This is a genomic window from Pseudomonas asplenii (genome assembly GCF_001293465.1).
GTDB lineage: Bacteria > Pseudomonadota > Gammaproteobacteria > Pseudomonadales > Pseudomonadaceae > Aquipseudomonas > Aquipseudomonas fuscovaginae_B.
Genome location: NZ_JSYZ01000004.1, coordinates 1 through 115,343, shown reverse-complemented (window position 1 = coordinate 115,343; position 115,343 = coordinate 1). Strand labels below are relative to the sequence as shown.

Genomic DNA, 115,343 nt, shown 5'->3' with positions numbered 1-115,343 from the left:
AACCGTATTGTCACCAACATCTTTTTGTTCCAGTTGCAGCGCCACTCCGATCACCACGCCTATCCCACCCGCAGTTACCAGGCACTGCGGCATTTCGACGAGTCGCCGCAACTGCCCTACGGCTACGCGAGCATGATCGTCTGGGCCTACGTGCCGTTCCTCTGGCGGCGGCTGATGGATCACCGGGTGCTGGCGCACTACGCGGGTGATGTGCGCCTGGCGAATCTGCAACCTTCCAGGCGAAAGCAGTTGCTTCAACAGTACGGCACTCGCTACACCGATTGAATTGAAGAGTTGCATTGAATGCGTACTTGAAAGTGCGCATGACGGGAGCGGCTTGCCCACTTTCGGGGGCTGTTTGCAGCCGTGACAAGTTGACCGGATAAAAACAATAAGTAACGGGAAGGATGTCGACCATGCACAAGGTTCTGTTGACCGTTCGTGTCGTTGCCGCGCTGCTGGGGCTTTCCCAGGTGGCGCCGGCGTTTGCCGCGGCGCGGATCGAGCCGGCCAATGCCGAGTTCACCGCCAAGGGCCCCATCAGTTTCGCCAAGAGCATCATCAGTGCCGATTGCACCATCCAGGTCAGTGGCCGGATCAGTGCCGACGGCAGTTATGTCAGCGTCGAGAAGGTCGGTTTCGACGGCGGCCTCAAGTGCGGCCAGGTCGAGGCCACGCACCTGCCCTGGAAGCTGATCGCCAAGGATGAAACCAGCGGTGCGATGTCCGGTATCCAGGTCACCGTGCATGCGCCGCTGGTGGGCGGCGACTGCGGGCCGACTACCGCCGAAGGCAGCTGGAACAACAGCACCGGCAAGCTCCAGGCGGCCAACGTGGCGCTGGACGGCGGTTGCACCATCAAGACGGTTTCGATCCAGATGCCGCCGACGTTCCGGGTAGTCCCCTGAGTCGGCGGTGGTTCAGGCCACAGCAGAATTTTGAAGTTTGGCTGAAAGGGAAGCTCGGTCGTGGTTGCGGTACTCCGTGTCGTCTCAAAAGGCCATTAACCCCGGCGAAATGAATCGCCATACATGTGAGGAAAAACAACAATGAAAGGCATCAAGACTCTCGTGTCTGCAACTGCCATGGCTGTCTGCATGGGCGCCATGTCGATGGCTAGCGCTGCTACCATCGTGTCGCCTCCAGCAGGAAGCACTTTCACCGCGCCTGGTACCATCACGGTGAAATCACCTGCTTCGCTCAATGTGCCAGTCACCTGCAACATTACCTTCACGGGTACCGTTGCAGCCGATAGCAAAACTGCATCGATCACCGCTGTCACTGTCAGTGGCAGCAACGCACTGTGCAACGTGCCGAAGATGGGCGGCCTGCCATGGACACTGACTCCTACCAGCGCAACGAGTGCGACGGTTGGTGGTGTCAGCTTCTCGATCATCAGCAACTGCGGTACTGCCAACGTGACCACTGCCTACGGTGGCGGGGTGCTGTCGCTGTCGCCTGCTCCACAATCGGTTGGCAGCTGCACCATCACCGCCCTGAGCGTTACGCCCAACCCGACTTTCGTTCTCCAATAAGCGGGACAACGTGCTGATCACTCGTTGAAAAGAACGGCGCCTCTTCGGAGGCGCCTGTTCAAGTGTGGGTGAGCCGGGATGACCGGTGGCGGTTGATAATAATAAGGAGTGGGGCATGAATAATAAGAAACAACATTTACGCATTGCAGTCGCACTGGCCGTGCTCGGTGGCCTGGGGACTACGGTGCAGGTCCAGGCAGGCGGCTTTTCCACCCCGACCTATGGTGCTCCCGGCTGGGGGCGTGCTTTCGGCGGTGGTTCATTGTTCAAGAACGACCCCAGCGCGGCCTACAACAACCCGGCAGCCATGGCTTTTATCGACCAGAATGTCGCGCAGTTCACCGTTGACTACGCCCGCATCAAGATCAAGTACAAGGGGACTGCCACCGATTATCAGGGCAACCCTGCGTCAACGACTCCCGTAGACGGAAACGGTATCCCGGGGGATGCCGTGCCGCTGACCGGCGATGGCGGGCAGGGTGGCTTTACCGCCTGGCTGCCAACAGGTTTCATGGTCATGCCGATCAACGATCGACTGGCCTTCGGTCTCAGCCAGGTCGTGCCGCAAGGCATGCGCAGCACCTGGGATGAGGACTGGAAAGGACGCGACTTCGCAGTGGACACCAAGATTGAAACCGTTGGCCTGACCGGCTCACTGTCGTTCAAGGTCAACGATGAGTTCTCGCTCGGTGCCGGTGTCATCGTCCAGCACAGCAAGGGTTTTGTCAGCCAGAACCTCAACCTGACGGGGGCTGCTGCGCTTTCCCCGAACATCGGCCTGCCATTCCCGTCCGGTGTCGGTTCCAACCTGATCCGGGTGAAGGTGGATAACACCTCGGTGGGCTGGTTCACCGGCGTAGTCTGGAAACCCACCGACCAGGACACTCTGGGTCTGAACTATCACGCCAAGATCAAGAACAAGATGGAGGGCAAGTACAACATCCGTGCCGATGCATTGGGCCGGACCTACATGACCCAACCCTTCGGTCCCAACGGAGAGTCGCTGGTGGAGTTGGCCTACCCAGGCCTGAAACTCTATCCGGATGGCGCCAATGCCAGTACCCAGCTGGACATTCCGGCCACCGCTGGTCTCGATTGGGTCCACGTGTTCAACGATCGCTTCACCCTGGGTGCCAGTGCCACCTGGACCCAATGGTCGTCGTTCAAGGACCTGACGCTGAAGTCCGATGGCAACGTCCTCGTGGCCATTCCCTACAACTACAAGGACTCCATGATGTACTCGCTGGGCGGCGACTATAAGTTCACCGACCGCCTGACCCTGCGTGCGGGCGTGGCATTCGACCAGACGCCGACCCGTGGCTCGACCCGCGACCCGCGGATTCCCGACAACGATCGCTGGTTCACCTCGCTGGGCTTCGGTTACGAGATCAAGGAGATACCCGGGCTGAGCATCGACGGTGCCTACTCGCGGCAGTTCGTGAAGGAAGCCAAGATCAATACCCACAACCAGGATCGTCTGGGTGGATCGACCCTCGATGGCAAGGCCGACTCCTCGGGTGAAGTAGTGAGCCTGTCGGCAACCTACAGGTTCTGACACGTCTCGTCGTGTATACGACGGTGACAGGGAGAGGGTGCTGCTGGCGCATCCCGCGCGGTCCTTTCCGATGTCATCGTCGTAGCGCCTGTATTCGTTGATTCCCTGCCTTTGCAGAACCGACCGGGGGTCGGTTTTTTGGTTTCGAGTTTCTGGTAAAAATTAATTTAAAAAATAATTTTAAAACATATCTATTCTTTGTAAGGTAGAGCCTGCGAGCCACCCACGGGTGGCTGATCAAGGATGTCGGTCAAGAGCGGCATCGGTGCTTTGTCTCGTATCGCACAAGAGGTGTATTCATGATTTCCTGGTTATTGATTGCACTGGCAGGGGCTCTGGTCCTCGCCTATCGACAAGCCCCGGCGAGTGCCTGGCTGGGTGCCGTGCTGGCCTGGCTGGCCGGCGGCTATCTGTTCAACGTGGTCGGTCCGCTGGGGGCGGCGGTGGCGGCGATCCTGGTCCTGCTGCCCGCTGGGGTGCTGGCCATCAAACCGCTGCGTCGGGCCTTGCTCAGCAGCAAGGCTCTGGCGCTGTTTCGCCAGATCATGCCGGCGATGTCCGACACCGAGCGCGCCGCCATCGAGTCCGGCACGGTGTGGTGGGATGCCGAGCTGTTCAGCGGCAAGCCGAACTGGGAGCGCCTGCTCAAGGCCGCTCCGGCGAGCCTGAGCGCGGAGGAACAGGCGTTCCTCGACAACGAGGTGGAAACCCTCTGCGACATGGCCAACGACTGGGAAACCACCCAGGTCTGGCAGGACATGTCGCCCCAGGCCTGGCAATACACCAAGGATGCCGGCTTTCTCGGCATGATCATTCCCAAGCAGTATGGCGGCAAGGGGTTCTCCCATTACGCCCATTCCCAGGTGGTGATGAAGCTGTCGACCCGCTGCTCGGCGGCGGCGATCTCGGTGATGGTGCCCAACTCGCTCGGCCCGGCCGAACTGCTGCTGCACTACGGCACTGAGGCCCAGCGCCAGCACTACCTGCCGCAGCTGGCGCGCGGCGAGGACATTCCGTGCTTCGCCCTGACCAGCCCGTACGCCGGTTCCGATGCCGGGGCCATCCCGGATGTCGGCATCGTCTGCAAGGGCCAGTTCGAGGGCGAGCAAGTGCTGGGCTTCCGGGTTACCTGGGACAAGCGCTACATCACCCTGGGCCCGATCGCCACGGTGCTCGGCCTGGCGTTCCGCGCCGAAGACCCCGAGGGCCTGCTGGGGCGCAAGGGCAGCCTGGGCATCACCTGCGCGCTGATTCCCACCAGCCATCCCGGCGTGCAGACCGGCCGTCGGCACTGGCCGCTCAATGCGGTGTTCCAGAACGGCCCGACCCAGGGCAAGGACGTGTTCATTCCCCTGGAGTGGGTGATCGGCGGCCGCGACCAGGTCGGCAACGGCTGGCGCATGCTGATGGAATGCCTGGCCGCCGGGCGGGCGATCTCGCTGCCGTCGGCCAACGTCGGCCTGAGCAAGATCGCGGTGCGGGGCACCAGCGCCTATGCGGCGATGCGCAAGCAGTTCGGCCTGCCCATCGGCAAGTTCGAAGGCGTGCAGGCCCCCTTGGCGCGGATGGCCGGGCACCTGTATGCCTGTGACGCGGTGCGCAAGGTGTCGGTGGCCTCGCTGGATGCCGGGGAAAAACCGTCGGTGATCTCGGCCATCGCCAAGTACCACGTCACCGAGCGTGCCCGGGCGGTGGTCAATGACGGCATGGACATCGTCGCCGGCAAGGGTATCTGCATGGGCCCGAACAACTTCCTGGCCCGCGCCTACCAGCAGAGTCCGATCGCGATCACCGTGGAAGGCGCGAACATCATGACCCGCTGCCTGATCATCTACGGCCAGGGGCTGATCCGTTGCCATCCCTATGTGTTCCGCGAAATGGAAGCTGCCCGCGCCCAGGGGCGTGCCGGCCTGGACGCGTTCGACAGTGCAATGTTCGGCCATATCAGCTTCGTCGTCGCCAACACCGTACGGGCGGCGGTCCATGGCCTGAGTGGCGGGCGCCTGCTCAAGGCCCCGGCGAAAACCGACAAGGCGCTGGCCGCCTACTACCGGCAGATCGAACGCCTGTCGGTGGTGCTGGCGCTGGCCTCGGATATCTCCATGGGCGTGCTGGGGGGGGCATTGAAACGCAAGGAAAGCATCACCGGTCGCCTGGGCGACATCCTTTCGCAACTGTACATCCTGTCCTGCGTGCTCAAGCGCTTCGAGGACGACGGGCGTCCACAGGGCGACCTGCCGCTGGTGCACTGGGCTGCCCAGGATGCCTTGCTGCGTGCCCATGAGGCCCTGGCCGAAACCCTCGACAACTACCCGTCGAAGGCCGCGGCGCGGGTGATTCGTGCGCTGAGCTTCCCGTTCGGTATCCCGCTGCGCAAGCCGTCCGACCGCCTGCTCGGCGAAGTCGCCGAACTGGTGCAACAGTCGGGTGCGAGCCGCGATCGGCTGCTGGCCGATTCCTATATCCCGCAACCGGACATCGACAAGCTGGCCTATGGCGAACTGGCCTTCCGCCTGCTGCCGCAGGTGGAACTGATCGAGGCGCGGCTCAAGACAGCGGTCCGCGACGGGACCATTGCGCCGCTGCCGATCTCCCGCGAGGCCTTTGTGGTCTGGCGTGCCAAGGCCCTGGAACTGCAACTGATCAGCGCCGAGGAGGAGCAGTTGCTCGAACGCTACGTCGAGTACGGCGACCACGCGATCCAGGTCGACGACTTCCCGCAGGACTTCGGTCTGCTCGAAGCCCTGCAACGGCGCCAGGCGCACTTCGAGCAGGCCGCCAAGCCGGCGGCCAGGCGGCGTGCGGCGGTCAGCGAAGGCACGGCTGTCGCTGACGACAGCAGCTATTGATCTTTCTCGGGTCTGGAACGGAATTCTTTCATGTCTGACAGTTATCTTGCTTTCGTCAATTCGCCCTGGGGGCGGCGCCTGGCCCGCTCGGTCGGCTTGCCGCAACCGTTGCCGCTGCAGCGCTACCGGCAGGGGCAGGTGGGCAACCATCTCAATCCGGTGGTCTTGGCGGGGGCGCCACAAGGCCGGTTGCTGGGCGAGTTGCAGCGGATCTTCGCCGCTACCGAGACGGTCGCCGCCGCCCCGGCGAGTGTCGAGGCTCCCTCCACGGTCAAGGTCCAGGGCCTGGTGTTCGATGCCAGCGGCCTGGCCGATATCGCCCAACTGGACGAGTTGTACCGGTTCTTCCATGCCAATGTCCGGCGCTTGAGCCAGCACGGTCGCGTGCTGGTGCTGGGCACGCCGCCGGAGCACTGCGCGGAACTGGCCCAGGCCGTGGTACAACGGGCCCTGGAGGGCTTTGTGCGCTCGCTGGGCAAGGAGCTGCGCAAGGCCATCACCGTGCAGTTGCTGTACGTGGAACCCGGTGCGGAAACGGAAATGGACAGCAGCCTGCGCTTCTTCCTGTCGCGCCGTTCCGCCTATGTTTCCGGCCAGGTGGTGCGCATCGCCGAGGCGGTGGATGTGCCCAAGGCCGTCGACTGGCAGCGGCCGCTGGCCGGACGCCGGGCGCTGGTCACCGGGTCCTGTCGCGGTATCGGCCTGGCGATCGCCCAGGTGCTGGCCGGCGAGGGCGCCGAGGTGGTCTGCCTGGATATTCCACCGGTCGAGGCGCAGTTGCAGCAGGTGGCCGGTTCACTGGGGGGCACGGCGCTGGCCATGGACATCACCGCGCCGCAGGCCGCCGAGCGCCTGCTGGCCTTTGTCGGGGAGCACGGGGCCTTCGATATCGTCGTGCACAACGCCGGCATCACCCAGGACAAGACCCTGGCGAAGATGACCGAAGCGGCCTGGCGCAAGGTCATGGCGGTCAACCTCGAGGCGCCGCTGCGACTGAGCACGGCGCTGCTCGAAGGGCAGGGGCTCAACCCCGGCGGGCGGATCGTCTGCGTGTCGTCGATTTCCGGGATCGCCGGCAATCTCGGGCAGAGCAACTATGCCACCTCCAAGGCCGGGGTGATCGGCCTGGTGCAGGGCCTGGCGCCATTGGCCGGGCGGCAGCAGGTGACGGTCAATGGCGTGGCGCCGGGGTTCATCGAGACCCAGATGACCGCGAAGATCCCGCTGCTGATCCGCGAGGCGGGGCGGCGGATGAACGCCATGTCCCAGGGCGGGCAGGCCGAGGACGTGGCGCAGACCATCGCCTGGCTGGCACACCCGGCTTCCGGCGGGATCAACGGGCAGGTGGTCCGCGTGTGCGGGCAAAGCCTGCTGGGGGCCTGAACCATGAACGCCGATTCGACCCTTCGTATCATCGATCCGGTGCCTTCGACCGGCCAGTTGCTGTGGAGCGGCTTGCGCAGCCTGCGCAAGCCCAAGGTCGAGGGGGCGCCGCGCCTGCCGCAGGAGCGGCTGGTACGGCCGGCGGTGGAACTGCGCGCGGCGGATATCGAGCGTTACGCCCGTGCCTGTGGCTTTCGCCGCGGACACGGGGTGCCGCTGTCCTTCGTGCACACCCTGGCGTTTCCCCTGCACCTGCTCCTGCTGACCAGCCCGGCGTTTCCCTGGCCGGCCAGCGGCATGGTGCACCTGGCCAATCGCATCCGCCAGTACCGGCGGCTGCACGAGGGCCAGGCGTTGCGCCTGCAGGTGCATTGCGAACGCTGGGTGGCGCACCCCAAGGGGCAGGCGCTGCTGATCGTCAGCCAGGCCCATGGCGATGGCAGCCTGGTCTGGGAAAGCGAGAGCCTGTACCTGCGCCGGGGTGTCGCCGCGCCGGTCGGCGAGCCCTGGCAGGGTGAGCTGGAGCCGGATGAACAGGCATGGGTCCTGACCCAGCGCTGGCCGCTGGCGGCGGACCTGGGACGGCGTTTTGCCTGGGTGTCGGGCGATCACAACCCGATCCACACCTCCTGGCCAGGCGCCCGGCTGTTCGGTTTCAAGCGGCCGATCGCCCATGGCATGTGGACCCTCGGCCGGGCCCTGGCGGCGCAACAGCCACCGCGGCCCCTGGACGCGGCCGGGCTCGACTGCGAGTTCAAGCTGCCGATGTTCCTGCCCGGCAGTGCGACGTTATGGAAGTTGCCGTCCTCCGAGGCGCGCCAGGCCTTTGAAGTGCGCACGGCGGCGGGCGACAAACCGCACATGCGTGGGGTGTTCACGCTCACTTGAACACGCCGCCCGCTTCCACAGGAAACACAAGAGACAAGGGCCAGTGTATGGAAGGAAACTCCGCATGACCGAATACAGTTTCACCCCGGCCCCGGTACGACGGGTCGCGATTCTCGGCGGCAACCGGATTCCGTTTGCCCGCTCCAATACCGCGTATTCCCATGACAGCAACCAGGACCTGCTGGCCGCCGCCCTGCAAGGGCTGGTCGAGCGCTTCGGCCTGCATGGCCAGCGCCTCGGCGAGTTCGCCGCCGGGGCGGTGATCAAGCATTCGCGGGACTTCAACCTGGCCCGCGAGACGCTGCTGTCCACCACGCTGGCGCCGCAAACTCCGGCCTATGACATCCAGCAGGCCTGCGGCACGGGCCTGGAGGCGGCGCTGCTGGTGGCCAACAAGATCGCCCTGGGGCAGATCGAGGTCGGGGTCGCCGGCGGCTCCGACACCACCTCGGATGCGCCGATCGGCATCAACGAGTCGTTGCGCCGAATCCTGCTGGAAGCCAATCGCAGCAAGGATACCCTGGGCAAGCTGCGCAGCCTGCTCGGCATTCGCCCGTCGATGTTCTTCAAGCCGCTGCTGCCGCGCAATGGCGAGCCGCGCACCGGGCTGTCCATGGGCGAGCACTGCGAGGAGATGGCCAAGCGTTGGCAGATCAGGCGACTGGCCCAGGATGAGTTGGCCCTGAGCAGCCACCAGTCGCTCCATGCGGCTTATCAGCGGGGCTTTTTCGACGACCTGATCACCCCGTATCGCGGACTCCAGCGCGACAACAACCTGCGCGCCGACGCCAGCCTGGAGAGGCTTGCGGGGCTGGGACCGGCCTACGACAAGCGCAACGGCACCCTCACGGCCGGCAACTCGACGCCCTTGACCGACGGCGCCTCGGTGGTGCTGCTGGCCAGCGAGGCGTGGGCGGCGGCGCACAACCTGCCGGTGCTGGCCTACCTGCGTACCGGCGAAACCGCAGCGGTGAATTTCGTCGATGGCAGCGAAGGGTTGCTGATGGCCCCGGCCTACGCCGTGCCACGAATGCTCGCCCGCGAAGGCCTGAGCCTGCAGGACTTCGACTTCTACGAGATCCACGAAGCCTTCGCCGCACAGGTGCTGTGTACGCTCAAGGCCTGGGAGGATGCCGACTATTGCCGTGAGCGGCTGGGGCTGGAGGCGCCGTTGGGCTCCATCGACCGCAGCAGGCTCAATGTCAATGGCGGTTCGCTGGGTTGCGGACATCCGTTCGCCGCCACCGGCGGCAGGCTGCTGGCGAGCCTGGCCAAGGCCATCGACCAGCGCGGTGGCGGCCGCGGGCTGATTTCCGTGTGTGCCGCTGGCGGCCTGGGCGTGACGGCGATCGTCGAAAAATAAAACAACAACAAGGAGACTGCCATGAGTGTCGCGAGCCTGCAGAGTACCGAACGTGTCTGGGTGAAGGCCTACCACCCCGGCGTGCCGGCGGATGTCGAGGCCGAGATCGACCGTTACCCGTCGCTGCGCGAGGTGTTCCTCGAACATGTGGAGAAGTACCGCCAGCGGGTGGCCTACGTCAGTATCGGCACCGAGATGGGCTATGACGAATGGGAGCGCCGGGTCTTCGCCTTCACCGCCTGGCTGCAGTCGCGCGGGGTGAAGAAGGGCGATCGCGTGGCGTTGATGATGCCCAACTGCCTGCAGTACCCGATCTGCCTGTTCGGCACCCTGCTGGCCGGCGCCGTGGTGGTCAACGTCAACCCGCTGTATACCGCCCGCGAGCTCAAGCACCTGCTCAAGGACAGCGGCGCCGAAACCCTGGTGATCTTCGAGAACTTCGCCCACACCCTGGAACAGGCGATGGACGGCAGTTCGCTGAAGAACATCGTGGTGGCGGCCATCGGGGACCTGGTCGGGACCTTCAAGGGCGCTGCGCTGAACTTCGTGCTGCGCCATGTGCAGAAGCAGGTGCCACGCTTCGACCTGCCGGGTTCGATCCGTTTTCCGGCGATGCTGAAGCAGGCCCGCGGGCTGAAGGCCAGGCCGGTGGCACTGGCCCACGATGACATCGCCTTCCTGCAATACACCGGCGGCACCACCGGCGACGCCAAGGGCGCGATGCTCACTCATCGCAACATCCTCGCCAACCTGATGCAGGCCAAGGCCTGGGTCGGCGACCAGCTCGACGAGAACCGGCAGGAGACCAACGTCACCCTGTTGCCGCTGTACCACGTACTGTCGCTGACGGTGAACTGCCTGATGTTCATGTGCCTGGGCGGGCGCAACATCCTCATTGCCAACCCGCGGGACGTGAAACGGGTGCAGATGATCCTGCGCAAGGAGAAGTTCAACGGCATCGTCGGGGTCAACACGCTGTTCAACGGCCTGCTGGAAAACGACGAATTCCGCGCCCGGGACTTCTCCGACCTGAAGCTGGCGATCGCCGGCGGCATGGCCACCCACACCGCCGTGGCACGGCGCTGGCAGGAGGTGACCGGGGTGCCGATCATCGAGGGCTACGGGCTGACCGAGTGCTCGCCGGTGGTGAGCATCAGCCCGATCGATATCAAGCGCATGCGCGAGGGCGAGTTCAGCGGGACCATCGGGGTGCCGTTGCCGTCGACCTGGGTGCGCTTCGTCCGCGAGGACGGCACGCTGGCGGAAATCGGCGAGGAGGGCGAGCTGCAGGTACGTGGGCCACAGGTCATGAAGGGTTACTGGAAGCGCCCGGACGAGACGGCCAAGGTCCTTGATGCTGACGGCTGGCTGTCAACCGGGGACATCGGGGTGATGAACGCGCAGGGCTTCATCCGCCTGGTGGATCGCAAGAAGGACATGATTCTGGTGTCGGGCTTCAACGTCTATCCCAACGAGATCGAGGACGTGGTGGCGCTGCATCCGGGCGTGGCCGAGGTGGCGGCGATCGGTGTGCCGGACCAGGTGACCGGGGAGCGGGTGAAGATCTTCGTCGTGCGGCGGGATCCGGGTTTGACCGAAACGCAGTTGCTGGCGCATTGCCGGGAGTACCTGACCGGCTACAAGGTGCCGAGGATCGTCGAGTTCCGGGTCGAGGAACTGCCCAAGACCACGGTGGGCAAGGTATTGCGCAGGGCCTTGCGCGAATAGTGGCAGTCGAGGCCGCGCGCAGGGTTGGCGCCTGCGGTGCGGCCATTCCCGGCCCGCTGGCCACTGCCGTCCGTCTCCCGGCTGCAGGCAGGCCAGGGAATTTCTTGTTATAAAAGCATTCCGATCCCCCGTATACAGGGCTTCATCGCGCCTGTTCGGGGCGATCGAAATGATTTTGCTGTCATTTCTGTTGCTGACTCGATAACTCGGCCTTAGACTGCCGCCCCTCGTAAATTGAGTGCCGGGTGGCGCTTGGAATGGACGGCGCCTTTCTGTGCATCCCCTCAGGTGCCCAGAACGCTCCCTAATTCGCCTTAATGCACGTATTTTCTATAGAGAAATCAATGACAAAGGAAAAGTTGCTGGCCATGCCGGCGGACGACTACATGAACGCCGAGCAACTGGCTTTCTTCACCGAACTGTTGCAAGCCATGAAAGTAGAAACCCACGAGCGTATCGAGCAGAACCGTGTCGCCATCGAAAGCCTCGATACTCCGGCAGACCCGGCCGACGCCGCGTCCGTTGAAGAAGAGCGCACCTGGCTGGTGAACGCGATCGATCGCGACCAGCGCATGCTGCCGCAGCTGGAACAGGCCCTGGACCGCATTCGCGACGACTCCTTCGGCTGGTGTGACGACAGTGGCGATCCTATTGGCCTCAAGCGCCTGCTGATCAGCCCGACCACCAAATACTGCATCGAGGCGCAGGAGCGTCACGAGCAGATCGACAAGCACCAGCGCCAGGCCTGATCGGCCTCCTGATGCCCGCGGCCTCGTCGGGGTGCCAAAGCGCCCCGATGCAAGCGCCGATAGACGCCGTACCCGACGCCCCGACACGATCGGCTGCGAGCACTTCGCCGCGCGGGTACGGCGTGCAGAGTCCCGACCCGGCCGCTCGTCAGTTCCTGCGGTGTTGCCCCTGAGCCCTCTCACGTTCTCCAGCGCCGCCCGGTCCCCTGGATCGTTCCCCTTCGCCGATTACCACTAATGGACCATGGATAATGGCCGTGTGATGGCGTTTAATGAAGGAAAACAATCAAAAGCCGAGAGTGGGTAACGCCTATGTCTGGAGAAGGAATTCTGTCCGGGGTTTTCGCGCCATTGGAGGCGCAGTCGAAGTCGTCCCCACGCTGGCTCGTACCGCTGCTGCAGAGCATCGGGCTGGCGCTGCTGTTGTCGGCCATGGCCTATGCCAACTGGTCCCTGGGCGTCTGCCTGCCGTTGGCGCTGCTGCTGGCCTGGTTGCCGCTGTTGCGTCCACGTCCGGCTGCCATTGCCGCCCAGGCCGAGGGCGATGCGCTGGGCGAACTGACCCGCGACCTGTCCTATGCCACCAGCCATAACGCCTTGTCCGCCGCCGGTGTGGCCTTTGCGGTCAAGCAACTGGCCGGCAAGCTGCAATCGCAACTCGATGCCGCGGCGCAGATCGTCAGCAGCGCCGAACGGGTGATCGACACCGAGCAGGCCACGTCGCAGCTCAGCCAGCAGGCGCTGGGTTCGGCCAGCGAGGCGCGGCAGAGCAGTGCCGAGGGGCACGCGGTGCTGTCGGAGTCGATCAGCCGCATGCACCAGCTCAGCCAGCGCGCGGCGGCCAGTCGGCAACTGATCGAGGCCCTGAGCCAGCGCAGCGAGGAAATCCAGCGAGTGACCCTGGTGATCCAGGCGATCGCCAGCCAGACCAACCTGTTGGCCCTCAATGCGGCCATCGAAGCGGCCCGTGCCGGCGAGCACGGACGCGGTTTCGCCGTGGTGGCCGACGAAGTGCGTGGCCTGGCCGGGCGCACCGCGGCCGCCACCGACGAGGTGGGGGTGATGGTCGCCGATATCCAGCAGCGCACGGCACAGGTGGTGGAGCAGATCCAGCAGTTGTCGGTGGACCTGGAGAGCGGTGTCGAGCAGGTCGAACACACCGGCCGGCAACTGGAAAATATTGCCCAGCTGGCGGCGGGGGTGGAAAGCCAGGTCAGCGAAATCGCCCACGGCGCGCAGAACAATCGCGAGCAACTGGGCAGCCTGTTCAGCGCCGTAGAGCAGATGCGCGGCGACCTGTCGATCAGTGACCAGCAAACCCGGCGGCTGGCCGAGGCTGCGGTACAGATGGAAGGGCAGGCCGAGACCATCAGCGAACGGCTGGCCGAGGTCGGCCTGGACGATTATCACCAGCGTGCCTACGACCTGGCGCGCGAGGGCGCGGCGCAGATCGCCGCCCGCTTCGAGGCCGATATCGAGCAGAACCGCATCAGCCTCGAGGATCTGTTCGACCGCAGCTACCAGCCCATTGCCAACACGTCACCGACCAAGTACCAGACCCGCTTCGACCGTTACACCGACCAGGTCTTGCCGGCGATCCAGGAGCCGCTGCTGAGCCGTCATGAGGGGCTGGTGTTCGCCATCGCCTGTACCCCGCAAGGCTACGTGCCGACCCACAACCAGGCGTTTTCCCAGCCGTTGACCGGGGATGCGGCCAAGGACGCCCTGCAGAACCGCACCAAGCGCAAGTTCGATGACCGCACCGGCATTCGCTGTGGCAGCCATCAGCAACCGGTGCTGCTGCAGACCTATACCCGCGATACCGGCGAGCTGATGCACGACCTGTCGGTGCCGATCATGGTCAAGGGCCGGCACTGGGGTGGCCTGCGCCTGGGCTACCGGCCGGAAAGCGCGCCGCACAAGTGACCGCTGGCCCCGCGCCTGATGGGGGCGGCGCTGTCAGACGGTCGTGTTGACCATCCCGGCCAGCAGTTTCTGCGCCATGAACAGCGCGATATTGACACTGCTCAAGGCGCTGTTGAGCGCCATCACCTCGGCCCGGGCCGGCTGGAGGGCCGCATTGCGGGCCTCTTCGCTGCGGTAGCGGGCCTTTTTCAGCGCTGCCAGGCGGGCGTTGGCCCGCCGCAGTTTCTGCTGCAGTTGTTCGATCTGTTTCTTCAACTGCTTGACGCGGTTTTTCGCCGCCAACTCATTGCCGGCCAGGCTGTTGCCGGCAGACACGGTGTTGAAGTCGCTGTCGGCGTCCTCGCCGAGCAGGGCGCGAATCGACAGGACCGGCGCCGCATCCTCGGTGTCGTCGCTGCGGCTGGTCAGCGAAGGCATGGGGATCGCGAGTGGATTCAGGCTGATCATCATGGACTCCGTTCAATGAATGCCTGCCCTTGTATCGGCATCGTTACCGGGTGCTTGAGCGGCCATACTGCGGAAATCGCCGGTTCCATGCCGTAAGGGATTGCCAGGCCGGTAATCGGTCAGTACTTTTTGTCTTGTCTGATACCACTTGACGGTGGTTTGATTGGCAGTGACGGGTCGACGTGTTCTAAAATCGAAGTCGTGCCCCCGATCGTTGTTCTGGGGGGCTTTCAACTTGCACGTCGGAAACTTCGCTTTTTCAGAAAGGTCATCTCCGCAACTTCACTGTCCCACTGGCTGGCGTCAGCGATATGCGGTGTTTTCCTTCACACCCTGGTGAGTATTCGCAGAAGTAACGGGGCTTTTGATCCATTAGTCTCTCTGTGTCTTTTCACGCGACCTGCGCGGGGTCGACACGCAGTCATCAGGGTTTCCAGTGAGTAACCGTCGGCAATGACCGAAGGACTTGTGCTGCCTGCTCCCTGCCGGGCGGCTTCATTTTTGGGTTTGAGGGCTTTTCGTTGGCAGTCAGTAATCTGGATATGCACGCATTGTTCGTACTGGGCGACCTGCGGGCAAAGCTGGTCAAGCAGTTTCAATCACGTTTCGTCTACATCACCGAACAAACCGCCGAAGGCATCTATATCGCTGAAATCGACACTGAAACGGCGATGGTCGTCGATGACAAACAGCGTCTTGAACTGAAAGTCGGCGATCATTTCCGCGCCTCGGTACTGCCCAGTCGCGAAGGTGGGAAGTTCGATATCAAGTTTCGCGAAATCAAGCTGACGGTCTATGGACTGGGCGATTACGCCTATGTCACCTGCGAACAGGGCCACGGCATCCTGTTCAAGGAAGGTCATACCGTGGTGATGGTGTTCGCGGCCCATGAACAGCTGCAGGAAGGCCTGACCAAGACCCTCAAGGACGTCACCCGAAAGGCCGCGAAGTGGCGCAAGGGCGAGCTGACATTCAAGGCCAGCGAGCAATGAGTGGCGGCAGGGCCGGGTTTCATCAGCAGCACCTGGAGCAGGCCCGCCGCGATGCCCGGCGCCTGTTCGAACGCAAGGGCGAGTTGCAGGGCGCCTGGTTGCCATGGGTCGCTTCACAGCTCTATGCAATGACCCCGGCCGAATACGCCAGCATGGTCCGGCGCGAGTTGCAGCAACTTCAGACGCACGCTACGGTTTGAAGCGCGCCGTGATTGTCAGGGAACCTCTACTAAAGTCAGTTGACTGATTAATTCAGAGACTTTCGGCAACGCGTCGAGGGTGACTCCATGACTGAGGTAGACCCATGAAAGGATTTCGTGCGCTGTTCGCCGGCTCCCTGGCGGTATTGAGCGTTGCCTTCGCGGCGCTTCCGGCCCGTGCGGCGGTTCCGATCCACTTTGCCGACCTGAACTGGGAAAGTGGCAGCCTGATCACCGAGCTGTTGCGACATATAGTCGAGAAGGGCTACGGCTTGCCGACGGACACGCTGCCAGGCACTACCGTGACCCTGGAAACCGCGCTGGCCAAAAACGATATCCAGGTGATCGGCGAGGAGTGGGCCGGGCGCAGCCCGGTCTGGGTCAAGGCCGAGGCGGCGGGCGAGGTCGTGGCGGTGGGGGATACCGTCAAGGGCGCGACCGAGGGCTGGTGGGTGCCGGAATATGTGATCAAGGGTGACCCCGAGCGGGGTATCAAGCCCCTGGCGCCGGGGCTGCGCAGTGTCGAGGATCTCAAGCGCTACAAGGCGGTGTTCCAGGACCCGGAGTCGCCCGGCAAGGGGCGCTTTCTCAACAGCCCGATCGGTTGGACCTCCGAGATCGTCAACAAGCAGAAGCTCAAGGCCTATGGCCTGAGCGACAGCTATGTGAACTTCCGCAGTGGCTCCGGTGCGGCGCTGGATGCCGAAATCACCTCGTCGATTCGGCGCGGCAAGCCGATCCTGTTCTACTACTGGTCGCCGACGCCGCTGCTGGGCAAGTTCAAGCTGGTGCAACTGCAGGAGCCGCCGTTCGATGCCGAGGCCTGGAAGACCCTGACCGATGCCGACAATCCCGACCCCAAGCCGACCCGGTCACTGGCCTCGAAGCTGAGTATCGGCGTGTCGGCACCGTTCCGCCAGCAACATCCGCAGGTGGTGGCGTTCTTCGCCAAGGTCGACCTGCCGATCGACCTGTTGAACCAGGCGCTGGCGAAAATGAGCGAGGAACGCCTGCCGCCGGATCAGGTGGCCCGGGCCTTTCTCAAGGACAACCCGCAGGTCTGGAAGGCCTGGGTGCCGGCGGATGTGGCGCAGAAGGTCGCTGACAGTCTGTAGGTTCGGTGGCGGCCTGTTCGCGGATGAACCGGGACGCCGGACCGCCGGCTCCCCCAAGTGCTCGCGCCGTGCATGGATCCTGCGAACGACGCGGGCACTGTGGGAGGATTTATCCGATCTCTGAACCCATCAGAAGCGGGTTTGTACCGCCAGCTCGAAGGTTCTCGGCGTGCCCAGGTAATACGCCGGGGACACGTGGGCGAACTCGGCATAGACCTGGTTGGTCAGGTTGCGCACCCGCCCGGTCAGCGTCGTGTGGTTGTCGAGCCTGTAGCTCAGGAAGCTGCCATAGAGGGTATAGCCCGGCACGTACCGGGTATTGGCACTGTCGGCATACACCCTGGCCACATGACGCGCATCGACACCCCCTTGCCAGTGCGGATCGAAGTCATAGGTCAGCCACAGGTTGGCCACCCGTTCCGGCACATTGGTCGGCGTGTTGCCCTTGCGCGAAACCACGACGCTGGCGGCGTTCTTCTCGTTGAATTCATCGTACTGCGCATCGACCCAGGCGAAGTTGCCTTCGGCCAGCAGTTTCGGGGTGATCCGCAGCGAACTGGCCAGTTCGATGCCTTTCGATGATTGCTGACCTACCGGCAGGGTGTTGTTCGGGTCCAGCGGGTCGGTGACGGCGAAGTCCTTGCGCACGATGTGATAGGCCGCCGCCGTGGCGCTGCCACGACCGTCGAGATAGTCGAACTTGCTGCCGATTTCCCACTGCCTGCCGGTGGAAACGTCGAAGTTCTGCGTGCCGCCGGGTTGTTCGGCCGCCGTGCTGTACTGCACGTAGACATTGGCCGAGGGCACGAACTGGTAGGTCAGCCCGGCGCGCCCGGTAATCGGTTCCCAGCGCCGGCGCAGGTGTCGCGGATTGCTGGCGGTCACCACACGGTGGTTGGTCACGTCCAGGTCGATGTCGTCGTAACGCAGCCCCGTCAGCAGGGCCAGCTTGTCGGTCAGCATCAGTCGGTTTTCGACGAACAGGGCGCGGGTGGTGACCTGGTTGGTCTTGTCGCTGACAAAACCCGGACGGGTACCGGGCAGCGCATAGAAGTAGCCGGGATCGAAGTGGTCCGGGCTCACGCTGTTGGCGGCCGAGACATTCCACGGGTGGTTGGTGGTGGTGTTGACCCGGTACTCGAAACCGCCGACCCAGCGGCTGTCCAGGCCGAACAGGCTGGACTGGTGGCGCAACTCGAACTGGTTGCCGTTCTGCTCGCCGGCGTGGCGCACCAGGTAGGCGGTGGAGCGGTTCACGGCGGTGTTGTCGGCGTTGTACTGATAGGTCTCCAGGTTGCGGTAGTCACGTTCGCTGCCCAGGTGATAGAGGGTGTTGCGCAGGCTGGTGCTGTCGCTGATCCGGTAGTCGATGATCGAGCGCAGCCAGTGGGTGCGTTGCACGTACTGGCCATCGGCGACGTTGTAGTTGTTGAAACGGTTGTGCCTGTCGATCTTCAGTTCGCCGACCTTGGGGTTGAGCACCGGCGTGCCCCAGTAGGGGCTGTCGAGCACCTCGTCCTGATACTCCAGGGCCAGGGTGTGGGACAGGTCCGGGGTCAGGTCGCTAAGCAGCGAGAATGCCGCGCTCCAGGCATCACGCCGGTTGCGGTCGATGTAGCCGTTGCTGGCGTTGTGGCTGACATCCAGGCGGGCGTAGTGCTGCACGTCGGCGCCGGGATCGCTCAGGGCGTGATTGAGGCCGAAGGAGATTTCCCGTGTGTCGTTGCTGCCATAGCTGATCCTGCCTTCGGCCGCCTGTTCCTGGCGGCTGGCGAGCCGGGTGATGTAGTTCAGCGAGCCGCCGACGGAGCCGGCGCCATTGAGCAGCGAGGAGGGGCCGCCGACCAGTTCGACCCGGTCGTAGATCCAGGCATCCACCGGTCGCGCCAGGCCGGTGGGGACGACGATGCCGTTGAACATCTGGCTGACCTGGCCGCTGGTGAAGCCGCGGTAGGAGACGAAGCCACCGAAGCCCAGCGGAGCGGTGGCGTTGACCCCTGGCAGGCTGTTGGCGGCATCCTGGAAGTTGCGCGCACCGTGGCGTTCGAGGCTGTCACGGTTGGCGACGCTGACCGAGGCCGGGGTTTCCCGTGGGCTCAGGCCCAGGCGTGAGCCGGTGGCGATCGGCGTGTCGAGGTCCAGCCCCGGTTCGGTGGCTGGCTGTGCTTCGATGGTAATGGGGGCGAGGTCGAGCGTGTCTTGCGCCCAGGCTCCGGCGCACAGGCAGCCGAGCAGGCCCGCAAAAAGGGGGAAGCGTTTCATGGTGAATTCCTGAAGTCATGGCAAATCTCCAGCGCGCACGGGCACGACACGGTTGGGCGTCGACCGGATGGGCTGATCGTTGGGCGCAATGAATCAGGCGAGGGGTGGTGCGCGGGGATGGGCCGAAGGCCAGGTGAAGCGACTGGGCAGTGGCAGGTGGGGGCTGTGGGGCCGCGGCGGGCTGTGCTGTTCCGGGAGGATCGCCAGGGTCAGGCTGGAGTTGAGCGCCGGGCCCATGCCACCGGTGGAGCACAGCGGGCAGCCGAAGGCCTTGGCCAGGGTGGGCAGCTTTTCCTCGGCGGGATTGCTCGACAGCGGCGCCCGGGTGCCCGGGTCGACGGCACAGAACTGCCCGCCGATGCCGTTGAGCTGCTGGCCGACCATCTGCCCGTGGCCGATGCTGCAGGCGAACACATTGAACAGGACGCAGCAGTAAAGCATCCAGGCAATGAGCGAGCGGTCGGTACGGGCCAGTTTCATGGGCGCGGACTTTAACAGGAGCGACGAACGGTTACAAAGCCGAGGTCATCGGCGCAGGGAAGCTGGATCTGTCGGAGCGATCGGCCTGTGGCGGCCAAGACCGCAGGCGCCGGGCTTGCCAGCGAAGGCGGCGGTGAGGGCGCCTGAAGCTTCGCGGGCAAGCCGGCTCCTGCAAGGAGGACTTTGCAACCCAGGGGTCAGGAGAGGAAACCACCGTCGACGTTCAGCGCCACGCCGGTGGTGTAGCTGGAGGCGTCGCTGGCCAGGTACAGCACGGTGCCGGCCATTTCGCTCGGGTCGGCCACGCGCTTGAGCGGGATCTGCTGCAGCGCGGTCTTGAGGATCGAGTCGTTCTTGACCAGGGCCGAAGCGAACTTGGTGTCGGTCAGGCCCGGCAGCAGGGCGTTGCAGCGGATGCCGAACTGCGCGCATTCCTTGGCGAAGACCTTGGTCATGTTGATCACCGCGGCCTTGGTCACCGAGTAGATGCCCTGGAAGATGCCCGGGGTGACGCCGTTGATCGAGGCGACATTGATGATGCTGCCCCCGCCGTGCTCGCGCATCAGTTTGCCGGCTTCCACCGACATGAAGAAGTAGCCGCGGATGTTCACGTCGACGGTTTTCTGGAAAGCACCGAGGTCGGTGTCCAGCACGTTGCAGAACTGCGGGTTGGTCGCCGCGTTGTTGACCAGGATGTCCAGGCGCCCGAACTGTTCGCGAATGCCGGCGAAGACTTGGCTGATCTGTTCCATCTCGCCGATGTGGCAGGCGATCGCGGTGGCCTTGCCGCCGTCGGCGATGATCGCGTCGGCCACCTGCTGGCAGCCTTCGAGCTTGCGGCTGGAGACGATCACGTGGGCACCCTGTTGGGCCAGCAGCCGGGCGATGGCTTCACCGATGCCGCGGCTGGCACCGGAAACGAAGGCGATCTTGCCGTCGAGGTCGAACAACTGAGTCTTGGACATGGTTTTTCCTTGTTGTAGTCGCGATCAGAGGCTGGAGTTGCGGATGACCTGCAGGCTCATCTGCTCCAGCAGCTTGTTCATGTGAATGAATTGCGCGAAGCGTTTGTCCTGGGTCTGGCCGTGGTAGAAGCGGTAGTAGATCTGTTGCACGATGCCGGCCAGGCGGAACAGGCCGTAGGTGTAGTAGAAGTCGAAGTTGTCGATCGCCAGGCCCGCACGCTCGGCGTAGTACTCGACGAACTGGCGGCGGCTGAGCATGCCTGGCGCGTGGCTGGGCTGGCGGCGCATCAGTTGCACCGGTGCCGGGTCGTCGGCCTCGATCCAGTAGGCGAGGGTGTTGCCCAGGTCCATCAGCGGGTTGCCGAGGGTGGTCAGTTCCCAGTCGAGTACGCCGATGATCTGCATCGGGTTCTCGGGGTCGAGGATGACGTTGTCGAAGCGGTAGTCGTTGTGGACGATGCTGGACGTCGGGTGGTCGGCCGGCATCTTGTCTTTCAACCAGGCCTTGACCGCTGCCCAGCTCGGCGCATCCGGGGTCATGGCCTTTTCATAACGCTCGCTCCAGCCGCGGATCTGACGCTCGACATAACCTTCCGGCTTGCCCAGGTCGGCCAGGCCACAGGCGGTGTAGTCGACGCGGTGCAGTTCCACCAGGCGGTCGATGAAACTCTTGCACAGGGCCTCGGTACGGGCGGCATCGAGGCCCAGTTCCGGCGGCAGTTCGGAGCGCAGGATGATCCCCTTGACCCGCTCCATGACGTAGAACTCGGAACCGATCAGGCTTTCGTCGGTGCAGTGCGCATAGGCCTTGGGGCAGTACGGGAAGCCGTCCCGGAGCTGGTTGAGGATGCGGAATTCGCGGCCCATGTCGTGGGCCGACTTGGCCTTGTGGCCGAACGGTGGCCGCCGCAGGACGAACTCCTGCTCGGGGTACTGGATCAGGTAGGTGAGGTTCGAGGCCCCGCCGGGGAACTGGCTGATGCTCGGTTCGCCGCTGAGGCCGGGAATATGCGCCTTGAGGTATGGGTCGATCAGGGCGGCATCGAGTTCTTCGCCGGCACGGATTTGAGTGGACTGGTCAGTAAGCGCCATGCTTATCCCTTCTGCTTATTCTGGAGGCCAGAGATTATTGGCTAATCTAATGCTCGCCCTGCGTCGCTCACAAGCCTGAGCGGGCCTTATAGGTCTGGGTGTTGCAGGATGATCAGCGTTCCTGATGCGCGAGCCGGAATGCAGCGTAGCCGAAAAAGCCCGGTCTGGATCAGACCGGGCAGTTCTCGAAGGGGCAGGGGCGAAGCAGCGGGCTAGAGGCTTTCGTCAAGGAATTGCAGGACCGTGCCCATGCACGCCTGGCGTTCCTCGACGTGGGGCATGTGGCTGGAGTCTTCGAACAGCGCCCAGCGCGCGCCGGCGATCTTCTCCACGTAGGGTTTGACCACCGCTTCGGTCGCTTCGTCGTGGCGGCCGGAGATGACCAGTGTCGGCACCTGGACCCGGTGCAGGCGATCGATGATGGTCCAGTCCTTCAGCGAACCGATGACATGGAACTCGGTCGGGCCGCTCATGGTGTGGTAGACGGTCGGGTCGGCATCGACCTGGGCGAAGGTGCGCGCCACCTCTTCCGGCCAGGGACTGATGCGGCAGACGTGGCGGTCATAGAAGACCCGCGACGCCTCGACGTATTCCGGATCACTGTAGGTACCGGCCTTCTCGTGCTTGAGCAGGGCCTGCTGCACCGCGGGTGGCAGTTGCTCGCGCAGGCGGTTGGCTTCGCTGACCCAGGTGCGCATGCACGATGGCGAGTTGGCGAGAATCAGCGCCTTGAGCCCGGCCGGCTGACGAACCGCGTGCTCGCTGGCGAGCATGCCGCCCCAGGACTGGCCGAGCAGCACGTAGTGCTGGCGGATGCCGAGGTGGTCGAGCAGGTTGTCCAGTTCGTCGAGAAACAGCTGGACGGTCCAGAATGAAGGGTCCTGATCGGGCAGGTGGGTGGACTTGCCGTTGCCCAGTTGATCGTAATGCACCACCGCGTGGCCGCTGGCGGCGATGTCCTTGAAGGCGTCGACATAATCGTGGGTGCAACCCGGGCCCCCGTGGAGAATCACCAGGGGTGTGCGGCCATTGGCCAGGTCACCGGTCACCCGATACCAGGTCTGGTAGGGGCCGAAGTTCGCAAAGCCTTCCTGTATTTCCTTGAATTCCATCTCGCCAAGCTCCCTGTATGCACGATGTGGGGAACGATAGCGAAACTGGCCGGCCGGCATAACTAGGTGAATTGCTAGGTTTTGCGGCTCAGTTGTCCAGCAGTCGATAGTGCACGGCGCGCAATACTGCCTGTACGCGGTTCTTCGCCCCCAGTTTATGCATGGCCGAGGCCAGGTGCAGGGTCACGGTAGCCAGTGAACGGTGCAGTTGTTCGGCGATTTCCTTGGCGGTGAGCCCCTCGGCAGCCCATTGCAGGCACTCCCGCTCGCGCCGGGTCAGATGGATGTGCGGGTAGGCGCGTATCTCAGGGCTGAATAATGGGTAGGCCGCTTCCTGTAATGCGTGGGAAATAACGCTGAATTCTGTCAGGGTCTGCTGGGCGTCCTTCAGGACATATTTACCATTACCTGTGCGTAATCCCGTCAACGAGGCAAATCCACCCTTGGGCAGGTGAATCGGCACGCTCACGCCGCAAGTCATCTGGCGGTCATGCAGGTAGCTGGTCACGGGCGAGTGGCGCTGGTCGATGACCTTCTGCAGGGCGGTTTCGGCCTTGGGCCGGTAGGACCAGACGAAGGGCGAGGTGCTGTTCAGGGCCAGGTGTTGCACCGGGTCGATCTGGTAGAAACCCTGCTCGCACCAGAGCGAATGCCAGTCCGACGGGGTGTTGCGCACCTTGAGCAGCGACGGGGTGATCAGGGCGCCCTCGTGGTCCGTCGGTACCGGCGTGTAGTCGTAGACCAGGGCATCGAAGCCCAGCTGACCCGCCATGACCATCGCGTTGTCCATCAGCTCATCCAGGGTGCTGCCGGATAAGCGGCGGGGGTCGACTTCAGTGAATTTGGTCTGCATCCTTTGCTCTCCTGAAAATTTCAATCCTGAAATCAAGCAAGTAGAATGCCACGCCTCGGCGAGGGACAGCCATACCAAACCTATAAGAATTGCTAGCTTATGGGCTAGGAAATTACCCGTTAGGGTGAAGCCGACAGGCCACAAGGCCTGCAACAGGGAGAGCGGCAATGTGGTACGAGCTGGAACCGGATCAGCGTTACACCCTTGAAGTCGATGGTCACAGCATCGTGGCCTACAGCTTCGGCAGCGGCGACGACGTGCTGCTGTGCCTCAACGGCGGCCCCGGCCTGCCGTGCGACTATCTGCGCGACGCCCATGGCTGGCTGAAGGAAAAGGGCCTGCGGGTGGTGGCGTTCGACCAGTTGGGCACGGGTGCCTCCGACCGGCCGACCGACCCGGCGCTGTGGGATATCACCCGTTACGTCGCCGAGGTGGAACACGTGCGCCAGGCCCTGGAACTGGGGCGGGTGCACCTGCTCGGGCATTCCTGGGGCGGCTGGCTGGCGATCGAGTATGCGATCCACCATCCCGGCCACCTCAAGAGCCTGGTGCTGGAAAACACCGTCGGCGACATCCCCCACCTGACCCTGGAACTGGAGCGCCTGCGCAGCGCCCTGGGCAACGAGACCGTGGCGATGATGCAGCGCCATGAAGCCGAAGGGCGGTTCGACCACCCGCAGTACCAGGCGGCGATCACCTTGCTCAACTACCGCCATGTGTGCCGTCTCGACGAGTGGCCGGCACCGGTGCAGCGCTCGCTGGGCGACTGGAACATGGGACCCTACGAAACCATGCAGGGGCCCAACGAGTTCCTGTATGTCGGCAACCTCAAGGACTGGAACCGCATCGAGGAAATGAAGGCCTTCGAGATGCCGGTGCTGATCACCACCGGCCAGCACGATGAACTGACCCCGGCCTGCGCCTACCGGATGAAGCGGTCGCTGCGCGATGTCGAGCTGCATGTCTTCCCCAACAGCAGCCACATGCCGTTCTACGAGGAGCCCCAGGCCTACTTCCCGGTCCTGCTCGACTTCCTGCGGCGTCACCGGGGCGCTGCATGAACCTGCAGCGCTACCGTTTCATCCTGACCCGGCCGCTGCAGCTGCTGCCGGTGCTGTTCGGTATCAGCCTGGTGACCTTCGTGCTGATCCGCTCGATTCCCGGCGATCCGGCGCGGGCCCTGCTGGGCTCGCGCACCACGCCGCAGGCCCTGGCCAATGTCCGGGCGCAGTTCGGCCTCGACCAGCCATTGCCACTGCAGTACTTCTATTTCCTCCGGAACCTGTTGCAGGGCGACCTGGGGCAGTCGATCCAGTATCGGGTCGATACGCTCAAGCTGATTGCCAGCCGTATCGAGCCGACACTGACCCTGGTGCTGGGCAGTGTGCTGCTGGCGCTGTTGATCGCCATCCCGCTGGCGACCCTGGCGGCGCGGCACAAGGGCGGCTGGGCCGACAACCTGGTGCGGGTGTTCACCACCAGTGGCCTGGGGGTGCCGGCGTTCTGGCTGGGCATCATGCTGATCCTGGTGTTCAGCGTGCAACTGGGCTGGTTCCCGGTGACCGGCTACGGGCGCACCTGGCTGGACAAGCTGCACCATCTGACGCTGCCGTGCCTGACCATCGCCCTGGCGCTGTCCTCGGTGCTGATCCGCAACCTGCGTGCCAGCATGCTGGCCGAACTGCAGGCCGATCATGTCACCGCCGCCCGCGCCCGCGGCCTGTCCGAAGCGGCGATCCTGCGTCGGCATGTGCTGCCCAATTCCCTAGTGCCGACGGTCAACCTGCTGGCGGTGAACATCGGCTGGCTGATCAGCAGCACGGTGGTGGTGGAGAGCCTGTTCGCCATCCCCGGTATCGGCCAGTTGCTGGTGCGCGGCATTTTCGGCCGTGACTACATGGTGGTGCAGGGGGTGGCGATGGTCCTCGCCCTGGCGACAGTGGCGGTGAACTTCCTGGCCGACGTGGCCACGGTGGCGATCGACCCGCGGGTGAACGTCCGATGAGCAGCGCACAGACGATGACACTGCGGCGCAACCTGCTCGGCCTGCGGCTGGGCAACGGCCGGCTGGCGATGGTCCTGGGCCTGGCGATTCTCGGTGGCTGGCTGCTGCTCGCGCTTTTCGCGCCATGGATCGCGCCCTACGATCCGATCCTGCAGGACACCGAGGTACGCCTGCTGGGGCCGAGCGCGGCGCACTGGTTCGGCACCGATCACTTCGGCCGCGACGTGCTGTCGCGGGTGATCTGGGGGGCCCGGGTCGACCTGCAACTGGCGGTGCTGGGGGTGGTCTTCCCGTTCCTGATCGGCACCGTGGTCGGCGCCCTGTGCGGCTACATCGGGGGTCGCTTCGATACCCTCTGCATGCGCCTGATCGATATCGTCCTGGCCTTTCCGTTCCTGGTGCTGATGCTGGCGATCATGGCGATCCTCGGCCCGGGCCTCACCAGCTTCTACATCGCCATGGCCCTGGTCGGCTGGGTGTCCTATGCACGGCTGATCCGCTCGCAGATCCTGATCCTCAAGCACAGCGATTTCGCCCTGGCGGCCAGGAGCCTGGGCTTCGGCCATGGGCGCATCCTGTTCCGCCACCTGTTACCCAATGCGCTGTTCAGTTCGGTGGTGTTCGCCATGTCCGATGCAGTGCTGGTGCTGCTCAACGGTGCGGCGGTGAGTTATCTCGGCCTGGGGGTGCAGCCGCCGACGGCGGAGTGGGGCACCATGGTCGCCGAAGGGCAGAGCCTGATCACCAGCGCCTGGTGGATCTGCACGTTTCCGGGGATTGCCATCGTCACCCTCGCCATGGGCTTCAGCCTGCTGGCCGACGGTGTCGCCGAAGCCATGGGGGAGCGGACATGAGTCGTGCGCCGGTGTTGCAGGTACAGGAGCTCAGCGTGGTGGCCCACAATGGCCCGGTACCCCTGACCCTGGTCGACCGTCTGTCCTTCGACCTGGGCGAGGGCGAGATCCTCGGCCTGGTCGGGGAAAGCGGTTCGGGCAAGACCATGGCCTGTCGGGCGCTGATGCGCCTGTTGCCGTCCGGCAGCCTGAGTGTCGAGGGCAAGGCCGTGCGCCTGGCCGGGCAGAACCTGCTGGCGCTGGACGAAAAGGGCATGCGGGCCATGCGTGGTCGGCAGATCGGCATGGTGTTCCAGAACCCCGGCAGCCATCTCGATCCGTTGATGCGTATCGGCGAGCAGATCGCCGAAGGCATCCGCCAGCACCAGCAGTGCTCGCGCCGCGAGGCCCGGGCCCAGGCCATCGAGGTGCTGCGCCAGGTGGGTATTCCCGACCCGCAGCGCCGGGTCGACAACTACCCCCACGAGTTTTCCGGTGGCATGCGCCAGCGGGCGATGATCGCCGTGGCTCTCGGTTGCGAGCCGAAGGTGCTGATCGCCGACGAGCCGACCACCGCCCTCGATGTGACGGTGCAGGCGCAGATCCTGCGGCTGCTGCTGGACTTGCGCGATCAGCGCGGCCTGTCGCTGATCATGATCACCCACGACCTGGGTGTGGTGGCGCAGACCTGCGACTCGATCGCCGTGATGTATGCCGGTCGCCTCTGTGAGCATGGGCGCAAGCAGGACCTGCTGGCGTACCCGCGGCATCCCTATACCGCCGGGTTGGTGGCCTGCCAGCCGGCCGGTGGCGCCAGCCAGGAGCCGTTGCGCACCATTGGCGGCCAGCCGCCGTTGCTCGCCGACCTGCCGGCGGGTTGCCGTTTCAATCCGCGCTGCCAGCAAGCCGCGGCCGACTGCCGTGAAACCTTGCCGGACCTGCGGGCCCTCGACCAGGGGCAACGGGTCGCCTGTCATTATCCGTTGCGGGTCGGAGGTCAGCCATGAGCCTGCTCGAAGTCAAGGACCTGCACGTGCGCTTCGCCGCCCAGGGCCGCGGCCTGCTGGGCCTGCGGCGGCAATGGGTGAGGGCGGTCAATGGCGTGTCCCTGAGCCTGGCGGCGGGGGAGACCCTGGGTCTGGTCGGTGAGTCCGGCAGCGGCAAGAGCAGCCTTGGCCGGGCGATCCTGCGCCTGAACGATATCGCCTCTGGCCAGGTGCTGTTCGACGGTGTCGACGTCGCCCGGGGCGGTGCCATCGAGCTGGAGCGACTGCGTCGCGAGACCGCGATGATCTTCCAGGACCCTTATGCCGCGCTCAATCCGCGCCTGAGCATCGGCGAGACCCTCGCCGAAGTGCTGCGGGTACAGCGCAAGGTGGCGCCCGCGAGGATCGCCGCGCGGGTCGAGGAATTGCTTGAGCTGGTCGGCCTGCGCCCCGAGCTGGCCGGGCGCAAGCCGGGCAGCCTCAGTGGCGGGCAGTGCCAGCGGGTCGGCATTGCCCGGGCCCTGGCGGTGGAACCGCGGCTTATCGTCGCCGACGAATGCCTGGCGGCGCTCGATGTGTCGATCCAGGGGCAGATCGTCAACCTGCTGCTGGAGCTGCGCCAGCGCCTGAATCTGTCGATCCTGTTCATCGCCCACGACCTGGCGATCGTCCGGCGCCTGTGCGACCGGGTGGCGGTGATGTACCTGGGGCAGATCGTCGAGCAGGGCAATGTCGAGGCGGTGTTCGGCGCGCCGCGCCATCCGTATACCGCGGCCCTGATCGACTCGATCCCCGATATCGACCCCGAACGCCGCCTGCCCGTCGAACCCTTGCCCGGCGAGCCGCCGAGCCCGCTGCAGGCCCCGAGCGGTTGCGCCTTTCATCCGCGCTGCCGGCAGGCCCGGCCCGCCTGTGCCGAGGCCCGGCCGCCCACCCATCAGCTCGAACACCAGCGTTACAGCTGCGTGCTCGAGCAACCGTTGTCGCAAACCCCAACCCCAACCTCGATTAACAGGGAGTTATACGCATGAGATCCAGGCACTTCAGACTGTTGAGCGCGGCCGCCCTGGCCGTCTGCTCGCTGGCGGCGGGCGTGGCGCAGGCCGCGGGCGTGCTGACCATCGGTTGCCGGGAGGACAGCACCACCTTCGATCCCATCAAGAGTGCGCAGAACCGCGATACCTGGGTGTTCGCCAACGTCTACGACACCCTGGTGCGGGTCGACAAGGCCGGCACCGAACTGCAGCCCGGCCTGGCGCAGTCCTGGTCGGTCTCGCCGGATGGTCTGACCTACACCTTCAAGCTGCGCGCGGCGAAGTTCTCCGACGGTTCGCCGATCACCGCCGGCGATGCGGCCTTCAGCCTGCTGCGCATCCGTGACAACAAGGCCTCGCTGTGGAGCGATTCGTTCAAGCTGATCGACAAGGCCGAAGCCAGGGACCCGCAGACCCTGGTGGTGACCCTCAAGACCCCATCGACCCCCTTCGTTTCGCAATTGGCTTCGCCGACCGCCTCGGTGCTGTCGCAGAAGGCCATCGAGACGATGGGCGAAGACGCCTATGCGGAGAAACCGGTGGTCTCCGGGGCTTTCGCCGTCAAGGAATGGATCCGTGGCGATCGCGTGGTGCTGGAGAAGAACCCGGACTTCTGGCAGGCCGCCAACGTCAGCCTGGATGGCGTGGAGTGGATCTCCATTCCGGATGACAACACGCGGATGCTGAAGGTCCAGGCCGGTGAGCTGGATTCGGCGATTTTCGTGCCGTTCTCGCGGGTCGATGCCCTGCAGAAAGACAAGAACCTGGTGGTTCACCTCGATCCGTCGACCCGTGAGGACCACCTGCTGATCAACCACGCCCACGGCGATCTGGCCAAGCAGCAGGTGCGTGAGGCGCTGGACTACGCCATCGACAAGAAATCGCTGGTCAATACCGTGACCTTCGGCAAGGGCACCGTGGCCTATTCCTACATCCCCAAGGGCGGCCAGTACCACTACGCGGACAACCTGCAGCGCCCGTATGACCCCGAGAAGGCGAAAAAGCTGCTGGCCGAGGCGGGCGTCAAGGACCTCAAGCTCAACTATGTGGTCAACGCCGGCAACGAGGCGGACGAGCAGATCGCGGTCATGGTCCAGCAGCAACTGGCCAAGGTCGGCGTCACCGCCAACCTGCAGAAGGTCGACCCGACCCAGAGCTGGCAGATGCTGATCGACGGCGCCTATGACCTGTCGGTGATGTACTGGACCAACGACATCCTCGATGCCGACCAGAAGACCACCTTCGTCCTCGGTCACGACACCAACAACAACTACATGACCGGCTACCGCAACGAGAAGGTCAAGGAACTGGTGGCGGCGGCACGTATAGAGAGCGATCCGGCCAAGCGCCAGCAGATGTACGTCGACCTGCAGAAGATGGCCAAGGCCGATGTCAACTGGATCGACCTGTACTACAGCCCCTACATCAACATCTCGCGCAGGAACATCGAGAACTTCCAGCAGAACCCGCTGGGCCGCTTCTCGCTGGAAGAGACGGTGAAGAAGGACGACAAGCTCGCCAGCAACTGATCGGCGAATGTCGGGGCGGTAAAACGCAAAAAGCCAGGGAAATCCCTGGCTTTTGCGTTCAAACGGTACGCTGCCGGTATCAGGCCGGGAACAGCTCGCTCAGCTTCATCGACAGCATCATGTCGCCTTCGACGCGCAGCTTGCCGCTCATGAAAGCCTGCATGCCGTCGGTGTCGCCGTTGACGATGCCCTGCATGGTTTCGCTGTCGGTCACCAGGGTCACATTGGCGTCCGGGTTCTCGCCTTCCTTCAGTTCGCAGGTTTCATCCTTGACGATCAGCGAGAAGTGCTGGGTTTCATCGATACGGAAACCGAAGACAACGTCCAGGCCGGTAGCGGCTTTCGAGTTGAACTTGGCTTTCATCGCTTCTACGGCTTTGGCTACAGCGGTCATGGTTCGATCCTTTTATAGGTGATTACAGCGACCCCAAGGGTCACGGTTGGCCGGTACTCAGCGGAAGGTGATGAGTTCCGGCGCCTTCAGCAGTTGCAAGTGGGTCTGACTGTTGAAGGAAGCCAGGGCCACCTCGCGACCACGGAACTTGAGCTGGTTGAGCGAGGTGTTGACGATCTGCCAGTTAAGCTCGAAAGCTTGCCTGGCGGGAACTTGGGTGATCAGGTGGAGCAGGGCGGTGATGGTCCCGCCGGAGGTGAACACGGCAATCTTCTGAGTGTTGTCGGCGCGTTCCAGGATCCGCTGCAGGCCGCCATTGACCCGCTCGACGAAACCCAGCCAGCTTTCCAGGCCCGCCGGGTCGTGGCTGCCGTCGAGCCAGCGTTCGATGATCCGGGCGAAGATGCGCTGGAACTCGCCACGGTTCTGCGCGGCGTTGCGCAGGATATGCAGGGCCTCGGGTTCGTCCGGCAGCATGGCCGGCAGCAGCGCGCGGATCACCGCGTCGGCATCGAACTCGTTGAAGGCGGCATCGATCTCCAGCGGCGGCACCGGCATGCCGACCCGGGCGAACTGCTCCAGGGCCAGCTCCGCAGTGTGCTGCTGGCGACGCAGGTCGCCGGCCAGGCAACGATCGAAACTCAGGCCCAGCTCGGCCAGGTGCTGGCCGAGGACTTGCGCCTGGCGCACGCCGGTCGGCGAGAGGACGTCGTAGTCGTCCGCGCCGAAGGAAGCCTGGCCATGTCGAATCAGATAGATGCTGCCCACGTCCGCGTCATCCCGGTACGTTGATGTTCTGGCGAGGTTATGAGGATGCCGGAAGCCTGTCAATGAAAAAACATACGCTCGTTTGAAATGTCTGTTAGAGACTTGTATCGCGCGGTGACGGCGGCTGGCCGCAGGGCTGTCCCGACGGTATGCTTGGGGCGTCAAGCCGCCGGAACCGGGGCTGTCTGGATTTTTTAAGGAGCTATCGTGGAGTTTCTCTCCGAATACGCCAGTTTTCTGGCCAAGACCGTCACCCTGGTCATCGCGATCATCGTGGTGCTGGTGGTCGCGGCTTCGTTGCGCAGCAAGGGCCGGCGCCGGTCCGCGGGCCAGTTGCAGGTCAGCAAGCTGAACGAATTCTACAAGGGCCTGCGCGAACGCCTGGAGCAGACACTGCTGGACAAGGAGCAGCTCAAGGCGCTGCGCAAGGAACAGGGCAAGGACGACAAGAAACAGAAGAAACAGAAGAAACAGCCCCAGGCCAAGTCCCGGGTATTCGTGCTGGACTTCGAGGGTGACGTCAAAGCCAGTGCCACCGAGAGCCTGCGCCATGAAATCACCGCGTTGCTCAGCCTGGCCACGCCGAAGGACGAAGTGGTGCTGCGCCTGGAAAGCGGCGGCGGCATGGTCCACAGCTACGGCCTGGCCTCCTCGCAACTGGCGCGTATCCGCCAGGCCGGGGTGCCCCTGACCGTGTGCATCGACAAGGTGGCGGCCAGTGGTGGCTACATGATGGCGTGCATTGGCGACAAGATCATCAGCGCGCCGTTCGCCGTCCTCGGTTCCATCGGCGTGGTGGCGCAACTGCCCAACGTCAACAAGCTGCTGAAGAAGCACGACATCGACTTCGAGGTGCTGACCGCTGGCGAATACAAGCGCACCCTGACGGTGTTCGGCGAGAACACCGACAAGGGCCGGGAGAAGTTCCAGCAGGATCTGGACATCACCCATCAACTGTTCAAGAACTTCGTCGCCCGTTATCGCCCGCAACTGGCGATCGACGACGTGGCCACCGGCGAGGTCTGGCTGGGCATTGCCGCGCTGGACAAGCAACTGGTCGACGAACTGCGCACCAGTGACGAATACCTGGCCGAACGCGCCAAGAGCGCCGAACTGTTCCATCTGCACTATGCCGAGCGCAAGAGCCTGCAGGAGCGTGTCGGCCTGGCCGCCAGCGCCTCGTTCGAGCGGGTGCTGCTCAACGGCTGGAATCGCCTGACCCGCCAGCGTTTCTGGTAACCCCTCCGCTCCCTGGCCGCTGGCGCCTCCTGTCGCCAGCGGCCAGGGGGCCAGCGATAAATACCCCTCCCTGTCGTCGCCCCGTCAATACGCTGGAACCTTCAATGGATTTTCAGGACGAGGCTCATGGCAGAAACAGGTTCCACGGTCGACAGTGCTGCGCCGGCAGAGTTGGGGGTGCATTTCGATACGGTCAGGGAAAAGATACCCGGTTGGCTGTACCAGGCCGGTGCGGCCATGCGCCAGTCGTTTCGCGAGCACCTGCTGGCGCTGGAAACCTCCAGGCATGAAGTGCAACAGATCCTCGCACAGTTGCAGGGTATCGAGCAGTTCTGCCGACCGCTATTGCTCACGGCCCTGGAGAAGCATCTCAATACCGCCCTGGAGGTGGATCGCACCGAGTTCATCAGGATCGACGCGACCTACCTGCTGAGTATCTTCGAAAGCAGGCTCTATTCCTTCGTACAGCGCCAGACGCTGCTGGGCGCCGCCCTGCAGAATTTCGAGGCTGGCGAGACCGAGCCGGGCGCGCTCAGGGGCAGGGGTATCATCAGGCTGCCCGGCCGCATACCCGGCCGGCGAACGGTGCTCGCGCCGGAGATCTTCGCCGGAATCTGCCGCGGCCTGGATCTCGGCAGGCATTACCAGGCGCATATCGACGATGTCTTCAAACCCGCCGACCGCGCTCCGGGCTCGGTCAATCGGCGTTTTCTCGACTATGACAAGCGTGCGCTGAGGGTCAGCGCCGATATCGCCTGCATGAAAGGGGCGATCACCTCGTCGGTGCATGATCTGTTGATACGCCTGGCCAACGGAGAAACCGACCTGAAGCTGGAAGGGGCCAGGGTTCATTGCAGCCGGATGAACCTGTTCGACATCGAGTCCTTCGGCTGGGTAGTGATCGGGGCGCAACTCTCGAGTGACACGGTCGCCCCTTGCATCGCCTATATTCCGGGGGATCCCCAGGCGCCCCTCAAGCGCTACAGCAGCTTCTTCTCCCTTGAGCAGGACCTGGCCCTCAAGCTGCAGTCCCCCGACTACCGGCGTTTTTTCAGCCGTTTCATCGCCGAGGAGCAACGCTTGCGTTTCCTCGCCACCATCCACGGTCGAATCGCGCTCAGGCGCTACGGTCGGCCGCCGATGGGCATCCTGCCGCGCCACGTAACATTGAGTGAAATCCCGATCGAGGGTGACCTGTTCGAGAGCCTGCAGCAGCAGCGCTACCAGCAGATCAAGGCTCATGCACGGCAGTTGGTGGTGGCCACGGCCGATGTCGATGCCCGGGTGCGACAGGCCAGGCTGGATGCCTACCTCCAGGCCGGGCTGAGCCTGCTGACCCTGGCCCTGTCGTTCGTGCCGGTGATCGGCGAGGTGATCCTGGCGGCGACCGTGGTGCAACTGGTCACGGACGTCTATAACGGGCTGGAGGCCTGGCACCTGGGGCAAAGGCACGAAGCCCTCGGTTACCTGATGGATGTGGCGGAGAATGTCGCGCTGTTCGCGGCCGGAGCACTGGTCATCGGTGGTGGCCGGGCGCTGTTCAAGTCGATCAAGGTATCACCTCTGGTCGACTCGCTGATTCCGGTCGAGGTCGGCGGACGCACCCGCTTGTGGAACCCCGACCTGGCGCCCTACGAGCGGGGCATCCGGCTGCCGGAGGGCACGATGCCCGACGAAACCGGGCTCTATCCGTTCGAGGGCAATCATTACCTGCCCCTGGAGGGCAAGCTCTACGTGGTGGGCTATGACCGCCAGCGCCTGTGCTGGCGAATCGAACATCCAGGCGGTGAGGCCTTCCATTCCCCGGCCCTGCGGCACAATGGCATGGGTACCTGGCAGACACTGCATGCACGGCCGGCGCAGTGGTCGGTGATGCAACTGTTCCAGCGCCTGGGGCGGCCGGTTGCCGGGCTGGGCGAGCGGATCCTGCAGCAGGTCCGGCAGTTGCACGGCCGCGAGGTGCCCGCCCTGCGCCGCAGCCTGGTGGACAACCAGCGCCCGCCAGCGTTGTTGCTCGATACCCTCAAGCGTTTCCGAATCGACCAGGCCATCGAGCAGTTCATCGCCGATGCGCCGGGTGCCCGGATACGGACCCTGGAGCAGGGCGATATGCAGCTCCGGCTATTGACATCACTGCCGGGTTGGCCGGAAAACCATGTTATCCATCTGTTCAATGCCGAGGGCGACATACTGCAAGAGTACGGCCTGCGCACGTCGGAGCAATTCTCGTCGTTGCAGGTCAGCGAATCGCAACTCAAGTCGGGCGATACGCTGAACCTGTCCCTGGGCATGCTGAGCGAAACCGAACGCCTGGAGCTGCTGGGCAGCACCCTGCCGGACCGGGCCGAACGTGCCAGGGTACTGGCGTTACGCCTTCGACAGGCCGCGGCCCAGCGTCGGCAGTGGTTGTTCGATACCTTGTATGAGGTCAGCGAAATGACCGACAACGCGCTCGAAAGGCGCATGCTCGACAGTTTTCCCGGGCTGCCCAGGAGCGTCGCCGAGGAACTGATCAGCCAGGCCAGCGGTGCCGAGCTGGAGCAGATGGGCGAACGGATTCCGTTGCGTCTGGTCGAGGAGATTCGCTGGTACCTCAAGCAGCTCAGGCTCAATCGGGTCTGTGAAAGCTGGTATCTGGCCAGCAATGAAGAGCCCCAGGCCGATCGCCTGGCGTTGCATGCTCTTGAATTGCTGCCCGGTTGGCCGAAGAACCTGCGCCTGGAGCTACGCCGGCAGCGGATCATCAGTGAGGCGGTCGAGGCCGTGGGCGCGGCGCAGGCCACGACCCTTCGTGTGCTGCTCAAGGTCGGTCACCAATACACGGCCCTCGATGGCGAAGGGCTGATCCTGGGGACGGCACAGGATATCTTCGACGCCCTGGCGCTGGCCTTGCCGCAATCGGCGCGCGAGAGCCTCGGCTCTGGAGCGACGGTCAATGGCACCTGGCTTCGGGACCAGATTGTCCGCCGGGTCACCGTCGATTCGCAGAGCGGCCAGCGCATCCTGGGCCTGGCGCCGTACAGTCAGCACTTCAAGCCGCCGATGCGCCTGGCCTCGGGACGTATCGGCTACCCGCTGAGCGACGTTGGTGCCGTTGTCGGTCACTCCGAACGCCTGAGCCAGCGGGTACGGGACCTGTACCCGGGTTTTTCCGCCGATGAAGTGAGAACGTTCATCACGTCGCTCGATCTTTCCGAACCGGCCTGCCTGATCGAGCTCGAGCGGCGGCGCGAGGAATATGAAGCCTTGTCCGCCACACTGGACCGCTGGGTACAGCGCCAGACCTGGCGCCGGGTGCGCGGCAGCCTGCAGGTGGCGCCCGTGGTCACCGATAACAAGCAACGGGTGGCCGAGGCGATCCTGGCCTGCTGGCGGCGGCAGTCACCACGCAACCTGCTGGGCGGACGCCATTTCCATGAGTTGGACCTGCTGGGCATGCGCGTCGGCGACCTGCCGCCGCTCACCGCCGATTTCAGTCATGTGGGGTTTCTGTTCATGAACGACATGGGCCTCAGCAGTAGCGAGCTGTCGTTTCTGACGAACTTTCGGCAGTTGCGCTGGTTGTCGATGGGGTTCAATCACCTCGATGGCTTGCCGGCAGCGTTGGCGGAAATGTCCGAACTGGTGCATCTGCATCTGCCAGGCAACCAGATCGTGATGAATACCCAGGCCCGCAGTGTCCTTGCCGGGTTGACCAGGCTCAAGTTCCTGAACCTCTCGGACAATCCGCTGGTATTGCCCCCGGATGTCAGCGGCATGCCCGCGTTGGAACACCTGCTGTTGCGCCATACCCACATCGAGGAGTGGCCCACGGGCCTGGGCCTGTTGCACCGCTTGCAGATGCTGGACCTGCGCGACAACCTGATCGTGACGATTCCCGAGTCGGTCTACGCCAATCCGGTCGCCATCAACCGGGTGATTCATCTGCACGACAACCCGCGGCTGTCGACCGGGCAGATGGAGCGCCTGCAGCGTTACGAACAGCAGACCGGGATCAACTTCGGCGTCGATACGCCGGCCAGGCGCCGCGTCCACGCCATTCACCGGACGCCCTCTCTGCAGGCCTACGACCGCTGGACCGTGGGCTTGTCCCGGGGGCAGAAGATGTTGAAAGAGCAGCAATGGCGAGCCCTGTTCCGCGAGCAGGGCGCGGGGGATTTCTTCCGCCTGCTGGCCGACCTGACGGCCACGGCCGAGTACCGCGAGGCGCGTGAGGCCCTGAGCAGGCGGGTCTGGCAGGTGCTGGATGCGGCCAGCCAGTACACCGATCTGCGCGAGGAGCTGTTCGTTACCGCGTCCCAGCCACAGACCTGTTCCGACGGTGCGGAACTGATCTTCAGTGACATGGAGGTGCGTACCCTGGTCTTCCAGGCCAGGGTCATGGCTGGCGACAGCCCGACGCTCACCGAGACGAACCTGCTGAAACTGGCCAGGGGACTGTGGCGCCTGGACGAGATCGAGGCCCTGGCGCAGGTCGATGTCGAGGCACGCCTGCAGAAACCGGGCGTCCATGTCGACCCGCTGGAAGTCCGGCTGGCCTACCGGATCGGCCTGGCCAGCCGACTCGGCCTGCCGGGACAGCCCGCCCATATGACCTTCACCGAGTTGGCCGGGGTGCCGCAGCCGGCGCTGGATGCCGCCTATCTCAAGGTGCTCGAACGGGAGAAGAGCCCGGACTACCTCCGCTCGATGGCCGCGCGCGAGTTCTGGAGTGACCATCTCAAGGCCCGCTATCCCGAGCGCTTCGAGGCGATCAACAGCCGGCACCAGGCGGTGGTGCAGGCGCTCGATGCCCGGCGTACCAGTCGCCAGGACCCGGCGTGGCATGAATTCATCGATATCGAACTGGAGGCGCAGATGGGCGACCAGCTCAAGGCCTGGCGTGAAGAGCAGGGCAGGGAACTGGAGAAACTGACCGGAGAGATACTGCAAAGGACGCCGCAGGGGCAATTGTAGACGCCGGGCTTGGCCGGAAATCGCCCATAAGAGCACCGCAACATTCAAATCGATCAAGCGTTTCGGCTTTTGCCGTGGGGCGAGCGGGCCCGGGCTCTGGCGAGCCCGGACCACGGCGTTTCAGCGACGACGGAACAGCGGCAGCGGTTCGTCGGTGGCGGCCTGGTAGGTCACCGAGAAGTCCTTGAGGCTTTCCAGGGCTTCATACGGGTCCTTGTCGGCACGCAGGGCAAAGGCATCGAACCCGCAGCGATGCAGGTAGAACAGCTGGTCGCGCAGCACGTCGCCGATCGCCCGCAGTTCACCCTTGAAACCGTAGCGGTCGCGCAGCAGGCGGGCGTTGGAGTAGTTGCGCCCATCGGTGAAGGCCGGGAAGTTCAGGGCGATCACCTGGAAGTGCTTGACGTCGTCGCCGATCTCCTCGGCTTCCTCGTCGGCGTCCAGCCACACGCCCAGGCCGCCGTCGCGGGCCTTGAGGGCATGGCCGTGGTCGCGCCACAGGGCCAGCGGGACGATCAGGTCGTCGCAGTTGGTGATGCCGTCGAGGGTCGCGTCCTTGGGCAGCAGGTGCCAGGTCTCGTCGACCACCTGGTTGTTCTTAATGATTCGCTGCATAGACGCGTTCCTTGAAGAGGTCGATGCCGATACGTTGGTAGGTGTCGATGAAGCGCTCGTCTTCGGTACGCTGTTCCACGTACACGTCGATCAGCTTCGAGATCACGTCGGGCATGTCGTCCTGGGCGAAGGACGGGCCGAGGATCTTGCCCAGGCTGGCGTCGCGGCTGGCGCTGCCGCCGAGGGAAACCTGGTAGAACTCTTCACCTTTCTTGTCCACCCCGAGAATGCCGATATGGCCGACGTGGTGGTGGCCGCAGGCGTTCATGCAGCCGGAGATGTTCAGGTCCAGTTCGCCGATGTCGAACAGGTAGTCCAGGTCGTCGAAACGGCGTTGGATGGACTCGGCGATCGGGATCGACTTGGCGTTCGCCAGGGAGCAGAAGTCGCCGCCCGGGCAGCAGATGATATCGGTCAGCAGGCCGATGTTCGGCGTGGCGAAACCGTATTCGCGCAGTTCACCCCACAGTTCGAACAGCTTGCTCTGCTCGACGTCGGCGAGAATGATGTTCTGCTCGTGGGAGGTGCGCAGTTGGCCGAAGCTGTAGCGGTCGGCGAGATCGGAGATCGCGTCGAACTGCTTGTCGGTGACATCGCCCGGGGCAACGCCGGTCGGCTTCAGCGACAGGGTCACGGCGACATAACCCGGCTTCTTGTGCGCGAGGGTGTTGCGCACGCGCCAGCGGGCAAAGCCCGGGTGCTGCTGGTCCAGTGCCGCCAGTTCGGCAGCCTGGTCTTGCAGCACCTTGTAGTCGGGGCCGACGAAGTGTTTGGCGATCCGCTGCACTTCGGCTTCGGTCAGGGTGGTCTGGCCGCCACGCAGGTGGACCATCTCGGCCTCGACCTTCTCGGCGAAGACTTCCGGGGTCAGGGCCTTGACCAGGATCTTGATCCGCGCCTTGTACTTGTTGTCACGACGGCCATAGCGGTTGTACACACGCAGGATGGCGTCGAGGTAGCTCAGCAGGTCCTGCCACGGCAGGAACTCGTTGATGAAGGCACCGACCACCGGGGTACGGCCCAGGCCACCGCCGACCAGGACCCGGAAGCCCAGCTCGCCGGCGGCGTTGTACACCGCTTCCAGGCCGATATCATGGACTTCGATGGCCGCACGGTCGGAACTCGAGCCGTTGATGGCGATCTTGAACTTGCGCGGCAGGTAGGCGAATTCCGGGTGGAAGGTGGTCCACTGGCGGACGATTTCGCACCAGGGGCGCGGGTCGATCAGCTCGTCGGCGGCGACGCCGGCGAACTGGTCGGTGGTGACGTTGCGCAGGCAGTTGCCACTGGTCTGGATCGCGTGCATCTGCACGGTGGCGAGTTCCTCGAGGATATCCGGAACGTCTTCCAGCGCCGGCCAGTTGAACTGGATATTCTGCCGGGTACTGATGTGGGCGTAGCCCTTGTCATAGTCGCGGGCGATCTTGGCCATCATCCGCGTCTGGCGCGAACTCAGTTGGCCGTAGGGCACGGCGACCCGCAGCATCGGCGCGAAGCGCTGGATGTAGAGGCCATTTTGCAGGCGCAGGGGGCGGAACTCTTCTTCGCTCAGTTCGCCCGCCAGATAGCGTCGGGTCTGATCACGGAACTGCTTGACGCGGTCCTCGATGATTCGCTGATCGTACTCGTCGTATACGTACATATTGATCCTGTTTTCAGGCTTTATAGGTCTGTCGAGGGCAAGACACCGTCGCCAGACCTGAACAATTCCGCGCGCACGGCCGCGCACTCCCAGGGGGAGCCGGCGAAAGATAGCAGTTTGCGGTTATGTGCAAAAATGATGTTTTTGAATATGAACATAACCAAAATCGATATGCTCCGCGAAGCCGCAAAGCCCTTGGTTGTGGTGGGGACAATTGTGGTCTTAACTGTCGATGAGTCTTCGAGCAATCACCGACAAAATCTACAAGAGGCGATGCGATGAGCAATCCAACCAAGACAAGGAAAAGCGACAGCGCGGTCGATGCCTGGGCCATCCTGTTCCTGATCATCCTGGTGGTGGTCACGGCGGTGTTCTGGGTCAGTCATCAGTGATCGGGCCGTTTGGCCTGGCCTGAACTGAAGGTCGTTCCCGGGTCTGTGTGCAGTCCGTTGTGGGGCTCAGGAATGAAAGGGGTGTAGTCGGATGCAGCAGCACGCGGTTCCCCGAAGGAGCGGGGAGCCGCGAAGTCTCGTGCGCATCAGGCGCCGGCGAAGTGCAACACCAGCTTGACGATACCCAGCAGGGTCAAGGCGAACACGGCGGTGAACAGGATGCCCAGGATCACGAAATGGCTGGGCTTGCCGTGGGTGAAGTCGCGGGCGCGGTTTTTCCCGCTCTGCACGCCGAACGCCGCCGCCATCACACTGTGCAGCATCTGCCAGAAGGTCGGTGGCTTGTTATTGATAGGGTCGTCCATAAAGCCCTCCACACAGGTCTGTGTGTGGAGAGCATAGACAATTTCCGCGGTGGTCGCCGGGCGTGCGGTGAGACCTTCCCATGCGCGAACGTGGGGGCGATCAGGTGTGGTTGACAGCAACTGAGCCGGGCTTGCCCGCGGACCGCGTCAGTTGTCGTAACCCAGGTTCGGTGCCAGCCAGCGCTCGCTGACGGCCAGGTCCTGGCCCTTGCGCGCGGTGTAGCTTTCGATCTGGTCCTTGTCGACCTTGCCCACGGCGAAATACTGTGCCTGCGGATGGGCGAAGTACCAGCCGCTGACCGCCGCCGCCGGGAACATCGCGTAGTGCTCGGTGAGGAACACGCCGCTGCGACCGGCCTTGCCTTCGCTGGCCTCGGGGTCCAGCAGGCTGAACAGGGTGGCCTTCTCGGTGTGATCCGGGCAGGCCGGATAGCCGGGGGCAGGGCGGATCCCGCTGTACTGCTCCTTGATCAGCGCCTCGTTGTCCAGCTGTTCGTCCTTGGCATAACCCCAGTGCTCCTTGCGCACCTGTTCGTGCAGCCACTCGGCGCAGGCCTCGGCCAGGCGGTCGGCGAGGGCCTTGACCATGATCGAGTTGTAGTCGTCGCCCTTGTCCTGGTAGGCCTCGGCGACTTCCTCGGCGCCGATGCCGGCGGTGGTGATGAAACCGCCGACGTAGTCGGTGAGGCCGCTGCCCTGTGGTGCGACGAAGTCGGCCAGGGAGAAGTTCGGCTTGCCGTCGGTCTTGATGGTCTGCTGGCGCAGGTGATGCAGCCTGGCCAGAGGCTGACCCTCGTCACCGTACAGCTGGATGTCGTCGTCCTGTACCTGGTTGGCCGGCCAGAAGCCGAACACGGCACGGGCGCTGATCAGCTTCTCGTCGATCAGCTTGTCGAGCATCTCCCGGGCATCCTTGTACAGCGCGGTAGCGGCTTCGCCGACCACTTCATCCTCGAGGATGCGCGGGAACTTGCCGGCCAGGTCCCAGGAGATGAAGAACGGCGTCCAGTCGATGTACTCGGCCAGGGTGCGCAGGTCGATATTGTCCAGTACGCGGGTGCCGGTGAAGGTCGGTTTGACCGGCTGGTACCCGCTCCAGTCGAACTGCGGCTTCTTCGCGATCGAGGCGGCGTAGCTCAGGCGTTCGGTGCGGGCGCTGCGGTTGGCGGTACGCTCGCGGACCTCGATGTATTCCTCGCGGGTGCGCTGGACGAAACCGGCCTTGAGCTCCTTGGACAGCAGTTGGGTGGCCACGCCGACGGCACGCGAGGCGTCGGTCACGTAGACCACTGCGTCGTTGCTGTAGCGCGGTTCGATCTTCACCGCGGTGTGCGCCTTGGAGGTGGTCGCGCCGCCGATCATCAGCGGCAGGTGGAAGTCCTGGCGCTGCATCTCCCGGGCCACGTGGACCATTTCGTCCAGCGACGGGGTGATCAGCCCGGACAGGCCGATGATGTCGCATTTTTCCTCGCGGGCCACCTGCAGGATCTTCTCCGCCGGGACCATCACACCGAGGTCGACGATGTCGTAGCCGTTACAGCCCAGCACCACGCCGACGATGTTCTTGCCGATGTCGTGCACGTCGCCCTTGACCGTGGCCATCAGGATCTTGCCCTTGGCTTCCGGCTTGTCGCCTTTCTCCAGTTCGATGAACGGAATCAGGTGCGCCACCGCCTGCTTCATCACCCGGGCGGACTTGACCACCTGGGGCAGGAACATCTTGCCGGCGCCGAACAGGTCGCCAACGATGTTCATGCCGGCCATCAGCGGGCCTTCGATGACTTCGATCGGGCGGGCGAAGGACAGGCGCGATTCCTCGGTGTCCTCGACGATATGGGTGGTGATGCCCTTGACCAGGGCGTGCTCCAGGCGCTTGTTGACGTCCCAGCCGCGCCACTCCTCGGTTTCGGCTTCCTTGGCGGCGCCGTCGCCCTTGTACTGGTCGGCGATGGCGAGCAGGGCGTCGGTGCCCTCCGGCGTGCGGTTGAGGATCACGTCCTCCACCGCGTTGCGCAACTCCAGCGGGATCTGGTCGTAGATCTCCAGCTGGCCGGCGTTGACGATACCCATGGTCAGGCCGGCGCGGATCGCGTACAGCAGGAACACCGAGTGGATCGCCTCGCGCACCGGGTTGTTGCCGCGGAACGAGAACGACACGTTGGACACGCCGCCGCTGCTCAGGGCATAGGGCAGCTCGTCGCGGATATAGGCGCAGGCGTTGATGAAGTCGACCGCGTAGTTGTTGTGTTCCTCGATGCCGGTGGCAACGGCGAAGATGTTCGGGTCGAAGATGATGTCTTCCGGCGGGAAGCCCACTTCATTGACCAGGATGTCATAGGAGCGCTTGCAGATTTCCTTCTTGCGCGCCTCGGTATCGGCCTGGCCGACCTCGTCGAAGGCCATCACCACCACGGCGGCGCCGTAGCGCTTGCACAGCCTGGCGTGATGAATGAACTGCTCGACGCCTTCCTTCATGCTGATGGAGTTGACGATGCCCTTGCCCTGGATGCACTTGAGGCCGGCCTCGATCACTTCCCACTTGGAGGAGTCGATCATGATCGGCACGCGGGAGATATCCGGCTCGCTGGCGATCAGGTTGAGGAAGGTGACCATCGCCTTCTTCGAGTCGAGCATGCCCTCGTCCATGTTGATGTCGATCACCTGGGCGCCGGCTTCCACCTGCTGCAGGGCGACTTCGAGGGCTTCGGTGTAGTTCTCCTCGCGGATCAGCCGGGCGAACTTGGCGGAACCGGTGATGTTGGTCCGCTCGCCGACGTTGACGAACAACGACTGACGATCGATGGTGAACGGCTCCAGGCCGGACAGGCGACAGGCCTTGGGAATGTCCGGTATCACTCGCGGCGCATACGCCGAGACCGCCTGGGCGATCGCCGCGATATGCGCCGGAGTGGTGCCGCAGCAGCCGCCGACGATGTTCAGGAAGCCGCTCTGGGCGAATTCCTCGACCACCTTGGCCATTGCCTCGGGCAACTCGTCGTACTCGCCGAATTCGTTCGGCAGGCCGGCGTTGGGGTGGGCGGAGACGTGGGTGCTGGCCTTGTCCGACAGCTCTTCCAGGTACGGGCGCAGTTCGCTGGCGCCGAGGGCGCAGTTCAGGCCGACGGAGATCGGCTTGGCGTGGGCCACGGAGTTCCAGAATGCTTCGGTGGTCTGGCCCGACAGGGTACGGCCGGAGGCATCGGTGATGGTCCCGGAGATCATGATCGGCAGTTCGAAGCCCAGTTCCTCGAAGACACCCTGGACGGCGAAGATCGCCGCCTTGGCGTTGAGGGTGTCGAAGATGGTCTCGATCAGGATCAGGTCCGAGCCGCCTTCGATCAGGCCACGGGTGGCCTCGGTGTAGTTCTCCACCAGTTCGTCGAAGGTGACGTTGCGGTAGCCGGGGTTGTTCACGTCCGGCGACAGCGAGCAGGTACGGCTGGTCGGGCCGAGGACGCCGGCGACGAAGCGTGGCCGGTCCGGGGTTTCCAGGGTTTTCGCGTCGGCCACCTGGCGGGCCAGGCGCGCACCTTCAACGTTCAGTTCGTAGACCAGCTCTTCCATGCCGTAGTCGGCCTGGGAGACGCGGGTGGCGTTGAAGGTGTTGGTCTCCAGGATGTCGGCACCGGCATCCAGGTAGGCTTTCTCGATCGAACCGATCACATCCGGACGGGTGATGACCAGCAGGTCGTTGTTGCCCTTGACGTCGCTCGGCCAGTCGGCGAAGCGCTTGCCGCGATAGTCCTGCTCCTCGAGCTTGTAGCTCTGGATCATGGTGCCCATGCCGCCATCAAGAATCAGGATGCGTTCTTTGAGGGCCTGCTGGAGAGCGTTGAGGCGAGCGCTGCGGTCGGACATGGGACTACCTGGAAAGACGGATACAAAAAGAGCCGCGATGATAGCAAAGCTGTACGGTTTGAGAGCATGTTGGGCTTTTCCATGAAAATCGCTCATGTTGAAACCTTGGCGACAGGGTAGAATCAGCGCGTTTTTTTACTTCCAGGACCAGGGATATGTCGCATCGCTTTGTCAGTGTTTTCTTACTGCTGCTGTTCAGCAGTGTCACTCAGGCGCAAAGCCCGGCCCCTGCGATTTCCTACACCCGTGATATACAACCGATCTTCACCGAGAAGTGCGTGGCCTGCCACGCCTGCTACGACTCCGCCTGCCAGCTCAACCTGGGCAGCGCCGAGGGGGCGGCGCGGGGGGCGTCGAAGCTGCCGGTCTATGATGGCGACCGCAGCAAGGCGCTCAAGCCGACACGTCTGTATATCGATGCGCAGACCCCGTTGCAGTGGCGTCAGAAGAAGTTCTATTCGGTGCTCGATGCCCAGGGCAGCCAGGCGGCGCTGATGGCGCGCATGCTGGAACTGGGGCACCGCACGCCGTTGCAGCCCAATGCCAAATTGCCGGACGACATCGTGCTGGGCCTGAACCGGCAGAACCTGTGCCCGTTGCCCGAGGAGTTCGACGGTTATGCCAGTGCCCACCCCCGGGAAGGCATGCCGCTGGCGGTGACCGGCCTGACCGACCGCCAGTACCAGACCCTGCGCGCCTGGCTGGCGCTCGGTGCGCCGATGGATGCCCAGCCGCTGGCGCCGACGGCCCGCGAGGCGCAGCAGATCAGCCAGTGGGAAAACCTGCTCAACGCCCCGGGCGCCCGGGAAAGCCTGGTGGCGCGCTGGCTGTACGAGCACTGGTTCCTGGCCCACATCTATTTCGATGGCGGCGAATCCGGGCACTTCTACCAGTGGGTGCGTTCGCGTACGCCCAGCGGCCAGCCGATCGACCTGATCAACACCCGGCGCCCCAATGACGATCCCGGCACCCAGGTCTACTACCGCCTGTGGCCGGTGCAGGGGGCGATCGTCCACAAGACCCACATCACCTATGCCCTCAACGCGGCGAAGATGGCGCGGATCAAGACCCTGTTCTACAGCGGCAACTGGCAGGTCAGCGCCTTGCCGGGCTATGGCCCGCAGCGCCGGGCCAATCCGTTCGAGACCTTCGAGGCGATCCCGGCCGCGGCGCGCTACCAGTTCATGCTCGACAATGCCGAGTATTTCGTCGACACCTTCATCCGCGGGCCGGTCTGCCGCGGGCAGATTGCAACCGACGTGATCCGTGACAACTTCTGGGCGCTCTTCCAGGCGCCGGAGCATGATCTGTACATCACCGACCCGAGCTATCGGGGCAAGGCCACGCCGCTGCTGGCGATGCCCGGGCAGAACGACGATGTCGGCAGCGTGCTGAGCCTGTGGCTGGCCTACCGGGACAAGCGCAACGAATACGAGTCGCTGCGCACCGAAGCCTATGCCGCCGTGCCGGCACCGAGTTGGTCGAGCCTGTGGGCCGGCAATGACAACGCCTTGCTGAGCATTTTCCGGCATTTCGACAGCGCCACGGTCAGCAAGGGGCTGATCGGCGAAGTCCCGCAGACCCTGTGGCTGTTCGACTACCCGCTGCTGGAACGCACCTACTATCAGTTGGCGGTGAACTTCGACGTGTTCGGCAACGTTTCGCACCAGGCCCAGACCCGGCTGTACTTCGACCTGATCCGCAACGGCGCCGAGCAGAACTTCCTGCGTCTGATGCCGGCGGATTCGCGCGATGGCTATCTCGACGACTGGTACCAGAACAGCGGCAAGATCAAGATGTGGCTGGATTACGAGCGTATCGACGACAGCAAGCCGAGCGCGCTGAAGCTCCATGGCAAGGACCCGAAACTCGACTTTGCCAGGCAGTTGCTGGCGCGCTACGGCGATCTCAACGTCCACCCGGACCCGATCAACCGTTGTGACGGCGCCTACTGCTCGCGGCCCAATATCGACCCGGCGCTGCAGGAGGCCGAACAGTCCCTGAGCCGGCTGGCTTCGCGCCCGGCGGCCGGGCTCAAGGTGATCGACCAACTGCCGGAGGCGACGATGCTGCGCGTCGAGACCCGTGGCGGCAAACGCGAGGTCTACAGCCTGCTGCGCAACCGGGCCCACAGTAACGTCGCATTCATGCTCGGCGAGGCCTACCGCTACCAGCCGGGCCTGGATACCGTGACCATCTACCCCGGCGTATTGAGCAGCTATCCGAACTTCATGTTCAACGTGCCGGCCGAGCAGGTGACCGCGTTCGTCGATGCCATGGAGCAGGCCCGGGACGCGGCGGCGTTCGAGCAGATCGTCCAGCGCTGGGGCATTCGTCGCAGCCACCCGCAGTTCTGGTTCTATTTCCACGACCTGACGACGTACCTCAAGGAAACCGACCCGGTGAATGCCGGTGTGCTGGACATGAACCGCTACGAGAACCTGTAGGGCGTGTCCTGCTGAAAGTAGCGACTGGGGGACGCCCCCAGCGCCCGCCGAAAGACCGTGGCAAAGGCGCCAGGGCTGCTGTAGCCCAGCTCCAGGGCGACCCGGGTCACGGCTTCGCCGTTGCCCAGGCGCACCACGGCCGCCAGCAGGCAGGCCTGCTGGCGCCATTCGACAAAGCTGACCCCGGTATGCTGGCGGAACAGTCGGGTGAAGGTGCGGCGGCTCATGCCGGCGTCACGGGCCATGTCGTCGATGGCGACCTCCAGTGAGGGCTGGTCCAGCAGGCGGCGGCAGATCCGCGCCAGGCGAGGCTCCCGGGGCAGCGGCGCGTTCAGTGCCAGCCGGGGCATCCGGGCCATCTCGTGGAGCAGCAGGCCCAGCAGATAGCTGTCACGCTCATTGCCGCCGCCGTTGCTGCCAACCTCGGCCGCCTGTGCCAGCAACTGGCGCAGCAGCTCGGAAACCTCCAGGACCTGGCACTGCCCGGCCAGTGCCAGGCGCTGCCCGGTTTCGGCCAGGACATAGGCGTTGAGCATGGTCACCGGGCCGCGCATGCACATGGCGTGCGGCAGGTCCGCGGGCACCCAGACGGCGCGTCCCGGCGGCACCACCCAGTCACCGTCGTCGGTGAATACGGTGATCACGCCACACGCGGCATAGGCGAACTGGCCGCGTTCGTGGCGGTGCGAGTCGAATCGCTGGCCGTCACGGTAGTCATGACGGGTGACGATGACGTTCTGGGTGCTGCTCGGGTAGAAGTCGGGCATGGGATAAAGGGGCAGGGGTTGATCTTTGGCCCATTTTTATCCTTATCTGGCCTTGAGCTGCAAGCGGGCCATTGCACCTGCGGGCAAAGTAGCCCGGAACTGATTATCCGGATGGTTTGCCATGCAGAAAAAACACCTGTTGCTCGCCGTGCTGGTCACGGCGGTCTGGGGCCTGAATTTCCCTGTCACCAAGCTCGGCCTGGCGCGGGTCGATCCCTTGCTGCTGACCGCGTTGCGTTTCACCCTGGCGGCGCTGCCGGGGGTGTTTTTCATCCGCCGTCCGCAGGTGGCCATGGGCTGGATAGCCGCCTACGGGATGATTTTCGGCGTTGCCATGTGGGGCCTGATCAACTTCGGCATCAGCCTGGGAGTGCCGCCGGGGACGGCTTCGTTGCTGATCCAGACCAGCGCCTTCTTTACCCTGGGCTGGGGCGTGCTGCTGTTTCGCGAGACGCTGAAAGCGTCCCAACTCGTCGGCGCGCTGCTGGCGGCCCTGGGGTTGGCCTGCGTGCTGTTCGGCAGCCCGGTGGGGGCGAGCAGGGCCGGCCTGCTGCTGGTGGTATTGAGCGCCGTGGCCTGGAGCCTGGGCAACGTGCTGATCAAGCTGTCACGGGTCAAGGAGGTGTTTGCCTTTGTCCTCTGGGCCAGCCTGTTCGCACCGTTGCCACTGTTGCTGCTGGCCTGGCTCCGGGGCGGCGTGACACCCTTCGTCGAACTGCCGGGGCAGATCGGCACCGGCCTGCTGGGCTCGCTGGCGTTTCAGGTGTATGGTGCCACGCACCTGAGCTACTGGGGCTGGAACCTGCTGTTGCGCGAGTACCCGTTGTCCCGGGTGGCGCCGCTGTCATTGCTGATTCCGGTCTTTGGCATTCTCGGCTCGATCCTGCTGCTGGGGGTCTGGCCAAGTCCGGCGGGTTGGCTGGCGAGCGCACTGATTTTCTCGGCGCTGCTGGTCGGTTCGACGAATGGGGTCTCGATGCTTTTCCGACAAAAATACTAGGACTTTGTCGAGTGGCGCGATTTGGCGTAGACTGACAGCAATCTGTGAGGAGATTCCATGAGCGCCATAACCATTACCGATGCCGCCCACGATTATCTGGCGGACCTGCTGTCGAAGCAGAACACTCCAGGGATCGGCATCCGCATCTTCATTACCCAGCCGGGCACCCAGTACGCCGAGACCTGCATTGCCTACTGCAAGCCGGGCGAGGAAAAACCGGAAGACACCGCGCTGGGCCTGAAAAGTTTCACCGCCTGGATCGATTCGTTCAGCGAGGCGTTCCTCGATGACGCGGTGGTCGACTACGCCACCGACCGCATGGGCGGCCAACTGACCATCAAGGCGCCGAACGCCAAGGTGCCGATGGTCAATGCCGACAGCCCGATCAACGAGCGCATCAACTACTACCTGCAAACCGAGATCAACCCGGGGCTGGCCAGCCACGGCGGCCAGGTCAGCCTGATCGACGTGGTCGACGACGGCATCGCCGTGCTGCAGTTCGGTGGCGGTTGCCAGGGCTGCGGCCAGGCGGACGTGACATTGAAGGAAGGGATCGAGCGCACCTTGCTCGAACGCGTGCCCGAGCTCAAGGGTGTGCGTGATGTGACCGACCATACGCAGAAAGAAAACGCCTACTACTGAGTCCGGTAGCAGGGCGTTCGTTGCCTTGAGTCGCAAGAAACGGTGCCCGTGAGCACCGTTTTTTATTGGGGGCAGGATTTGTGGTGCCTGTGTCGGCCCATTCGCGGGCAAGTCCGCGAATGCGTCCTGAAGCTCGCTAGCGCCCCCGCAGGTAATCGCGCAACCGCTCCTGCAGATACGGCACCCCCAGCGGATGCTCCAGGTACTCGGCAATCGGCATCATCCGCCAGTACTGTCCCTCATCGCCAAAATGGATCGCCTCGATCTCCGCCGGGACCAGTTGCCCCACCAGAAACCATGAGTGGCTGCCTGGCTGGGTGACGCTGGGGTAGCGTCGCGCCCACTCGATGCGTTCGGCGCCGATCCGCAGGGAGAACTCCTCGTCCAGTTCCCTCAGCGCGCATTCGCTCGGGGTTTCCTCGCCTTCGCGGCCACCGCCGGCAAAGTCCCAGTGGCCAGGGTAGGGGATGCCGTCCTTCATGTCGCGCAGGTAGGTCAACAACTGATCGCCGCAGAGCAGTGCCAGCTTGGCTCCGGAAAACGTCGGTTCGGGCATCGTTCTTTTCTCCGCCTGTTCAGGGTCGATACAAGTGGGCATGACCGGCCCGATACAGGGATGATTCGCTGAAATGGTCGCTGCCCAGTACCCGTCCCACCAGGATCAGCGCCGTGCGCCGAAATCCCTTGGCCTCGACCTTGGCCTGGATGTCCGCCAATGTGCCCTGTACCCAGTCCTGGTCGGGCCAGGTGGCGCGGTGAATCACCGCAACCGGGCAGTCCGCGCCGTAATGAGGCAGCAGCTCGGCGACGATCTTCGCCAGATGGTTGACCCCCAGGTGAATCGCCATGGTCGCCTTGTGCCGGGCCAGGTCGCCCAGCTCCTCGCCCGCGGGCATCGCGGTCTTGTCGGCGTAACGAGTCAGGATCACGCTCTGGGAGATATCCGGCAGTGTCAGCTCGGCACCGAGCAGGGCCGCGCAGGCAGCGGTGGCAGTGACCCCGGGGACGATTTCGTGGGCGATGCCCAGCTCGCGCAGGTGGCGAATCTGCTCGCCGATGGCGCCGTACAGCGAGGGGTCGCCGGAATGCACCCGGGCCACATCCTGGCCGCGGGCATCGGCCGCCCTGATCAACTCGATGATCTGTTCCAGGTGCAGTTCGGCGCTGTTGATCACCTGGCTGGCGCCATGGCCCTCCAGCACGGCCGCAGGTACCAGTGAGCCGGCATAGATGATCACCGGGCAACTGCGGATCAGGCGCTGGCCCTTGACGGTAATGAGTTCCGGATCGCCGGGGCCGGCACCGATGAAATAGACGGTCATAAACTTCTCTGAACGGGCTGCGCGCAAGGTTCCATGGGCACCGGATTTATCCGCGAAGCCCTGACGGCAGTCGCTGGTTTCGCGTCGAACGCACGCGGAGCTCGCCGGGTGGGTTTGCGGGTAAATCCTGGGTTCACATGAACAACGCTCATGCAGGAGGAGGGGATTATCCAGGGTTTTGCCCGGTCCAGGCCAGTGCGAAGGTCGCCTGCGGGTGCTTCTGGCGTGAAATCAGCAGGCTTGCCGGGGACTGTCCCTGTTGTTCGGCCAGGGCCAGGGCGGCACTTTCGGCAACGCCGTGGCAGCCGGTATGGGCGAAAGCCAGGCTGGAGCGATGGCTCAGATGTGGCTCGTAGGGTTGCAGCGCCGTGGCGCTGAAGAACAGCAGTGGCAGTTGCAGTTGTCGAGCAAGTTCCAGCAATCCCGGCTCATGGCGTTTTCCATCGATACTGGCCAGTCCGGTGACTGCCGAGAGGTCGAGTCGACAGCTCTGCAGGGCACTTTCCAGCAGTTGCCGCAGGACCGACGCCTCGCAGCCTTGCCGGCAACCGAAGCCAGCCGCCAGGGCTGGCTGCGCGGGGGGCTTTGTCATGCCCGGTGCCGAGTGTCGGCCTTGCGACGGAACAGCCAGGCGCTGATCAGGCCCAAGGCCAGCCAGAACACCGCGTTGGTCAGTTGCGAGGCGATCTTGAACTGCGCCTCCAGCGCTTCTGGTGCCAGGCTGGAATGCACGTCCGGTTGCGGCGCGCCGATCACGTGGGGCACCACGACAATGGCCACGCCCAGCAGCTTGAGCAGCCAATGCCGGCCGAACACGACCAGGGCGATGGCCACGGCAGTGGAGGCCGCGGTGCTGGCCCACCAGATCTGCCGTTGCAGCAGGTCCGCCGCGGCGGTGCCGGGCAGTTCCGGCGGCAGGCCGAGGGTCGGTGCCAGGCAGAAAGTGGCGTAGCCGGCCAGTCCCCAGAGCAGCCCCTGGGAAGTGCGATTGGGCGTACGCAGGGTATACAGGCCGGCGAGCATCAGGGCGAAACCGACCGCGACCACCAGGTTGCCGCCGGTAGTGGAGAGCACGCGCTGCCAGCCATCTTCCGGCTCCCACGCGGCTTCATCGTGGCCTTCGTGACTATGCCCGGCCATGGCGGCGCCGGTGTGCTCATGGGCTTCGCTGGCCGGGGCCTTCTCGTAGGTTTCCGCTTCGAGAATCAGGGGGGCGACCCAGAAGCTTTGCAGCAGGGTCAGCAGCAGGGCGGCCAGCAGTCCGCTGAAACCAGCGGTTTGGGCGATACGCTTGATCATGGCAGGGTTCTCGGTGGCACGGCTCAGTGGCAAGGGAAGGCGGCGCTGTGACGTGTATCGTGGGCGGCGTTATGGACCGCATCGATGTGCGAGAACCCGGCGAAATAAACCAGCAGCACGCCGAGGACGCTGGCGCCGATGGCGGCGACGAGACGTTGGCTGCGGGTCGATGTGACGGTGCCGGAATGGCTGGCGGTGGTGACGGACATGGCGCTTCCCTCTGGGTCTTCAGCAGGCGGCCACGCGCAGAAAAACCTCGGCGGGCCGGGCCCGGAGGTTTCAACAGCGCCTGCCCACCGCAGGTTTGTCATTCGATATTTCCGGGCCGGTCTCCGGGCTCGCGAGGGGTTCCAGCCTGGCTCGAACCTTCCAGCATCACCTTCCCATGCCGGCTGGCACAGTGGATCTGACGCTTCTCTCGCTTACCGTTGCGGGGGCAGCACCGGACTTGTCAGGCGTGATGAAGCATCCGCCGACGCACCGGTTTCCCGTTTCACCCTGTGAAGGGCACCCAGAACAGGCGAGTAGGAAAGCATGCCATCTACCGGTGCGTCAACTGAGCTGCAGGGTGACCACCGGGTCGAGAAAAGGTGGGGAGGGCTGCGGTAAAAAGCCGAACCTAAAGTTATTTCTAGAATATTAATATCAATAAAAACAACGAGTTAGATAATGCTTTTAATCTTATCTCTGAGCTGATCGATCGAAAACGGCTTGCCGATCACCTGCATGCCGGCGGGTACTTCGAGGCTGTCGGCGTAGCCGCTGGCAAACAGCACCGAGAGTCCGGGACGGACCTGGCGCGCGGTCCTCGCCAGGTCGCGGCCGTCCATGTCGGGCAGGCCGACATCGGTCATCAGCAGGTCGATGGGTGTGGCGGTGTCATTGAGAAACTCCAGGGCCGCGTCACTGCCGCTGGCCTCCAGGACCTTGAACTCCAGTTCCTCCAGCACATCGACAATCAGCATGCGGACAATGGCGTCGTCTTCGACGACCAGGATGGTGGAGCTGGCTGCGCACATAAGGGGTTTCCCAAAAAAGTGAAAGCGGGGCAGGAAGGTGCCTGTCTTTTGTATTGGTAAGCGGCCAATTGCCACAAGTTCTATTTCTTGTACAAAAATATTTTGCTGTACAAGAGAGTAGGATAGCGGGTCTGATTGATGCTGGGCAGTGCGAGGCAGGAAAATGCCTTCTACGCTGTGAGAAAAATGGATCCTTTTTTTGCAAAATTACGTCAAACTCCTTGGTTTTCAAGACTTCCTCCGGGGCCCGAAATGAATTCACCGTCTTCGGTTGATGAGAGCAGTTTTCGCAAACTCCTGAGTCGCAACATCAGCCTGCCGCTTGGGGTGGGTGTGCTCAGCGCAGTGTTCTTCGTTTCCCTGATCAGCTATCTGCTTTCGGTGATCCAGTGGGTGCAGCACACGGACCGGGTGATCAACAACATCAATGAGGTGATGACGCTGTCTGTGGACCTGGAAACCGGCATGCGCGGTTTCCTGATCACCGGCGATGAGCACTTCCTCGACCCCTATGAAGTCGCCAGGCCGAAGATCATTGCCGAACTGCGCGGCTTGCAGCAGTTGGTGGCGGACAACCCGCAGCAGGTCGATCGTTTCAGGCGCATCGAGGCCCTGCAGGGGGCCTGGACCGAATACGCGCAATCGATGATCGATCTGCAGCGCAGCAAGGGCGACTATCGCGAAGCGATCAAGGCCGGGCGTGGCAAGCGCCTGACCGACGAGATCCGCAGCGAGTATGCCAATGCCATCTACACCGAGCAGCAACTGCGCCTGTCCCGCAATGACGATGTGCGGCGTACCACCCTATGGAGCATCACTGCCTATCTGGTCTTCGTGCTGGGCCTGAGTGCGCTCCTGGCTTACGTTGGTAGAAGGGATTTACTAAATCTTTCAGCGAGTTATGGGAAGAATCTCGAGTCGCAACTGAAGAGTTCCGAGCGCCTTGAGAAGCAGGCCTGGCTGCGTGGCGGTCAGAACGAACTGTCCTCGCAGATGCTCGGCCAACTCGGGCTGAGCCCCCTGGGGCGCAATATTCTGCAGTTCTGCGCCCAGTACCTGGGCAGTGCCGTGGGTGTCCTGTATGTCCGTGAGGAGCATGGTGGTTTCCGGCGCATCGCCACCTATGGTCTGTCTCGCGAGCAGGAGCAGCAGCGGGTCGAGGTCTTCACCGATGAAGGTATTGTCGGCCAGGCCGCCACCGAGGACCGCCTGATTCGTCTCGACGGACTTCCGCAGGACTACTTCAAGGTCAGTTCCGGTCTCGGCGAGGGGTTGCCACGCCACGTGGTGGTGGTGCCGACCCGCGACGATGGGCGAGTCAACGGCGTGATCGAACTGGGCTTCCTGCGTGAGCTCGTCGAGCGCGACATCGAATTGCTGGAGCTGATTGCCGGCAGTATCGGCACTTCCGTCGAGGCCGCCCGCTATCGCCAGCGCCTGCAGGAGGTACTGGCCGAGACCCAGCAACTCAACGAAGAGTTGCAGGTGCAGCAGGAGGAGCTCAAGACCGCCAACGAGGAACTGGAGGAGCAATCCCGGGTACTCAAGGAGTCCCAGGTGCACCTGGAGACCCAGCAGACCGAGCTGGAGCAGAGCAACGAGCAGTTGGCCGAGCAGGCCACTGCCCTGGCCGAACAGCGCGACGCCCTGGACCGCAAGAACAGCGAGCTGAACCAGGCACAGGTCGAGCTGGAAGAACGGGCCGATCAACTGCAGCGTTCGAGCCGGTACAAGTCCGAGTTCCTCGCCAACATGTCCCACGAGCTGCGCACGCCGCTCAACAGTTCGCTGATCCTGGCCAAGCTGCTGGCGGAGAACCCCCAGGAAAACCTCACCGACGAGCAGGTCAAGTTCGCCGAGTCGATCTATTCCGCCGGCAACGATCTGCTCAACCTGATCAACGACATTCTCGATATCGCCAAGGTCGAGGCGGGCAAGCTTGAGGTGCGCCCCGAGAACACCAGCGTGGCACGGCTCGTTGAAGGCCTGGACAACCTGTTCCTGCCGCTGGCGAACGACAAGGGCCTGGGATTCAGCGTGGTGATCGAGGAGGGCGCGCCCGAGATGCTGTTCACCGATCGCCAGCGCCTGGAGCAGGTGCTCAAGAACCTGCTGTCGAACGCGCTGAAGTTCACCGAGCAGGGCCATGTCAACCTGACCGTTTCCAGCCGGCCCGGTGTCGGCATCGTCTTCAGTGTGCGCGACACCGGTATCGGCATTGCCGTCGAGCAGCAGGAAAGTATCTTCGAGGCCTTCCATCAGGCCGATGGCACCACCAACCGGCGCTACGGCGGTACCGGCCTGGGCCTGTCGATCTCCCGCGACCTGGCGGCGCTGCTGGGCGGTTCGATCAGTGTGGCCAGTGAGCCGGGTCGGGGCAGTGTGTTCACCTTGGCGCTGCCGCGCGAGTACACCATGGCCACCAACGAGGTCACCCAGGCTCCGGTGCCGGCCCACGTGCCGTCGATCATGGCGGCCAGCCCCCGTGTCGAGCCGCCGGCGGCGATCGAAACGCCGATTGAGCGTTTCGCCGACGATCGTGACAAGGCGCCGTTCACCACCCGCAGCATCCTGGTGATCGAGGACGAGCCGAGCTTTGCCCAGATCCTCTACGACCTGGCCCACGAACTGGGCTACCAGTGCCTGGTGGCCCACGGTGCCGACGAGGGCTTTGGGCTGGCGGCGCAGTTCATCCCGGATGCGATCCTGCTGGACATGCGCCTGCCCGATCACTCCGGCCTGACCGTGCTGCAACGCCTCAAGGAGCAGGCGTCGACCCGGCACATCCCGGTGCACGTGATTTCCGTGGAGGACCGCGTCGAAACCGCCATGCACATGGGCGCCATGGGCTACGCGGTCAAGCCGACCACCCGCGAGGAACTCAAGGAGGTCTTCTCCCGGCTCGAGGCCAAGCTGACCCAGAAGGTCAAGCGCGTCCTGCTGGTCGAGGACGACGACCTGCAGCGTGACAGCATCGCCCGGCTGATCGGCGACGACGACATCCAGATCACCGCGGTGGGGCTGGCTCAGGAGGCCCTGGACCTGCTGCGCGAGAATGTCTACGACTGCATGATCATCGACCTCAAGCTGCCGGACATGCTCGGCAACGAGTTGCTCAAGCGGATGTCCACCGACGAGATCCGCTCGTTCCCGCCAGTGATCGTCTACACCGGACGCAACCTGACCCGCGATGAAGAGGCCGACCTGCGCAAGTATTCGCGCTCGATCATCATCAAGGGCGCCCGCTCGCCGGAGCGCCTGCTCGACGAAGTGACATTGTTTCTGCACAAAGTCGAATCGCAGTTGTCCCATGAACGTCAGCGCATGCTCAAGACCGCCCGCAGCCGCGACAAGGTCTTCGAAGGTCGCAGGATCCTGCTGGTGGACGACGACGTGCGCAACATCTTCGCCCTGACCAGCGCCCTGGAGCACAAGGGTGCGGTGGTCGAGATCGGGCGTAACGGCCGCGAAGCGATCGAGCGGCTCAATGAGGTCGAGGACATCGACCTGGTGCTGATGGACGTGATGATGCCGGAAATGGATGGTTATGAAGCCACCGTCGAAATCCGCAAGGACCCGCGCTGGCGCAAGCTGCCGATCATCGCGGTGACGGCCAAGGCGATGAAGGACGACCAGGAACGCTGCCTGCAGGCCGGCGCCAACGACTACCTGGCCAAGCCGATCGACCTGGACCGCCTGTTCTCGCTGATTCGCGTGTGGTTGCCGAAAATGGAAAGGATCTAGTGCAGCAGAATATCGACATTGAAATACGCCTGTTGATCGAGGCGATCTACCTCAAGTACAGCTACGATTTTCGCGATTACTCCGGTGCATCGATCAAGCGCCGGGTCGTTCACGCCATGCGCCAGTTCGACTGCGCAACCATCTCCGCGCTGCAGGAACGGGTCCTGCACGACCCGGCGGCGTTCATGCAACTGCTGCAGTTCCTGACCATTCCGGTCAGCGAGATGTTTCGCGACCCCAGCCATTTCCTGGCGATTCGCCAGGAGGTGGTGCCGCTGCTGCGGACCTACCCGTCGATCAAGATCTGGGTGGCCGGCTGCAGCACGGGGGAAGAGGTCTACTCGATGGCGATCCTGCTGCGCGAGGAAGGCCTGCTGGAACGCACCATCATCTACGCCACCGATATCAATCCCAGTTCGCTGGAAAAGGCCAAGCAGGGGATCTTTTCCCTGGACAACATGCCTGCCTATACCCGTAACTATCAGCTGGCGGGTGGGCAGCGGGAGTTTTCCGAGTACTACACGGCCGCTTATGGCTATGCGATTTTCGACAAGACGCTGCGTGAGAACGTGACCTTCGCCGATCACAGCCTGGCAACCGACAGCGTATTCTCAGAAACTCAATTAATTTCATGTCGTAACGTATTGATTTATTTCAATAAAAAGCTTCAGGATAGAGCCTTTGGCTTGTTTCACGAGTCGCTCTGCTACCGGGGGTTCCTCGCGCTGGGCAACAAGGAAACCCTGGAATTTTCCTCCTTTGGCAAGCAGTTCGAGACCTTGGTCAAGCAAGAGCGGATCTATCGCAAGCTATGAACAGACTGGCCCTTGAGTTCACCCAGCGACAGCGTGTCGAAGCCATAGCGATGGGGGCTTCGGCTGGCGGTGTCGAAGCGTTGCTGACGGTGTTCGGCGAGTTGCCGAGAGGTTTCGGCCTGCCGATCATCGTCGTGCTGCACCTGCCCGAGGAGCGCCAGAGCCACCTGGCCGAGGTATTCGCCCGGCGTGTGCCGATGCCGGTCAGGGAACCGGCCGACAAGGAGCTGATCAGCCCCGGCACCCTGTATTTCGCGGCACCCGGCTATCACCTGTCGGTGGAGCAGGACCGCACGTTTTCCTTCAGTTGCGAGGCGCGCGTGCACTATTCGCGTCCCTCCATCGACTACCTGTTCGAATCGGCCGCCGATGCCTATGGCTCACGACTGCTGGCGGTGCTGCTGACCGGAGCCAACCACGATGGCGCCGGCGGACTGGCCCAGGTCAAGGCCCAGGGTGGCCTGACGGTGGTGCAGGACCCGCGCGAGGCGCGGGTGGCCACCATGCCCGAGGCGGCCCTGGCGCTGCATACTCCCGACTACATACTCCCTCTTCGCGGCATTGGCCGCCTGCTTGCCGAGCTGGAACGAATCGCATGCTAAGTACTATCCAGGCCAAACTGCTGATCGTCGACGATCTGCCGGAAAATCTGTTGGCGCTGGAAGCGCTGATCAAACGTGAGGATCGTGTCGTCTACAAGGCCCACTGCGCCGACGAGGCCCTGTCGCTGTTGTTGCAGCATGAGTTCGCCATGGCCATTCTCGATGTGCAGATGCCCGGCATGAACGGTTTCGAGCTGGCCGAACTGATGCGCGGCACGGAAAAGACCAAGAACATTCCCATCGTTTTCGTCAGTGCTGGCGGGCGCGAGCTCAACTATGCCTTCAAGGGTTATGAAAGCGGCGCGGTGGACTTTCTCTACAAGCCGCTGGACACCCATGCGGTGAAGAGCAAGGTCAACGTCTTCGTCGACCTGTACCGGCAGAGCAAGGCCATGAAGCAGCAGGTCGAAGCCCTGGAACAGAGCCGGCGCGAGCAGGAGGCACTGCTGCGCGAGTTGCAGGCGACCCAGGAGGAACTGCAACGCGCGGTGCGCATGCGGGACGACTTCATGTCGATCGTCTCCCACGAGGTGCGCACGCCGCTCAACGGGCTGATCCTCGAAACCCAGCTGCGCAAGATGCATCTGGCCCGCAACAACGCCGCGGCCTTCACCCTCGACAAGATGACGGCCATGGTCGAGCGTGACGAGCGGCAGATCCGGAGCCTGATCCGGCTCATCGAGGACATGCTCGACGTGTCGCGTATCCGTACCGGCAAGCTGTCGATCCGCCCGAGCCGCTTCGACCTGTCGCAGTTGGTGAGCAAGCTGCTGGAAGGCTTTGCTCCCCAGGTCCAGGCTGCCGAATCGACTCTCAACTTCGAGACGAGCGGGCCGGTGGAAGGCAACTGGGACGAGTTCCGTATCGAGCAGGTGGTTTCCAACCTGCTGACCAACGCTGTGCGCTACGGTGCGAAAAGCCCGATCGATGTCCGCGTCTATACACGGGACAATCAGGCCTGCATCGAGGTCCGTGACCGCGGTATCGGCATCAGCGAAGAGAACCAGAAACGTATCTTCCAGCAGTTCGAGCGGGTTTCGGCGGCCCATGCGGTCGCCGGGCTGGGGTTGGGCCTGTTCATTTCCGAGCAGATCGTCGCCGCCCATGGCGGTACCATCACGGTCAGCAGCCGGTTGGGTGAAGGCTCAACCTTTTGCGTTCACCTGCCGTTACAGGAAAACCGGTAAACGACGCAACCTCCGGGCGGGCCGGTGGTCGTATGGGCAGAATTTTGAGAATGAAGGTTTTCCATGAGTGAAGATGCACAAGACGTCGTCCTGATCGTCGAGGACGACCCGTCGATCCTGATGGTGTTGTCGGCCTATCTGTCCAGTGTGGGCTATCGGGTGTTGCAGGCCGAAAACGGCGAGCAGGCATTCGAGATCCTGGCGACCAAGCCCAACCTGGACCTGATGGTCACGGACTTCCGGCTGCCCGGCGGGATTTCCGGGGTCGACATCGCCGAGCCCGCGATCAAGCTGCGCCCGGACCTGAAGGTGATTTTCATCAGCGGTTATCCGGCGGAGATCCTCGAGACGGACAGCCCGATCACCCGCAAGGCGCCGATCCTGGCCAAGCCGTTTGACCTCGATACCCTGCAGGAGCAGATCCAGCGCCTGCTGGCCTGACTCAGGCGTTGATCATTTCCCGCACCCTGGCCGTCAGCAGGTCCAGATTGAAGGGCTTGGTGATCATCTGCATGCCCGGATCGAGGAAGCCGCCGCGTACCGCCGCATGCTCGGCATAGCCGGTGATGAACAGCACCTTGAGCCCGGGGCGCAATTGGCGACCGATCTCCGCCAGTTGCCGGCCGTTCATCCCCGGCAGGCCGACATCGCTGATCAGCAGGTCGATGCGCTGGCCGGACTCCAGCACCGGTACGGCGGCATTGGCGTCCGCCGCCTCGACGAAGTGGTAGCCCAGCTCGCTCAACACATCGCGCACCAGCACCCGCACGGCCGGGTCGTCCTCGACGATCAGCACGGTTTCGCCTTGCGCGGCGTGTGAGGTCGGCAGCAGTTGCAGCGAATCGTCCTGCAGTGTCGGCTCGCCCTTGTAGCGCGGCAGGTAGAGGTTGACCGAGGTGCCCTGGCCGACATGGCTGTCGATGCAGACGTGGCCATGGGACTGCTTGCTGAAACCGTAGATCATCGATAGGCCGAGGCCGGTGCCCTGGCCGATCGGTTTGGTGGTGAAGAACGGGTCGAATACCCGGCTGATGATGCTCTCCGGCATGCCGCAGCCGGTGTCGCGGACCTGCAGCAGCACATAGTCGCCGGGTTCCAGGTGGCCCTGGGTCTGGGTGAAGGCCAGGTCCAGCGTCTGGTTGGAAGTGCTGACCAGCAACTGGCCGCCGTCCGGCATGGCGTCGCGGGCGTTGATTACCAGGTTGAGCAGGGCGCTTTCCAGTTGATTGGGGTCGGCTTCGGCGGTCCACAGCGCTTCGGCCAGGTTCATGCGCAGTTCGATGCTCTCGTCCAGGCTGCGATGGAGCAGTTCGCCCATGGATCTGACCAGCTCGTTCATGTCCACCGGCTTGGAGTCCAGCGACTGGCGTCGGGAGAAGGCCAGCAGCCGGTGGGTCAGGCCGGCGGCGCGGTTGGCCGAGGTCACGCCGAGGTCGATGAGGTTTTCCAGGTCTTCCAGACGCCCGCGCGCCAGTCGGCGCTTGAGCAGTTCCAGGCTGCCGATGATGCCCGTCAGCATGTTGTTGAAGTCGTGGGCAATGCCGCCGGTCAGTTGGCCGACCGCTTCCATTTTCTGCGACTGGCGCAGGGCTTCCTCGTTGTGACGCAGTTGTGCGGTGCGTTCCTCGACCTGTTGCTCGAGGGTTTCCAGGGTTTCCTTGAGTCGCAATTCGCTCTGGCTCAGGTCGATCAGCCGGTCGCGGGCTTCGTACTGTCGCCTTCGGCCGCGAATGGCCGACGTCACCTGGCTGACCAGGGTCGCCGGATGAAAGGGGCGCTCGAGGAAGGTGACGTTGCCCAGCTGGCTGCCGAAGCGGGAAGAGGTCGGTCGTTCCGGGCCGCCATGATGGGTCAGCAGGACGATCGGCAGGTCCGACCAGGCCGGTTGTTCCTGCAGGTGCTGCAGCAGCGGTTCGAGGTCGGTCGTCTGCAAGGCCTCGATGGCGATGATCAGCAGGCCGGCACCGAGCTTCAGTTCGTCGCACAGCGTCGGCAGGTTCTGCGCGATCACCCCGCTGAATCCGGCCTGTTCGAGGACCATCCGCGCAATCTGGCTGTCGCGCCCCCAGGGCGCGAGAATGATCGCCCGTTCGGAGACCTCGTCGCGCAGACTCACAAGTCTGCGTCCTGCAGCAGCGGCAGGTCCTCGCCGAGATAGGTCGGAACGCCGCGCAGCACGCCCTGGAAGGCCTCCAGCGGTTCGCCGATGGTCATCCCGCGCGGGCTGATGCGGTATTCGCGAATGGTCGACTCATGGGAGCCGGTGCGTTTCTTGATGATCGACATCGCCCGGCGCACCTGGCCGAGGGCCTCGAAGTAGCGCAGCAGGATCACCGTGTCGGCCAGGTAGGTGATCTCCACCGGGGCCTGCATGTCACCGACCAGCCCGTGCTGGGCGACGGTCATGAACGTCGCGGCGCCGCGGCGATTGAGGTACAGCAACAGTTCGTGCATGTGCAGGATCAGCGCGTTTTCTTCCGGCATGGCCGCCTGGTAGCCGTTGATACTGTCGATCACCACGGTCTTGATATGGCCCTCGTCCACGCAGCGCCGGACCTTGTGGGAGAACTCCCCGGGGGAGAGTTCGGCGGCGTCGACCTGGTCGATCCACAGGTTGCCGGTGGCGCGCAGGGCGGCAAGGTCGATGCCGATGTTCTTCATGCGCTCGTACAGCAGGCCCAGTTCCTCGTCGAAGATGAACAGCGCGGCCTTTTCACCGCGGGCCACGGCTGCCGCGGCGAAGATCATCGCGATCAGGGTCTTGCCGGTACCGGCCGGGCCGAGAATCAGCGTGCTGGAGCCGGTTTCGATGCCGCCGCCGAGCAGGGCGTCCATCTCCTTGATACCGCTGCTCAGCTGCTGGCGCAGGTACTCGCCGCGATGCTCGGCCGCCACCAGGCGCGGGAACACATGGACGCCGTCGTTGCTGATGGTGAAGTCATGGTAGCCGCCGCGGTACTTCTGCCCACGGTACTTGACCACCCGGACCCGGCGCCGTTCGGCGCCGTAGTTGGGTGCCAGTTCCTCGAGCCGGATCACCCCGTGGGCGACGCTGTGCACGGTCTTGTCGAGAGATTCGTTGGTCAGGTCGTCGAGCAGCAGGACCGTGGCGTCGTAGCGCACGAAGTAATGCTTGATCGCCAGGATCTGCCGGCGGTAGCGCAACGAACTCTGGGCCAGCAGGCGGATCTCGGACAGGCTGTCGAGCACCACGCGGGTCGGCTTGACCCGTTCGACCGCCTCGAAGATCTGCCGGGTGGCTTCGCCCAGTTCCAGGTCCGAGGAATACAGCAGGCTCTGCTGGTGTTCGGTATCGAGCAGGTTCTCCGGCGGCGTCAGCTCGAAGATCTCGATGTTGTCGTCGAGGTCCCAGCCATGGGAGCTGGCCCCCTGGCGCAGTTCCTCCTCGGTTTCCGAGAGGGTGATATACAGCGAGCGTTCCCCGGCGGCGGCGCCAGCCAGGAGGAACTGCAATGCGACGGTGGTCTTCCCGGTACCGGGTTCGCCTTCGAGCAGAAATACATGGCCGCGGGACAGGCCGCCGGAAAGAATGTCGTCCAGGCCTTCGATGCCAGTGGCTGCCTTGGGTGTGCTGGGGGCAGTGGATGTAGTCAATTCCAGGGGCTCTTTTGACTGGGAGTTCCTTACTGGACCTTCAGCGTCACCCACGGTTCCCCACTTCAACGGCGCTATTGTGTCTGTGTGGGAGGGCTACAGGCCTTGCTGCAACGCCGGGTCATCCGGATTCTGCTGCTCCAGCTGGGCCAGCAGGATCTGCACGTTCTGCAACTGGCCGCTTTCCTTCCAGTAGGCGATCAGCAGTACCCGGGCCTTGCGGTTCGCCGGGTGGCGCTGGACCAGTTCCTCCAACTGGCGCTGGGCGGCCTCGAGCTGGTCGAGATCATGCAGGGTCGTGGCGAGCTTGAAGCGGTACTCGCTGTTGTCCGGCTCCAGTTCCACCGCCTTGGCCAGGCTCAGCAGCGCATATTCGCTCTGCCCGTGGTGCAACAGCCACACACCCAGGGCATGTTGCAGGTAGGCCGACTGCGGTTGCAGCTCCAACTGCCTGGCCAGCAACTGGCGGGCCTGGTCCGGCTGGTTGCGTTTATCCAGCAGTTCGACCTGCGCGACCACTGCCTTGAGGTTGTTCGGCTCCAGTTGCGAGACGCGTTCCAGGGACTGCTGGGCTTCGTCCAGCTGCCCCTCATGCAGGTACAGCCGGGCCAGCTGGAACTGCGCCTCGGCGCTTTCCGGCTGGGCCTTGAGGGTGCGTTCATATTCGTCGACCACCTGCTGCAGCGGACCGAAGTACAGTCCCTGGTCGTCCGGTGAGAGGCCGAGCATGGCATTGGCCGCGGCGAAACGGACTTCCTGTTCGCTGTCTTCCAGCACCGGCCCCAGCAGCAGGCTGCGCTGGGCCCCTGGCACCAGCCCGACGATGCTCTGGATCGCCGCTTCGCGCACCAGCGCCGACGGGCTCTGCAGGTCCGCATCGGCCAGTTTCAGCGCGCGCGGGCTGGGGTAGTTGGGCAGTTCGGCATGCAGCGCGGCGCGGCGGATGTCCGAGAGATCGGTGCGCGCCAACTGCTGATAGAGCACCCGCGCGGCCCCCGGCAGGCCGTTGTGCGCCTGCTTGAGCGCCTGGCCGTAGTTGACGTGCGGCGCCTGGGGCGCGGCCAGCTTGCCGGGCAGCTTGTGCCAGATGAAGCCGAGGGCGAGCAGTAGCGACAGGCTGATCAGCAGATAGCGGCGGGGCTTCGTCATGCAGGGTCCGTGAGCTGGCGAGCTTTTCGTGAGGTTGCCAGCTTCGGTCAGCAGCGTCCCGGAGTCAAACCCCGGGGCTCAGTTGAGGACGTATTCCACCGGTTGCAGCGGTGGCGGCAGGTCGCGGTGGCCGAGGCTGGCGAGGATTTCGCGTTCCACGGTGCGCAGGATCGCGCTGCAGGGCAGGTCGTTTTCATCGAAGCCGAACGGGTCCTCCAGGTCGTCGCCAATCTCGTCCAGGCCAAGGAAGGTGTAGCTGACGATGGCGGTGAACACCGGCGTCAGCCAGCCCAGCGGTTCGGCCATGGCGAAGGGCAGGAGGATGCAGAACAGGTAGATGGTCCGGTGCAGCAGCAGGTTGTAGGGGAAGGGCAGTGGTGTCAGCTTGATCCGTTCGCAACTGGCCTGGACCTGGCTGAGGCTGAGCAGCAGCCCGGCGAACACCGTATAGCGCCATTCGCTGATCAACCCCTGGTGCGCCAGGGCCTGGCAACGGGCGCCGATGCCTTGCAGCAACTGGTCGGTGACATTCGGGTGGCCGGGGTCTGGCATGGCCTGCTGCCAGGGACTGATGGCCTGGCGTTCGTCTTCCCGGCGCAGGCGGGCGATCAGGCCATGGGCGAAGCCGCAGAGCTCGCGCAACAGCACGGTGCGCTGCGGACCCTCGCCGAGCACCTGGCTTTCGCGGATCAGCGAGCGGATATCGATGATCATCTGCCCCAACTGTTTGCGGCCTTCCCACCAGCGGTCGTAGCAGGCGTTGTTGCGAAAGCTCATGAAGATCGACAGCGACAGGCCGAGCAGGGTGAACGGCGTGGCGTTGACCTTGGAAAAAAGCTCCGGGCGCGCGGTTTCCACCAGCACGATGACTGCGGCGAGGAGGGTCACCATCAGGCAACGCAGGGCAATCCGGCGGGCGATCGAACCCTTGAGGGAAAACAGGATGGCGAACAGGTTCGGCTTGGGACGGACGATCATGGGCAGGAACTGCTTGAAGCGCGGGGTTTACGCAGGCGTAGACTAGAAGTCCGGGTCGGGCTTGTCCAATCGCTTTATCTGACGGTTTGATCGACGAGGTCTATCAAGGTGGCGTTGAATGCGGTCTTGACTGATCAGCCATTAAAAAGGGATGGATCCGCTGCCGGACTCATCCCTTTCCTGCAACCCACTCAGCCAGCCTTAATAGCGGGCCGGGCGATAAATCGGCGGGTGGGCGGGATAACCGCCGCTGTAACCACCTGAGAAGCCATAGTCGTAGCCTGCATTGTATAGCATGGCAAGAGCATGGGTGTTGCCCGCTATGTAACCCGCTTTATAGCCACTGTTGTACCCATTGTTGTATCCGACAGTGTAAGCCGAAGCGTAACTCAGGGGTCTGGCGGGCACGTTACTATGGCAAGTAGTGCGGCAGGCGAGCGCGGCCTGGCTGGGTGTCGCGATCAGCGGGCAGATAATCCCCGCTGCAACCAGCAAGGCCAATGCAAGCCCTTTTCGGGAGCGCAAGGAGTACGCCGTTTTTGTCTCCCCGGAACAGGCCGACGACGAAAGAACGATAGAAGTCATTTCAGTATCCCTCTGGATCAAACCAATACACTCAGGTGCAAACCCTGAACCCTTCACGTGCCCGCCTCAGGGGGTGTTGGCGACCACGCCGTCTCCCTGCTGGCTTACGCTCGCGTCTTCGCTGATGCCTGCGGTATAGGCGCCATTGGGAGAAATGGCGTCGGCACAGTCGTTGCCACCGGCGCCAAGGGAAGTGATCGGGATGAGCGTAGCGCCGGTGAGATGGTAGGCAAAGGCTTCACTTTCACCATTGACCTCGCCGCAACCGACGACGATGCCATTGTTGGAAATCGCCTTGGCGACGGCTTGCGAACTGCCTGACAAGAGTGGGATCGGGATGCCGTTGGTACCTGTTGCGGGGTCCCAGACGAAGGGCCCGGTCAAGCCGCCGGCTTTCACCCGGTTGCCGGTGATCTGCCCCGAAGCATTCATGGCTACCCCGGAGTTACGCAATGAGGTACTGCCGTTGATGGTCGTCATCACCGCTGGCGCGCTGGTACCGCCGGCCGGCCATTGCACGGTTTTATACACACCGGGCGTGCCGCTGCCGGTGCCGGTGTAGTAGCAGGTGCCGAGGATTTGTCCGATTGCATTGATCGCACTGGCCTCGCAGTAGCTGGCCCCGCTGGGCACGGTTAACACGGTATAGCTGCTGGTGAGAGTGGTCCAGAGCACGGCCAGGTTTTTTCCCAGGCCTCCGACCCCCGCCGGGCAATTGCCGATGACCGATGGGGTCGCAGCGTCATTGATATCCACCACGTTGCAGTTGTCGACCGAGCCGAGCAGCGGCGGTTGCAGGAGGTTCGCCGCCCCGGCGGCGCTCCAGTACACCGGAGAGCTCACCCCCGTGGGGCTGATGCTGTTGCCCACCACGATACCTGCCTGGTTGACGGCAACGGTTTCTGTCTCTACGTCAGCTACCAGGTGCAGCGCGGCGAGAGGGGGCAGTGGTTGCATTTGCACAGGGGCTGCACTGGAATTGTTCAGATTCCATTTGACACCCTGGCCTACCTCGTTGGCGTCTTCACAGGTGCCAATGGCCACGGCGGTGCTGAGCGGCGCATTATTGACCGCGTCGGCGGTGCAGCTCGCTTGCACGCCACTGGGGGAGGCGAACAGGGAGGGCAGGGCCGTGGCCCCGCCAGCGGTAGTGTCATAGACGGCTCGGGTGATGAAGTTTGTGCCTTCGGCCCTGCCCACAGCCACATGGGAATCATTGATAGCAGCCACCAGGGCTGAACGAGCCGTTGCCGATGCTATAGGCCCATCCGGCAGCCTGTGCCGTCATGGCCAGGTTGGCGACGGCGATAGCCAGGCCAAGTGAGGTGACAAGACGAGGGGGAATTTTCATGACGCTTCTCCTTGCGATGAGTGCGCGCACGATCTATGCGCGTCCTTAACGTACCCAGCGCCTGCTTCCCCGGTAACTGTCAGAAATGACAGTTCGTTAGAGTATTTCGAAGTCGAAGAAATATCCTGTAACACTATCGCCCAGTGTTGTTCAGGGATGAAAAAAAGCCCCGCAACCCAAGGGCTGCGGGGCCGAAGCGGTCGGAGGGGCATCCAACCGGGAGAGCTTGAATCAGTTGCTGGCGACGGTCTGCGGCGTGAAACCGCCTCCCAGTGCCTTGTAGATCGCGACGATGCCGCGATACAGGTCAACCTCGGCCTGGGCCTGGCTGTCTTCCGCGGCCAGGCGTTCGCGCTGGGCATCGAGCAGCACCAGGAAGTCCACGCTGCCTTCGCGATAGCGGATCGCGGCCAGGTCGGCGGCGGCACGGCTCGATTCGCTCTGGCGAATCAGCGAGATCAGCCGCTGCTGGCGCTTGCCGTAGTCGGTGAAGGCGTTCTGCGATTCCTCCAGGGCCAGCAGCACCTGCTGTTCGTAAGTCGCCAAGGCACCTTCGGCCTCGGCATTGGCACCGCGCAGACGGGCCCGCACGCTGCCCAGGTTGAACGCCGGCCAGGTGATGCTCGGGCCCAAGGCCCAGGCATTGGCTGCCGACGAGCCGATCTGCGAGCCACGCCCGGCGGTGAAGCCGAGGAAGCCGCTGAGGCTGACCCGTGGAAACAGGTCGGCCTTGGCCACGCCGATCCGCGCGGTGGCGGCGGCCAGCTTGCGTTCGGCGCTGAGGATGTCCGGCCGACGCTGCAGCAGGTCACCCGGGTTGCCAATGGCCAGGGCCTTGGAAATCGCCGGCAGCTCCTTCGGGCTCAGGTCCACCGTCAGGCTGTCCGGACGCTCGCCGAGCAGGGTCGCGATGCGGTTCTTCTGCCGGGCCTGCTCGGCCTGCAGTTGCGGCACGCTGGCCTCGACCGCCGCCAGGCGGGCATCGGCGCGGACCACGTCGAGCTGGTCGCCGACACCGGCATCGCGCAGGCTTTCGGTGATGCCCCGGGACTCCTGCTGGTTCTTCAGGTTGGCCAGGGCGATCTTTTCCCGCAGTTGCGCGCCGCGCAGTTGCCCGTAGGCATCCACCAGTTCGGCGATCATCGTCACCTGCAATTGGTACAGGTCGGCTTCGGCCGCCTGCTGGTCGGCGTCGGCGGCCTCCAGGTTGCGCTGGATACGGCCGAACAGGTCGACTTCCCAGGCCATGTCCAGCCCCAGGTCATAGCGTTCGCTGTTGACCCGGCTTTCGGTCTGGCCAGGCACCTGGCCCTTGCCGAGGTTGGCGCTGGCGCGGCTGGTGATGGTCGGCATCGCATCGTCGCTGACATCGTCGCGGATCGCCCGCGCCGCCTTCAGGCGGGCGAAGGCGACGCGCAGGTCACGGTTGCCGCTCAGGGACTGGGTGACCAGCTGGTTGAGGGTCGGATCGTCGAACTGTTGCCACCAGACACCCTCGAAGCGCGCACGGTCGAAGTTCCTGCGATCGGCGCTGTCATCGCTGGCGGCGCTGATCTTCGCCGCCGGGGTGTCGGGGGTCTTGTAGTCCGGGCCGACGGCACAGGCGCTCAGCGCCAGTACCAGCAGGCTCGGGAGAAAGGCCTTCATACTGCTCATTGTTGCGCCTCCAGCTTGAGGGCCCGGGCAGCCTTGCGAGCTTCACCATGCTCGACAAAGCGGCGGATCAATACATAGAACACTGGGGTCAGCAGCAGACCGAAGAAGGTCACGCCGAGCATCCCGGAGAACACCGCCACACCCATGGCATGACGCATTTCGGCACCGGCACCGCTGGAGAACACCAGGGGTACCACACCCATGATGAACGCCACCGAGGTCATCAGGATCGGCCGCAGACGCAGGCGGCAGGCTTCCAGTACCGCGCTCAGCGGGTCGAGACCTTCTTCCTGCTTGTCCTTGGCGAACTCGACGATCAGGATCGCGTTCTTGCACGCCAGGCCCACCAGTACGATCAGGCCGATCTGGGTGAAGATATTGTTGTCGCCACCGGACAGGATCACCCCGGCAATCGCCGACAGCAGGGTCATCGGTACGATCAGGATCACCGCCAGCGGCAGGCTCCAGCTTTCATACAGGGCCGCCAGTACCAGGAACGCCAGCAGTACGCAGAGCGGGAACACCAGCAATGCGGTGTTGCCCGAGAGGATCTGCTGGTAGGTCAGGTCGGTCCACTCGTAGGTCATGCCGTTGGGCAGTTCCTCCTGCAGCAGCTTCTCGATCGCCGCCTGGGCCTGGCCGGAGCTGTAGCCCGGGGCCGCGGCACCGTTGATTTCGGCGGTGATGAAGCCGTTGTAGTGCATCACGCGGTCCGGCCCCGAGGTGTCGCTGACCTTGATGAAGGTCGCCAGCGGGATCATCTCGCCCTTGTTGTTGCGGACCTTCAACTGGCCGATCTGGTCGGATTCGAGGCGGAACTGCTGTTCGGCCTGGACGTTGACCTGATAGGTACGACCGAAGCGGTTGAAGTCGTTGGCATACAGCGAACCCAGGTAGATCTGCAGGGTGTCGAAGATGTCGCTGACGGCCACACCATGGGTCTTGGCCTTCTCGCGATCGATGGCGGCATCGACCTGCGGCACGTTGACGGTGTAGCTGGTGAACAGGTTCGCCAGCTCCGGCACGCTGTGGCTCTTGGCAATGATGTTCATGGTTTCCTTGTACAGCTCGTCGTAGCCCAGGTTGCCCCGGTCCTCGATCTGCAGGCGGAAGCCACCGATGGTGCCCAGGCCTTGAACCGGCGGTGGCGGGAAGATCGCCATGTAGGCTTCCTGGATCCCGGCGTACTTGCCGTTCAGCGCACCGGCGATGGCGCCGGCCGACTCACTGGGGTCCTTGCGCTCGTCGAACGGCTTCAGGGTGACGAACACGATGCCGGCGTTCGGGCTGTTGGTGAAACCGTTGATCGACAGGCCGGGGAAGGCCACCGCGCTTTCCACGCCAGGCTGTTTCAGGGCCAGGTCGGACATGCGCTTGATCACGTCCTCGGTACGGTCCAGGCTCGCCGCGTCCGGCAGTTGGGCGAAGGCCACCAGGTACTGCTTGTCCTGGCCGGGCACGAAGCCGGTCGGGGTGGTCGAGAAACCGAGCCAGGTCAGCACGATCAGGCCGGCGTAGAGCACCAGCGCCACGCCGCTGACGCGGATGACACGGGCCACCGCACCGACGTAGCCATGGCTGGCACGGTCGAAGAAGCGGTTGAACGGACGGAACAGCCAGCCGCCGAGCAGCGCGTCGAGGAACCTGGAGAAACGGTCCTTGGGCGCATGGTGGTCCTTGAGCAGCACCGCGGCCAGGGCCGGCGACAGGGTCAGCGAGTTGAACGCCGAGATCACGGTCGAGATGGCGATGGTCAGGGCGAACTGCTTGTAGAACTGGCCGGTCAGGCCGGAAATGAACGCCGCCGGGACGAACACCGCACAGAGCACCAGCGCCGTGGCGATGATCGGGCCGGTCACCTCGCGCATGGCGCGCTTGGTGGCTTCGACCGGGCTCAGGCCCAGGCCGATGTTGCGCTCGACGTTCTCCACCACCACGATGGCGTCGTCCACCACGATACCGATCGCCAGTACCAGGCCGAACAGCGACAGGGCGTTGAACGAGAAACCGAACACATGCATGACCGCGAAGGTACCGATCAGCGACACCGGTACGGCCACCAGCGGGATGATCGAGGCGCGCCAGGTCTGCAGGAACAGGATCACCACCAGGACCACCAGCACCAGGGCTTCGAACAGGGTGTGGATCACCGCCTCGATGGAGCCACGGACGAAGATGGTCGGGTCATAGACGATGCTGTAGTCCATGCCCTGGGGGAAGTCCTTCTTCAGCTCTTCCATTTTTGCCCGGACTTCGTTGGAAATCTCGATGGCGTTGGAGCCGGGACGCTGGAAGATCGGGATCGCCACCGCCGGCTGGTTGTTCAGCAGCGAGCGCAGGGCGTACTGGCTGGAGCCGAGTTCGACCCGGGCGATGTCTTTCAGGCGGGTGATCTCGCCGTCGTCGCCGGCACGGATCACGATGTTCTCGAACTCCTCCTCGGTGACCAGGCGGCCCTGGGCGTTGATCGACATCTGGAAGCTGGTGGCGTTCGGGGCGGGCGGGGCGCCCAACTGACCGGCCGCGACCTGGCGGTTCTGTTCGCGGATGGCGTTGACCACGTCGGTGGCGGTCAGGTTGCGCGAAGCGGTCTTGTTCGGATCGAGCCAGACCCGCAGGGAGTAGTCGCCCATGCCGAACAGTTGCACGTCACCCACGCCACCCAGGCGCGCCAGCTCATCCTTGATGTTGAGCAGGGCATAGTTGGACAGGTAGAGCATGTCGTAGCGCTGGTCCGGCGAGGTCAGGTGCACGACCATGGTCAGGTCGGGCGAGGCCTTGTCGACGGTGATACCGATCCGGGTCACCTCGGCCGGCAGCTTGGGCTCGGTACGGGTGACGCGGTTCTGCACTTGCACCTGCGCGTTGTCCAGGTCGGTGCCCAGGGCGAAGGTGATGGTCAGGGTCAGTTTGCCGTCGGCGGTCGACTGCGAGGACATGTAGAGCATGTTCTCGACGCCGGTGATCGCCTGCTCCAGCGGGGCGGCCACGGTTTCGCCGATCACCTTGGGGTTGGCGCCGGGGAAGTTGGCCCGCACCACCACGGTCGGCGGCACCACTTCCGGGTATTCGCTGATCGGCAACTGGAACAGCGAGATCGCACCGGCGATCAGGATCAACAGCGACAGTACGGCCGCGAAGATCGGTCTTGATATGAAGAACTGGGAAAAATTCATCGTGTGTATCCCTTAACCGCGTGGAGTCGCTGCGGCCAGCTTGTTTGCCTGGGTCGGGGCGGCCTTGGCCGGGGCGACCTGGGACAGGTTGCTGGCTTCCAGGGCTTGTCGTTGTTGCGCCAGGGCGGCGAGGGTTTCCTTGCTGGCCATCGGGATCACTTCCGGATCCACCGGTGAACCCGGACGCACGCGCTGCAGGCCCTTGACGATGACGGTGTCATCCTTGTTCAGGCCGCTGCGGACGATGCGCAGGCCTTCGATCTTCGGACCCAGCTCGACGGTGCGGTAGGCGGTCTTCTTGTCGGCATCCATCACCAGCACGAACTTCTTGCCCAGGTCGGTGCCGACCGCTTCGTCGTTGATCAGCACGGCGTCGTAGGTGCCGCTGCCAACCAGCTTCAGGCGGGCATAAAGGCCTGGGGTGAAGCTGCCGTCGCTGTTGTCGAACACCGCGCGACCGCGGATGGTGCCGGTGCGTGGGTTGACCTGGTTGTCGACGAAGTTCATCTGCCCCAGGTGCGGATTGCCGGTTTCGTTGGACAGGCCGAGGTAGACCGGCGTGGTCTGGCCGCGCTTGCCCTGGCGGGCCAGCTGGGTGTACTTGAGGTAGACCCGCTCGTCGGCGTCGAAGTAGGCGTAGACCTTGTCGGTGGAGACCACGCTGGTCAGCGGCGTGACATCGGCGGTGACGATGTTGCCGGCGGTGATTTCGGCACGGCTGACACGACCGGTGATCGGCGCGGTGACGCGGGTGAAGCTCAGGTTCAGGCGCGCCAGGTCCAGTTGTGCCTGGGTCGCGTCGACCGCGGCCTTGGCTTCCTGGGCGGTGCTGGTACGGGTGTCGGCCAGCTCGGTGGAAATCGCGTTGCTGGTCAGCAGGCGCTTGCCGCGTTCGGCTTCGTTGGCGGTACGGTTGGCCGTGGCGCGGGCCTGCTGCAGTTGGGCTTCAAGGCGATGGACTTCGGCCTGGTAGGGGCGGGGGTCGATCTGGAAGAGCAGGTCGCCCTTCTTCACCAGCGCACCCTCGGTGAAGGCCACCTGGTCGATCTGGCCGGAGACACGCGGACGGATCTCCACGGTTTCCGGAGCCTCGAGGCGCCCGGTGAATTCGTCCCATTCGTTGACGGGTTGTTCGATGACCTTGGCCACGCTGACCTTGGCCGCCGGCATCGCGCCGCCTGCTGCCACCGGTGCCTTACCGCAAGCGCTCATCACCACGACTGCCAGGGCCGCGAGAGGGAAGCGCAAAAGTTTAAGTGACTGTTCCATGGGGGGAGTCCGCCAATCTATTGAGGATGGGCGGATCATGCGTTGGCCGCTGATCGCACACGAATCGAATGAAGCGAAGGTAACTATCATTCGGAATGATATGAGCGCGCAGCCAGCCCTCTAGCATGCGCTCTTCGTTAGCAGCCTATCAATCTCTTCCGGTGCAAATCACTGTTGCCGGAAATGCAACAGGGGGCGTTTTTCGAGAGAGACCGAGACAGGTTAAATATATTCTGCTGATCTGGGTCAATGAATGCCGATAAATAGTGTGATAGCGATTTCCGAGTAACTGACTATTTACTCCAATAAGGGTGATAGCACTTAGCTATGTCGCGTAAGATGCGTTCCGCGCACCGAGGGACAAGAACAAGCAACTTCACAGCGCTAAAACTTTATCGATCCATAAAGAGGCTTGAAGTCACATGTTCAGAAACCTGCCGTTGCGCATGAAATTAATGCTGATCCTGATGTTGCCCTTGTTGGGATTTCTGATGCTGGCGGGGGTTTTCGTTGTCGATAACTACAAGACCCTGAAGGACATGAATGCGACAGTGAGTGCCAGCGCCACCGCACAGAAACTGAGTCGCCTGATCACCACATTGCAGCGGGAGCGCGGTGCCAGCGGAGTTTTCCTGGGCAGTCGCGGTACGGCGATGGGGGATCGCCTGGGGCAGTTGCGCAAGGAATCCGATGACTCGATCGATGTCGTGCGCAGCCTTTGGGCAACTAACGGCGAGAACCTCGCTACGGTTATCGATGCCCTGGACAAGCTGACGCAAGTTCGTCGACAGGTTGATAAGCTGGCAATCACGGCGAATGACTCCGGCCAGCGTTATACCGAGACCATTAAACAGCTGATCGGTTATACGCAATCGCTGGAGGCCCACGTCAATAACGCAACGATTGTCTATGCACTGGGCGCGCTCAATCAGTTCATCGAGATGAAAGAGCGGGCCGGGCGGGAGCGGGTGATCTTGGGCCTGGTGTTCAACCAGGATCATTTCGATGAAGCCCTGCTGTCCAGTTTCAGTCGCAACCTTGGCGAGTTCACCGCGTATTCCGATGCCTTCCGCCGCAAGGCTCCCGAAACCTCGTTGCAGCAGTTCGACCGGGAAATGCAGGCACCGGCGGCGCTCGAAGTCGCCAGGCTGCAACGTCTGGGTTTTGAAGTGCCCATGGGCCAGTCACTGGGGATCAGGCCCCAGGCCTGGTTCGAGACCGCCACGCAGCGCATCGATCTGATGGGACGGGTCGAGGAAGCACTGGGGCAGAGCGTCAGCGCCCTGGCCGCAGAGCGCCGTGACGACGCCAGCCGGGCCCTGTGGCTGACGATCGGCGGTGCCGTCGCGGCCTTGCTGGCCGTTTCGCTGCTCTCCTATCTGATCATCTGTAATATCAATGAAGCCGTGGCCGAGGTGAACCGTGTGCTGGGTGGCCTGGCACAACGTGACCTGACCGCCCGCACCACCTATGACGGCCGGGACGAATTCGGCCAGATCTCGCGCAACCTCAATGGCATGGCTCAGGAGATCCGCGATATCGTGCAGGAAATCGGCAGTGCCACCGCGCAGGTGGCCACGGCTGCCGAAGAGTCCTCGCAAGTCACGGTGCAGACCAGCCAGAGTGTCGAACAACAGCGCCAGGGCACTGAACTGGTCGCCACGGCGATCAACGAAATGAGTGCCACCGTACGCGACGTCGCCCGCAGCACCAGCGATGCGGCGCAGTTGTCGCAACAGGTCAATGCCAGCACCACCCAGGGGCGCGGCGAGATCGAGGGGACCATCGAACTGATTCGTCAGGTCTCGACCCAGGCCGGGCAGACCGCCTCGATCATTGGCGACCTCAAGCACGAAAGCGACGCGATTTCCTCGGTGATCGACGTCATTCGCGACATTGCCGAGCAGACCAACCTGCTGGCGCTGAACGCGGCCATCGAGGCGGCAAGGGCAGGGGACCACGGTCGCGGCTTCGCAGTGGTGGCCTCGGAGGTGCGCACTCTGGCGCAGAAGACCCAGGAGTCCACTGGCAATATCCAGCAGATGATCGTCAACCTGCAGCAGGGTTCGGACCGTGCCAGCAGTTCGATGCAGGAGACGCTGGAGAAGGCCCGTGCGGGGGCCACCCGGATCGAGCGGGCGAGCGAGCTGCTGGGGCAGATCTCCGAAGGAGTCGCCAGCATCAGCGACCGTAATATCCAGATCGCCTCGGCGGCCGAGGAGCAAAGTGCCGTTTCCGAAGACATCAGCCGCAACGTAAACGAGATCAATGACCTGGTGGTACAGGTCAGTGCCGGGGCCGAGCAGACCGCCGTCACCAGCCGTGAACTCGCGCGTCTGGCCGAGCACCAGCAACAACTGGTCAACCGCTTCAAGGTCGCCTGATTCGGCAACCTTCGCGACGACGAGGCGATCGCAGGTGATCGCCTCGCTGCAAAAATATTTAATGAGAATCAGTATCAAAAGCTAATGAGATGGCATACCATGCGCCGGCTTTTTTGGCGCCTATACCCTCTCATTTGGCTCTTTTACTAGGATTCATTGTTAATGCGTCGCACCCTGATTTCGATTTGCGTGCTTCAGGCGTTTGCCTCGTCCGTTTGGGCAGAGCAGAACGCCGCGGAAGAGACCACCCTGGAATTGCAAGCCACCGATGTCGTCGGTACTGCGGACTATGAAACCGCACAGGGGCCGGTCAAGGGCTATCGTGCTACACGCTCAGCCAGTGCGACGCGCACCGATACCGCGATTCACGAGACGCCACAGTCGATCAGCGTGGTGCCCAAGGATGCCGTGGAGGATATCGGCGCGACCCGCCTGCAGGACGCGCTCGACTATGCCGGCGGCGTGGGACGGGCCAACAACTTCGGCGGGCAGGGGCTGACTACCTTTACGGTTCGCGGCTTCACCACGGGGGAGTTCTACCGCAATGGTTTCCCGATCAACCGCGGCTACCCGAACATGCCCGATGCCAACACCATCGAACGCCTGGAAGTGCTGCGCGGGCCGGCCACCACGCTCTACGGCCGCGGTGATCCCGGCGGTACCTTCAACGTGGTGTCCAAGCAGCCGCTGGCCGAGCGCACCGTCACGCTGGGCAGCCAACTGGATGATCAGGGCATGAAGCGCGGGACCCTGGACGCCTCGGGCCCGCTGGATGAGGAAGGGCGCCTGGCCTATCGCCTGAACGTGATCGGCGAGGGCGGAGACACCTTTCGTGATCACGTCGAGACCGAACGCTATGGCGTGACGCCGGTGATCGCCTGGCAGGCCACCGACGATACCAAAATCACCTTCGAGGGTGATTTCATGCGCAACAACCACCCGCTGGATCGCGGTGTGACGCACTATGCCAAGCAGGTTGGCACGGCTTCGCGCGAGACTTTCTTCGGTGAGAAGGACGCGGGCAAGCTGCACAACGACAACAACATGGCGCAGGTGCGCTTCGAGCATCTGCTCAACGAGAACTGGACGTTGGGCGGCGGTTTCCAGTGGCTGGACGGGACCTTGCAGGGCAATGCGGTCGAGGCCAACGGCATCGGCACCGATGGGCGTACCTTGGGCCGCAACTTCAACTACCGCAAGCTGGAGTGGACGGACAAGGACGCCCAGTTGAACCTGACCGGGCATTTCGCCACCTGGGGCCTGGAGCACACCTTGCTGACCGGTGTCGAGTACGAGGACTACGACTACAAGTCGATCATCCGGCGCTCCAGCGGTGCCGTGGGTTCCTATACGGTCGACCTCTTCAACCCGGTGTACGGTCAGGCGCGGCCGGCGCTGACCCGCACGCCGACCCATGACAAGGAAAACCTCAAGACCTACGCGGCCTTCGTGCAGGACCAGGTGGCCTTGACCTCGCGCCTGAAGGTGCTGGCAGGGGCTCGCTTCGAGCGTTTCGAAGATGACTATGAGTCTTTTGTGACGGGCGTGCCGAGCTGGACCAAGAGCGAAAACGGCGTGACCCCGCGTCTTGGGGTGATCTATGACCTGACCGACACGCTGGCGGTGTATGCCGACACTGCGCGTTCCTTCAAACCCAACAGTGGCGCCAGCCGCCAGGGCGGCGGTTTCGACCCGGAGAAGGGGAAATCCTATGAAGTGGGGATCAAGTGGGAAGCGCTCGATCGTCAGTTGAGCGTCGATGCGGCGATCTATCAGATCGACAAGCGCAACGTGCTGACCGCCGATCCGGTTGACCCCATCACCTTCAAGGTCGCAGCAGGTGAGGTCCGCAGCCGCGGTTTCGACCTGAACGTGACCGGCAACCTGACGCCGCAATGGCGGGTGATCGGCGGCTATGCCTATGTCGATGCGGAAGTGACCAAGGACACCACGATTCCCAAGGGAACCCGCTTGATGAACATCCCGCGCAGCAGCTTCAGCCTGCTCAACGTTTATGAGTTCCAGGAGGGTGCGCTCAAGGGGCTGGGCCTGGGTGTCGGGGGCAAATACGTCGCCGAGCGTGCCGGCCAGACTGCCGCGACCGGCTTCTCCATGGGCAGCTACACGGTCGTCGACCTGCTCGGCTTCTATAAGGTCAACGAGAAGGTGCGGCTGAACCTGGATGTGAAGAACCTGCTTGACCGTGACTATGAAGAGGGCGCGTTCGGTAACGTCTATGCCTATCCGGGTGCACCGCGCACCGTTCAGGTTGGCGTTTCCTACACGCTCTAGACCCACTGGCGTTCGCCCGCGGGCTCAAGGGTAAAAGCTTCGCGGGCAAGCCCGGCTCCTACAGGAAGGTGTCGTACACAAGTTCCGTGTATGCCGCGCCCTTGCAGAACCGGGTTTGCCCGCGAATACGCCAACCGCCTCACCCCAGCCCTCCACTCATCCATCTGCGCATCCAGAATCAGGCATACCCTTAATTCTTTCGATGGGCCTTCAGCCATACCCTTATCGGCCGATAATCGGTTAAGGGTGTGCGTCCTTTGCCGAGGTGTGTCATGTTCAATAGAAAACTCAAAGATGAACTGGCGGCCAGGACGGCCGAGATGGAGAACTACAAGGGACTGGTTGCCGCGCTCGACCGCTCCATGGCGGTGGTGGAGTTCAGCCTGGATGGCAAGCTCATCCGCGCCAACGAGAATTTTTCGAAAACCATGGGCTACCGTGCAGACCAACTGCCTGGTAAGTCCCACAAGGACTTCTGTGACCCCGAGCTGGTCCGCAGCCGCGAGTACAGCGAGTTCTGGGCCCAGCTGCACGCCGGGAATTTCGTTTCCGGCACGTTCAAGCGCGTCAACGCCCAGGGCCAGAATGTCTGGCTGGAGGCCAGCTACAACCCGGTGCTGGATGAGCAGGGCCAGGTCTGCAAGGTGGTCAAATACGCCCTCGATGTCACCAGCCAGGTGGTCAGGGAGGCCGACACCGGCGCCAAGCTGGCGGCACTCGACCGGGCGATGGCGGTGATCGAGTTCGACCTGAGTGGCAATATCCTCTGGGCCAATGACAATTTCCTCAGCACCATGGGCTATGCCCTGAGCGACCTCAAGGGCAAGCATCACCGGCTGTTTTGCGAGTCCAGCCTGGTCAACAGCAGCGAGTACAGCGATTTCTGGCGTCGGCTCAACGCCGGCGAGTTCTTCAGTGGCCAGTTCAAGCGCATCGGCAAGCACGGCAAGACCGTCTGGCTCGAAGCCACCTACAACCCGGTCTTCGATGCCGCTGGCAAATTGAGCAAGATCGTCAAGTTCGCCAGCGACATCACCGAGCGTGTCGAGAAATTCGAGGCGGACTCCCTCGGCGCGGCGCGGGCCTACCATATTTCCGCCGAGACCGAGCGCGTCGCGGAACAGGGGGAGCAGGTCATCCAGCAGACGGCCAAGGAGATGCGCCTGATTGCCGACAACATCGGCAATTCGTCGCGCCTGGTCGGGCAACTGGGCGGCCGTTCCGAGGAGATCACGGCCATCGTCAATACCATCCGCGGCATCGCCGAACAGACCAACCTGCTGGCCCTCAACGCCGCCATCGAAGCGGCGCGGGCCGGTGATCAGGGGCGGGGCTTTGCCGTCGTGGCGGACGAGGTGCGACAACTGGCCGGACGCACCAGCCGTTCGACCACCGAGATCGCCGAGGTGATCGGCAAGATCCTCGCCGAAACCCGTGATGCGGTGGCGAGCATGCATGTCACCCAGGAGGGGGCACAACGTGGCGTCACCCTGGCCGACCAGGCCGGCTCGGTGATTCTGCAGATCCGCAGCGGCACCAGCGATGCGGTGGAGGCGGTGAGCATGTTCGCGTCCAAGCTGGAGGAGTCCGACATCATTCCGAAGACGGCGGTTGGCTGGGTGGGATAGGGACCGGTTCGTGAGCGCCTGCCGGCCCATCGACCGGCAAGGCCTCTGGAAGCGGTCACTGAGCCTCGGTACGGACCACGTCTGGCGGTCTGTCTAGAGCGTCCCCGCCTGACGCAGCAGCTCGATCCGTTCGGCGGGCACCAACGTGCGCAGGGTCTTGTACAGCGCACGCGTTTCCAGCAGGTTCCACACCCGCAACATGGTTTCCAGGGCATCCAGGGGCTTGCTGATGAAGTCCTTCGCGCCCAGCGCCAGGGCGCGCAGGCGGGTGTCGCGGGTCGCGTCGGCGGTCAGTACGAGAATCGGCAGGTACTCGCCCGCCGGAATGCGCCGATTCAATTGTTCGAGGATCGCGAAGCCGTCGAACTCCGGCATGTGCAGGTCGAGAATCACCAGGTCCGGCTCGAAGCTGTTGAACAGGTCCAGGGTTCGTAACGGCTGGGTGCTGCTCAGGACGTTGCTCAGCCCCTCGCGCACCAGAAGTTGCTCCATCAGGTCGAGGTTGGGGCGTTGATCGTCGATGATCAGGATACGCAGGTCGTTGTTCACGCGGGCTCCGCAAGGTACTGGTCAAGGTGGGCGAGGAATGTGGGGATGTGGATCGGCTTGCCCAGCACCGCCGTGGCTCCGGCCTCGCACAGCGCCTGGCGGGTGGTCTCGCTGGCGTCTGCGGTCATCAGCAGCACCGGGGTCGAGCGGGTGATAGGCGATTCGCGCAACAGGCGCAGGATGGCCAGCCCCTCCTTGTCCGGCAACGTCGCGTCCAGCAGGATCAGCTGTGGCGCATGCTGCGCGGCGAGGTCAAGCCCCAGTTGTCCCTGCATGCTCGACAGCAGCCTGATACCCGGGCGTCGTTGCAACAGGGTTTCGATCAGCGCCAGGCTCGAAAGATGGTCCTCGATGTACAGCACCTGGCCGCGCCAGGTCGGTGCGCAGGGCGCCGGCGGCTCGACCGGGCGCTCGAGGGCGGCGGTACCGGGCTGCGGGTTCTCCTGCAGGCGCACGAACGGCAGTTCAAGGGTGAATCGGGAGCCCAGGCCGGGCTGGCTGTGCACCGTCAGGCGGCCTTGCATCATTTCCAGCAGGTTCCTGCTCAGCGCCAGGCCCAGGCCGCTGCCTTCGATGTTCGGGTCGATATCCAGGCGCTCGAACGGTTTGAACAGTTGCCCCAGGCGCTCGGCGGCAATGCCCTTGCCGGTGTCGCTGACCGATACCGCGACCCGTGGCTGATCGATCCTGACCTCGATACTGACCTGGCCCCGGGGCCGGTTGTACTTGATGGCGTTGGACAGCAGGTTGAGCAGCACCTGGGTCAGGCGCTGCCGGTCGGCGATGAGGCCGCTGTCCGCCGGTAGCGCGGGCAATGGCAACAGGCGGATGCCGGCACTGGCGGCCATTGGCGAGACCAGTGTCAGGGCCTCCTGCAGGGCCGGTGCCAGGGGTACGGGCTCGAGGTTCAACTGCAGGTGCCCGGCTTCGATCCGGGCGATGTCCAGCACCTCGTTGATCAGCCCCAGCAGGTGCTTGCCTCCGCGCAGAATGTGCCCGACGTTGGCTTCCTGCCCCGGCTGCGCATCCATCTCCAGCAATTGCGCAAAACCGAGGATCGAGTTGAGCGGGGTACGCAGTTCATGGCTCATGCGCGAGAGAAACTCGCTCTTGGCGCGGCTGGCGCGCTCGGCTTCCTCGCGGGCGGTGCGCAGCGCGATTTCGGCCGTGCGGCGGTCGGTGATGTCGCGGGTGATCTTGGAGAAGCCACGCAAGGCGCCGCGGCTGTCGTATTGGGCGGTGATCACCACGCTGGCCCAGAAGCGGCTGCCATTCTTGCGGATACGCCAGGCCTCTTCCATGTAGTGACCATCGCGGGTCGCCTCGCGCAGCGCATGCTCGGGATGTTCCGGGCATTCCTGGGGCAGGTAGAACAGCGAAAAGTGCTGGCCGATGATTTCCTGCTCGGTGTAGCCCTTGATCCGCTCGGCGCCGGCGTTCCAGCTGGTGACGAAACCGCGGGTGTCGAGGGCGAAGATGCCATAGTCCTTCACGCCGTCGATGATCAGCCTCAGCCGTTCCTCGTTGTCGCGCAGGGCCCGCTCGCGCTCGGCCAGCAGCAGCCCGGCTTCCACCAGGCGGGTGCCGAGCTGGCCGATTTCATCGTTTTCCGGCGGTTGCGGCTGCAGTGGCTGGCCGAGTGCCAGGCGCTGCGCATTGCCCTTGACCTGCTGCACCCGGGCGACGATGCCCCTGGACAGGAACAGCACCGCGACGATGGCGCCGAACAGGCCGCAGAAGGCCGCCAGCAGTGTCGACAGCAACAGTCGCTGGCGGGTCGCGACCGCGGCGGCGGTACGCTCGGCCAGCAGGGTGTCCTCCAGGGTGAGGATGGTGCCGATATGTTCGCGCAGCTCGTCGAGAATGTGCTTGTTGCTGATCAGGATCGCCGTGATCGCCGCCGGGTTGGCGCGGTGTCCGGCGAGCATTTCCTCAAGGCCGGCCACCTTGCTGTCGATCAGCGGTTCGATGGCTTCCAGGTGCCGGCGCACCCGTTCATCACGCACGTTCCGGTTCAGCCGTTGCAGGGCGTCGTCGATCAGCGGGCGGGCTTTCAGGTAGCCCGGCAGGAAGTCCTCGCGCCCGGTCAACAGGTAGCCGCGCACGCTGGCGGCCGCCTCGGCGAGCAGGGTATGCACGGTCTGGATATCGCCCTGGACGCGCAGCACCCGGCGTACGTCCTCTTCGGCGTGGGCAGTCTGGCGTTCGGTGATGTAGATCAGCACCAGCGACATCAGCAGGATCACCAGCGGCAGGGAGATCGCCACCAGCGCCTTGCCCCGCAGCGGCAGGTCGATCCAGCGCCGGGCGGAAAGCAGCCTCACGGTTGCGCCACCAGGCCCAGGGCGATGCCGCGAACCGCGGCCTGGGTGCGGTCCGCTGCGCCGAGCTTGCCGATGACCCGTTCGACATGGGCCTTGGCGGTCCCGGTGGTAATGCCCAGCCTTTCGCCGATTTCACGGTTGCTCAGGCCGCCGGCCACCAGCCCGAGCACCTGCCGCTCGCGGGCGGTGAGGTTTTCGCTGGCCGCCGCACCCTGGCCGTGGCGTTCGGTCATGCGCCGCAGCAGACGGGCGCTGACCGCATTGTTCAGCGCCTCCTCGCCGCGCGCGACCCGTTGCAGGGCATCGATCACCTCGTCACGGCGTGCGTCCTTGAGCAGGTAGCCCACGGCGCCGGCCTGCATGGCCGCCTCCAGGTGATCCGGGCTGTCGTCCATGGTGAAGATCACCACTTTCAGCGCCGGCATTTTCTGTTGCAGGATCCGCGCCGCGCCCAGGCCGTTGAGCACCGGCATGCGGATGTCGAGGATGGCGATGTCGGGCTGTAGCCGTTCGCACAGCTCCACGGCCTGCTGGCCGTCGCAGGCCTGGCCGATCACGTCGAATTGCGGATGGCCGGCGAGCAGGGCGACGAAGCCGGTACGGGTGACCTCATGGTCGTCGGCCAGGACCAGGCGCAGGGCGGCTGTCATTGTGCGGTTTCCTCCAGGGTGCAGGGCACGCTGATCGACAGTTGCGTGCCGCGCTGTGCGCTGCTGATGCAGGTGAATGTGCCGCCGAGCAGGCTGGCGCGTTCCTGCATCGTCGCCAGCCCCAGGTGGCGGGCGTCGTGGGCCGCGAGCGCCAGGGCCGGGGTAAAACCTTCGCCATTGTCGGCCACCCGCAACAGAGACTGGCCGTCGCGCACTTCCAGGGCCAGTTGCACCTGGCTGGCCCGGGCATGTTTGAGAATGTTGTTGATGCCTTCCTGGGCGATCCGGAACAGGGCGATCTCCACCGGGCTCGACAGGCGCGCCGGGTCGCGGGCTGTCCACTGCACCTGGATGCCGGCGTCGCGCAGGCGGTCGGCTTCCTTGTCCAGAGCAATGAGCAGGCCGAAATCGTCGAGTACGCTGGGGCGCAGTCCGGCGATCAACTGGCGCCCCTCGACCACGCAATGCTGGGCCAGGTTCAGGATCGCCTGCAGGTCGGCATCCAGCGCCTGCGGCAGTGTCGGGCACCGGCCGGCGAAACCCTGCAGACGTTGATGCAGCCCGGCGAGGGTCTGGGCCAGGCCGTCATGCAGGTCGTAGGCCACGCGCCGGCGTTCGTCTTCCTGGGCGCGGAACAGTCGGCTGACCAGATCCGACAGGGTGCGATCGCGCACGATCAGCGTGCTCAGCAGGCGGTCGTTTTCCAGGTGGGCGGCCAGCAGGGTGGCGAGCAGTTGCAGGGATTCGAGGTCTTCGTTATCGGGCGCGGCGATACCGGTGCTGTTGGCCAGCACCAGGAGGCCGAAGGCCCGGTCGTCGCCTCCGCGCAATGGCACCCGCAGCACCCGGGACAGCAGGGCGCCGGGCTGTTCCTGCCAGCAGGGGCTGCGCAGCGAGGTATCGATCTGCTGCTCCAGGCTGTTCAGGCGCTCCTGGCTGCCCAGGCTCGCGCTGCTGTGGACCCGGCCATCGGCCGCGTGCTCCAGCAGAACCCCGTGATCCATGGCGAGAAACGCGCAGGCGCGGACAAGCACGCGTTCGCGCATGGCCGCCGGGGACAGCCGGGTCAGTTCCTGGCCGGTGTCGACCAGCAGGCGCAGGCGCGCCGCGCGACTTTGTGACTGCCGGTACTGGGTGCGGATGGCGAGGGCGCTGCCCGGATCATGAGGCAGGTTTTGCATGGTCGGGCTCCGACGCTTCGAGAGGCGTGCCCGTACGGGCGAGGGCGCTATTAAACCGTGTAACCGGGCCGTGGGCTATCTGCCGAATGGCATAGGCAAAAGGCTCCGGTTGGCCGATGGCGGCCGGGGCGGCGCCGGGCAAAGTGCAGCCATCGGACATCACTGGAGAGTTGCAATGCACATGAAGACTTCGGCCCTGGTACTGCTGGCAGCCCTCAGCGCCCCGTTTGCCCAGGCTGCGCAAACGGCCCCCTATGTCTACCACGACGTCGCCGCGCAGCCGGCAAACCAGAAGGACCGCGAGATCGCCGGCCTGTTCGATCGCTGGAACGCGGCCCTCAAGAGCGGCAACGCCCAGGCGGTGGTGGACCTCTATGCGCCGGACGCCATGCTGCAGCCGACGGTCTCCAACCAGGTGCGCACCACGCCGGCGCAGATCAAGGACTACTTCGACCACTTCCTGGCGCTCAAGCCGATCGGACAGATCAACTACCGCGACATCCATCGCCTGGGCAACGATGTGGCGATCGACAGCGGCGTCTACACCTTCACCCTGACCGGGACCGATGGTTCGACCCGTCAGGTGCAGGCCCGCTACACCTTCGTCTATGAGCAACTGAACGGTCAGTGGAGGATCCTCAACCATCACTCTTCGGCGATGCCGGAACTGCAGGCCAGGCACGCAGCCAAGTGATCCCGCTGGCCTAGGCCGGGGACATGTCCCTGGGGGCATGGCCGGCAAGCATGAAGAACACCGCGACCGCCAGCAGGCCGATCAGCACGGCCGAAGTGGTCAGCAGCACCGAGTGCGTGGTCGAGAAGGCCGCTTTTGCCGCTTCGATCACCGCACCGGCCTGCTGCGCGTCCAACTGCCGGGCCACGACATGGGCGTCACCGATCGAACGGCTGGCCTGGGTCGCCAGCGGTTGGGCCAGGCTGGCCGGCAGTTCGAGCGTGCGCCCGAACACGCTGGACATGAACACGCCGAAAAAGGTGATGCCCAGCCCACTGCCCAGTTCATAGCCGGTGGCCTCCAGCGATCCCGCCGCACCGCCCTTGCTGGCGTCGACCGAACCCATGATCGCGATGGAAGAGGCGGTCAGCCCGATGCTCAGGGCCAGGCCCAGCATTCCCAGCAGGGCCGGTACCCACAGGCCGGGATGATGGAAGTCGGCGTTGGCCAGCAGCGCCAGCACCAGCGCGGAGAGGGCCAATGACAGGCTCGCCACCAGGCGCAGGCCGAACAGGTGGGTGAGATGGCCCGCGCAGGGGCCGCCGATCGCTGCGGCCGCCATGATCGGGATCATGAAGATCCCGGCCTGCAACGGCGTCTTGTCCAGCACATACTGCAGTTCCTGCGCGAGGGTCAGTTCCACCCCGGCCAGCGCCCCGCAGGCGACCAGGGCCATGATCATGCCCGCCAGGATCGCCGGATGCGAGAACAGCGACAGGTCCAGCATCGGGCTTTCGGCGCGTAGTTGCAGGCGGACGAACAGCGTCAGCAACAGCAGGCCGAAAGCCAGGATCCACAGGGTGAGCACCAGCGGTTGTGTCCCGGCGACCCCGGTCTTGATGCCATACACCAGCGCAATGATGCCGGCGATCAACACCAGCGCCTGGCCAAAGGCCCAACCGCCGGGCGTGGTGATCTCGCGGCGGGGCAACAGCACGAAGGCGGACAGCACCACGACCAGCACCACCGGCACGTTGATCAGGAACACCGAGCCCCACCAGAAGTGCTCCAGCAGCATACCGCCGATCAGCGGCCCGACCGCCGCCCCTGCGGCACCGACGGTACCCCATAGGCCCAAGGCCATCGCTCGCTCCCTTTCATCCTCGAAGGTCCTGCGAATGATGCCCAGCACGCAAGGCATGATCATCGAACCGCCAAGGGCGAGCAGCACGCGGGCGCCAATCAGCATGGCCGGACTCGGGGCAAAGGCCGCCAGCAGGGAAGCGATCCCGAACACCAGCAACCCTGTCAGCAGAATGCGTCGGTTGCCGATCCGGTCGGCCAGGGTGCCCATGGGCACCAGCAGGCCGGCCATCAGCAGCGGATAGATGTCGATGATCCACAGCACTTCGGTGCCGGAGGCGCCCAGTGCCAGGGTCAGTGGCGGAATGGCGATGTGCAGGATCGTCATGTCGATCACCACCGGCAGGAAGGCCAGCATCACGGCAAACAGGATCAGCCAGCGTTTGGCCGAGGAAGGGGAAAGAGGCATGGGCACTCGACGGAATCATTGCGCAAGGTCCTAGTGTGCCTCGCAACGGTCGAGAGGAATGTGAGGGATTGTGAAGCTTTGTGTCCATCTGGACATGGATGCCGAACGGGGCTGGTTCGAGCTGGCCCCGTCAGGCGAATGGAACGCCCACCCGCAGGCGGGCTCCAGGGTCACGGCAAGGCGTACGCCATCACATAATCCCCGCGGTCGGTCGATTGCCGCGCGCCACCGGCGGTGATCACCACGTACTGCTTGCCGGTCTTCGGTGACACGTAGGTCATTGGGCCGCCCTGGCTGCCCACGGGCAGGCGGGATTTCCAGATCTCCTTGCCGTTGCCACTGTCGAAGGCGCGCAGGTAGAAGTCCTGGGTGCCGGCGATGAACACCAGGCCGCCCTGGGTCGACAGGGTGCCGCCGAGGGTCGGCAGGCCGATCGGCAGCGGCAGGTGCATGCGGATGCCCAGGGGGCCGGTGTCTTCGACGGTCCCGACCGGGACCTGCCAGGCGATCTGGCGGGTCTTCATGTCGATGGCGGTCAGGGTACCGTAGGGCGGGGCCTGGCATGGAATGCCGGCGACCGACAGGAAGCGGTTCTTGTTCACCGCATACGGCGTGCCCTTGAGCGGTACCGCGCCCATGCCGGTGTTCAGCGCTTCACCACCGCCTGCGGCGGCACCCTTGTTGGCCGAAGGAATCATCTGGATCCACAGGCCCAGGCGCATGTCGTTGACGAAAATGAAGCCATTGACCGGGTCGGTGGACAGGCTGCCCCAGTTCATGCCGCCCAGGGAACCCGGGAAGCTCAGCGACAGGTCGGTGCCCGGCGCGGTGTAGAGGCCGTCGTAGCGCATCTTCTTGAAGTCGATACGGCACAGCAACTGGTCGAACGGGGTCGCGCCCCACATGTCCGACTCGGTCAGGGTCTGGGCGCCGATCTGCGGCATGCCCACCGATTTCGGCTGGGTCGGCGAGTAGGGCTCGTTGGGGATGTTGGCGGCCTTGACCGGCACTTCCTCGACCTTGGTCAGCGGCTTGCCGGTGGCGCGGTCGAGCACGTAGATCTGCCCGGCCTTGGTGCCGATGACCACGGCCGGCACCTGCTTGCCGTCATCCCGGGTGAAGTCGATCAGGCTCGGCTGCATCGGCAGGTCGAAGTCCCAGAGGTCGTTGTGCACGGTCTGGTAGACCCACTTCTCGGCGCCGGTGCTGGCATCCAGCGCGACGACCGAGGCGCCGTACTTGTGGTTCAGCGCGGTGCGCTCGACGCCATAGATGTCGGTGGACGAGCTGCCCATCGGCAGGAACACGGTGTTCATCGCCGGGTCGTAGGACATCGGCGCCCAGCTGTTGGGGGTGCTGCGCACGTAGGTCTTGCCTTCGGCCGGTGCCTGCCTGTCCTGCGGGTTGCCCGGGTCGAATGCCCAGCGCATGGCGCCGGTGATCACGTCGAAACCACGGATCACGCCACCGGGCATGTCGGTCTGGACGTTGTCGGCGACACGGCCGCCGACCACCACGGTGGTCCCGGCCATCAGCGGCGCGGACGACAGTTGGTAGTAGGAGTCCGGTACATCACCGAGACCGGCTTTCAGGTCGACCTGGCCATGGTTGCCGAAGCCCTCGCAGAAGGCGCCAGTGTCGGCGTCCACCGCGATCAGGCGGGCATCGATGGTGTTGGTCAGCAGGCGACGCTGGCAGTTGGCGCCGGCCGGCACGCTGGCGGCGATCACCGGCACGCTGTTGGGTTGGGACGGCTGGACCAGCGGCTGGGTCGCATCGAAGTAGGCCATGCCGCGGCAACGCTGCCAGACCTTGGTCTGGGCGTTGATCTGGTTCTTCCACAGTTCCTTGCCGGTGTCGGCATCCAGCGCGATCAGGTTGTTGTGCGGGGTGCAGATGAACACCTTGTCGCCGACCTGCAGCGGGGTCAGCTGGTCCTCGGCACCGTTGCCGTCGCTGATGGCCACGTCGCCGGTGTGGTAGGTCCAGGCCACCTTCAGCTGATTGATATTGGCACGGTTGATCTGGTCCAGCGCGGCGAAGCGGCTGCCGCCCTCGGTGTTGCCGTAATGCGCCCAATCCTTCTGCGCCTTGGCCGGATCGACCGGTGTCAGTGCCGGGCCGTTACCGGTGGCCGGCACGGTGGGGTGAGCGACGAACATGTTGCCCACCGCCCAGACCAGAGCGATCGCCAGTACCCCGGCCACGCCGTAGGCGCCGCCTCCGGCTGTGCGGCCGGAGGCCCGCACCAGGGTCGGGTAGACCAGCGCGACCACCAGGCCGATGACACTGAACATGAACAGGCGGGAGAACATTGGCCAGAAGCTGCGATCGGTGTCCACCAGTGCCCAGATCGCGGTGCCGATCAGGAACGCGGCGAACAGCCAGGCGCCACCCGGCTTGCGGCGGGCGATCAGGAGCCCGGCGCTGGCCATGACCAGGCCGCCGATCAGGAAGTATCCGCTACCGCCCAGGGTGACCAGGCGCACGCCGCCAGCGGCCAGGGCAAGGCCGAGCAGGGCGATGACGATGCCCAGACCGGAAAGGATGAATCTGCTGAGGCCGCGGGCCTGAGAAGGTTGTGTCATACAAGAACGTCTCGCTGTGTGAATGCGGGCGACTATACCCTTAGCTTGCTAATTAACTGAATAGTTAATTTGAAATAATGCGACAAAATTTCGCAAGGTTCTGCCTTGACAAACGCAGATTAGCTCTCGTTGGCACGCTGTGCCCGCCACGCCGTCCTGATTTTCGCGGTGTCGAGGGCAGGGCGATCCGAACCTGCCCAGGGCTTCGGAAATCTATACAAAAACTTGTACAAGGATATATGCTTGTACAATATTCTCCGCTTCCGGTGTCCTGGTCATGACATGTAGAACCTCGGCGCTCAGCCTGTTCGTCCTCGGCCTGCTGCTGACGATCACGCCCCCCGCCTGGGCGGATTGGCGCTCCGGGCTGCCGGGAGCGCGGCTGATCGGCACGGGCGAGTTCACCTGGTTCGGCCTGCGCCTGTACAGCGCCCAGGTCTGGAGTGCGGGGCCGGTACAGGGCTGGCAACAGCCGTTCGCCCTGGATCTTATCTACCACCGGTCGTTGTCCCGGGACACGCTGGTACAGGCCAGCCTGGATGAAATCCGCCGACTGGCCGACGGGCCGCTGCCCCCTGCCACCGAGGCGCGTTGGGCGCAGGCAATGCGCGAGGCATTCGTCGATGTCCGCCCGGGCATGCGCATCACCGGGCTGTATCTGCCGGGCCAGGGCTGTCGTTTCTATGTCGACGATCAACTGAGCCGGGAAATCGCCGACCCGGCCTTTGCCCGGTCGTTCTTCGCCATCTGGCTCGACCCGCGCGCCCGTGACCCACAACTGCGCCAGCGCCTGCTCGGCCTGGCGGGGAATTCGTCAGGAGAGTGAGCATGTACAGAAGTCTGCTGTTGATCTGCTGCCTGCTGTTGGGCAGTTGCGGCAACGTTGATGTCGATCGTTATGCCGGGGAGCAGCCGCGCCTGGACCTGGTGGAGTTCTTTTCCCGACCGGTGCAGGCCTGGGGCATGTTCCAGAAGCGTTCGGGCGAAGTGGTCAAGCGCTTCCAGGTGCGCATCGACAGCCGCCGTGAAGGGCAGAGCCTGATTCTCGACGAGCATTTCCTCTACAGCGACGGGACCCGCCAGCAGCGGACCTGGACGCTCACCCCGGATGGCCCCGGTCGCTGGCGCGGGACGGCCGGTGACGTGATCGGCGAGGCACGGGGGCAGGTCGCCGGCAATGCCTTGCGCTGGCGTTATCGCCTGGATCTGCCGGTCGATGGCCGGCACTGGGCAGTCGACCTGGACGACTGGATGTACCGCATGGATGACGACACCCTCATCAACCGCTCGAGCATGAGCAAACTCGGCGTGGAGATCGGGCAGATCACCCTGTTCTTCCGCCGCCTGCCGGAGGGCACACCATGAACCTGCAACACCTGACCGAGCTGGCCCACGCCGGCGCCATCGATGAGCTTGAACTGCTGTCCCTGGAGGGCGGTTTCTATGTCCTGCGCGCACTGACCGGGACCGGGCCGCAAACCTTGTGCGATGCCCGAGGCGAGGTGATGCACCTGCGCTCGACCACCGAACTGCGACAATTGCTCGCCGATGTACCGCCGTTGCGCTGCACGCTGGTGCAGCACGTGGTGCACGATGAGATGTGCGGGCAGCGCAGCGGCCCGATCGAACCCCTGCGGGTGCCGGTGACGCTGGCCAACCAGTGGTAGCGCAGGCGGTGCGGCTGGGCCTGGTGCTGGGCGACCAGCTTTCGTTCGATTTGGCGGTACTGCGCGCACTGGACCCGACGCGCGATGTCCTGCTGATGGCCGAGGTCGAGGGTGAGGCGCGCTACGTGCCACATCATCCACAGAAGATCGTGCTGATCTTCAGCGCCATGCGCCATTTCGCCCAGGCCCTGCGTGAGCGTGGCTGGCGGGTGCATTACGTGCCGCTGGACGATCCGGGCAATACGGGCAGCATCGCCGGCGAGCTGCGCCGCTGGCAGGCCGGGCTGGGCGTTGAGGAACTGCACGTGACCGAGTGCGGCGAATGGCGCCTGGAACAGGCCCTGCGCGACTCCGGGTTGCCCCTGGTCTGGCACCGTGATACCCGCTTCCTGTGCTCGCGGGAAGCCTTCGCGCGCTGGGCTGCCGGCCGCAAGCAATTGCGCATGGAGCACTTCTACCGGGGCATGCGCAAACGCTGCAACCTGTTGCTGGAGCCCGACGGTCGCCCGGTGGGCGGTGCCTGGAACTTCGACGGCGACAACCGCAAAGCGTTGCCCCGGGGCTTGCGCGGGCCATTCCCGGCACATTTTGCCCGGGATGCGACCACGGCGGCGGTCGTGGACCTGGTCCGTGAGCGTTTCCCTGAGCACTACGGCGCGCTCGACACCTTCGACTATCCGGTGACCCACGACCAGGCACGGGAGCTGTGGGCGCATTTCCTCGAGTTCGGCCTGGCGGCCTTCGGCGACTATCAGGATGCGATGGCCGAGGGCGAGCCCTATCTTTTCCATGCCCGTATCAGTGCCGCGCTGAACATCGGCCTGCTGGATGTCCGCCAGCTGTGCGAAGACGTCGACAGCGCTTGGCGCGAGGGGCGGGTGCCCCTCAACGCCGCCGAGGGTTTCATTCGCCAATTGATCGGCTGGCGCGAGTACGTGAGGGGCATCTACTGGCTGCGCATGCCCGAATACGCCGGGCTCAACTACCTGGGTAACGAGCGTGGATTGCCGGAGTTCTACTGGACGGGGAAGACCCGCATGCGCTGCATGGCCCAAGTCATCGGCCAGACCCTGGAACTGGGCTACGCCCACCATATCCAGCGGCTGATGGTCACCGGCAATTTTGCGCTGCTGGCCGGGATCGCGCCGCCTGCGATCTGCGAATGGTACCTGGCCGTCTACCTGGATGCCTTCGACTGGGTTGAACTGCCCAACACCCTGGGCATGGTGATGCATGCCGACGGCGGCTACCTGGGGTCCAAGCCCTATTGCGCCAGTGGTCGCTATATCCAGCGCATGTCCGACCATTGCAAGGCGTGCAGCTACAAGGTCGAGCGGGCGGTGGAGGAGGATGCCTGCCCATTCAATGCGCTGTACTGGCATTTCCTCATCCGCCATCGCCAGCCGCTGGCGGCCAACCCGCGGCTGGCCCTGGTCTATCGCAGCCTCGACGGCATGTCGCAGGCACGGCGTGAGGCCTTGTGGCAGCGTGGCGAGACCTTGCTGCAGCGCCTGGACCGTGCCGAGGTGTTATGAAAAGGCCACTTGCGGGGCCGTTCGAGCGCGGGTCTCCGGCAGGGCGAGCAACACCAGCATGAAGGCGGCCGCGGCGATGGCGGCCAGCGTCAGGAAGGCGGCATCGTAGCCGGCCGACTGGACCACCAGCCCGGCGAGCCCCGGGCTCAGCGCCGCACCGAGGCCGAACACCGTGCTCAGCGCACCCAGGCTGACATTGAAGCGGCCACTGCCCTCGGTCAGGTCCTTGACCACGATCGGGAACAATGCGCCGAAGATCCCCGCGCCGATGCCGTCGAGCAGTTGCACAGCGACCAGCCAGAACGGGTTGTCGGAGACCACGTAGAGTGCGCCGCGCAGCGGCAGGATGAGAAAGCCGGCGAGCAGGAAAGGCTTGCGCCCCCATTGTTCGGCCTTGGCGCCCACCAGCAGTGCCATCGGTACCATCACCAGTTGCGCCGCGACGATGCAGGCGGAAGTGAGCGGCGTGGCCAGGTGCAGATCGACCTGCGACAGCTTCTGGCTTACCAGCGGCAGCATCGCCGCGTTGGCCAGGTGGAAGAGGGCGCAGCACACGGCGAACAGCAGCAGGGTGCGGTTATGCAGCAACAGCGCAAGGCCGGCCGGGTGAGCGTCGCCCGCTGGCAGATGGGCCAGGCCACGTGCCACCTGGTGATCGATGGCCGCGCCGGGTATCCGACTGACCGCGATGAGGCTGGCCACCGTCATCACCGCCATCAGGTAGAACACCACCACGGGCCCGTACAGGTAGGCCAGGCCACCGGCCAGCAGGGCCGAGCAGGCATTGCCGGCGTGGTTGAAGGTTTCATTGCGGCCCACGCGCCGAGTAAAGGCCTTGGGGCCGGTAAGGCCCAGGGAAATGGCGGCAATGGCCGGGGCGAACACCGAGCCGGCCAGGGCGCTGGCGGTCTGCGTCAGGGCCACCAGCCCGAACGACGAGACCATCGGCAGCAACAGACAACTGCCGGTGACCAGCAGGGCGGCGATCACCACCACCGCGCGCTTGGCTGGCGTCCTGTCGATCAGCGCGCCGGCCGGCGTCTGGGCCAGCAGTGCAGCGATGCCGGCCAGGGTCATGACCAGGCCGATGCTCGCCGGCTGCCATTGGTGCACGGCCAGCAGATAGATCGCCAGGTAAGGCCCGAGGCCGTCGCGCACGTCCGCTAGGAAAAAGTTCAGCCAGTCAAGCGCACGGTTGGAGGAAGCGGTTTGCCGGAAGTCGTTCAAGGATGCGATCTCGATTGGCCAGAGGAGGGGGACACCATCAGCATGTGCCTTGCCGGCCTGTTTCAGCCGACATGCAGGCGGTTGCGCCCGGCCTCCTTGGCGATGTAGAGCGCCTGGTCGGCACGTTCGAGCAGTGGCTGCCAGTTGTCGAGGTCAGTTTTCGTGGCGCAGGCAATGCCAATGCTGACGGTCACCTGTGCAAAGGGACTGCTCGGGTGAGCGATAGGTTCCAGAGCCAGGCGTTCGAGCATCAGGCGCGCGACCACGGTGGCGCCGGCGCTGTCGGTATCGGGCAGGATCACGGCCATCTCTTCACCGCCGTAGCGCGCCAGCAGGTCGGGTGGACGGCGAATGCAGGTCGAGAGCAGCCGGGCCACCTGTTGCAGGCAGGCGTCGCCGGCGGGGTGGCCGTAGGTGTCGTTGTAGCGCTTGAAATGATCGATATCGATCATCAGCAACGCCAGCGATGTCCCGTTACGACGGGCTCTGCCGACTTCCTGCTCCAGGGCTTCGTCAAAGCAGCGCCGGTTGGCGAGGCCGGTCAGGGCATCGTGCATCGCCAGGCGTTCGAGTTGCTGGTTGCTGTCGAGCAACTGTTGCTGGGTCAGCCGCAGTTCGTTTTCCACCGCGATACGGCGGTTGATATTGCGTATCAGCATCCAGCCGATGGTGCCTGTGACCACCAGCAGACCACACACCACCAGCAACGACAGCAGTGCCTCCAGTTGCCAGGCCGCCAGGGCTTCACGCTTGCCCAGGGCCACGGTGGTCACCAGGGGCAGCTTGTCGCTCTTGCGAAACGCGTACAGGCGCTCCACCCCGTCCAGGCTGGAGGTGAAGGAGGCGGTGCCCACCGTCTTGTCGATCAGGTACTTGGCGTAGATCGGCGACTTGGAGAAGTTGCGACTCATGTCCTGCTCCCGAAACGGGTAGCGCACCAGCATCGAGCCGTCGGTGTAGGACAGACCGATGGCGCCCTCCTGGCCCACGTCGATCTGGCCGAACAGGCGCAGGAAGTTCTCCACCCCCAGCGTAACGGCCACCACGCCGGCGAACCCGCCGTCGGCGTCGTTGAAACGGCGACTGATGGTGATCACCCATTCATTGTTGGTGCGGCTGCGGATGGGCAGGCCGATGAACGGCTCGCGCGATGGGTCGTCGCGGTGATGGATGAAGTAGGCCCGGTCGCTGCTGTTGGCACCGACCGGTATCGGGCGGTTGGACGACATCAGCCAGTGTCCGTGCCTGTCGTACACGGTAATGCCGCTCATCTGCGGCATCAGGGGCTGCTGGCGGCTGACCAGTTGGCTCAGGCGTTCGATCTGGGCGGGCCCGCTGCCTTCGGTTTCCAGGCGCTCGACCAGGCCGAGCAGCAGCAGTGAGCTCTGCCTGACGATGCCTTCGGAATAGGTGGATAACGCCTGGGTCAGGTTCAGGCTGTGGGTGTTGATTTCCTCCAGCGCCCGCTCGCGGGAGGCCATCACTTTCCAGAGCGTCAACGAGGCGAGTGAGCAACCGATGATCGATAGCAGAAGGACAACGAGGTGGATGTCACGCTTCACGTCAATACCTGATAGGAGTCCGAATTCCTGGGCCGGCGACCCTTTCCGAAGGGGGCATAGCACAAAGCCATTCCTGGTTTCGGGCAAAGGATACAGGGACTCGGGTCGGGATGCAGTAGCCAGTCGGTGGCAGGCGCCTGCAAGGGGGACTGCGCCCGCTTGCACTCGAGTCGCAGGCGCACCGCACGGACAAGGGGCACCTGCCAGGAAAAACCTCGATGAACGAAAGGTCCGGTTACGGGGGACGTCAGGCCATGTAGTCTTTGGGCGGTGCCGGCAGATCGGCCAGCAGGTCCCTGAGCCCGGTGCACCACTGGTTGCGGATCTGGGCGTAGTAGGGATCGTCCTGGGTGATGCGATAGCTTTGCGCCGGCCCGAAAGCGTCCTTGCGATACACCAGCAGGTCCAGGGGCATGCCCACCGACAGGTTGCTGCGGATGGTTGAATCGAACGAGATCAGGCCGCAACGCAACGCCTCGCCCAATGACGTCTGGTACGTCAGGTTGCGATCGAGGATCGGTTTTCCGTACTTGCTTTCCCCCAGTTGCAGGAACGGCGTGTCCTCGGTGGCCTGGATGAAATTGCCTTGCGGGTAGATGCTGTAGAGGCCCATCGGTCCGCCGGCAATCTGCCCACCGACCAGAAACGAGCAGCTCAGGTCGACCTTGCTCGCCAGTTTGCTGCGATCGCGGATGACGACCTCACGGATGGTTTCGGCCACCAGCACCGTTGCGTCATAAAGCGTACGGACATTCAACAGGTGGTTGCCCGTGCCGTTGCAACGCTGCCTGAGCAGGTTGACCACCGATTGCGAGGTGGCCAGGTTGCCCGCGCTCTGCAGAACGAGCAGCCGCTCGCCCGGCGTGCTGAAAATGAACAGTTTGCGAAACGTCGAGATCTGGTCGATCCCGGCATTGGTGCGTGAATCGGAGACAAACACCAGCCCGTCGGCAAGGTGCATGGCCACGCAGTACGTCATCTGTTTTACCTGTGTACGTTGAATAGCCCGCCGTCATGGCGACGGCGGGTTGAAGTGGAGGGGCCTACTGTTGCTGTTGCCCCTGTGGGAGCGAGGTGACCTTGACCTGCGCCAGCATCGACTCGGCTCCGCCTCCGCGGCGCATGCCGCGTACCGGACAGGCATCGAGGTAGTCCAGGCCCACCGCCAGTTTCAGGTGACGATCGGGCCTGGCCAGCCGATTGGTCACGTCGAAGCTGTACCAGCCATCCTCCAGCCAGGCCTCGGCCCAGGCGTGACTGGCCAGGTGGTTTTCATCCTCGGTGCACAGGTAGCCGGAGACGTACCGGGCCGGGATCCCCAGGCTGCGGGCGCAGGCAAGAAATGCATGGGTATGGTCCTGGCACACGCCCACCCCGGCGGCGAACGCCTCGGCCGCGGTGCTGTCGACCGCGGTCGTGCCAGGGCTGTACGGCATGCGCTCGGCCAGGCCCGCCATCAGTTCGATCAGGGCGGCACGATCACGGCGGCGGCCGCAACGTTGTGTGGCAAAGTCGATCAGGGCCGCGTCGGCCAGGGTCAGGCGGCTGGTACGCAGGAACGGCAAGGGCGACTGGCTGTCGTGTTCGACTTCCAGCGACTGGTCGATTTCCACCTGCCCGCAGGCACTCAGCGCCAGGGCGCTGTGGGGCTCTTCCAGGGTCAGGACGTGCAGCACGTTGCCATAGGGGTCGATCTGGCTCCGTACCTGGCGGGGCATCTGCACGCGCCAGTCGAGGATCTGCTGGCGCTCGGTGCTCTTGGGCGTCAGGCGCAGGAACTGGATGCTTGCGCTCACCGGGTTGGCGTAGGTGTAGCGAGTGTCGTGGTGTATGGCGAGCTTCATACGACCTCCAGGTAGGAGTGGTGAACCGTCTGGCCGAGTTGGCGGATGCATTCGATGAAATCGGTCAGCCAGGGGTGCAGGCCGGCCTCCAGGATCTCGTCGATGTCGGTGTAGCGCAGGCGCGCGTTGAGTTCCGCGGCCATGCGCTGCGAGGCGCGGCCACTGTTGCTGGGCAGGCCGGCGAGGATGTGGTCCAGTTCCTCGATGCACGCATGCAGTGAGCGCGGCACGTCGGCGCGCAACAGCAGCAGTTCGGACACCTGCCTGGCGCTGGGAGCATTGCGGTAGATCTCGTTGAAGGCCTCGAACGCCGACAGGGCGCGTAGCAGGGCGCTCCACTGGTAGTAGCCGCGGGCCGAATGGTCGCTGACCTCTTCCGACGCCTCGCCGAACATCTCGTAACGCACGTCCAGCAGGCGCAGGGTATTGTCGGCCCGCTCGATGAAGGTTCCCAGGCGGATGAAACAGTAGGCATCGTTGCGCATGATGGTGCCCGCCGTGGCGCCACGGAACAGGTGCGAGCGCTCCTTGACCCAGTCACAGAACTGGCTCATGCCGTAGCGGGCCAGGCCATTGCTGGCGATCTTGCGCATTTCCAGCCAGGTGGCGTTGATGTTCTCCCACATGTCGGCGGTGATCCGCCCGCGCACCGCATGGGCATTGGTGCGCGCCGCCTGCAGGCAGCAGTAGATGCTGCCGGGGTTGGTTTCGTCGAAGGCGAAAAAATGCAGCATGCGCGCGGTGTCGAGCGCGTCGTGGCGCCGGTTGTAGTCATCCAGGGTGCCTGCCGCCAGCAGCGACATGGCCAGCTCGGCCTGGCCGTCGGTGCGGCCGGCCTGGGGCATCAGCGACAGCGAGTAGCTGACTTCGAGCATGCGTGCCAGGTTCTCGGCGCGCTCCAGGTAACGGGACATCCAGTAGAGGTCCGCAGCGGTTCTTGAAAGCATGTGTCAGTCCTCCACTACCCAGGTGTCCTTGGTGCCGCCGCCCTGGGACGAGTTCACCACCAGCGAGCCTTCACGCAGGGCCACCCGCGTCAGGCCACCGGGGACCAGGCGGGTTTCGCTACCCGACAGGACGAACGGCCGCAGGTCGATATGACGCGGCGCGATGCCGTTCTCGACGAAGGTCGGGCAGGTCGAAAGGCTCAGGGTCGGTTGGGCGATGTAGGCCTCGGGGCGGGCCTTGAGCCGTGCGCGGAAGTCTTCGATCTCCGCCGCCGTGGCGGCCGGCCCGACCAGCATGCCGTAGCCGCCGGAGCCCTGGGTTTCCTTGACCACCAGTTCCGGCAGGTGCGCCAGCACGTGGGACAGCTCCTTGGGGTTGCGGCATTGCCAGGTCGGGACGTTCTTGAGGATCGGTTCCTCGTCGAGGTAGAAGCGGATCATGTCGCCGACGTAGGGGTAGATCGACTTGTCGTCGGCCAGGCCGGTGCCCACGGCATTGGCCAGCACCACGTTGCCCGAGCGGTAGGCGGCAATCAGGCCGGGTACCCCGAGCAACGAGTCGGGAGTGAAGGACAACGGATCGAGGTAGGCGTCGTCGAGGCGCCGATAGATCACGTCCACCTGTTTCGGGCCGGCGGTGGTGCGCATGAAGACATGGTCGTCGCGCACGAACAGATCGGCCCCTTCGACCAGTTCCACGCCCATCTCCCGGGCCAGGAACGCGTGTTCGAAATAGGCGCTGTTGAAACGACCCGGGGTCAGCACCACGGCGGTGGGGTTGTCCAGCGGGCTGGCGCTCTTGAGGGTGTCGAGCAGCAGGTTGGGGTAGTGGTCGATGGGCGCCACGCGCTGGCTGGCGAACAGCTCGGGGAACAGCCGCATCATCATCTTGCGGTCCTCGAGCATATAGCTCACGCCGCTGGGGGTGCGCAGGTTGTCTTCGAGCACGTAGTAGCTGCCATCGCCGTCACGCACCAGGTCGACCCCGGCGATGTGCGCATAGATGTCGCGGTGCAGGTCCAGGCCCTGCATGGCAATCTGATAACCCTCGTTCACCAGCACCTGTTCGGGCGGGATGATGCCTTGCTTGAGAATGCGCTGGTCGTGATAGACGTCGGCCAGGAACAGGTTCAACGCCTGCACCCGTTGAATGCAGCCGCGTTCGACCATTTGCCATTCGCTGGCCTTGATGCTGCGGGGGATGATGTCGAAGGGGATCAGGCGCTCGGTGCCCTGTTCGTCCCCGTAGAGGGTGAAGGTGATACCGGCGCGGTGGAACAGCAGGTCGGCTTCGCGACGGCGCTGCTCCAACAGTTCGGGCGGTGTATCCGCCAGCCAGTGTGCAAACGGCTGGTAATGGGGGCGGCAGGCACCGTCCGCGTCATACATTTCGTTGAAAAAATCTCGGGACATATCGCACTCCTTGCCGTTCAAGACGACGGCATTTTCCTTCTACCTGGCTATTTCACGATGCGAGACCCTGCGAGAGATGATCGAGTACTGGCTGTGGGGGCACCTCAGTGTGCGTTATCGACTTCCAGCGGCGCTTCGGATCGGCGCCGCTTGCCTTTCCATGCTGGTGGCCTGGCTCACATTTTTCTTTGGTGAACGAAGACTTGCGCTGGTAGGCAAGCTTTAGCAATAACGATGCCGGAAAACCGCAAGTGCAGAAATCGACCGCTTTTCCCGGGTGGGATGATCGATTTTGCGGCATCTGTATCGGTTATCGGCGTCGAGGCCGGGCGATGCGGGAAGACCAGGCGCCGGCCCTGTTCCTACGACACGGGGTTGCGCACCAAAATGGCGCGCCAGAGGAGGATGGTTGCACCTGGCGGAGGGACTTGCAGCGTTTACAGGCTCTCGGGGTCCCCGCAGATGAGCGCTGTTGATTTCCCAGCAGCGGCTGTAGTGCCCGGTCTCGAAGGCCAGTTGTCGGCTGCGTTGCTGGGCGATCGCCCGGGAGTGAAAGTCACCCAGCAGAACCGGGGGCTGACGATCATGGGCGAGCAGGGCGTAGATCACCTGAACCACGGCCCCGATATACGGGTAGTGAGCGTCCTGCTCCTCGGGGGCGGCTTGTGCCGTCAGGACCCAGGCATGCTCGTTGTTGAACAGACAGGGCCGGCGGTTGGGTTGGTCGTCGGCGAGATCACCCTGGGACGGGTGTAGCGGTAGATGGCTGAGGGGCGCCTCCACATCGTAGAGAATGGCCAGCAAGCGTTGAATACGCAGATCGCTGAAACCGCGGGCGAACGGGTTGAAGGGAGGAAGTGGCATGTGTCGGTCTCCTGTGTGGGGGAGAGGGACACTGCCCGACGGGAAGTGTCCCGTCGGGGTGACTGGCTGATGGCTTACCAGCCGTCGTAACTGAGGATCAGGTTCGCGAGTAGCGTACGTCGCTCCAGGTCCAGCCCACCGAAATCGGCCAGGCCCTGGACACAGCTTTGCTGCAACAGCGCGCCGCCGTCTTCGGCGTCATACACGCTGACCAGCGCCGCCAGGAAGATCTGCTCCCCGTGGCTCATCACGCCAATGGCGTGTCGGATCAAGGAGAGGTTGGGGCAGAGGTCCCATTTACTCTGGGCTTGTTCGAAGCCTGAGCGACTGCCATCGCCGAAATAGCTGATGCCGGCCAACTGGGCGGCCTGTTTCCAGGTGGGGAAAAAGCGAGGTGCTGTTGGGTGCTGCGAGCGAATCAGTTCTGCCAACTGAGCGCCGAGGGTTTCCTTGGGCATGGTCTGGCCTCCAGTCAAGGACGGTGGGGAGCACCGCCTGATGGGATCGGTGTACCTGCGGGAGGGGGGGCAGGCCGTTGGATCAACGCGATCAGGACCGCGTCGTAGCCTTGAGGATCTTGGCTACCTGGGCGAGTGCCAAACAGTTGGCGTCACTTGCAGTAGTTTGGGTATGAGCAATAAAGGTGGGGAGTTCCAATCAGATACTGCGTAGTATCTGTTTTATTTGAGCATTGTACGTGCTGTCGCCGGGGGCTGTGTGCAGCCCCCGTCCGTGATCTGATATAGGTTAGATACTTGGTCCACTTGGCCAATTGTCTTCATCAGGTTCATCAGTCGGCTCTGGGACGATACCCAGTTTTGCCCATCCTGCCAGGTCATGAAATGAATTGAAGGCATAGCTCTCCACTGGGCCTAGCATGGAAATCCCAAAAACCACGACAGGAAATTTTTGCTGGCGACTTTCACCACCTCGCAAGCTAAGCAGCCATTGTAGGTATGGGGCGAACTCATCAGCCGGAAGTCCTGCTTTTTCTTGTGCTAGCGCGTGTGCAAGTGCCGCGCCTTCAAAAACAGTTGTTTTATCGGCTTTGGGGTCGATCTCTGCAAAAGCAAGCGTTTCACACAAAGGTAGTCTATTCCGATTGCAGACCAAGTCTTGGTACACTCCTCCTTGAATATGCAATCCCGCGTTAAGTTGCTTTTTTCCCCACATTGCAAAATGACATGCTCGGTGGAGTAGTCTTGCTTCTCTGCTAACAATGAGGCCGGTGCAGAGTACGCAGGCGGAGTGCTTATTCTTCTCTGCACCAAGGTTGTAACGGCTCGATTTAAACTCTATCAGCAAGAACCGATCGTTTGCAGCGAACATCTCGTCTGCATTGAAGTGCCTGTCTGTGCCGCATAGTGGAATACTTAAATCAAGAGCACCGATCGCGTTGCAAGCCCTGAAAAGTTGTCGGTGAAAAGTTTTTGCGACGCTATCTTCTCGTCCTGACACGAGCCATTTCCCTGAGATGCTTTCATTAATCCAGGAATGCTAGCAAAGTGCTATGTTGGCGTCTATCACAAGCCGAGCCATGGATGGGCTAATCCAACTCCGATATGTCACGTGAACAGCCATTAGCTTGGAATCACTCATCATGTTCCTGCCGCCAATGACTGTCATAATCCTGCCCTCCATAGAACACACCTAAAATTGATACCGTTGCGGTTTTGGGCTCGGCGATAAAGGCAATGATCGTGCTATGTCGATAGTGAGTGATGCGCAAGCCAGGCATCAGGTCGTCACGGCAGTTACCGCGCAGAGGGAAGGTGGACAGGCCCTCGCAGTGACGGATGATGGCATCGACATACTGTGCGGCAAGGGTGGGCGAGGCCGCGCTGGCGAGGTAGTCTTCAAGGGCGTCGAGTTGCATCAACGCCTCGGGTGCGAAGACTACGCGGTAGGTCACAACGTTTCCGTGCTTCGACGTTGACGCCTGGCGGCCAGGTGTTCGCGAACCTGGTCAGTGGACAGGGCACGGTCCGGGTCGTCTTTGAGGGCCACGGCCGCCGGGACCACCTGGTTACGCAGCCATTCCTCCATCGCCCGGTCTCGTGCCAGCAGGGCACGCAGCCCGTCACGAATCACTTCGCTTTCGGTGGCGTACTCACCGGCCTCCACTTTGGCCTTCACCGCCGCTGCCATCTCCAGGGGGAGGGTGATGCTCATTTGTTGGGTTGAGCGCATGGTGGACTCGATCATTTCATGGACAAGTAGGATTAAATCCTACTCCCTCATCGGCTGGTTGCAACCGGTAACTGACCGGCGTTGAAGGGGCCTCGGCCTGAGCCGAGGCGGTTGAAAGGTTCAGACGAGCGCCAAGCGTTTGATCGGCGGATGCTCGCGTTGCTGGGCCTGCCACAGATCATGGGCCACCTGCTCGGCCAGGTACTGGCGAGCGTTGCCCAGGCCGGCCAGTTCCAGGCGGTAGGCCAGCTCCGCGGAAATCGCGGCATGACCGTGTAATACGGTTGAGAGCTGCCCGCGAGAATAACTCAGGTGTTGGGCCAAGGCCGTGATGCTGAGGCCCACTGCCGGCAGTACGTCTTCAGGCAGGGCTTCTCCCGGATGGGGAGGATTGTGCATCGGCATCAGGCACCTCCTTAGTGATAATCCAGGTCATAAGGGGTGCACGCAACGTCCAGGGAGCCGAGCAAATGATGCAGGCGTGCCACGTGGTCGGCGCGCACACCGGAGGTGTCGCCGCGTTGATGTAACGCCCTCAGTCCCTTGTGCCGGAAGCGCCGGATCATAGTAACGGCAATGTCTGGTCTGAGCGGGCGCGGCTCAAAGAAAAAGGTTGAATAGACATGTCGAGGCTCCTGTAGGGGGGCGCCGTTGGGCGTTGACGCCACCGACGACGTGAAGAGACAGGGACGGCCAACGCCTGGGCGTGCGCAGCCTTGAAGGCCTCGGCTGCCTGGGTATGTGCCGATCGTTCGGCAGGTACGCAGGCAAGCTTGTCTGGGGAAGGGAGGGGCAGCACTTGGGTTTACGCTGCGGGAAGTGCCCGAATTGACGTGAGCAAAAAAGAGCCTCGACGCGCTTCAACATCCGAAGGCGGTGCGCAGAGGCTCAACTGTTCACAAGCGTGAAGTGGTGAGCCGCGTAGGCGAAGTTCAGATAGCTCACCACGGGTGCGCCGGTCTCAGGGTGCCGACGCCCGTCCATGCTAAAAAGCCTGGCGACCTGGTATCAAGGTTGTCCTGATAAGCGGGGTAGGAGGAGGATGACCCCACCGCACTCCACTGTCTGCTGTTGCTGGGAAAGCACGAGGTAGTGCCTGTTCTCACGCATTCTGATTGCCTGAGCGAATAATCGAGTAGCGACCAATGTCGTCCCGCTTCTGCCATCCACGCCGTGCCCAATATTCCTGGGCCTCGGTGTTCTCCACCAACACATCGAGATGGGTTTTGTAGATCCCGATCTTTTCCAGTTCCACAAGGCACCGCTCTACCAGTGTGTTGGCAATTCCTTGACCCCGGTGAGCCTCTTCGACCACGACATGCTGAAGATAGCCTCGGCGTCCATCGTGGCCACACATCGCGCAACCGACGATCCTCCCTTGATCGACGCACAAGAAGCTCAAATTGGGATTGCGGGTTAAATAGCGCGCTGTCGCCGACTTGGAGTCTGTGTCGCGAACGACGATGCCTGGCGTACGGCGCATCAGGTCCATAACACCTTCATGGTGATCGAGGGTGTAAGGGATAATGTTCATGGAAGCGTCTCGGTAACGATGGGGATGAAGCCCAGCATACGCTTAGCGCCTCTGCCGAGGGGGGAGTGGTGAGCCCAAGCGAAGTTCAGGTAGCCCACCACTCGGTGCGCCGGCCTGCGTGGAACCGACGCCCGTCCATGCTAAAGAGCATGGCGCCGAGGCTTCAAGCCTCTCTGGATAAACGGGGTAGGACGGGGATGACAGGGGGCGGTGCTTTCAGGTCGAGGGCGCCTGCTCACTGTCTTCCGTCGGCTGCGGCGTGGAGGGTTCTGGCCCTGCCAGCAGGATCACTTTCGCCAGTCGATAGGGCAGGATGGCAATCCGGCGTGCCTCGATCTTGAAGGTCACACGCGGGTTGTCCTTACGGTCCTCCCACTCCTCCCGGAGGGTGCGACCCTCGACCAGCACCCGCATACCTTTCTGGTACAACGCTTTCCACTGCTCGGCGTCCGGGTGCCACCACTCCACGGGGGCCCAGTAGCCGCCCCGGTCCTCGTAGCCGTCCTTGGTGGGGACCGGGTTATCGAAATAGATATTCAGCCGCAGCAGGCGGCGGGGCTCAAGGTTGTCACGCGGGAATTCCCGGTACTCGGGCGCCGAGCCGATGTTGCCCTCACCGAAGAAGTGGGTGCTCATAAGACCTCCGTGCAACGGGTGCGTTGCTGCTGGATGCGTTCGGCATAGGCCAGCTTATGGGCCGTGCTGCGGGCCAGCCTGGCCAGGGTGTGGGCCAGGCTGATCTGGGCGTTGAGCAGCAGGCGTTGGTGTTCCAATTGGTACAGCGTCGGCACCAGGGCGGACGGCGTGTTCGGGGCCAGCAGCAGGGCGCGCCACTGCGCCACGCCCATCGCCGTGCGATCGACACGGCGCCAACGCAGGAAGGCGGTGCCCGCCGGAGTGGCCTGCTGCCTCAAGTGCACCGGCAACAGGTGCAACGGGGGCGTGCCGGCGCGGGCCAACATCGCCGGCAGCGCCTGCCGGATCAGCTCATCCCGTTGCGCCACGCAGGCATCCGCCAACGCCAGCAGCGCCCCCTTACCCTTGAAAAGGCCTTAGGCGGAATCATAAATTCATGTGAATCGCTTCTTTTTCAGGAACTGAAATCAGCTTGCGGAGCCTGCAATAGGCTCAATAATGCCTAATTTCATGCGATTTATACCGACTGCTATGCCGGGCGGGGCCACGGCCGGCATAGCAATCGACGGCCCCGGAAAGCGTCAATGTGCATCAGGCCGGCATCTCGATCCGGATCACCGTACCGCCGCCGACACGATTGGCGGCGGCAATGGTGCCGCCGTGCGCGGCGCAGATGGCCTGGGCGATCGACAGACCCAGACCGCTGCCACCACTGTGCCGGGCGCGGGAACGCTCGGCCCGCCAGAAGCGGTCGAAGATGTTGCTCAGGTCCGCGGGGTCGATGCCGGGGCCGCGGTCGGCGACGCTAAGGATGATCGAGGTCCCGGCCGTGACGGCACTGATCTGCAGGTCACCACCCTGGGCGGCGTAACGCAGGGCGTTGTCGATAAGGATGTTGATGACCTGTCCCATGCGCCCATTGTCGGCGCGCAGGTGCAGGCTTTCGGCGATTCGCACCTCGGGCTCGATGCCGGCGCTGTGCAGTTGCGTGTTGAACCAGCTCAGGCGTTCATGGACGAGTTGCCCCAGGTTGAACCGGGTCTTGTCCAGTACCAGCTGACCCGCCTTGGCCAGCGACAGCAGGTGCAGTTCGTCCACCAGCTTGTTCAACTGGTCGAGTTGTCGCTTGACCCGTTCCAGCTGGTTGAGGTCACGGGGAAAGACTTCGTCCATCATGCCCTGGACACGTCCCAGGGCGGCATTCAGCGGGGTGCGCAGTTCGTGGGCGATCATCGCGCTGGACTCGCGCACTTCCTGTTCATAGCCCTGCAGTTGGGTGGTCATGCTGTTGAAGTCGCCGATCAGGCACTGCAACTCGTCGGGGGCCTTTTCGTTGGCCGGCAGACGGGTCGAAAAGTCGCCCTGGGCGACATGGCGGGCCATTTGGGCGATGGATGAAAACTGGCGTGACAGCGGGCGTGAAAACAGAAAGCCGAACAGCAGGATGAGCGGAATGGACGTGGCCACCAGCAGCCAGAGCAGCAGCCAGTCGCTGTTGCCCAGGCCGGCCAGGACGTTTTCGATCGGGTAGTACTGGCTCAGGATCTGCCAGAGCCTGGCCTGGTTGAGCTGTGGATCGGCCCGCAGTTGCTGGAATTCGGCTTGCACAGGCACGGGAATCCTTTGCAGCATGGCCCTGTCCATCAGGGTGAAGTGCACCCACATGGCGAAGGCGATGGCCAGCACCGCGCCGATGGCCAGCAGGCTCATGCGCAGACCTACCCAGTGCCACAGGCGGACCCTTTTCATTCTCAGGTATCGGGGCACGTCATCACCTGAACCGGTAGCCAATGGAGCGGACGGTCACCAGCACGTCCACGATTGCGTGGACTTCGAGCTTGCGCCGCAGGTTGTGCACGTGGGTGTCGACGACCCTGGCCAGGGCGTCGCTGTCCGGCAGGCAGATCTCCAGCAGTTCGTCCCGGGTGAAGGCCTTGGCCGGGGTGGCCAGCAGGGTGGCGAGCAGCTTGAACTCGGTGGGCGTCAGGTCGAGCAGGATGGGTTCGCCGCCGACGCTGTCGATGGCGGCGGTGACCGCCTCGAGATCCACCCGCAAGCGGTTGTAGCACAGTTGGCGGTCATTGTTGGCGCTGCTGTTCGAGCGTCGTAGCACCGCGTGGACGCGGGCCACCACTTCCTTGGGGTTATAGGGCTTGACCACGTAGTCGTCGGCACCGTAGCGCAGTGCCCCGAGTTTTTCCGGCTCGTCACCCATGGCGGTGACCATGATCACCGGTGTGTCACTGCTGCGGCGGACCGTGGACAGCACCTCGGTGCCGCTCACTCTCGGCAGCATGATGTCCAGCAGAATCAGGTCGGGTTTCCATTGCCGATGCAGGTCGATACCGCGCTGTCCGTCTTCGGCCAGCGCGACCTCGAAGCCATCGCGTCGCAGGTAGGCCTCCAGAATACTGGCACTGTCGGCATGGTCCTCGACGACCAGAATACGTTTTCCTGACACGGGGAAGCCTCTTGATCAAATCTTGATATTTTGCGGACGATTCATTGAAAGTCGGCCCTTAGGATGGCTCGCAGACCTCATTGTCGCGAAGCGATCCTATGCTGACGAATACGCCCTTGTCCAAGTCTACCCGACGCCTTGCGCAGCGCCTCTGCGAGCTTCTGCTCGCCTTGGCGGTGGCGGGGTGTTCCCTGGCACCCGACTACGAGCGTCCGGTACCGGCTGTGCCGCGACAGCAGGGCCAGAGCCTGGTCGCAAACCCTGTGGAAGGGGCACCGGCAAGCTTGTCCGCTGATGAAGAGACCCTGCTGGCGGAACTGGCGCCGGACGGGCAGCTTCGCCGACAGGTCGTGCTGGCGCTCGGTTCCAACCGCGACTTCCAGTTGGCGGGCCTTCGTGTGCTGGAGGCCCGGGCGCTTTACGGCGTCAGCGATGCCGACCGCAGCCCGACCTTGAATGCCGGCCTTCAGCGTGATCGTCAGCATTTCGATAACGCGGCGGCCGACGAGCGCTACGGACAGGACCTGAGTGTCGCCTCTCTCGGGGTCTCGGACTTCGAACTGGATTTCTTCGGCCGGGTGAAGAACCTCTCTGCGGCGGCACGCCATGACTATCTGGCGACGACCCTCGGTCAGCAGGCGGCCCGTCGTGCGTTGCTGATCGAAATCGTCCGCGCCTACCTGCTCGAACAACAGGCCGGTGCCCGACAGGTCGCTGCCCAACGTATCTGTGAGGCTCGCCAGGCGTTGCTGCGCATGGCACAGGAGCAGCAGCGCGAGGGCGCGTTGTCCGTCGACGACCTGGCGTTGACCCGAGGCGAGGCGCTAAGCGCCCAGCGCCAGTTGCAGGCGGCTATCGCCAATCATTCGCGCGCCACCCAGGCCCTGGCACTGTTGGGCGGCTATGGCCCGACCTGGACGGCTGCGCCGCCGGTGTCCGATGAGGCGCTGGCGATGGCCTTGAGCACGCCCGGCTGGCTGGTCGACATGCCCTCCCAGCGTCTGCTGGAGCGCTTCGACGTGCGTCAGAGCGAGGAGTCGCTCAAGGCCGCCAACGCCAATGTCGGCGCCGCCAGGGCGGCCTTCTTTCCGACCATTCGGTTGAGCACCGGAATCGGCGTGGCGAGTGAAAGCCTGGGGCATCTGCTCGATGCCGGCCGGGGCGCCTGGCTGTTCTCGCCCCAGGTGACGCTGCCCTTGTTCGACGGCGGGCGTTCCCGGGCCAATCTGGACCTGGCCGAGGTGCGCCGGCAGATAGCTGTCGTGCAGTACCAGAAGACCGTCCAGGCGGCCTTTCGTGAAGTCGCCGATGTCTTGACCCGGCGGCAGCAGGTGCTGGAGCGCCTGCACAGTGAAACCGACCTGCGCAACCTGGCCCAGGAGCAGGCCGATCGCCTGTCCCTCGTGGTGGCGGCGGGCGGCGCCGAGCGCGGTCAGTTGCTGACCTCCCGCATTCGTCTTGCCCAGGCCGACCTGGCGTGGCGGCAGTCCCGCTACGACGTGTTGCTCAATCGCCTGGATATCTATCGCGTGCTCAGTGGTACGGATGCCGCAGCACCTCCATCTCATCCTGATACCGGAGCCTCATCATGAATCCTATCAACCTGTTGCGTGAACCGGGCATTGCCTTGCCCCGATGCCTGCTGGCTGCCGGCGTATTGTTCTGCAGTGGCGTCAGCCTGGCCGAGCAGGGCGCTACGAACACCGGGCAAAGCCTCTGGGGAGAGAAGACCGACGTCACCCTGGGTATGGGCGTCGCCATTGTGCCGCGCTACATGGGCGCCGATGAATATCGCCATCAATGGGTACCGACGCTGAGCCTGCAGCGCGGCCTGCTGTTCATCGACAGCACCCGCGGCCTGGGGCTGCAGTGGCAATCGCCCAGTGGCTTCAGTGCCAGTGCCGCGCTCAACTATGACTTCGGTCGACGCGATAAAAATACCAGCAGTCGTCCCGGTTCCAATGAGCTCGAAGGCATGGGCAGCGTGGCTGGGGCGACGGTGGCCGATTTCACGCTGGCACAACAACTGTTGCCATGGCTGTCCGTCAGCGCCGAAGCCGAGTTGCGCACCGCCGGGCAGAAGCGCGGCAACCGCTATCGGCTGGGGGTGGAGGGCATCGTCTATCACAACCCGAGGGACACGGTTGCCGTCGATGTCGATGCCCATGCCGGCGACGGGCGCTACAACCAGACCTACTTCGGTGTCAGCTCACTGCAAAGTCAGCGCTCCGGGTTTTCCAGGTTCCAGGCCGATGGCGGGATCTACGCCTATTCGATGGCCCTCAACTGGCAGCATATGTTCGATGCCCATTGGTCGACGGTGGCCAGTCTCGGTGCCTCGCATTACACCGACCAGGCAGGCGCAAGTCCGCTGGTGGAAACCCACCTCGAAGCGACCGGCCTGCTCGCGTTGAATTACAGCTTCTGAGGGGCCATTCATGGAACGCTCTTTCGATTTGTTACGCTGCTGCGCGGTGAGCAGCAGCCTGTCCGGATGGCTGGTGCTGATGCTAGGCGCCTTGATGTTGTGGGGCTGCTCCAGGGAGCAGCCTGCCATCGCGCCCGTCAAGCGGGCCGTGAAGATCGAGGCCGTGACGCCGTTGAACGGCCGTGATGCCGTATTCACCGGTACCGTGCGTCAACGTCAGCGTGCAGAGCTGGCCTTTGAATCCGCTGGGCAGATGGTCGAGCTGTTCGTCGAGGTCGGTGACACGGTCAGGGCAGGGCAGGTGTTGGCCAGCCTGGATCTGCAACCGGCTCGGCTTCGCCTGCAGCAGGCTCGGGCCAGACTGGACGCCAGCCGGTCACAGGCTGTCGAGCGCGCAAGCAACCTGGTACGCCAGCAGCGGCTGTTCGCGGCGGGCAGTGTTTCGCAAGGCGTTCTTGAGCAGGCAAGCGAGAGCGATGCGCAGGCGCAGGCCGAAAGGCGTCGGGCACAGGCCGATCTGGCCCTGGCTCAGCGCGAGCTCGAGCGCAGCCAACTGATGGCGCCGTTCTCCGGGCGGGTCGTCTCGCGTCGGGCGGACCGTTATGCCCAACTGGGGGCTGGGCAAGTGGTGCTGGAGGTGGAATCGGCCGGCGACCAGCAGGTGGTCGCGTCACTGCCCGTGTACCAGGCGGCAGGACTCAAGCCGGGCGACTCAGCGTCGGCCTACCGTGCCGATTCGCCTGACAAGCCGTTTGCTCTGGTGCTGGAGGGTGTCTCGCCGAAGGCCAGCAATGGCCTGACGCAACTGTGCATTTTCAAGGTTCGTGATCCGTCCACGGCCATTCCCAGTGACCTCACCGTGCTGGTGCATTTGCAACAGCCCACGCCCCCTGTCCTGTCCATTCCCGAGCGGGCGCTGTGGGTGGGCGTGGACAAGCCCTACGTCTATGTCTACCTGCCGACGGAGCAGAAAGTCTTCAGGCGGCCTGTATCGATCCAGAGGGTCGAGGAGGGCCGAGCATTGCTCGAAAGTGGCCTGCAGCGAGGCGAATGGGTGGTCACCGCCGGCGCTTCGTTCATCACGGATGGTCAGTCGGTCAGCATTTTCCAGCCCACCACTCGCCTGATCGGGAACTGAACCATGAGCCTTACCCGCAGCGCGATCAACTCCAGTCGCCTGACCTTGTTCGCCGCCTTGCTGATCCTGCTGGGCGGGGTGGTGACCTTCCTCGGCTTTCCTTCGCAGGAGGAACCTTCGATCACCGTTCGTGATGCGTTGGTGAGCATTGCCTTCAACGGGCTGCCGGTCGAGCGGGCAGAAGAGCTGCTGGCCCGGCCAACGGAAGAAAAACTGCGCGAGTTGCCCGAGATCAGGAACCTGGTCACGACCGTGCGACCGGGCAGCGTGATCATCCAGGTCACGGCCTACGATGAGATCAAGGACCTGGGAGCGCTGTGGCAGAAAGTCAGAGCCAAGGCCGCCGAGGCCGGTGCCGGTTTCCCAGCCGGAGCCCAGGGCCCGTTCGTCGATGATGATTTCGGTCGGGTCACGGTGGCCTCGGTGGCCGTGACCGCACCGGGCTACAGCCTGGGCGAGATGCGCGGGCCGATCAAGCGCCTGCGCAACCAGCTCTATGCCTTGCCGGGTGTCGAGCAGGTCGAGCTGTATGGCTTGCAGGATGAGCGCCTGTATATCGACCTTGATCGCCAGCGCCTGGCCGCTACAGGCTTGTCCGTCCAGCAACTGGTCCAGCAACTGCAGGGGCAGAACGTCATCGCCACGGGCGGAATTCCGGTCCTGGGCGGGCAGAACACCACCCTGACGGTGTCCGGTGAAGTGCTGGGCGAGACGCAGCTTCGCCAGTTGCCGCTGCGATTGTCCAATGGCGAGACGCTGCCGTTGCAGAGTGTCGCCAAGGTCTCTGTCGGGCCCGCCGATCCGCCGGAGACGGCCGCTGTCTATCAGGCCCAGGACTCCGTCGTATTGGCCGTTTCCATGCAGTCGGGACGTAGCATGCAGGCGTTCGGCAAGACACTGCGTGCGCGTCTGAAGGAGCTGGAGCGTCAGTTGCCGGCGGACTTCACCCTGCACGTGGTGACCTTCCAGCCGGATGTCGTTCATCACGAAATGCAGAAGATGCAGCATGTCATGGCGGAGACCGTGGTCATCGTCATGGCGGTGGTCATGCTGTTCCTCGGCTGGCGTACCGGCCTGGTGGTGGGGGCCATCGTGCCGCTGACCATTCTCGGCTCCCTCATCGTCATGCGCGCGGTGGGGGTTGAACTGCAGACTGTATCGATCGCGGCGATCATTCTGGCGCTGGGCCTGCTGGTCGACAATGCCATTGTCATCGCCGAAGACATCGAGCGGCGGATGCACCTGGGGCAGGACCGGCGTTCGGCGGCCGAAGAGGCCGGGCGCACCCTGATGATTCCATTGCTGACGTCCTCCCTGGTGATCGTGCTGGCGTTCTCGCCGTTTTTTCTGGGCCAGACCAGTACCAATGAGTACCTGCGATCGCTCGCAACGGTGCTGGCGGTCACGCTGCTCGGCTCCTGGCTGCTCAGCGTCACGGTGACGCCGCTGCTGTGTTTCTACTTTGCCAAGGCACCCTCCGCGGGCCAGGCCTGCGAACACCCGGACCAATACGATTCGAGGTTCTACCGCGGTTACCGGCGTCTGATCGCGACGTTGCTGAATTACCCCAAAAGTTTTCTCGGCGGCATGCTGGGGTTGCTGGCGGCAGCGGCTTTCGTGCTGTCCCAGGTGCCTTATGACTTTCTGCCCAAGTCCGATCGCATGCAGTTCCAGATTCCGCTCACGCTGGAGCCGGGCAGCAGTTCCCGCGCGACGTTGCAGACGGTACGGGAAATCAGTCGCTGGCTGAGCGGTGATCGCGATGTCCTGGACAGCATCGGCTATGTCGCCGGGGGCGGTCCGCGCATCGTCCTGGGGCTCAATCCGCCGCTGCCGGCTCCGGAGGTTGCCTACTTCACGGTCAGCGTCCGCGAAGGTGCCGACTTGGACGCGGTCATCGAACGGACTCGTCGCTACCTGTTGAGCGAACACCCGCAAGTCGAGGCGCAGCCCAAGCGCTTCTCGATGGGAAGCACCGAAGCCGGCGTGGTGATCTATCGGGTGATCGGTCCGGACGAAGCAGTCCTGCGTGATCTGGCTGGCAAGCTCGAGTCGGCGCTGCGGGCCTTGCCCGGCACCGAGGACGTGCACGACGACTGGCGTACCCGCCTTTCGCGCTACACGGTGCAGGTCGATCCCTACAAGGCACGGCTGGCCAACATCGGCAGCACGGAGATCGCCCAGGCCCTGCAATTGCGAAGCGACGGGATTCAGGTGTCATCGTTGCAGGACGGTGAGGCGGTGGTGCCGATCGTCGCGCGTGAGGTGGGTTCGTCCGGCCTGGACCTGGGCAGTACCCTGATATTTCCGGCCAACGGCGCGGCCGCATTGCCCCTGTCCGCGATTGCGACGCTGCGGAGCGAGTTCGAGGCCTCGACCATTCAGCGCCGCAATCTGCAGCGGGCGATCACCGTGGTGGGGCATAACCCGTCGTTGACCGCCAGCTCGATTGTCGAACGACTGGCCCCGCAGGTGGCAAAGCTGGATCTGCCTGCTGGTTACCGGATCGAACTCGGTGGGGAAATCGAAGATGCGGCGGCGGCCAACCAGGCCTTGCTGAAATACCTGCCGCACGCCCTGGTGGCGATCCTGCTGCTGTTCATCTGGCAGTTCAATTCGTTCCGCAAGTTGCTGATTGTCGTCGCCAGCGTGCCCTTCGTACTGATCGGCGTGGCCGTGGCGTTACTGCTGACGGGGTACCCGTTCGGCTTCATGGCGACCTTCGGCCTGCTTTCGCTGGCCGGGATCATCGTCAACAACGCGGTACTGCTGCTGGAACGCATCGAGGCGCAGTCAACGGCGGGGGAGTCGCTGCATGACGCGGTGGTGATGGCTGCGGTGATGCGCCTGAGGCCCATCGTCATGACGAAGCTGACCTGCATCGTTGGCCTGGTGCCGCTGATGCTGTTCGCCGGCCCACTGTGGAAGGGCATGGCGATCACCATCATGGGCGGTTTGGCACTGGGTACCCTGGTGACGCTCGGGCTGGTGCCGGTGCTTTATACGTTGTTGTTTGGCCATGCCAGGCCTCGGTCCAGCACTGGCTCCTGAGGGCGCGTGGAAAGCCAGGTCTCACTGATAACCGGGTGTGCTCGATGCTCAGGGCGCCCGGGCAAGCTTGACCAGGATGGGAATGATGTTTTCCAACTGCTCGCGTTCACTGTCTGTCAGTTGCGATTTCATGGCTTCACCCAACCAGGTGTCTCGCCGGTCACGACTGGCTTTGAGGAGGGCTTGTCCCTGTTCTGAAAGTGAAAGCAGGATCTTGCGCCGATCTTGTTGATCGGCCTGGCGATGAATCAGGCCTGCGGCCTCCAGGTCCCGAAGTGTGGCGGCAAGGTTGGAGGACTGCATGCTTTCCGCCTTGGCTATCACCGACGGTGTGGCGCTGCTGCCATGGTGATCAATCGAACTGAGCACCAGCATTTGCGTCCAGGTTTCAGGGGAGTTGCGCCCCTCCTGGCGCAATCTCTTGGCCAGTTGGGTGATGTGTTTTCTCAAGGCTGAGGCGTTCATTGTGATTACTATCTAAATATAGCTATATATACATAGGTATTATGTCGTAGTGTGTGCCAATCTAGCCTGGGGAGAGAGACAATGGAAGCGGGCAGGCCTTTGTTCGAGAGGGTATTGCTTACGAATGACGACGGTATCGATGCGCCCGGATTGAAGGTGCTGGAGCGAATCGCTGGCAGGATTGCCCGTGAGGTCTGGGTCGTGGCCCCTCTCTTGGATCAAAGTGGAGCCTCAAGCGCCATCAGCCTTCACCGCCCCTTGCGCTTGAGCAGCCATGGGGTGCGGCGGATGGCTGTCGACGGTACGCCAAGCGATTGTGTGGCGATGGCCTTGGGGCATTTGCTCACGCACCCGCTGCCTGACATCGTTCTTTCAGGCATCAATCGAGGGGCCAATCTGGGCAACGAAACCGCCTTCTCAGGAACGGTGGGGGCGGCGATGACGGGCCTGCTTTTCGGCGTGCCTTCGATCGCTCTGAGCCAGGCATTCGTGGACGGAGCGGCGATGCCCTGGGGTTGCGCACAGGATCAGGGAGCGCAGATCTTGCGGCAGATTGTCTCGATGAAGTGGCCCAGGGATGTCTGCCTGAATGTCAATTTTCCTGTGGTCATGGCAGGGCAGACGCCCCCGATCAGCATCACGCGCCAAGGAAGGGGCGCTCTGCGAGGCGTACGCGTGGTGAGCGGCCAGGATCCGCGGGGTCAGGAGTTTCATTGGTTGCAGTTGCACCGTGAGTCGGTATCTGACGAGGAACATTCGGAGACGAAGGCCTTGCAGGAGGGTCATGTCACGGTAACGCCGCTCAGCTTTGACAGGACCTGTCTAGCCGAGATCTAGTTGGGGGCTGAATCTCTTTCCCGGGAATCGAGCAGGGGTGTCAGTCGTGTGCTCGTCACCGGCCAGCCTCACGCTTGAAGCTGGGGGTGAAGGTACGTCGTTGTCTGCTCATCGAACACCTCTGTATGGCGATCATTCTCGCCTAAAAAGGTGTCCGGGGTTAGTTGACCACTACAGAGGCGCTACGGGCCGCCCCGCAGTGCCGATCCTCAAGGCGTCCGGATCACCAGCTCCGCCGACAACCCGTCGACCGAGGCGCAGCCCAGGTTGGCCAAGGTTCGGCTCATCTCATCCTGGAAGATGTCGAGGACTGCGCTCGCGCCCTTCTCTCCAGCCGCGGCGAGCCCATAGAGCAGGGGCCGGCCGATGAGTACGCCACTGGCGCCCAGGGCGAGTGCCTTCACGACGTCGGACCCGCGCCGGAAGCCGCTGTCGACCAGCACCTTACCGGGATGCGCTTGAGCGATGTCCGGCAGCGTCGCCAACGGCGAACAGCTGGCATCGAGCTGACGTCCCCCGTGGTTTGACAGGATGACGCCGTCGGCGCCCAGCTCGATGCAGCGGGACGCATCCTCGGGGTGCAGCACGCCCTTGACCAGTAAGCGATGGGGCCAACGCTGCCGCAGTCGCTGCAGGGCGTTCCAATCGAAGCTCGCATCCATTTTCCGCGAGAGCAGGGCGGCCTGCAGTTCGACGTCATAGGCTTCCCGGCTGGCGAAGTTGGCCATCTGCGGCATGCCCCCGGTGAGCAGGCGCCAAGACCAACGCGGATGCAGCATGCCATCCAGTAGCACCTTGGGGCTGCACTTGAACGGCAGACCGAAGCCGCTGCGCAGGTCACGTTCTCGCTTGCCGTTGACCGCAACGTCGGTAGTCAGGACCAGGGTTCGATAGCCCGCCGCCAGTGCCCGGGCGACGAGCTGATCGGCAAGGGTAGGGTGCACCACGTACAGCTGGAACCAGAGGTCGCCACCGACCTGGTCGGCTACC

Annotated in this window: 96 protein-coding genes, 5 pseudogenes and 1 riboswitch (1 of these 102 running past the window's edge); of the genes and pseudogenes, 46 read left to right on the top strand and 55 right to left on the bottom strand. The window is 63.8% G+C overall.

The window, feature by feature from the left end; translation table 11 throughout:
• The 11 genes from PF66_RS07070 to PF66_RS07020 form a co-directional block, all read left to right on the top strand.
• Positions 1 to 285, top strand: the 3' portion of a protein-coding gene (locus PF66_RS07070; protein ID WP_054062262.1) for an alkane 1-monooxygenase. It extends 993 nt beyond the left edge of the window; 285 of the gene's 1,278 nt are visible here — the last part of the coding sequence; its start codon lies off the left edge, out of view; it ends in the stop codon at positions 283 to 285.
• 131 nt (positions 286 to 416) lie between these two features.
• Entirely contained in the window at positions 417 to 908 is a 492-nt protein-coding gene (praA, locus tag PF66_RS07065; RefSeq protein ID WP_081005873.1) for an alkane oxidation protein activator PraA, read from the top strand.
• Between the two features lie 141 nt (positions 909 to 1,049).
• Positions 1,050 to 1,535: an alkane oxidation protein activator PraB gene (gene praB, locus PF66_RS31845; RefSeq protein WP_081005874.1), complete on the top strand. Its 486-nt coding sequence runs from the start codon at positions 1,050 to 1,052 to the stop codon at positions 1,533 to 1,535.
• A 115-nt stretch (positions 1,536 to 1,650) separates the two neighbouring features.
• Entirely contained in the window at positions 1,651 to 3,090 is a 1,440-nt protein-coding gene (locus tag PF66_RS07055) for an outer membrane protein transport protein (RefSeq protein WP_054056783.1), read from the top strand.
• A gap of 299 nt (positions 3,091 to 3,389) precedes the next feature.
• Positions 3,390 to 5,939 carry an acyl-CoA dehydrogenase gene (locus PF66_RS07050; protein ID WP_054062261.1) on the top strand — a complete coding sequence of 850 codons (2,550 nt, stop codon included), beginning with the start codon at positions 3,390 to 3,392 and terminating at the stop codon, positions 5,937 to 5,939.
• Positions 5,940 to 5,969: 30 nt separating this feature from the next.
• A complete protein-coding gene (locus PF66_RS07045) occupies positions 5,970 to 7,322 on the top strand; it encodes a 3-oxoacyl-ACP reductase (RefSeq protein WP_054062260.1) in 1,353 nt (450 codons plus the stop codon).
• Positions 7,323 to 7,325: 3 nt separating this feature from the next.
• Positions 7,326 to 8,210, top strand: a complete 885-nt coding sequence (locus tag PF66_RS07040; RefSeq protein ID WP_054062259.1) for a MaoC family dehydratase — start codon at positions 7,326 to 7,328, stop codon at positions 8,208 to 8,210.
• Positions 8,211 to 8,274: 64 nt separating this feature from the next.
• On the top strand, positions 8,275 to 9,573 hold the full coding sequence (locus PF66_RS07035; protein WP_054062258.1) for an acetyl-CoA C-acetyltransferase: 1,299 nt from the start codon (positions 8,275 to 8,277) through the stop codon (positions 9,571 to 9,573).
• A gap of 21 nt (positions 9,574 to 9,594) precedes the next feature.
• The gene (locus PF66_RS07030) at positions 9,595 to 11,301 is read left to right on the top strand and encodes an AMP-binding protein (protein WP_054056788.1); all 1,707 of its coding nucleotides are present in this window, start codon (positions 9,595 to 9,597) and stop codon (positions 11,299 to 11,301) included.
• 344 nt (positions 11,302 to 11,645) lie between these two features.
• Positions 11,646 to 12,050: a TraR/DksA family transcriptional regulator gene (locus tag PF66_RS07025; protein ID WP_010445713.1), complete on the top strand. Its 405-nt coding sequence runs from the start codon at positions 11,646 to 11,648 to the stop codon at positions 12,048 to 12,050.
• 312 nt (positions 12,051 to 12,362) lie between these two features.
• Complete coding sequence (locus tag PF66_RS07020; protein WP_054062257.1) at positions 12,363 to 13,976, top strand: methyl-accepting chemotaxis protein; 1,614 nt, start codon at positions 12,363 to 12,365, stop codon at positions 13,974 to 13,976.
• Between the two features lie 33 nt (positions 13,977 to 14,009).
• On the opposite strand, the gene PF66_RS07015 is transcribed toward PF66_RS07020, so the two are convergent.
• A complete protein-coding gene (locus PF66_RS07015) occupies positions 14,010 to 14,423 on the bottom strand; it encodes a hypothetical protein (protein WP_152972975.1) in 414 nt (137 codons plus the stop codon).
• Positions 14,424 to 14,944: 521 nt separating this feature from the next.
• Here PF66_RS07015 and PF66_RS07010 point away from each other — a divergent pair.
• From PF66_RS07010 to PF66_RS07000, 3 genes are all read left to right on the top strand, one after another.
• Positions 14,945 to 15,415 carry a hypothetical protein gene (locus PF66_RS07010; protein WP_081005987.1) on the top strand — a complete coding sequence of 157 codons (471 nt, stop codon included), beginning with the start codon at positions 14,945 to 14,947 and terminating at the stop codon, positions 15,413 to 15,415.
• A complete protein-coding gene (locus PF66_RS07005; RefSeq protein ID WP_054062256.1) occupies positions 15,412 to 15,615 on the top strand; it encodes a hypothetical protein in 204 nt (67 codons plus the stop codon). Before PF66_RS07010 ends, PF66_RS07005 begins: the two co-directional genes overlap by 4 nt.
• 104 nt (positions 15,616 to 15,719) lie before the next feature.
• On the top strand, positions 15,720 to 16,730 hold the full coding sequence (locus PF66_RS07000; protein WP_054058950.1) for an ABC transporter substrate-binding protein: 1,011 nt from the start codon (positions 15,720 to 15,722) through the stop codon (positions 16,728 to 16,730).
• A 129-nt stretch (positions 16,731 to 16,859) separates the two neighbouring features.
• On the opposite strand, the gene PF66_RS06995 is transcribed toward PF66_RS07000, so the two are convergent.
• The 6 genes from PF66_RS06995 to PF66_RS06970 all read right to left on the bottom strand — a co-directional run bounded on the left by PF66_RS06995 (position 16,860) and on the right by PF66_RS06970 (position 23,494).
• Entirely contained in the window at positions 16,860 to 18,992 is a 2,133-nt protein-coding gene (locus PF66_RS06995; protein ID WP_054062255.1) for a TonB-dependent receptor, read from the bottom strand.
• Positions 18,993 to 19,085: 93 nt separating this feature from the next.
• On the bottom strand, positions 19,086 to 19,472 hold the full coding sequence (locus tag PF66_RS06990; RefSeq protein ID WP_054062254.1) for a DUF2946 domain-containing protein: 387 nt from the start codon (positions 19,470 to 19,472) through the stop codon (positions 19,086 to 19,088).
• Positions 19,473 to 19,669: 197 nt separating this feature from the next.
• A complete protein-coding gene (locus PF66_RS06985; protein ID WP_054062253.1) occupies positions 19,670 to 20,437 on the bottom strand; it encodes an SDR family oxidoreductase in 768 nt (255 codons plus the stop codon).
• Between the two features lie 24 nt (positions 20,438 to 20,461).
• On the bottom strand, positions 20,462 to 21,529 hold the full coding sequence (locus PF66_RS06980; RefSeq protein WP_054062252.1) for a phosphotransferase family protein: 1,068 nt from the start codon (positions 21,527 to 21,529) through the stop codon (positions 20,462 to 20,464).
• A 212-nt stretch (positions 21,530 to 21,741) separates the two neighbouring features.
• Complete coding sequence (locus tag PF66_RS06975) at positions 21,742 to 22,641, bottom strand: proline iminopeptidase-family hydrolase (protein ID WP_054062251.1); 900 nt, start codon at positions 22,639 to 22,641, stop codon at positions 21,742 to 21,744.
• 88 nt (positions 22,642 to 22,729) lie between these two features.
• Positions 22,730 to 23,494, bottom strand: coding sequence for a LuxR family transcriptional regulator (locus tag PF66_RS06970; RefSeq protein WP_054062250.1), 765 nt, complete (start codon positions 23,492 to 23,494; stop codon positions 22,730 to 22,732).
• Positions 23,495 to 23,661: 167 nt separating this feature from the next.
• Between PF66_RS06970 and PF66_RS06965 the strand changes: the two genes are divergently transcribed.
• From PF66_RS06965 to PF66_RS06940, 6 genes are read left to right on the top strand one after another with little or no spacing between them, the layout of a single operon-like run.
• Entirely contained in the window at positions 23,662 to 24,555 is an 894-nt protein-coding gene (locus tag PF66_RS06965; protein WP_054058943.1) for a proline iminopeptidase-family hydrolase, read from the top strand.
• The gene (locus PF66_RS06960) at positions 24,552 to 25,499 is read left to right on the top strand and encodes an ABC transporter permease (protein WP_054058942.1); all 948 of its coding nucleotides are present in this window, start codon (positions 24,552 to 24,554) and stop codon (positions 25,497 to 25,499) included. Before PF66_RS06965 ends, PF66_RS06960 begins: the two co-directional genes overlap by 4 nt.
• Positions 25,496 to 26,353, top strand: a complete 858-nt coding sequence (locus tag PF66_RS06955) for an ABC transporter permease (RefSeq protein WP_054062249.1) — start codon at positions 25,496 to 25,498, stop codon at positions 26,351 to 26,353. The genes PF66_RS06960 and PF66_RS06955 overlap by 4 nt, the downstream gene beginning before the upstream one ends.
• Positions 26,350 to 27,339: an ABC transporter ATP-binding protein gene (locus tag PF66_RS06950; RefSeq protein ID WP_054062248.1), complete on the top strand. Its 990-nt coding sequence runs from the start codon at positions 26,350 to 26,352 to the stop codon at positions 27,337 to 27,339. Before PF66_RS06955 ends, PF66_RS06950 begins: the two co-directional genes overlap by 4 nt.
• Positions 27,336 to 28,349: an ABC transporter ATP-binding protein gene (locus PF66_RS06945; RefSeq protein ID WP_054062247.1), complete on the top strand. Its 1,014-nt coding sequence runs from the start codon at positions 27,336 to 27,338 to the stop codon at positions 28,347 to 28,349. The genes PF66_RS06950 and PF66_RS06945 overlap by 4 nt, the downstream gene beginning before the upstream one ends.
• Complete coding sequence (locus PF66_RS06940; protein ID WP_054062246.1) at positions 28,346 to 29,881, top strand: ABC transporter substrate-binding protein; 1,536 nt, start codon at positions 28,346 to 28,348, stop codon at positions 29,879 to 29,881. Before PF66_RS06945 ends, PF66_RS06940 begins: the two co-directional genes overlap by 4 nt.
• Positions 29,882 to 29,960: 79 nt before the next feature.
• On the opposite strand, the gene PF66_RS06935 is transcribed toward PF66_RS06940, so the two are convergent.
• Positions 29,961 to 30,275 (bottom strand): SCP2 sterol-binding domain-containing protein, encoded by a 315-nt coding sequence (locus PF66_RS06935; protein ID WP_054062245.1) that lies wholly within the window; start codon positions 30,273 to 30,275, stop codon positions 29,961 to 29,963.
• Positions 30,276 to 30,332: 57 nt separating this feature from the next.
• Entirely contained in the window at positions 30,333 to 31,043 is a 711-nt protein-coding gene (locus PF66_RS06930) for a histidine phosphatase family protein (protein WP_054062244.1), read from the bottom strand.
• Between the two features lie 207 nt (positions 31,044 to 31,250).
• On the opposite strand from PF66_RS06930, the gene sohB reads away from it, so the two are divergent.
• A complete protein-coding gene (gene sohB / locus PF66_RS06925; RefSeq protein ID WP_054058171.1) occupies positions 31,251 to 32,282 on the top strand; it encodes a protease SohB in 1,032 nt (343 codons plus the stop codon).
• Between the two features lie 126 nt (positions 32,283 to 32,408).
• Positions 32,409 to 37,238 carry an NEL-type E3 ubiquitin ligase domain-containing protein gene (locus PF66_RS06920; RefSeq protein WP_054062243.1) on the top strand — a complete coding sequence of 1,610 codons (4,830 nt, stop codon included), beginning with the start codon at positions 32,409 to 32,411 and terminating at the stop codon, positions 37,236 to 37,238.
• 120 nt (positions 37,239 to 37,358) lie between these two features.
• On the opposite strand, the gene PF66_RS06915 is transcribed toward PF66_RS06920, so the two are convergent.
• The 4 genes from PF66_RS06915 to metH all read right to left on the bottom strand — a co-directional run bounded on the left by PF66_RS06915 (position 37,359) and on the right by metH (position 44,110).
• Positions 37,359 to 37,853 (bottom strand): DUF934 domain-containing protein, encoded by a 495-nt coding sequence (locus PF66_RS06915; RefSeq protein ID WP_054058169.1) that lies wholly within the window; start codon positions 37,851 to 37,853, stop codon positions 37,359 to 37,361.
• Positions 37,837 to 39,495 carry a nitrite/sulfite reductase gene (locus tag PF66_RS06910; protein ID WP_054058168.1) on the bottom strand — a complete coding sequence of 553 codons (1,659 nt, stop codon included), beginning with the start codon at positions 39,493 to 39,495 and terminating at the stop codon, positions 37,837 to 37,839. Before PF66_RS06910 ends, PF66_RS06915 begins: the two co-directional genes overlap by 17 nt.
• Positions 39,496 to 40,033: 538 nt before the next feature.
• Complete coding sequence (locus tag PF66_RS06905; RefSeq protein ID WP_054062242.1) at positions 40,034 to 40,252, bottom strand: DUF2970 domain-containing protein; 219 nt, start codon at positions 40,250 to 40,252, stop codon at positions 40,034 to 40,036.
• A gap of 147 nt (positions 40,253 to 40,399) precedes the next feature.
• Positions 40,400 to 44,110, bottom strand: coding sequence for a methionine synthase (gene metH / locus PF66_RS06900; RefSeq protein ID WP_054062241.1), 3,711 nt, complete (start codon positions 44,108 to 44,110; stop codon positions 40,400 to 40,402).
• A 155-nt stretch (positions 44,111 to 44,265) separates the two neighbouring features.
• Between metH and PF66_RS06895 the strand changes: the two genes are divergently transcribed.
• Positions 44,266 to 46,557 carry a fatty acid cis/trans isomerase gene (locus PF66_RS06895; protein ID WP_054058165.1) on the top strand — a complete coding sequence of 764 codons (2,292 nt, stop codon included), beginning with the start codon at positions 44,266 to 44,268 and terminating at the stop codon, positions 46,555 to 46,557.
• On the opposite strand, the gene PF66_RS06890 is transcribed toward PF66_RS06895, so the two are convergent.
• On the bottom strand, positions 46,542 to 47,324 hold the full coding sequence (locus PF66_RS06890) for an AraC family transcriptional regulator (protein WP_054062240.1): 783 nt from the start codon (positions 47,322 to 47,324) through the stop codon (positions 46,542 to 46,544). The genes PF66_RS06895 and PF66_RS06890 overlap by 16 nt on opposite strands.
• 121 nt (positions 47,325 to 47,445) lie before the next feature.
• Here PF66_RS06890 and PF66_RS06885 point away from each other — a divergent pair, with 121 nt between their 5' ends.
• Both PF66_RS06885 and nfuA read left to right on the top strand, forming a co-directional pair.
• Positions 47,446 to 48,324: an EamA family transporter gene (locus PF66_RS06885; protein WP_054062239.1), complete on the top strand. Its 879-nt coding sequence runs from the start codon at positions 47,446 to 47,448 to the stop codon at positions 48,322 to 48,324.
• A gap of 57 nt (positions 48,325 to 48,381) precedes the next feature.
• Positions 48,382 to 48,966 (top strand): Fe-S biogenesis protein NfuA, encoded by a 585-nt coding sequence (gene nfuA / locus PF66_RS06880; RefSeq protein ID WP_054058162.1) that lies wholly within the window; start codon positions 48,382 to 48,384, stop codon positions 48,964 to 48,966.
• Positions 48,967 to 49,102: 136 nt separating this feature from the next.
• Here nfuA and PF66_RS06875 read toward each other — a convergent pair whose 3' ends face one another.
• The 6 genes from PF66_RS06875 to PF66_RS06850 form a co-directional block, all read right to left on the bottom strand.
• Entirely contained in the window at positions 49,103 to 49,522 is a 420-nt protein-coding gene (locus PF66_RS06875; RefSeq protein WP_054062238.1) for an NUDIX hydrolase, read from the bottom strand.
• 19 nt (positions 49,523 to 49,541) lie between these two features.
• Entirely contained in the window at positions 49,542 to 50,288 is a 747-nt protein-coding gene (gene cobM, locus PF66_RS06870) for a precorrin-4 C(11)-methyltransferase (protein WP_054058160.1), read from the bottom strand.
• Positions 50,289 to 50,454: 166 nt separating this feature from the next.
• Positions 50,455 to 50,880, bottom strand: coding sequence for a cobalamin biosynthesis protein (locus PF66_RS06865; RefSeq protein ID WP_054058159.1), 426 nt, complete (start codon positions 50,878 to 50,880; stop codon positions 50,455 to 50,457).
• Positions 50,877 to 51,587, bottom strand: a complete 711-nt coding sequence (locus PF66_RS06860; RefSeq protein WP_054062237.1) for a CbtA family protein — start codon at positions 51,585 to 51,587, stop codon at positions 50,877 to 50,879. Before PF66_RS06860 ends, PF66_RS06865 begins: the two co-directional genes overlap by 4 nt.
• Positions 51,588 to 51,610: 23 nt before the next feature.
• Positions 51,611 to 51,796, bottom strand: a complete 186-nt coding sequence (locus PF66_RS06855) for a CbtB domain-containing protein (RefSeq protein WP_054058157.1) — start codon at positions 51,794 to 51,796, stop codon at positions 51,611 to 51,613.
• Between the two features lie 97 nt (positions 51,797 to 51,893).
• Positions 51,894 to 52,117: riboswitch (cobalamin riboswitch) on the bottom strand.
• Between the two features lie 132 nt (positions 52,118 to 52,249).
• Entirely contained in the window at positions 52,250 to 52,606 is a 357-nt protein-coding gene (locus PF66_RS06850) for a response regulator (RefSeq protein ID WP_054062236.1), read from the bottom strand.
• A gap of 252 nt (positions 52,607 to 52,858) precedes the next feature.
• Here PF66_RS06850 and PF66_RS33835 point away from each other — a divergent pair.
• The 6 genes and pseudogenes from PF66_RS33835 to PF66_RS06825 all read left to right on the top strand — a co-directional run.
• A pseudogene (locus PF66_RS33835) lies at positions 52,859 to 55,019 on the top strand (CHASE3 domain-containing protein); the annotation flags it as partial.
• A gap of 71 nt (positions 55,020 to 55,090) precedes the next feature.
• Positions 55,091 to 56,350, top strand: a pseudogene (locus PF66_RS33830) (response regulator); the annotation flags it as partial.
• Positions 56,350 to 57,165: a CheR family methyltransferase gene (locus tag PF66_RS06840; protein ID WP_054058155.1), complete on the top strand. Its 816-nt coding sequence runs from the start codon at positions 56,350 to 56,352 to the stop codon at positions 57,163 to 57,165. The pseudogene PF66_RS33830 and the gene PF66_RS06840, both read left to right, overlap by 1 nt.
• Positions 57,162 to 57,767: a chemotaxis protein CheB gene (locus PF66_RS06835; protein ID WP_054058154.1), complete on the top strand. Its 606-nt coding sequence runs from the start codon at positions 57,162 to 57,164 to the stop codon at positions 57,765 to 57,767. Before PF66_RS06840 ends, PF66_RS06835 begins: the two co-directional genes overlap by 4 nt.
• Positions 57,761 to 58,954, top strand: a complete 1,194-nt coding sequence (locus tag PF66_RS06830) for a hybrid sensor histidine kinase/response regulator (RefSeq protein WP_054062234.1) — start codon at positions 57,761 to 57,763, stop codon at positions 58,952 to 58,954. Before PF66_RS06835 ends, PF66_RS06830 begins: the two co-directional genes overlap by 7 nt.
• 63 nt (positions 58,955 to 59,017) lie before the next feature.
• The gene (locus PF66_RS06825) at positions 59,018 to 59,395 is read left to right on the top strand and encodes a response regulator (protein ID WP_054058152.1); all 378 of its coding nucleotides are present in this window, start codon (positions 59,018 to 59,020) and stop codon (positions 59,393 to 59,395) included.
• A gap of 1 nt (position 59,396) precedes the next feature.
• On the opposite strand, the gene PF66_RS06820 is transcribed toward PF66_RS06825, so the two are convergent.
• The 10 genes from PF66_RS06820 to mexE all read right to left on the bottom strand — a co-directional run bounded on the left by PF66_RS06820 (position 59,397) and on the right by mexE (position 72,733).
• A complete protein-coding gene (locus PF66_RS06820; RefSeq protein WP_054062233.1) occupies positions 59,397 to 61,070 on the bottom strand; it encodes a response regulator in 1,674 nt (557 codons plus the stop codon).
• Positions 61,067 to 62,569 (bottom strand): ATPase domain-containing protein, encoded by a 1,503-nt coding sequence (locus PF66_RS06815; RefSeq protein ID WP_054058150.1) that lies wholly within the window; start codon positions 62,567 to 62,569, stop codon positions 61,067 to 61,069. The genes PF66_RS06820 and PF66_RS06815 overlap by 4 nt, the downstream gene beginning before the upstream one ends.
• A gap of 96 nt (positions 62,570 to 62,665) precedes the next feature.
• Positions 62,666 to 63,718, bottom strand: coding sequence for a tetratricopeptide repeat protein (locus tag PF66_RS06810; protein WP_054058149.1), 1,053 nt, complete (start codon positions 63,716 to 63,718; stop codon positions 62,666 to 62,668).
• 78 nt (positions 63,719 to 63,796) lie between these two features.
• Positions 63,797 to 64,696, bottom strand: a complete 900-nt coding sequence (locus PF66_RS06805; protein WP_054058148.1) for a bestrophin family protein — start codon at positions 64,694 to 64,696, stop codon at positions 63,797 to 63,799.
• 201 nt (positions 64,697 to 64,897) lie between these two features.
• A complete protein-coding gene (locus PF66_RS32630) occupies positions 64,898 to 65,281 on the bottom strand; it encodes a hypothetical protein (protein ID WP_152972974.1) in 384 nt (127 codons plus the stop codon).
• A 66-nt stretch (positions 65,282 to 65,347) separates the two neighbouring features.
• A complete protein-coding gene (locus PF66_RS06800; protein ID WP_241494283.1) occupies positions 65,348 to 66,511 on the bottom strand; it encodes an HAF family protein in 1,164 nt (387 codons plus the stop codon).
• Complete coding sequence (locus PF66_RS33360) at positions 66,495 to 66,632, bottom strand: hypothetical protein (RefSeq protein WP_241494282.1); 138 nt, start codon at positions 66,630 to 66,632, stop codon at positions 66,495 to 66,497. Before PF66_RS33360 ends, PF66_RS06800 begins: the two co-directional genes overlap by 17 nt.
• A gap of 231 nt (positions 66,633 to 66,863) precedes the next feature.
• The gene (locus PF66_RS06795; protein WP_054062232.1) at positions 66,864 to 68,288 is read right to left on the bottom strand and encodes an efflux transporter outer membrane subunit; all 1,425 of its coding nucleotides are present in this window, start codon (positions 68,286 to 68,288) and stop codon (positions 66,864 to 66,866) included.
• A complete protein-coding gene (locus PF66_RS06790) occupies positions 68,285 to 71,464 on the bottom strand; it encodes an efflux RND transporter permease subunit (protein WP_054062231.1) in 3,180 nt (1,059 codons plus the stop codon). Before PF66_RS06790 ends, PF66_RS06795 begins: the two co-directional genes overlap by 4 nt.
• 12 nt (positions 71,465 to 71,476) lie before the next feature.
• The gene (gene mexE / locus PF66_RS06785) at positions 71,477 to 72,733 is read right to left on the bottom strand and encodes a multidrug efflux RND transporter periplasmic adaptor subunit MexE (RefSeq protein WP_054062230.1); all 1,257 of its coding nucleotides are present in this window, start codon (positions 72,731 to 72,733) and stop codon (positions 71,477 to 71,479) included.
• Between the two features lie 422 nt (positions 72,734 to 73,155).
• Here mexE and PF66_RS33825 point away from each other — a divergent pair.
• From PF66_RS33825 to PF66_RS33810, 5 genes and pseudogenes are all read left to right on the top strand, one after another.
• Positions 73,156 to 74,259 (top strand): annotated as a pseudogene (locus tag PF66_RS33825) (nitrate- and nitrite sensing domain-containing protein); the annotation flags it as partial.
• A complete protein-coding gene (locus tag PF66_RS33820; protein WP_425357887.1) occupies positions 74,251 to 75,117 on the top strand; it encodes a methyl-accepting chemotaxis protein in 867 nt (288 codons plus the stop codon). The pseudogene PF66_RS33825 and the gene PF66_RS33820, both read left to right, overlap by 9 nt.
• Before the next feature lie 162 nt (positions 75,118 to 75,279).
• Positions 75,280 to 77,409, top strand: a complete 2,130-nt coding sequence (locus tag PF66_RS06775; protein ID WP_054062229.1) for a TonB-dependent siderophore receptor — start codon at positions 75,280 to 75,282, stop codon at positions 77,407 to 77,409.
• Between the two features lie 272 nt (positions 77,410 to 77,681).
• Positions 77,682 to 78,446: pseudogene (locus PF66_RS33815) on the top strand (PAS domain-containing protein); the annotation flags it as partial.
• A complete protein-coding gene (locus PF66_RS33810) occupies positions 78,420 to 79,037 on the top strand; it encodes a methyl-accepting chemotaxis protein (RefSeq protein WP_419737573.1) in 618 nt (205 codons plus the stop codon). The pseudogene PF66_RS33815 and the gene PF66_RS33810, both read left to right, overlap by 27 nt.
• Positions 79,038 to 79,130: 93 nt before the next feature.
• Here the strand turns inward: PF66_RS33810 and PF66_RS06765 are convergent, their stop codons facing one another.
• The 4 genes from PF66_RS06765 to PF66_RS06750 are packed head-to-tail and all read right to left on the bottom strand — an operon-like array spanning position 79,131 to position 83,741.
• A complete protein-coding gene (locus PF66_RS06765) occupies positions 79,131 to 79,586 on the bottom strand; it encodes a response regulator (protein ID WP_054060049.1) in 456 nt (151 codons plus the stop codon).
• On the bottom strand, positions 79,583 to 81,910 hold the full coding sequence (locus PF66_RS06760; protein WP_054062228.1) for an ATP-binding protein: 2,328 nt from the start codon (positions 81,908 to 81,910) through the stop codon (positions 79,583 to 79,585). The genes PF66_RS06765 and PF66_RS06760 overlap by 4 nt, the downstream gene beginning before the upstream one ends.
• The gene (locus PF66_RS06755; RefSeq protein WP_054062227.1) at positions 81,907 to 82,560 is read right to left on the bottom strand and encodes a response regulator; all 654 of its coding nucleotides are present in this window, start codon (positions 82,558 to 82,560) and stop codon (positions 81,907 to 81,909) included. Before PF66_RS06755 ends, PF66_RS06760 begins: the two co-directional genes overlap by 4 nt.
• A complete protein-coding gene (locus PF66_RS06750) occupies positions 82,557 to 83,741 on the bottom strand; it encodes a sensor histidine kinase (protein ID WP_054062226.1) in 1,185 nt (394 codons plus the stop codon). The genes PF66_RS06755 and PF66_RS06750 overlap by 4 nt, the downstream gene beginning before the upstream one ends.
• Positions 83,742 to 83,916: 175 nt before the next feature.
• Here PF66_RS06750 and PF66_RS06745 point away from each other — a divergent pair, with 175 nt between their 5' ends.
• Complete coding sequence (locus tag PF66_RS06745; protein ID WP_054062225.1) at positions 83,917 to 84,435, top strand: SgcJ/EcaC family oxidoreductase; 519 nt, start codon at positions 83,917 to 83,919, stop codon at positions 84,433 to 84,435.
• Between the two features lie 10 nt (positions 84,436 to 84,445).
• Here the strand turns inward: PF66_RS06745 and PF66_RS06740 are convergent, their stop codons facing one another.
• Together PF66_RS06740 and PF66_RS06735 are read right to left on the bottom strand one after the other, a co-directional pair.
• Complete coding sequence (locus PF66_RS06740) at positions 84,446 to 85,966, bottom strand: MFS transporter (protein WP_054062224.1); 1,521 nt, start codon at positions 85,964 to 85,966, stop codon at positions 84,446 to 84,448.
• 170 nt (positions 85,967 to 86,136) lie between these two features.
• Positions 86,137 to 88,554 (bottom strand): glucose/quinate/shikimate family membrane-bound PQQ-dependent dehydrogenase, encoded by a 2,418-nt coding sequence (locus PF66_RS06735; protein WP_054062223.1) that lies wholly within the window; start codon positions 88,552 to 88,554, stop codon positions 86,137 to 86,139.
• Between the two features lie 277 nt (positions 88,555 to 88,831).
• On the opposite strand from PF66_RS06735, the gene PF66_RS06730 reads away from it, so the two are divergent.
• From PF66_RS06730 to PF66_RS06715, 4 genes are read left to right on the top strand one after another with little or no spacing between them, the layout of a single operon-like run.
• Entirely contained in the window at positions 88,832 to 89,380 is a 549-nt protein-coding gene (locus PF66_RS06730) for a chalcone isomerase family protein (protein WP_081009802.1), read from the top strand.
• 2 nt (positions 89,381 to 89,382) lie between these two features.
• The gene (locus PF66_RS06725; RefSeq protein WP_054057361.1) at positions 89,383 to 89,919 is read left to right on the top strand and encodes a DUF3833 domain-containing protein; all 537 of its coding nucleotides are present in this window, start codon (positions 89,383 to 89,385) and stop codon (positions 89,917 to 89,919) included.
• Positions 89,916 to 90,221 (top strand): DUF6482 family protein, encoded by a 306-nt coding sequence (locus PF66_RS06720; protein WP_054057362.1) that lies wholly within the window; start codon positions 89,916 to 89,918, stop codon positions 90,219 to 90,221. Before PF66_RS06725 ends, PF66_RS06720 begins: the two co-directional genes overlap by 4 nt.
• 8 nt (positions 90,222 to 90,229) lie before the next feature.
• Positions 90,230 to 91,756, top strand: coding sequence for a cryptochrome/photolyase family protein (locus PF66_RS06715; protein ID WP_054057371.1), 1,527 nt, complete (start codon positions 90,230 to 90,232; stop codon positions 91,754 to 91,756).
• On the opposite strand, the gene PF66_RS06710 is transcribed toward PF66_RS06715, so the two are convergent.
• The 17 genes and pseudogenes from PF66_RS06710 to PF66_RS06635 all read right to left on the bottom strand — a co-directional run bounded on the left by PF66_RS06710 (position 91,751) and on the right by PF66_RS06635 (position 106,434).
• Complete coding sequence (locus PF66_RS06710; RefSeq protein ID WP_054062222.1) at positions 91,751 to 92,992, bottom strand: MFS transporter; 1,242 nt, start codon at positions 92,990 to 92,992, stop codon at positions 91,751 to 91,753. The two genes, PF66_RS06715 and PF66_RS06710, sit on opposite strands and share 6 nt — an antisense overlap.
• A 53-nt stretch (positions 92,993 to 93,045) precedes the next feature.
• Positions 93,046 to 94,545 carry a sensor domain-containing diguanylate cyclase gene (locus PF66_RS06705; RefSeq protein WP_192842671.1) on the bottom strand — a complete coding sequence of 500 codons (1,500 nt, stop codon included), beginning with the start codon at positions 94,543 to 94,545 and terminating at the stop codon, positions 93,046 to 93,048.
• Positions 94,546 to 94,792: 247 nt separating this feature from the next.
• Positions 94,793 to 95,524 (bottom strand): proteasome-type protease, encoded by a 732-nt coding sequence (locus tag PF66_RS06700; RefSeq protein ID WP_054057364.1) that lies wholly within the window; start codon positions 95,522 to 95,524, stop codon positions 94,793 to 94,795.
• Positions 95,525 to 95,588: 64 nt separating this feature from the next.
• Complete coding sequence (locus tag PF66_RS06695) at positions 95,589 to 96,389, bottom strand: transglutaminase family protein (protein ID WP_054062221.1); 801 nt, start codon at positions 96,387 to 96,389, stop codon at positions 95,589 to 95,591.
• A complete protein-coding gene (locus tag PF66_RS06690; protein WP_054057366.1) occupies positions 96,386 to 97,336 on the bottom strand; it encodes an alpha-E domain-containing protein in 951 nt (316 codons plus the stop codon). Before PF66_RS06690 ends, PF66_RS06695 begins: the two co-directional genes overlap by 4 nt.
• Positions 97,337 to 97,339: 3 nt before the next feature.
• Entirely contained in the window at positions 97,340 to 98,749 is a 1,410-nt protein-coding gene (locus PF66_RS06685; protein WP_054057367.1) for a circularly permuted type 2 ATP-grasp protein, read from the bottom strand.
• Between the two features lie 222 nt (positions 98,750 to 98,971).
• Positions 98,972 to 99,613 carry a hypothetical protein gene (locus tag PF66_RS32625; protein WP_152972973.1) on the bottom strand — a complete coding sequence of 214 codons (642 nt, stop codon included), beginning with the start codon at positions 99,611 to 99,613 and terminating at the stop codon, positions 98,972 to 98,974.
• A gap of 74 nt (positions 99,614 to 99,687) precedes the next feature.
• A complete protein-coding gene (locus PF66_RS06675) occupies positions 99,688 to 100,071 on the bottom strand; it encodes a hypothetical protein (RefSeq protein WP_054062219.1) in 384 nt (127 codons plus the stop codon).
• A 289-nt stretch (positions 100,072 to 100,360) separates the two neighbouring features.
• Complete coding sequence (locus tag PF66_RS32620; protein WP_152972972.1) at positions 100,361 to 101,071, bottom strand: hypothetical protein; 711 nt, start codon at positions 101,069 to 101,071, stop codon at positions 100,361 to 100,363.
• Between the two features lie 133 nt (positions 101,072 to 101,204).
• Positions 101,205 to 101,525, bottom strand: a complete 321-nt coding sequence (locus tag PF66_RS06670; protein WP_054062218.1) for a type II toxin-antitoxin system RelE/ParE family toxin — start codon at positions 101,523 to 101,525, stop codon at positions 101,205 to 101,207.
• Complete coding sequence (locus tag PF66_RS06665) at positions 101,522 to 101,803, bottom strand: ribbon-helix-helix domain-containing protein (protein WP_054062423.1); 282 nt, start codon at positions 101,801 to 101,803, stop codon at positions 101,522 to 101,524. Before PF66_RS06665 ends, PF66_RS06670 begins: the two co-directional genes overlap by 4 nt.
• A gap of 120 nt (positions 101,804 to 101,923) precedes the next feature.
• On the bottom strand, positions 101,924 to 102,208 hold the full coding sequence (locus PF66_RS06660; protein ID WP_054062217.1) for a HigA family addiction module antitoxin: 285 nt from the start codon (positions 102,206 to 102,208) through the stop codon (positions 101,924 to 101,926).
• Between the two features lie 697 nt (positions 102,209 to 102,905).
• Positions 102,906 to 103,337, bottom strand: coding sequence for a GNAT family N-acetyltransferase (locus PF66_RS06655; protein ID WP_054062216.1), 432 nt, complete (start codon positions 103,335 to 103,337; stop codon positions 102,906 to 102,908).
• A 216-nt stretch (positions 103,338 to 103,553) separates the two neighbouring features.
• A complete protein-coding gene (locus PF66_RS06650; protein WP_054062215.1) occupies positions 103,554 to 103,973 on the bottom strand; it encodes a single-stranded DNA-binding protein in 420 nt (139 codons plus the stop codon).
• Positions 103,970 to 104,371: pseudogene (locus PF66_RS06645) on the bottom strand (DUF3158 family protein); the annotation flags it as partial. The pseudogene PF66_RS06645 and the gene PF66_RS06650, both read right to left, overlap by 4 nt.
• Positions 104,372 to 104,564: 193 nt before the next feature.
• Positions 104,565 to 105,722, bottom strand: a complete 1,158-nt coding sequence (locus PF66_RS06640; protein ID WP_054062213.1) for a sensor histidine kinase — start codon at positions 105,720 to 105,722, stop codon at positions 104,565 to 104,567.
• A gap of 22 nt (positions 105,723 to 105,744) precedes the next feature.
• Positions 105,745 to 106,434 carry a response regulator gene (locus PF66_RS06635; protein ID WP_054062212.1) on the bottom strand — a complete coding sequence of 230 codons (690 nt, stop codon included), beginning with the start codon at positions 106,432 to 106,434 and terminating at the stop codon, positions 105,745 to 105,747.
• Positions 106,435 to 106,532: 98 nt separating this feature from the next.
• Between PF66_RS06635 and PF66_RS06630 the strand changes: the two genes are divergently transcribed.
• From PF66_RS06630 to PF66_RS06615, 4 genes are read left to right on the top strand one after another with little or no spacing between them, the layout of a single operon-like run.
• Positions 106,533 to 108,026 carry an efflux transporter outer membrane subunit gene (locus PF66_RS06630; RefSeq protein ID WP_054062211.1) on the top strand — a complete coding sequence of 498 codons (1,494 nt, stop codon included), beginning with the start codon at positions 106,533 to 106,535 and terminating at the stop codon, positions 108,024 to 108,026.
• Complete coding sequence (locus PF66_RS06625; RefSeq protein ID WP_054062210.1) at positions 108,023 to 108,862, top strand: MipA/OmpV family protein; 840 nt, start codon at positions 108,023 to 108,025, stop codon at positions 108,860 to 108,862. Before PF66_RS06630 ends, PF66_RS06625 begins: the two co-directional genes overlap by 4 nt.
• A gap of 10 nt (positions 108,863 to 108,872) precedes the next feature.
• The gene (locus PF66_RS06620; protein WP_081009801.1) at positions 108,873 to 110,000 is read left to right on the top strand and encodes an efflux RND transporter periplasmic adaptor subunit; all 1,128 of its coding nucleotides are present in this window, start codon (positions 108,873 to 108,875) and stop codon (positions 109,998 to 110,000) included.
• A 3-nt stretch (positions 110,001 to 110,003) separates the two neighbouring features.
• Positions 110,004 to 113,051, top strand: coding sequence for an efflux RND transporter permease subunit (locus tag PF66_RS06615; RefSeq protein WP_054062209.1), 3,048 nt, complete (start codon positions 110,004 to 110,006; stop codon positions 113,049 to 113,051).
• Between the two features lie 48 nt (positions 113,052 to 113,099).
• Here the strand turns inward: PF66_RS06615 and PF66_RS06610 are convergent, their stop codons facing one another.
• Positions 113,100 to 113,516: a MarR family winged helix-turn-helix transcriptional regulator gene (locus tag PF66_RS06610; protein ID WP_054062208.1), complete on the bottom strand. Its 417-nt coding sequence runs from the start codon at positions 113,514 to 113,516 to the stop codon at positions 113,100 to 113,102.
• Between the two features lie 81 nt (positions 113,517 to 113,597).
• Here PF66_RS06610 and surE point away from each other — a divergent pair, with 81 nt between their 5' ends.
• Positions 113,598 to 114,353 carry a 5'/3'-nucleotidase SurE gene (gene surE / locus PF66_RS06605; protein ID WP_054062207.1) on the top strand — a complete coding sequence of 252 codons (756 nt, stop codon included), beginning with the start codon at positions 113,598 to 113,600 and terminating at the stop codon, positions 114,351 to 114,353.
• Positions 114,354 to 114,562: 209 nt separating this feature from the next.
• Here surE and PF66_RS06600 read toward each other — a convergent pair.
• On the bottom strand, positions 114,563 to 115,343 hold a 781-nt coding region (locus PF66_RS06600; protein WP_054062206.1), incomplete at its 5' end, for an alpha-hydroxy-acid oxidizing protein.

What these genes read in the sequence shown, in the direction of transcription:
- praA (WP_081005873.1), top strand. Translation starts at nt 417, where the DNA reads ATGCACAAGGTTCTGTTGACCGTTCGTGTCGTTGCCGCGCTGCTGGGG.
- praB (WP_081005874.1), top strand. Translation starts at nt 1,050, where the DNA reads ATGAAAGGCATCAAGACTCTCGTGTCTGCAACTGCCATGGCTGTCTGC.
- PF66_RS07055 (WP_054056783.1), top strand. Translation starts at nt 1,651, where the DNA reads ATGAATAATAAGAAACAACATTTACGCATTGCAGTCGCACTGGCCGTG.
- PF66_RS07050 (WP_054062261.1), top strand. Translation starts at nt 3,390, where the DNA reads ATGATTTCCTGGTTATTGATTGCACTGGCAGGGGCTCTGGTCCTCGCC.
- PF66_RS07045 (WP_054062260.1), top strand. Translation starts at nt 5,970, where the DNA reads ATGTCTGACAGTTATCTTGCTTTCGTCAATTCGCCCTGGGGGCGGCGC.
- PF66_RS07040 (WP_054062259.1), top strand. Translation starts at nt 7,326, where the DNA reads ATGAACGCCGATTCGACCCTTCGTATCATCGATCCGGTGCCTTCGACC.
- PF66_RS07035 (WP_054062258.1), top strand. Translation starts at nt 8,275, where the DNA reads ATGACCGAATACAGTTTCACCCCGGCCCCGGTACGACGGGTCGCGATT.
- PF66_RS07030 (WP_054056788.1), top strand. Translation starts at nt 9,595, where the DNA reads ATGAGTGTCGCGAGCCTGCAGAGTACCGAACGTGTCTGGGTGAAGGCC.
- PF66_RS07025 (WP_010445713.1), top strand. Translation starts at nt 11,646, where the DNA reads ATGACAAAGGAAAAGTTGCTGGCCATGCCGGCGGACGACTACATGAAC.
- PF66_RS07020 (WP_054062257.1), top strand. Translation starts at nt 12,363, where the DNA reads ATGTCTGGAGAAGGAATTCTGTCCGGGGTTTTCGCGCCATTGGAGGCG.
- PF66_RS07015 (WP_152972975.1), bottom strand. Translation starts at nt 14,423, where the DNA reads ATGATCAGCCTGAATCCACTCGCGATCCCCATGCCTTCGCTGACCAGC.
- PF66_RS07005 (WP_054062256.1), top strand. Translation starts at nt 15,412, where the DNA reads ATGAGTGGCGGCAGGGCCGGGTTTCATCAGCAGCACCTGGAGCAGGCC.
- PF66_RS07000 (WP_054058950.1), top strand. Translation starts at nt 15,720, where the DNA reads ATGAAAGGATTTCGTGCGCTGTTCGCCGGCTCCCTGGCGGTATTGAGC.
- PF66_RS06995 (WP_054062255.1), bottom strand. Translation starts at nt 18,992, where the DNA reads ATGAAACGCTTCCCCCTTTTTGCGGGCCTGCTCGGCTGCCTGTGCGCC.
- PF66_RS06990 (WP_054062254.1), bottom strand. Translation starts at nt 19,472, where the DNA reads ATGAAACTGGCCCGTACCGACCGCTCGCTCATTGCCTGGATGCTTTAC.
- PF66_RS06985 (WP_054062253.1), bottom strand. Translation starts at nt 20,437, where the DNA reads ATGTCCAAGACTCAGTTGTTCGACCTCGACGGCAAGATCGCCTTCGTT.
- PF66_RS06980 (WP_054062252.1), bottom strand. Translation starts at nt 21,529, where the DNA reads ATGGCGCTTACTGACCAGTCCACTCAAATCCGTGCCGGCGAAGAACTC.
- PF66_RS06975 (WP_054062251.1), bottom strand. Translation starts at nt 22,641, where the DNA reads ATGGAATTCAAGGAAATACAGGAAGGCTTTGCGAACTTCGGCCCCTAC.
- PF66_RS06970 (WP_054062250.1), bottom strand. Translation starts at nt 23,494, where the DNA reads ATGCAGACCAAATTCACTGAAGTCGACCCCCGCCGCTTATCCGGCAGC.
- PF66_RS06965 (WP_054058943.1), top strand. Translation starts at nt 23,662, where the DNA reads ATGTGGTACGAGCTGGAACCGGATCAGCGTTACACCCTTGAAGTCGAT.
- PF66_RS06960 (WP_054058942.1), top strand. Translation starts at nt 24,552, where the DNA reads ATGAACCTGCAGCGCTACCGTTTCATCCTGACCCGGCCGCTGCAGCTG.
- PF66_RS06955 (WP_054062249.1), top strand. Translation starts at nt 25,496, where the DNA reads ATGAGCAGCGCACAGACGATGACACTGCGGCGCAACCTGCTCGGCCTG.
- PF66_RS06950 (WP_054062248.1), top strand. Translation starts at nt 26,350, where the DNA reads ATGAGTCGTGCGCCGGTGTTGCAGGTACAGGAGCTCAGCGTGGTGGCC.
- PF66_RS06945 (WP_054062247.1), top strand. Translation starts at nt 27,336, where the DNA reads ATGAGCCTGCTCGAAGTCAAGGACCTGCACGTGCGCTTCGCCGCCCAG.
- PF66_RS06940 (WP_054062246.1), top strand. Translation starts at nt 28,346, where the DNA reads ATGAGATCCAGGCACTTCAGACTGTTGAGCGCGGCCGCCCTGGCCGTC.
- PF66_RS06935 (WP_054062245.1), bottom strand. Translation starts at nt 30,275, where the DNA reads ATGACCGCTGTAGCCAAAGCCGTAGAAGCGATGAAAGCCAAGTTCAAC.
- PF66_RS06920 (WP_054062243.1), top strand. Translation starts at nt 32,409, where the DNA reads ATGGCAGAAACAGGTTCCACGGTCGACAGTGCTGCGCCGGCAGAGTTG.
- PF66_RS06915 (WP_054058169.1), bottom strand. Translation starts at nt 37,853, where the DNA reads ATGCAGCGAATCATTAAGAACAACCAGGTGGTCGACGAGACCTGGCAC.
- PF66_RS06910 (WP_054058168.1), bottom strand. Translation starts at nt 39,495, where the DNA reads ATGTACGTATACGACGAGTACGATCAGCGAATCATCGAGGACCGCGTC.
- PF66_RS06905 (WP_054062242.1), bottom strand. Translation starts at nt 40,252, where the DNA reads ATGGACGACCCTATCAATAACAAGCCACCGACCTTCTGGCAGATGCTG.
- metH (WP_054062241.1), bottom strand. Translation starts at nt 44,110, where the DNA reads ATGTCCGACCGCAGCGCTCGCCTCAACGCTCTCCAGCAGGCCCTCAAA.
- PF66_RS06895 (WP_054058165.1), top strand. Translation starts at nt 44,266, where the DNA reads ATGTCGCATCGCTTTGTCAGTGTTTTCTTACTGCTGCTGTTCAGCAGT.
- PF66_RS06890 (WP_054062240.1), bottom strand. Translation starts at nt 47,324, where the DNA reads ATGCCCGACTTCTACCCGAGCAGCACCCAGAACGTCATCGTCACCCGT.
- PF66_RS06885 (WP_054062239.1), top strand. Translation starts at nt 47,446, where the DNA reads ATGCAGAAAAAACACCTGTTGCTCGCCGTGCTGGTCACGGCGGTCTGG.
- nfuA (WP_054058162.1), top strand. Translation starts at nt 48,382, where the DNA reads ATGAGCGCCATAACCATTACCGATGCCGCCCACGATTATCTGGCGGAC.
- PF66_RS06875 (WP_054062238.1), bottom strand. Translation starts at nt 49,522, where the DNA reads ATGCCCGAACCGACGTTTTCCGGAGCCAAGCTGGCACTGCTCTGCGGC.
- cobM (WP_054058160.1), bottom strand. Translation starts at nt 50,288, where the DNA reads ATGACCGTCTATTTCATCGGTGCCGGCCCCGGCGATCCGGAACTCATT.
- PF66_RS06865 (WP_054058159.1), bottom strand. Translation starts at nt 50,880, where the DNA reads ATGACAAAGCCCCCCGCGCAGCCAGCCCTGGCGGCTGGCTTCGGTTGC.
- PF66_RS06860 (WP_054062237.1), bottom strand. Translation starts at nt 51,587, where the DNA reads ATGATCAAGCGTATCGCCCAAACCGCTGGTTTCAGCGGACTGCTGGCC.
- PF66_RS06855 (WP_054058157.1), bottom strand. Translation starts at nt 51,796, where the DNA reads ATGTCCGTCACCACCGCCAGCCATTCCGGCACCGTCACATCGACCCGC.
- PF66_RS06850 (WP_054062236.1), bottom strand. Translation starts at nt 52,606, where the DNA reads ATGTGCGCAGCCAGCTCCACCATCCTGGTCGTCGAAGACGACGCCATT.
- PF66_RS06835 (WP_054058154.1), top strand. Translation starts at nt 57,162, where the DNA reads ATGAACAGACTGGCCCTTGAGTTCACCCAGCGACAGCGTGTCGAAGCC.
- PF66_RS06830 (WP_054062234.1), top strand. Translation starts at nt 57,761, where the DNA reads ATGCTAAGTACTATCCAGGCCAAACTGCTGATCGTCGACGATCTGCCG.
- PF66_RS06825 (WP_054058152.1), top strand. Translation starts at nt 59,018, where the DNA reads ATGAGTGAAGATGCACAAGACGTCGTCCTGATCGTCGAGGACGACCCG.
- PF66_RS06810 (WP_054058149.1), bottom strand. Translation starts at nt 63,718, where the DNA reads ATGACGAAGCCCCGCCGCTATCTGCTGATCAGCCTGTCGCTACTGCTC.
- PF66_RS06805 (WP_054058148.1), bottom strand. Translation starts at nt 64,696, where the DNA reads ATGATCGTCCGTCCCAAGCCGAACCTGTTCGCCATCCTGTTTTCCCTC.
- PF66_RS32630 (WP_152972974.1), bottom strand. Translation starts at nt 65,281, where the DNA reads ATGACTTCTATCGTTCTTTCGTCGTCGGCCTGTTCCGGGGAGACAAAA.
- PF66_RS33360 (WP_241494282.1), bottom strand. Translation starts at nt 66,632, where the DNA reads ATGAAAATTCCCCCTCGTCTTGTCACCTCACTTGGCCTGGCTATCGCC.
- PF66_RS06795 (WP_054062232.1), bottom strand. Translation starts at nt 68,288, where the DNA reads ATGAGCAGTATGAAGGCCTTTCTCCCGAGCCTGCTGGTACTGGCGCTG.
- PF66_RS06790 (WP_054062231.1), bottom strand. Translation starts at nt 71,464, where the DNA reads ATGAATTTTTCCCAGTTCTTCATATCAAGACCGATCTTCGCGGCCGTA.
- mexE (WP_054062230.1), bottom strand. Translation starts at nt 72,733, where the DNA reads ATGGAACAGTCACTTAAACTTTTGCGCTTCCCTCTCGCGGCCCTGGCA.
- PF66_RS33820 (WP_425357887.1), top strand. Translation starts at nt 74,251, where the DNA reads ATGGCTCAGGAGATCCGCGATATCGTGCAGGAAATCGGCAGTGCCACC.
- PF66_RS06775 (WP_054062229.1), top strand. Translation starts at nt 75,280, where the DNA reads ATGCGTCGCACCCTGATTTCGATTTGCGTGCTTCAGGCGTTTGCCTCG.
- PF66_RS06755 (WP_054062227.1), bottom strand. Translation starts at nt 82,560, where the DNA reads ATGACAGCCGCCCTGCGCCTGGTCCTGGCCGACGACCATGAGGTCACC.
- PF66_RS06750 (WP_054062226.1), bottom strand. Translation starts at nt 83,741, where the DNA reads ATGCAAAACCTGCCTCATGATCCGGGCAGCGCCCTCGCCATCCGCACC.
- PF66_RS06745 (WP_054062225.1), top strand. Translation starts at nt 83,917, where the DNA reads ATGCACATGAAGACTTCGGCCCTGGTACTGCTGGCAGCCCTCAGCGCC.
- PF66_RS06740 (WP_054062224.1), bottom strand. Translation starts at nt 85,966, where the DNA reads ATGCCTCTTTCCCCTTCCTCGGCCAAACGCTGGCTGATCCTGTTTGCC.
- PF66_RS06735 (WP_054062223.1), bottom strand. Translation starts at nt 88,554, where the DNA reads ATGACACAACCTTCTCAGGCCCGCGGCCTCAGCAGATTCATCCTTTCC.
- PF66_RS06730 (WP_081009802.1), top strand. Translation starts at nt 88,832, where the DNA reads ATGACATGTAGAACCTCGGCGCTCAGCCTGTTCGTCCTCGGCCTGCTG.
- PF66_RS06725 (WP_054057361.1), top strand. Translation starts at nt 89,383, where the DNA reads ATGTACAGAAGTCTGCTGTTGATCTGCTGCCTGCTGTTGGGCAGTTGC.
- PF66_RS06720 (WP_054057362.1), top strand. Translation starts at nt 89,916, where the DNA reads ATGAACCTGCAACACCTGACCGAGCTGGCCCACGCCGGCGCCATCGAT.
- PF66_RS06700 (WP_054057364.1), bottom strand. Translation starts at nt 95,524, where the DNA reads ATGACGTACTGCGTGGCCATGCACCTTGCCGACGGGCTGGTGTTTGTC.
- PF66_RS06695 (WP_054062221.1), bottom strand. Translation starts at nt 96,389, where the DNA reads ATGAAGCTCGCCATACACCACGACACTCGCTACACCTACGCCAACCCG.
- PF66_RS06690 (WP_054057366.1), bottom strand. Translation starts at nt 97,336, where the DNA reads ATGCTTTCAAGAACCGCTGCGGACCTCTACTGGATGTCCCGTTACCTG.
- PF66_RS06685 (WP_054057367.1), bottom strand. Translation starts at nt 98,749, where the DNA reads ATGTCCCGAGATTTTTTCAACGAAATGTATGACGCGGACGGTGCCTGC.
- PF66_RS32625 (WP_152972973.1), bottom strand. Translation starts at nt 99,613, where the DNA reads ATGCCACTTCCTCCCTTCAACCCGTTCGCCCGCGGTTTCAGCGATCTG.
- PF66_RS06675 (WP_054062219.1), bottom strand. Translation starts at nt 100,071, where the DNA reads ATGCCCAAGGAAACCCTCGGCGCTCAGTTGGCAGAACTGATTCGCTCG.
- PF66_RS06665 (WP_054062423.1), bottom strand. Translation starts at nt 101,803, where the DNA reads ATGCGCTCAACCCAACAAATGAGCATCACCCTCCCCCTGGAGATGGCA.
- PF66_RS06660 (WP_054062217.1), bottom strand. Translation starts at nt 102,208, where the DNA reads ATGCCGATGCACAATCCTCCCCATCCGGGAGAAGCCCTGCCTGAAGAC.
- PF66_RS06655 (WP_054062216.1), bottom strand. Translation starts at nt 103,337, where the DNA reads ATGAACATTATCCCTTACACCCTCGATCACCATGAAGGTGTTATGGAC.
- PF66_RS06650 (WP_054062215.1), bottom strand. Translation starts at nt 103,973, where the DNA reads ATGAGCACCCACTTCTTCGGTGAGGGCAACATCGGCTCGGCGCCCGAG.
- PF66_RS06640 (WP_054062213.1), bottom strand. Translation starts at nt 105,722, where the DNA reads ATGAAAAGGGTCCGCCTGTGGCACTGGGTAGGTCTGCGCATGAGCCTG.
- PF66_RS06630 (WP_054062211.1), top strand. Translation starts at nt 106,533, where the DNA reads ATGCTGACGAATACGCCCTTGTCCAAGTCTACCCGACGCCTTGCGCAG.
- PF66_RS06625 (WP_054062210.1), top strand. Translation starts at nt 108,023, where the DNA reads ATGAATCCTATCAACCTGTTGCGTGAACCGGGCATTGCCTTGCCCCGA.
- PF66_RS06620 (WP_081009801.1), top strand. Translation starts at nt 108,873, where the DNA reads ATGGAACGCTCTTTCGATTTGTTACGCTGCTGCGCGGTGAGCAGCAGC.
- PF66_RS06615 (WP_054062209.1), top strand. Translation starts at nt 110,004, where the DNA reads ATGAGCCTTACCCGCAGCGCGATCAACTCCAGTCGCCTGACCTTGTTC.
- PF66_RS06610 (WP_054062208.1), bottom strand. Translation starts at nt 113,516, where the DNA reads ATGAACGCCTCAGCCTTGAGAAAACACATCACCCAACTGGCCAAGAGA.
- surE (WP_054062207.1), top strand. Translation starts at nt 113,598, where the DNA reads ATGGAAGCGGGCAGGCCTTTGTTCGAGAGGGTATTGCTTACGAATGAC.